Below are 115,343 nucleotides of genomic sequence, written 5' to 3'. Positions count from 1 at the left end.
CATGATCTCCATTAGCATCTGGTTCGAGTTTGCCGTACCGTAGAAAGTACAAGTACCTGCACTGTGATATGAAGCACTCTCAGCTTCCAGTAACTCTTCCCGGCTGACTAAGCCCTGTGCAAACTTTTGACGAATGCGCGCCTTTTCTTTGTTCGGGATCCCAGATTGCATCGGGCCTGCTGGTAAAAAGAAAATGGGCAAATGACCAAAAGACAAAGCACCGATTAATAGTCCTGGGACGATTTTGTCACATACACCAAGACAGAAAACCCCATCGAAGACATCGTGTGATAATGCCACCGCTGTTGACATGGCAATTACGTCACGAGAGAACAAAGACAGTTCCATGCCATCGCGACCTTGGGTAACCCCGTCACACATAGCAGGTACACCACCCGCTACTTGTGCAGTCGCGTCAAACTTGTTTGCCACTGCTTTAATTAAATCTGGATATTCTTTATAAGGTTCGTGCGCAGACAACATGTCATTGTACGAATTGATAATTGCTAGGTTCGGTTGCTCGTCTTCTTTTAGACGAGTCTTATCACTGCTTGAGCAAGCAGCCATTACGTGTGCTAGGTTTCCACAGCCCAGTCCTGCTCGTACGCGCGTTTGTTTTTTTGCTTGTTGGATTCGAGCTAAATAGGCTTGACGTGTTGCTTTGCTTCGCTCAATGACGCGTTCGGTGACTTCCTGAATTCGTGGATGCAACATATTACTGACTCTCTAGTGTTAGAGGAAAAAGGCTCTGCACGATTACCAGCATTCGTGGTAATCCTTGTACAGAGCTGCTTTGATTTACCCGTTCAAAGGTACGCTATCAGGTTGTCTCTCACCCCAACCTGACACCGGTGTCACTATATTTACGCATAAAGCTGACACCGGTGTCAACCCTTCTTATAAATTTAGTCTAACTTTTTAAAATGACCAAATTATAACCACTTAAAACTTTGCCGATATCTGTAGTCTTAAAATCATTACCTAACTGATTTTATTAGTAATTATTATGACAAAAAGAATAATATTAATGATTGAGCGAAATCATTATTTGATAGCAAAGTTATCAATGAACCTTAACTTGGTAACATGGCCTTTAATCTATGGATCAGCGAGCCTTATTATCGCAACATAAATCTGCGTATTTATCATTCCGAGCTTTACATAGAATAACTTACAAAGGAACTGCAATATATTCCCTAGTAGCTGCGAAAATAAAAAGCCCAACGGCTAAGCGTTGGGCTTTGGGGCAAGTATAAAAATTGAAAAAGTTATGAATTCGAGCGCGCTTTCGTCGACTCTCGAGTGATAAGTTTAGCTTCTAAAACTTGCTGAAACGGTGCTTCTTGCGGCTGAGATATATGCTTAATCAGCTCTTCTACCGCTATCCGAGTCATTTCTTCCACAGGCTGTGCTATTGTCGTCAGACCCGGCCAAATATGCCTTGCGATAGGTGCGTTATCAAACCCAGCAATAGATAACTGCTCGGGCACTTTGATCTCTCGCTGTGTAGCAAGTTTTAACACAGCCGCAGCCATGTAGTCGTTTGATGCAAATACAGCCGTTGGCCTTGGCTCTAGGTCCAATATGGCTTTTGCACTGTCTGCACCTGAGTGATAACTAAAGTTACCTTCTGCAACTAACCGCTCTCGATATTCAATACCATGCTTTGCCAGTGCTTTTTGGTAACCAGAAAAACGATTTTCTGTGGCACTGTGATCAGGGTGACCTTTAATAAAGGCAATTTCGGTATGACCTAAATTAATCAAGTGCTCAGTTAACTCAAAAGCGCCTTGCTCGTCATTACTGCGAATTGAAATCGAATCATCGCCTTCAATGGCTGAAGCAACGCGTGCATAAGGAATATTGCGCTGCTTTAAAAAAGCAATAAGCTCGTTGGAGTCTGAAAACGGCGGAGTAAGCACAATACCGTCAAGTCTCGATGTGGTAAGCAGCTGATCAACATTGTCGATAAGGTCTTGGCCGCGCAGTTCACAAGGATGTATCAATAAATTGTAACTATGTTTCTGACACGCCTCCAGCGCACCACTTTGCACTCGCGTGATATAGCTTTTTGATGGGTTGTCGTATAAACAACCGATGATAAAGCTACGATTTTGTGCCAAACCGCGTGCAATAGGATTAGGCTTATAATTCAGCTCTTCAAAGACCTTCAGGACTTTTTCCCGCGTTGCTGGACTAACATTTGGCTCGTTATTTAATACCCGAGATACTGTCTTTTTAGACACTCCGGCATATTCGGCAACGCTATTAATAGTTACTTTTTTCATCGATTTACCCTTAAGCCCGGCGTCGCTCATGAATACATGCTGCTGCGCCAATCAGTGGGATATTATCTTGTACCACCAAAGTAACTGGAATTTGGCTCGTGTACTGTGACATCATGCCTTTTTCGGTAAAGCGTTCAACAAAGCTACTTGCTTGTAATCGCGCTTTCATCCGCGGCAAGATCCCACCACCTATATAAACACCACCTAAGGCACCAAAAGTCAGTGCTAAATCGCCTGCTACGCTCCCCATCCAGTCACAGAAGTGACTCAATGTTGCGTCACAAACCTTGCACTCTTTCGCGAGCGCACTGATCTGCGCCGCATTAAGATCTTTAGCTTGCTCACCACGCACTTCTGCCATGGCTTTGTAGAGTCTCGCAATACCTGGGCCTGAAAACACCGTCTCGACTGAAACATGTTGAATACTCGCGCGCAGTACCGTTAACAGCTCTTTATCTAAGGCAGTAACCGGTGCAAGTGAGATATGTCCCGCTTCACAGCTCATCACCGCGCTGCCATTAATATCTCTAGCAAGACAAGCCGCACCAAATCCAGTGCCAGGACCCATTACACCGATATTTGCACCTAGCTCAGGCTGGCCTTGCTTAATCACTAGGTTTTTCTCTAGTGCTAAGTAGGGCGCCGCATAGGCAAAAGCAGCAAAGTCATTGATCACGGCAAGTTCGGTAAAATCGAACTGGGCTTTGATGTCTTCGGAATTAAAATGCCAACCTAAATTAGTTAAATGAACTTGCTGAGATTTGATAGGACCGGCAACCGCGAGACAGGCTCGGCTTGGCTGCGCTACAGGTAGCTCAGTTAAATATTTTTGGATAGCGGATTCAAAAGACTGGAATTCAGCACTAGGAAAAGTGGCTTGATGCGTAATTACAAAATGGTTAGTTCGTGTATCAAAATCTGACACGATTGCAAATCTGGCGTTTGTTCCCCCGATGTCGGCAACGACAATCGGCTCAAACGGCACGGATGAATGGCTTGTTGTCTGGCTCATATTATTATCTCTTTATCACTGCGATTATGCTTGGGCTAACATCAGGGCTGCCAGCACACGTCCTGCAATTTATTGTCTCAACTCGCCAAAATTTGCACGCCTTGGCTTTTGCTCTTACCTGTTATTCTGTTAATTTGGTAAAAAAATGCTGCCCTTGGCATAGGGCAGCCAAATACGTTTTGACAACAAAATGATAAAACATCGACATTATGACACCGGTGTCAGACTGTATCAATAAAAATTTGCAAATTCGGTGAAATTGGTTGAAAAAAAAATTGAATGGCTGACAATGTCACTGTCTTAAGCGTTGAGAAGAACATGAAAGGTAAAGCAACTTCATTTGATATCGCCCATTATGCTGGCGTTTCGCAATCTACGGTGTCGCGCGCCCTAAGAAATAGCCCTTTGGTTAACGAAGAAACACGTCGTCGCGTTCATGAGATTGCTAAAAAGCTTAACTATAAGGTCGATAAAAACGCGAGTAATCTGCGCACTCAGCAAAGCAGTACATTGGCTTTGCTGCTATTTGAAGATCCCACAGAAGACGAGTCACAAATTAATCCGTTCTTTTTAAGTATGCTTGGCAGTATTACCCGAGCGTGCGCAAAAGAAGGCTATGACCTTTTAGTATCGTTCCAATCGACGAGCAGTGATTGGCATGCCGATTACGAGGATAGTCACCGTGCTGACGGGTTAATTTTACTAGGCTATGGTGATTACATCGATTACCAGTCAAAGTTACAAACTCTACTCGACAACCACACAAAGTTTGTTTGTTGGGGGGCAACAGTTGATAACCGTCCAGACCTCACTGTGAGCTGCGACAATTACGGTGGTGGTGTATTGGCTGCAAAGCATTTAATTGACATGGTCAGAACAGATTGTGCGTTTATTGGCGATGCTTCGGATCACAGCCCAGAATTTTTTGCGCGCTTTAAAGGCTTTAGAGACACCCTTAAAGCAAAGGGTATCGAGGTGAGCGACCGTAAGACGGCAAATGCGATTTCCACAGAAGACTCAGGATATCATGCGACTCGCTCCTTAATCGCCAACAATGTTAAATTTAACGCGCTTTTCGCTGCTAGCGATCTTATTGCTATTGGCGCGATTAAGGCGCTTCAAGAAGCAGGCGTTCGCGTGCCTCATGATGTACATGTCGTTGGCTTTGATAACATTGCCGCTGCGGGTTATGTTTCTCCCTCTTTAACTACTGTGCAGCAAAACACCACATTGGCAGGACAAATGCTGGTCGATAACTTACTTACGCTTATCCGAGGTGAAGCGGTAGCCTCTACTCTCTTGCCACCGAAATTGATTGTTAGGCAGTCTTCACGGTAGCAATAGCGATAAAAAATGCCGAACTCATCTTCGGCATTTTTTATGGGTTTACTTACTGTTTGTTATTTCAGTTTAATTTCTACGATTGGGTAGTGATCCCACACTTGTTTTTCATTAAGAGAGCGCACTAACTTTACGTATTCAGCATGTGTCCAAGCCAAAGGCGTCGCCGAGTTGGTTCCTTCGCCAAGTTGATAGCCAAAGGTATTTTTACCCACACCATCCCATACTTGCTCAGGTAACATCATGCCTTCATTAGCAAAGTGCTCCATCCCCTTCACGTAGGTATTTTGTATTTTGCTCTGTTCATCCGCACTTAACTCACCATCGAGCAGCGCCAGCGCAATATCATAGTGACCACGCTCTCCGGTAAAGAAAGGCCACACTCGACCGCGTTGGCCATCGGTATTCTGACCATTTTCGGCATAATTAATACCGCGCTTCTCGTCTTCACCATAACCGTCGTTACCGTAACGGCGATACCCCGGATAACTATTAACATCGCCATCAAATTTAAAGCTATATTTTACTCTTAAGTTTTCAGCTATCGACTCATCATCATATTCAGGCATGGTAGCCACGATGCTTGGGGCATCAGCCCCTCTAACCCCGTAACGCACAAGTTCTAAAAAGCCACCGTCGATGATTTGCTTCTTATCCATTCCGCTGCGGCCATTATTGGCATTTAAGGTCGTACTGGAATTAGGGTTTTCGTCTTGTCCAATACGGAAAAAATATTGACCGTCACTGTGTTTGCTTTGCAGATTACCTTTGGTTGTGAACATGAATGACTCAACATCACGATTGTACTGCTGCGCCGTCGCAAGGAATTTCTCTTGTCCCGCTTTATCACCGGCCAATTTAGCAATGTCGCTCGCTGTCACAAGGCCTGCAATGATTGCCGCGGTAGTCGATGGTGAATAGCCATTTTGCTCTTCCCAACGCTCTTGTTGCGTCGCAGGCGGTATGATTTGCGTGTCATTCCACAATATTTTAGCCAGCCCTCCTTCAACTAAAAAGTTAGCCGCGGGCTTTAACATCTTATTGTACCAATAAACCAGTCTATCATCGCTTAGCACACCCGCTTGCCACAGTTTCCATGCCAGCATAATCGGCATTGCTGTTTGGTCAAGCTGTACTCCAACCCACTCAAGCTCACCATCTACATGCGTTTTTTGTAAGAACCAGCCGGTATCACCATGGTTACCCGGTGTTTTATCCGTAACTTGCACTTTTTCTAGATACTCAAAAGCAGTGAGTGCTGTTTGTGTATCTCCCATCGCCAAAAATGCCATCGCTACTTGATAAAAATCACGCACCCATACAGCTTTATAACCGGTATGGCCTTGCTCTGCTGGTACTGTGTCACCCCATGGATTTGACAACGATGCTATCAACGCACCGGCATGGGTTTTATCTTCTTGCGCCTTGAGCACAAGCGCACTGGTGTAAAGTAACTTGCCGTTGTCTGCGGTATTTGCCGTCATGGACTCTAGTGGCGCTAAACTTTCGAGATAATCTTGCCAGCCCATCGCAGTGCCTTGACCATTATAATCAGCCAGTACTTTATCGTAACCTTTGGCTAATGTGGCTGCCCCCTCAGCAAAGCTTTGCTGCTGAGAATGACCAAAACTCAAGGTAAGGTCAAAGGTGCTGCTGCCCTTTACTTGCCCTAAGTTTGCCAACCAGTTAACGTTGCCACTCTCTTTGCCTGTAGATGTATAAGCCTGGGCTATATGTCCTGTAGTCTCAAGTGCCGCTAAATTATCGCTGGTGCCAGTAAAACCGACAGATGCTTCAACAAAGCCGGTTTTGCTCTGCAATGAGAGATAGTTCTTACCTTCCCATGCTAACAAACCTTGCTCTGTCACTTTTGCAAAATCGTTTAAGCCATTGTTATTCACGTATGGATTAACGTTCACAAAAGCCTGTACATTTTTGAATTCAGTATCTACTTTTGCTCGAACAAACAAGGTTTGTCCATCAGGGTCGGTAAAAATATGCTTTTCAAGAGTAAAACGGCCTTGCTTATCCTTGCTTAATATTTTGTAAGCCAGCGATAACGGGCGCCCACTGGCATCTTTATAAAGGTAGTCAATCGTGACATCTAGAGCGTCAGTATCAGATTCTTTCACTGCAAAGCCGTCACCCACGATGATAAATTGCATGTCTTTGATCTGCGCTTGGTGAATAAGTCCAAACATGGTCTCTGTGATCATCCCTTTTGCAACAGAAAACCATACCTTTGAAACTGCTTTAGTAGCCGTAGAATCGCTATACTTGCCGTCTTGGTACGCTTCGTACGACGTACCAATCCCCGTTTTTCCAGAGTATGACCAATAAGGTTTAACGCCAGGTGCACCTGGTGCCGTCAGGGTTTCATTGCCAGATTGCTGTGATCCGCAACCCATGAGGCCAGCACTTACCAAGGCAAGTGCGATTGTTGATAGTTTAATCATCTCGTTCTCCTTATTGAGCCTTTATCGTGACTCTTGAAACAGCTAATGCAGCGAGTAAAAATGACACGCCTCCGATGACGAGTGCGAATATCGGTTGGTTATCAAAACCATGACGCAGAATTAGACCTAGAATACTGGCGGCGAGTAATTGTGGGATCACGATAAAAAAGTTAAAGATCCCCATAAATACACCCATTTTGTTGCTTGGCAAAGCGTTACTTAACATCGCGTAAGGTAATGACAAAATAGATGCCCAAGCAAAGCCAATGCCCACCATTGGCAACCAAAGTAATGTGGGGTCAGCGATAAATTTGAAGCTAATTAAAGACACTGCGCCAAAAAACAAGTTAGCTGCATGTGCCCCTTTGAGACCGATGCGCTTAACCATGAATGGGATCACCATCGCAGCAATAGCAGCAAAACCATTGTAGGCTGCAAATAACACCCCGACCCAATCAGCACCGTCGTTATAAAGCTTGCTCGTTACATCTGACGTACCATAGTGATGGCTCGTCACCGCTGAGGTGGTGTAGATCCACATGGCAAATAGCGAAAACCAGCTAAAAAACTGCACCACAGCAAGCTGCTGCATGGTCTTTGGCATCGTAAATAAGTCAAAAATAACATGATAAAAACCATTACTTACGCGCTGCTTTTGCTGCATCACATGCGCAATGACAAATACAATTGCAAAAGCGATGAGCAGCCCGCTAAGCAAATAAAGCTCTTTTTCAAGGCCAAGAAGTGCAACGGCAAGCAGTACAATAACGCCAATGAAACCGCTCACCGCACTGCCTTTTAAAAAGTTCACAGGTAAGTCTGATTGAGTTGCGCTCTGCGTATTCGTTTGCGCTTGTTCAAAGGCTGCGAGTTGCTCAGGGCTATATTCTTTCGTTTTTAGAATCGTCCACAATACGGAGATGAACAAGATAGCTCCCCCCAGTAAAATGCGTATTTTACCGAGTCAGGGATTTGTCCTGCAGGAGCTGTGTTACTCACCTCAAACCAATTAGTCATCATCCAAGGCAGCGCAGACGCGACCACGGCACCGACGCCAATGAAAAAGCTCTGCATCGCATAACCTGTAGCACGTTGCTTTTCATTCAGATTATCACCTACTAATGCTCTAAACGGCTCCATCGTGACGTTGATCGACGCATCCATGATCCACAGCATACCCGCCGCAATCCAAAGCGTTGGAGAATTGGGCATAATGAAAAGCGATAGCGTGGTGAGAATAGCCCCCCACAAGAAAAATGGTCTTCTACGCCCAAGTTTTCCCCATGTTCTATCACTCCAGTAGCCGATAATTGGCTGCACGATTAAACCCGTTAAGGGCGCTGCAACCCACAATATAGGGATGTCATCGACCTTGGCACCGAGGGTTTGAAAAATACGACTCACATTGCCGTTTTGCAGTGCAAAACCAAATTGGATCCCAAGAAACCCAAAGCACATATTCCATATCTGCCAAAAACTGAGTTGTGGTTTTTGTTGTTCTTGTTGCATAGCTTACTTCTCTACTTGATAAACCGCGCTGGCAAGCGGCGCTAGCGCAATCGTTGCGTTGACGTGCTCGCCATCAGTCGTTGGTTGTAATTGTAAAGTCGGGTGTGACTCTAAAATATCGTTATAAGCACCATGCCAGTCTTTAGGCAGATTTACGGTGACTATTTGTTCTTGTTCCGCATTAAAGTTGCTCACGACCAACAACTTTTGTTGACCTAATTTACGGCCAAATGCCATAACTGTTTCAGCATTGCTTGGCATCTCAGCACTCAGGGTGACTTGCTGGTATTCACCAGCCGCAATCGCCGGCTGTTTTGCAAGATTGAGTAATTTGACGTAGTAATTACGAAGCGCCTTCTGCTCATTTGAAAGAAGCGCGCCATCAAACTTCCCGTCATTCATCCATTTCTGATGTTCGGGTACACCAATATAGTCAAAGATACTGGTTCTGCTTGGGCTGCCGAACCCCGCCTGCTCAGAGCCATCCTCCCCTAATGTTTGTCCAAAATAGATCATCGATGGCGCTGTGCTTATCAGGTGACTAACCACCATAGCGGGTTTACCTTTTAGCGGATCGCCTACAAATTCAGGGCTTGCGATACGCTGCTCATCATGGTTTTCTAAAAAGTGCAACATATGTGGGGCAATATCGGCTACCGATAGATGACTATCCAATACGGCTTGGGCACTACCTTTGCCTTGCATTAACACCTTTAACGTGTCGTAGAAACCCACTTTGTCGTAGAGGTAATCCATCTTCCCTTGCTTGATATACGGGCGATATAAAGTGGGGTTATAGACTTCTGCAAGCAAGAAAGCTTCAGGATTTTTTGTTTTAATCGAAGAGTTTAGGAAGCTCCAAAACTCTACTGGCACCATTTCCGCCATATCGTAACGGAAACCGTCTACGCCCTTTTCTAACCAAAAGTGCGTAATGGCTTGAAATTTGTACCAACTATCTGGCAATTGCTTGTGTTGCCAAAATTCAAAATGTGCACGGTAATCCTGCTGAGCATAATCGTCAGGCAGGCGTTCGAAATCGTAGCTACCGTCAGGCTTCACCCCGTAATTCACTTTGACGGTTTCATACCAATCATTAATATCAGGCTTTGCCGCACGAGCACCGTTACCGGTCCACTTTGCTGGATTTTCTGCAAATTTGCCATCCGCCAATGGATGAGATCCACCACCTAACACCTGATAGCCTTCACTCGTTGGTACTGTAAATTCCTCACCAACCACGTAATAAAAGTTATTGTCCCTAGCATATGCAACTTGCGTGTCGTCATTCGCGCCAAAATCGACAGTTCCTTTAGGCGCACCGAGTGACTCATAGTTACGAGCGACATGGTTTGGCACAATATCGATGATCACTTTCAAGCCGGCGTCATGTGTACGTTCAATTAAGGCTTCAAATTCAGCCAGTCGCGCAGAAGGATCGTTCGCAAGATCAGGGTTAACGTTATAGTAATCTTTTATTGCATAAGGTGAACCCGCTCTGCCTTTTACAACATCAGGATCATCTTGGCTGATCCCATACTTACTATAATCCGTCACTACTGCGTGATGGAGCACGCCGGTATACCAAACATGGGTCACACCCATCGCCTTAATTTGTTGTAATGCGGTAGGAGTAAAATCAGAAAACTTGCCTACGCCGTTTTCCTCTATTGTTCCCCAAGGTTTGTTCACCGCTTTGGTGTTGCCAAAGAGCCTTGTGAATACTTGATAAACAACAGGTTTGCTCACTGGCGCCACTTCCGATTGCAATGTCATTTGTTCGGTTTTTTTATCAACTGGCTTGGGGCCACAGCCGCTTAAACTCACTGCACCACCCAAAAGCGCTGACACAGCCAATAGTAGAGATTTATTTTTCATAGTGTTGTCATAATGCTGTTTTAAAAGAGTCTATTTGCGTAAACGAACGTACTGAACCCATCACATATGTATTCAGAGAGACCCTTAATTAGATTTTATTTATAACGATTAATACCAAGTTACTTGTGAACATTTGCCACAAAGCTTTCTAGCTCCATTCGGTGATCTTTAAAATTCAATCCACATCGTCTGATGAAGTCATTCACTTTTTCGATGCTATGTTGGTTTGCTAGGGCATTGCCTGACTTAAGCTGAGCTTGTTCTGGGTAGATACCATAACCTGCCAATAAACAATGCCAGCTGACTGAAGGGTAATATTGATCAACGTTTTGGCGAACTAATTCATCCGATAAGTTGTTACCAGAAACCCAAGTCTGTAAAATTTGATAGAGTGACCGCGATAAGTGGTTATTGTTGGCATTATCAAGCCAGTAGTTGGTGTCAGTACGACTATTCACACGATAATGAGCGACGATATAGTCTCGAATAGCCTGATACCGTTCGCTCAAAGCGCGGTTGTGTTTATCTCTGTTACCATCGGTAAAGCCCGCATCTTGGTAGCATTCAATAAAGCTCTGAACGGTTTCTTGGACTATATGCAAAGCGGTTGCTTCTAAAGGCTCTATGAATCCTTGAGATAAACCAATCGCTATACAGTTTTTGCTCCAGTGCGCTTTAACTTGCCCGACTTTCATTTTTATATGCCGAGCTTCTACATCAGAGTCCAACAAACCCAAAGCAGCCCTTAGCTCGGTTTCGGCTTGATCCGCATTACAGTAACGCTGACTATAAACATAACCGTTACCGATACGATTCGTTAATGGAATGTGCCAAGACCACCCAAATTGACGCGCAACAGATTGTGTTTCGGAGCGGATAGTGTCAAGTTGCTTGGTAGGTATAACGACCGCAGCGTCGTTAAATAAATTGGACTCGAATGACTCGAACCCCACGCCTAAAGTGTGTTGTAGCAGTAAACTTTTGAAGCCCGAGCAGTCAATAAAAATATCACCAGCGATTTCCGTACCATCAGACCTTATCAGTGCCGCAATATCACCATCAACGTGTTTTCGAACGTCGGTAATTGTGGCATCAATGTGTTTTACATTAAACTCAGCCGCTTTGCGAGCCAACAACTGGCCAAGCAAAGCTGAGTCAAAGTGATAACCATAATTAATTTCGAATGGGAAGCTTTCTGCAGCAATTGGGGATTTATTTAAATCAGCCAAGTGAGTTGCTAAAAAAAAGTGGTCTGGGTGGCCCTCTACGTCAATCGCCTTACGCCGAACAAAGCTGTTATGAAAAAAAGCCGGTGCACTGTAGTCATCAGGTTGTGCAGGAAATGGGTGAAAATAGCTAGAAAACCCAGGTTTTGTCGACCAATCTATAAACCGAATGCCATTTTTATAGGTCGCATTACAAGCCGGCATCCACTCGGCTTCCGAGATACCTAAATAGTCCATAAATCCTTTGAACTGCGGAGTAGACCCTTCACCAACACCAATAGTTCCGATGCTAGAAGATTCAACCACAGTGATTTCTATCGCTTTATCTGCCCAGCTTTTTGCCATCATATTCGCGGCCATCCAACCTGCAGTTCCACCACCTAAAATCACTATTTTCTGATTTTTCATCGCCTTCGCACCTTAAACCTATTAAAAACCACGTATTGAAAGTGAAACAAACATATCAATTTAGATAATTGATGATAACCACTCATTACACAGTGAGCGACTATAAAAAAGCCACCAAAGCAGGTGTTACTTTGGTGGCCATGAATGCTTGCTAATAATTAGAAGCTATAGTTGAACCCTAAATAATACTGGCGACCAAACTCTTTGTACTCACCAGTGGCAAGTGCAGTACCATAATTAGTGGTATTTGGCTCATCAGTTAGGTTATTAACCTGTAAGACGGCTTCCAAACCATTCTCAAAGTTGTACGATGCCTGCCAATCAACAACTGTATATTCATCAGCCCAAGCTAGAGAAGAGCCTCCTGGTGAAGCCCCTTCATATACATACTCATCACGGTAACGGATATTCAGGTGCGTTGTGAACGAATCTATGTTCCAAAATACCGTAGCACTCCATACATTTTTTGATAGGCCAGGGAGTGGCAGTTGCTGATCAGGGAAGTTACCACCGCCATCTACCGTTGTTTCGCTCTCGGTATATGAATAGTTAGCGTTAAAACCTAAGCCCGAAAAGACACCCGGTAAATTATCAAACATCGTGGTATAAGCCAGCTCAATACCTCTTATGTATCCACCTTGATCATTGTTCTGAGTCGTTTGGTATTGACCTGCAACAAATCCATCTGGTACCTCTAGGCCAATATCAGCCCAGTCAACCTCACCTTCTTGATAAGTAATACTTTCAATCAAAGATTCAATATCTTTCCAGAATATCGCGGCAACAAAAGCACCACCATCTTCAAAGTAACGCTCATAAGATAAATCAATTTGAGTCGCTCTAAACGGGTCTAAATTTGGGTTACCTTTTGACCACACATTATAACGAGGACTAGTACCATCATTTGCGGTGTCAGCCCAAGACCCTGCACCACCTCTAAGCTGGTAGACAGGTGGACGGCCAATAACTTCTGCAGCTGCAAACCTAATTTGGTCCGTGTCACTCACTCTGAAATTGAGGTTTAGTGAAGGCAATGTGTCCGTATACTCAGGGCCGTAATTAACATGGCGATAATCGGTTCTTTCAACGCCATTGTCATCGATGATTGAGTCACCAACTTCATCGCCTTGGATCTGTTGAATGCCTATTGATTTCGTATCAGTTCTTACTACTCGAACGCCAAAATTACCCGTCACTGGTATGTCGGCAATTTCGGTATCTATATTTGCCATAATATAACCGGCTAATACTTCTTCTCGAACAGCGCCACTTTCAATGAGCGTCCAATTGTGACCCCAAGTTTGTTGTGCCTCATAATTGCCCGGACCAAATACTTCGTTAGCGATACCTTCAAGGTCTAGTTCCAAGTATTGGAAACCTCGAGTATCTCTAACCGAAACATATCCCGTCAAATCGTGAGGAATACACGGGTGGTTCTGATCATTAAATTCACAGCCTTTGTTCGTGACGATGGTGCCATCCGGTAACTGGTAACCATTTTGGCCTTCGCGTGCGCCCCATCTAAATGTCGAGCGTTGATCCGTAAATTCACGGTCAGACCAACGCGCACCAACTTCAATCGAAGAAATAAAGCTGTTCTCAATAAAATACTTAAAATCAACCTTAACGCTATCTAACTCGTCTGTGTACTTGTGAGGAAATTGTTCCCAATCACCCAGTCGCATATTAGATAGGTCGGTATACCCATTGCCAAGTGTTAACAGTGGTGAGTCTTTCTCTCTTTGTTCGAAAGAAAAGGTTTGATTTCTTAATTCTTGCCAAGTGTTAACTAACGTTCCATCTTCCAGTGTAGAAGTACCGTATTCATATGCATGCATTGAAGCAATCATATCTCTACGCGTTTTTTCCCCTTCACTATGAGCCCAGTCGAACTTTAATTCCCACGAATCTGTCGTGTATTGCAAGTTTAAGCCAAAGCTGTCGGTGGTTGAATCCGTTGATTGGTCTTCAGAGCGCATCTCAACCCATGGACCATTGGGATCCGTAATAGTCACATCCCCAGCAACTAGAAAACCGTCTTTAACAACTGCATTATCAACCGAATACAACGAGTTAATATCTTTTGAGAATCCTTCAATATTTAAGCCGCTCTTTTTATCTTCCGATTCAAACTTAGAATGGAAATAATCAAATTGGACTTTGAACGCGTCTGTTGGCTGATATACCAAAGTGCTTAACAGGCCAAGCCTTTCATCACTGCCTTTGGCTGAGCGATATTGAAAGCCATTGACCGAACGCTCTTCTGTACCATCACCATCAAAATCTTGAGAGCGTGTAGGAGCATGCGCTGAGATATCAATTGCGTTATTTGGTTGGTTTAGATACGCCCCACCAATAGCAAAACCAAGTGTCTCATTTAGGAATTTACCTCGGTATGAAAAACTAATACGTTCGCCTGTTGAATCCGCGCCCACATCTGATGCAGCATCATTGTAGGAATATCTTACCGAAGAATTAAAATTATGTTCTTTTTCAGCATCGAGAGGGTTTGCCGTTTTAAGTTCAACCGTAGCCGCAACGCCGCCTTCAATCAGCGACGCTTTTGGTGATTTATACACTGCGGCTTGATTAATTAATTCTGACGGATATTGGTCGAATGAAATCCAGCGACTACCTGCAGTATATCCACTGGTACTCGCCTGCTCACGTCCGTTTAATGTGGTTTGAATAAAGTCGCCGTTCATCCCGCGAATATTAAGTTGCGAAGATTGCCCACTTGCTCTTACCGCGGTGATCCCAGGTAGACGGCTCAACGAGTCAGCGATTGACACGTCAGGTAAGGAAGCTAAGTCTCCAGCATCAACTACTTCTGCAATGGTGTCGCTAAATCTTTTTTTATCGATTGAGGCGATGATACTGCGCGAGATACCTCGAACTTCGATCACCTCAACGTTTTTTTCTTCATTATTAGCAGTGTTATCTTCAACAGGAGCAGCATGGCTCACACCTGCAGCAATCAGCGCAAGCGTTAGCATACTCGGTTTGAACTTAGACATAATGTTTTATCCCAATTAACCATATTATATTGTGCGATTTGTTCATCTGGCGTGCAAACTGATGAAAAAACAAACGAGCACAGTTGTTGTCAGTCAAATACTAGCGGCTGATTAAATTTGTAAACAACTTTATGCATACGTATTCAAAGCTAGTGCATTTCAACGAAATTTACAGGTTTTTTACAGGAACAAAACTCAACTCAATGATATATATATAGTTTTATTGGGTAAGGTCAAAAGGCCGACCACATTTATTTACCAGCTTTAATTTCACTAAATCTTAACTTTCACGGGCTATTATTGTCGACTGAACACCAAAATATCCTCAACATGTAATCTATAGCTATACTTAAGTTAAATTGGTCTTACCAAAAATTCACTCTTACAAAGCTTTATTTGTCTGGTTATTCCCTTTTAAAGGTCAATATTGGTAAATTTATTTTATAAAATAAAATTATGTGAATGAGTTATCATAAATTCACCTCACAAAACCTGCATACGTATGCAGGTTTTTTACACCCCACCGAGCATGACGTATTCTTTGGCAAAATTAGTGGTGAAAGTGCCCAGCATAGTATTTACTTGATACTCAGCACTGCCACAGAATAAACACGCACATAGCCTGGAGAAAGTGCATGGCAAATAATGAATGGTGGAAAGGCGCGGTTATCTATCAAATATATCCGCGTAGCTTTCAAGACAGTAATGCAGACGGTATTGGCGACTTACAGGGTATTATTCAGCGACTAGACTACATTAAATCGCTTGGTGTTGATGCAGTATGGATTTCACCATTTTTTAAATCGCCAATGAAAGACTTTGGCTATGATATTAGCGACTATCGCGATATCGATCCTATGTTTGGTACGCTCGACGATTTTGATACGCTTATTGGTGAAGCACATAAACGTGATATTAAGATCATTATTGATCAGGTACTTAGTCATACCTCAAATCAACACCCGTGGTTTGTCGAAAGTCGTGAAGACAACACAAATGATAAAGCAGATTGGTATGTATGGGCCGATGCCAATCCAGACGGCAGTCCACCAAACAATTGGCTATCCATTTTTGGTGGTGTTGCCTGGCAGTGGGAGCCTAGACGTTGCCAATATTACCTGCACAACTTTCTCACTGAGCAGCCGGATCTCAACTTTCATCACCCTGAAGTACGTAAAGCCGTACTAGATAACGTCGAATTTTGGCTTAAAAAAGGCGTTGATGGCTTTAGACTAGATGCCATCAACTTCTGTTTTCACGATAAGCAGCTTAGGGATAATCCAGCTAAACCCATTGAACTTCGTCAAGGTCGTGGCTTTAGCGAAGACAACCCTTACGCTTTTCAGTACCATTATTACAATAATACGCAACCAGAAAATTTAGCGTTTATGGAAGAGATCCGTGCCTTATTAGATAGATACCCAGGCACAGTTAGCTTAGGTGAGATAAGCTCAGAAGACTCTTTGCAAACAATGGCAGAGTACACGGCCGATGGTAATAAGCTACACATGGGTTATAGCTTTGAGCTGCTAACTAACGACTATAGTGCAAAGTACATCAGAGAAACGGTTTCTCGCCTAGAGTCAGTCATGACCGAAGGTTGGCCATGTTGGGCGTTTGCAAATCACGATGTAGAACGGGTAGCAAGTCGCTGGAGTATAGATGGCAAGGTAAACGATGCACAGGTCAAAATGCTCACCGCCCTTCTCGGTTCATTGCGTGGTAGCGTCTGTATGTACCAAGGCGAAGAACTAGGGCTTGGCGAAGCCGCCGTTGCCTTCGAAGAGCTGCAGGACCCATATGGCATTACCTTTTGGCCAAACTTTAAAGGCCGTGATGGCTGTAGAACGCCGATCCCGTGGACACAGGCAAAAACTAATGCTGGCTTCTCAGAGTCTAAGCCTTGGTTACCAGTTTCTGAAGCGCATGCCCTACGAGCTGTAGACAAACAAGCAGTAGATAGCAATTCAACGCTCAGCTACTATCAAGCATTTTTACAGTGGCGAAATGCGCAACCTGCACTAAAAACAGGTGACATTGAGTTTATTGACACTCCAGAGCCAGTATTAGCTTTTTACCGTAGAACCCAAACCCAAACATTGCTGTGCGCATTCAACTTAGCAGCTACTCAACAAAGCGTGACTCTTCCTGAAGTTGCATTAACGCAGTGCGACCTGAAGCACCTAAGCGGCACGGCGAGCGCAAATGCACTAATACTTGATGCATTTGGTTGCTACTTCGCTGAGGTTTTATAATAGTTAGGTCTTTTTCTGAGCTTTGGTTAAATAAGAGCGGTTAAGCCGCTCTTTTGTTATCTAACACTTTATCTATCTCACGCTGTAGTTGCGGTAGCTCTAGTGCTTTGAAATAAAGCCAACCTTGATGGATATTCACCCCTCGACTTTTGAGATAACTAGCTTGAGCTTGAGTCTCTACCCCTTCAGCAATCAGTTTCTTATCCAGCTTTTCCGCCATATCAATCACTGCCGATAAAACCGGGGATTGCAAAGTATCTAGGCCAATTGATGCTACAAAGCTCTGATCTATTTTCAACAGGTCGATCGGAAAACTTTGCAAGTACTGTAAACCACTATACCCCGTGCCAAAATCATCAATCGCGATTTCTATTCCGGCACGTTTGAGCTCGGTGAGTACCGTTTTCGTTTGAGCCTGCGTCAGCACATCACGCTCGGTTAATTCAATAGTCAACGAGGATATTTGGTTTTTTGCAGCAAGCAAGGCATCGATATAGCGTTTAGAGCCCAGAAGTAAACCATTAACGTTAAAAGACACCTTAAAGTCTGGCTGAGCGGCTAAGATGTCCGTCAAATCTCGCACAGCATTTTCGACTTGCGCTATCGAGATGTCTAAAATAGTACCATCACGCTCAGCTTCTGGCACAAAGTAAGCGGGGCCGAGCACACCTTCAAGTGGATGACGCCAACGAATGAGTACTTCCACGCCCACTATCGATGGCACCTCTGCATTAACAAGAGGCTGATACACGTTAAATAACTCATCATTTGCCAATGCTCTTAATATTTGTGTTTTACTGCTTAGCTGGCGCTTGTCATAACTGATCAATAGCAACGTGAGGCCAACCCAGGAGGCACAATACAACACACTCCAAAGTACTAGCCACAACCACCCTAGACTCACTAGTTTCTCATCATTTTTTGCAATAATTAAGCTCATCTGCGGCAAACTTGGAATAGCTGCAACATACGCAAACTTTACCTTTGCATCATCAAAGAGCCCCTCTACTGCGCGGCTATTAGCCACTGGAAATAGTTTCTGACGGATTGGCAAAGCGTATTTACCATTTAAAAAAACCGGCACACCCGTGCTATTGTCGACCAAAGCAGCAAAATCGGTATTATGATGAGCTGAGATATCAAGCATACTCTTTAGCCAATGATCCGGCATCAACACATTTACCTCATAACCATCGTCTCTCGTGCGCGCTAAAACAAAAGCAGGAAGTTCTAAATAGTCGGTAATGATTGGGCCATAGTATCTAAGCCCGGGCTTTTTTATTGGGGCGCTGGTATTCACAGGTGGAGTGAGTTGCCCAAAAGAATTGCAGACCAATTTCCCTTTACTATCTACGATCCCTATCTCGCTCATGCCTGGGTTTTCAAAAACCAATCTACGCATGTAGTGTAGACCCTCAGGGTCGCAATTTGGAGAAAGATGGATAGCATGTTTTAAGGTATCGTCTACAACGACAAACTCTTTGTTGATGTCAGATACAATCCGACTCGCTACAGTGACAAGGTTGGATTTAGCGGTTTCTTTTTGATGCACATAGGTGAAGGCAGCCACGATTGAAAATACAAAGGTGCAAGACAACCAAGCAATAAAGATATTCTTAAACAACTTGCTTAAGGAGTGTGCTCCTCGCATAAGCTCCTCACTCCACGGAACGCAAACAGGCGCAGAGTGTAGCTCGAATATGTGACAAAACTATTTCAATATAAAAAAAAGCCTTGGTTTCACCACCAAGGCTTTCTTATATTACAAGTTTTTGCTTGTGCCGACCTCAACACGGGTTTTTAACTTTTGGCCAGGCCTAAAAGTTACCACGCGTCGCGCAGAGATAGGAATATCTTCCCCAGTTTTTGGGTTCCTACCTGGGCGTTCCTTCTTGTCGCGAAGGTCAAAGTTACCAAACCCAGAGAGCTTTACTTGCTCGCCGTTTTCTAGCGCTGAGCGGATTTCTTCAAAAAACGCTTCAACTAAGTCTTTGGCATCTTTCTTATTGATCCCCAGTTTTTCAAATAGGTGTTCAGCTATGTCGGCTTTAGTAAGCGCCATATCTAGTCCCTCAACGATGCATTGAATTGTTTGGCCAGTTCGGCCACCACGTTTTCTACAACCGCGTTGATGTCTTTCTCTTCGAGCGTTCTATCAACCGCTTGTAATGTTAGAGCAATGGCTAAACTCTTATGATCAGGTTCAACCCCTTGCCCTTTGTACACATCGAATAAGTTTAGGTCAACTAATTGATTTCCGCCAACTTTCTCAATGCACTCTAAAATATCGCCTATTTTTACGTCATCTGCAACTAAAATAGCAATATCTCTTCTATTTGATGGGAATTTCGAGATACTAACCGCTTCTGGAAGCAGGCGATTTTCTAAAGCAGCCATGTCGATTTCAAATACATATGGCGTATCTTTAAGTTCTAACGGCTTTAATAGCTGAGGGTGTACTGCACCGATGAAACCAACCTTTTTACCGTCTGCATAAATTGCAGCAGATTGACCAGGGTGCAAACCATCGCTCACTTCCGCTTTAAAGCTAAAGCGTGCTTTATCGTTACAAAGCGCTAGTAATGCTTCTACATCGCCTTTCACATCAAAGAAATCCACTTTACGTGAAGGCACTGACCAATGTTCGTTATGCGTATTACCATACGCGATACCACCGATCACAGCGGTTTGACGTACGCCGTTTTCCGCGTTGTCGTCTTTGATGAACTTAAGGCCCGTTTCGAATAAGCGAATACGCGATTGTTGACGATTTTGATTATAAGAAACCGCATTGATCAAGCCTGTCATCAGGCTTACACGCATTGCAGACATTTCAACCGAAATTGGGTGCGGAAGAATTAATGCATCTGCTTCTGGGTGTAGCTGCTGTTGTGCTTTTGGATCAACGAAGCTATATGTGATGGCTTCTTGATAACCACGGCTTACTAACTCATCTCTAAAGCGCGCTACAGGCAAACGTGCTTCTTGATGATCTGTCATCTTTAACGCAGCAGTTGGTGCCACATTTGGAATATTGTTGTAACCGAATACGCGCGCAACTTCTTCAATTAAGTCTTCTTCGATACTAATGTCAAAGCGATAGCTTGGTACTTGAGCTTGCCACTGGCTGCCTGCAAATGTTACTGCTAAGCCCAGACGTGTTAAGATGTCTGATACTTTAGCATCTTCGATATGATAACCGATCACGCGGTCTAAACGCTCACGGCGTAAAGTCACTTGACGCTCTTTTGGTAAATCCGCTTCTGACACAGCTTCAACAACCGGTCCGGCTTCACCGCCAACGATTTCAAGTAGCAAGCCTGTTGCTCTTTCCATCGCATCACGCTGCAGTACCGGGTCTACACCACGCTCATAACGGTGCGATGCATCGGTATGCAAACCGTAGCTACGTGCCTGACCTGCAATCGCAAGCGGTGCAAAGAACGCGCTTTCTAACAAGATGTCTTTTGTCTCGTCACTAACACCTGACTGTTCACCACCGAAGATACCTGCCATCGCAAGTGCTTTATTATCATCAGCAATCAGAAGTGTTGATGGATTAAGCTTCGCCGTGTTGCCGTCTAACAATACTAGCTCTTCATTCTCAAAGGCATTACGTACTTTAATTCCACCTTCGATTTGGCTTAAATCGAACGCGTGCATAGGGTGACCTAGCTCAAGTAATACGTAGTTCGTAACATCAACAACTGGATCAATTGAGCGTACACCGCAGCGGCGTAGTTTCTCTACCATCCAAAACGGGGTCTCTGCTTTAACATTAACGCCCTTGATCACACGGCCTAAGTAGCGTGGACATGCTTCGCTGTTTACCAATTCAATAGAGATTTTATCATCAATCGTTGGCGTAACTGGCGTGATAGCAACTTCTGTTACGTCGATGCTGTTTAGTACTCCAACTTCACGAGCAAGACCTTTGATCCCTAAACAGTCGCTACGGTTAGCCGTTAAATCAACATCAATCGTTACATCGTTCAAGCCGAAGTATTCACGAATATCTTGACCGATTGGGGCATCCATTGGGAGTTCTAAAATACCGTCTGAACTTTCCGCCATGCCAAGCTCTTCAAACGCACACAGCATACCATGAGACGGTTGACCGCGAAGTTTAGCTTTCTTAATTTTGAAATCGCCTGGAAGCGTTGCGCCCACTTTAGCAACCGCTACTTTTAAACCCGCACGGCAGTTAGCGGCACCACAGACAATATCTAGTAGTTCGTCTTCGCCTATGTTTACTTTTGTTACTCTAAGTTTGTCAGCATCTGGGTGTTGACCACATTCAACCACTTCACCGATAACCACACCTTGGAAGTCACCGGCAACTGGGTCTACACCATCAACTTCTAAACCAGCCATTGATAATTGCTCAGATAGCGCATCAGTATCAATTGCTGGATTGACCCACTCGCGTAACCACTTTTCACTGAATTTCATACTTTTGTCGCTCTTATCTGAATTGGTTTAGGAATTTTAAGTCGTTTTCGAAGAAAGCTCTTAAGTCAGTTACGCCATAACGTAACATCGTCAAACGCTCAACCCCCATACCAAAGGCGAAACCAGTGTATTTTTCAGGGTCAATGCCTACCGAGCGCAGTACGTTCGGGTGCACCATGCCGCAGCCTAGTACTTCAAGCCATTTACCATTTTTACCTTTTACGTCCACCTCAGCTGAAGGTTCTGTAAACGGGAAGTATGAAGGACGGAAGCGAATTTCCATATCTTCTTCAAAGAAGTTGCGTAGGAAATCGTGCAAAATCCCTTTAAGTTCTGTAAAGCTTACGTTAGTGTCGACCATCAAGCCTTCAACTTGGTGGAACATTGGCGTATGTGTTTGATCGTAATCGTTACGGTATACACGACCTGGCGAGATAATTCGCAAAGGCGGCTGCTCAGCTTCCATAGTACGGATCTGAACGCCACTGGTTTGTGTACGTAGTACCAATTTAGGATTGAAATAGAAAGTATCATGATCGGCACGCGCTGGGTGGTGCTCTGGAATATTTAGCGCGTCAAAGTTATGAAAGTCATCTTCAACCTCTGGGCCAGATTTAACAGCAAATCCTAGCTCACCAAAAAACTGCTCAATACGCTCAATGGTGCGAGTAACTGGGTGAAGGCCACCAGCTGGCATTGTACGACCCGGCAACGTCACATCAATCGTCTCAGCTGCTAGCTTCTGCTCAAGTGCTGCATTGGCTAACGCTTCACGTTTTACCGTAATCGCATCTTGTACTTGGGTCTTAGCTTGGTTAATCACTTGACCTGCATCTTTACGCTCTTCTGGTGCTAGTTTGCCTAGCGTTTTAAGAAGACCTGTGATCTCACCTTTTTTACCAAGGTAGTTAACTCTAACTTCCTCAAGGTGCGCAATTTCGCTTGCCTGCTCAACGGCTTCAAGCGCTTGCGCTAAAATATTTTCTAAATTCATTGTCTACCTGATCTTTGCTGAGGTAATTTGCTGTTATTTAATCTCTTATGATAACTGAATTGCAAGGCGATATTCTAGCCCTGTTACAGCTTTAAAGTGGCTTTTATAAAAGGAATTGTTAACTTTCTTTGCGCAGCCATGGATGCGTGATCGAGTTTATCCAATACATCAAGTAACGCGCGCATATCACGACTCAATCTCGTGAGTAAAAATCGCGCACATTCATCGGAGAGTTCAAGGCCTCGCATGTGTGCTCTTTTTACTAAGGCTTCGGCTTTATCATCATCACTCATCGAGCGGATCTGAAAGGTCGTTCCCCAGGTTAGACGCGATTCTAAGTCTGGCAGTGACAAATTCAGCATGTTGGGCAACAGATCGGCAGTAACCACAAGGCATTTGCCTTTTTCATTAAAGCGATTGAAAAAGTTAAATAAGGCTTTTTCCCACGCTTCATCTCCTGCAACCAAATGCACATCGTCTATACAAACTACATCCAATGCATCGAGCCCATCTAACACTAACGGACCAAAATCCAACACTTCTCGCATCGACAATAAAATAGTCGAGAGTCCAAGCTCTTGCGCTTCAATGCACGTGGCATAAAGCAAGTGCGACTTGCCGGAGTCTGCCAATCCACACAAGTAAGTGTACTGAAACCCGGTTAAACGACGGGCAAGGCCATTTTTTAAGTGGCTTACTTCCAATGACGCTTCACCGCCAAAATAAGAGGCAAAGGTTTCGTCATCAGGCAGCGTCACTGGCAACGCCATTTGACGTGGCGATTCCATCCTATTTATCCACCCAATTGTATTTAAGGTTGTTATCGTCTGCGATTTGATAATAGGCTCTCGGGTCTTCGTACGCCTTAAAGCTTTGCTCCAATGCAATCGTTTTACGCAAGTCTGATACGCTAGAGGTATGTTCAATCGCAAACTTCACTGCTGTTTTCGCACGGTAGATCACATCGACATCCACTACAGTACTCATAGATAGCAAACGACGCTTCGCCATTTCTACATCCCTAAATGACCGTAATTGCTCAACCACAATTTCAGTTCGATGGGCTTCAAAAGTGAGATTAGGGTCAATAACATATTTCTGAGCTAAAGTGCTAGATAGCTGATTCACCATATCAATAATAACTTGCTGTTTGTCACCGACATATTGCTCAGGCTCAAAATATTCAGCGTCAGTGTAGCGCCAGTCTAGCTGCCAAGAATTTGTATGGGGCGGCTGAAACAAACGGGCGGTGATAACGCGCTCCGCCTCATAACGCAATGACGCATCTTCTACTTCGTTAGAAAAGTTTCCCCACACCTCTGCGATACTCACATTACTGCGATCTTCAAGATCCATCAGAGGAACAACGACCGGCACGCCCCACTCGTCCGCAGTGTCATAAATCAAGCGTTCGAGCTGAGGGTAGCTTTCTTGCGTAACAAACTCTCGGCGGAAGTTATCTTCGATCACCATCCAAATCGCGACCATAGGACGGCGGTTGCCCCAAAGCGGTAAGCCGGCTTCTCTGACTAGATCTTCGACCTTACCAGGCTCAAACTCCACCTTTATTTTGGTTACGCCTTGTCGATCATAATATTCATATCTCAGCATGTAATCTGAGATGCGTTTAAGGCTCGCTTGGATAGAAGGGTGAGAAAAATCATCGGCTTTACCTGTGAGCTTTTGCAACACTTTTAATAATGCCTGTTGGCTCGCTTGCGCTCGCGTTGCGCGAGATTTGTCGCTAACACTCAGCGAGGCTTCATATAAATTTTGAACTTCTACTGCTTTTGCCGTCATAGCAAAACAAAACAGTGCAATAAGGATCAGCCTGATGATCATAATGTCCATGTTTTTCTGACTATAAAGCCTGATCCTAAATCAATCATCTGCTTAAAGCAAAGGGCAACGAGCAATATCATGAAATTTTATAAAAACATGATAAATAACAAAATATTAATCTTATATTCAGTGTTATTTAAAGCTAAATGAGACCTGATTCTTGCCCTTTCCTTTCGACTCATAAAGCGCTTGATCCGCTACTTTTAATAACGATTCCGCACTGAACTCCACGCCCTCAGAAACCGCCATGCCGATGCTACACCCAACATTGACCAACTCACCATTGGTAAGCAAGATATCTTCATTTATCACACTCAAAAGGCGATTTGCTAAGCTTTCAAGCAAGTCTCTGGCAATTTTTTCATTAATCACAAAGACAAACTCATCTCCACCAATACGACAAACAAAATCATACTCTCGTAACGCTTCTTGTAGACGTCTTGCTACATGTACCAAAACCTCGTCACCACTATGATGGCCGTGATTATCATTAATCGGCTTGAAGTTATCTAAATCGAGATACCCTAAATACACATTTACTGGCTGTCGCATCGAGCGAGCAGACATTTTATTCAGCTCGTTAAATAGGTATTTTCGATTCGCCAATTGCGTAAGGTTATCGTGGTAGGCGTCAAACTCTAGCTTTTCTTGAAGTGATTTGCGCTTTTCGACCTCTGTTCTTAATTCTTCTAAACTCACACTAAGTTCATGGGTGCGTTTTTCTACCATTGCTTCCAATTCAAGCTCATGGGTTCTAAGGGCTGTATTCGCTTCAATGAGTGCTTGCTGGTTTGCAAATGCATCCATCGCAGACGCAATAACATGACTAACGGTATACAATAAATCCACCATGGCTTCTGAGTATTCATCGCTACGACGGTAGGATTGGATCACAAACGCGCCTAAATGCTTGTCGCGATTGATTAGCGGAAAGCACAACCATTGCTTGGGGAAACTGCCTAACATTTCAATAACCCCTTTCTCTGTCAGTGCCATCAAAGCGTGCTCAGAATAGTTCTTTACACTGTCAGAGCGCAGCGCATAACTAGTAAGCGTTTTGTCTATTTCTGTACTAGTTAGACTATTTAATTCCTCGAGCGAAATTCTGTCTTTGACGTCATGGAAGTAGGGAAATTCAAACTCGCCATCTTGTCTTTGCAAAACCACATAGAAATTGTCCGCGTAAGTAATTTTTTGCACAATACAGTGCACATTCAACAAGAAGTGCTCCAAAGATTCGCTGGTGTTTAAACACGAAACGATATCTGTCATGCTATCTATTACTTCAGGAAGTTCTGCCATCATTGAGCGCCCTTTTGAATCGTTAATTCTCAATCTCACAAAAGCTTAACTAGCAGTGCTAAAAATTACCAGAAATCAATTACTTTTTTATCCGCTCATCTAGATGCTAGAGGTCTGTTGACCTTTCAATCTGATGTGTAACACTTTAAAATTTGCTGACTAGAGTCTAAACGGAATACATAATGAAATACTTACATACTATGGTACGAGTACGTGATCTTGATGAATCAATGAAGTTTTATTGCGACCTCTTAGGTCTCGTTGAAGTGAAACGTTATGACAGTGAACAAGGCCGTTTTAGTTTAATTTATCTCGCCGCCCCTGATCAAGTTGAGCAGGCGCAGCAAAGCTTTTCTCCTACTATCGAACTTACCTATAACTGGGATCCGGAAGAATACACTGGTGGTCGTAATTTTGGCCACTTGGCCTTCGCCGTAGAAAACATTTATGCACTTTGCCAAAAGCTGCAAGATGCCGGTGTGGTGATCAACCGACCACCGCGCTGTGGTCACATGGCATTTGTTAAATCTCCAGATGGCATTTCTATCGAATTACTCCAACAAGGTGATGCATTGCCTCCAGCTGAGCCTTGGCAGTCAATGGAAAACACGGGTAGTTGGTAATAATTGCTGATAATCACTAAAGCACCGGAGCGATGTATCTAACCTGGAATCAGAATAACTACCGCTCCTTTTCCCCCTTACTTCAATAAGCAAGATGGTAGCTTTTAAGCAATTTCACCAGTTGCTTTTTGAAAGGCTTGGAATCTAACACCTGTTGTAGCGCCTCAAAATCCGATGCTGAATCTTTAGGCGCCAATATTGCTCTAAAATAGGTTTCATGGGGATTTTGAGAAAAGTGGAACACTCGCTTCCAACCATTTTTAGCAATAAGATATTCTGTCGTAGAGCGACTGACAATGGCAATGCTCACCCGCCTTTTGAGGATCATCTCCAATAGTGCTTCTTCGGAATTTACGTTCACTCGCTGGATATTGGCTTGCTCCACTCCTTGGTCCAAGTGGCGATAGTAGTACCCAGCAATGGCGCCAACTTGATTACCGTACAATGAGCTAGGGTGATAATACTCAAACGGTTGCTCTACATGCGAGACGAATTCGTCCGTGTCATACATTAACGGGCCGCTCCACAAATACTTTTGTTTTTTGCGGTCATCAAACCAAGCTGGGTTTACCCCTAAAATAAATCCTTTGAGTGTTTGCTGCTCAAGCTGCTTATCTAAGCGTTTACGTGGTACAAAACGTACTTCTACCTGCAGCTCTTTTTGCACGGCATTAATCAGTTTTGCTAAATCAAAATAAAGACCTTTTTGCGATTCTAGATCAATAATATAGGGCGGCTTGTGATGATATACGTAGAGAATTTGGGTTTCAGCGGCTGTCACTGAAAAGGCCACCATTAACCAAGTGGAAATGGCAATAAAGTACTTTTTTAACACTGAGTGCCTCGTGTCTAACCTAAACTTTTAATACAGTCTAAAACTACAGCCTAGCTCCTTCTCGGCATATCGGTTAATTCCTTTCACATGTTTTTAAATGAGCAAAGGGACCAAAGGCCCCTTATTTTACAAAAATATAACAAAAACAAATTATGAACAAGTAATAACTGTGATCTCTATCACCCGTTTTATTACTTTCATTATGTCTGCCTTAGTATTAGGCAATTACTGACAACCATCTTTGTTATAAGACACTTTCAGCGCTGCCCCCATTGGTGCGCCTGACACTTTCAAGTATCCCCAATATTCAGATTGCGCACTTATCTCAATGCACTCTTGGTTACCTTGATTGAACGAGCTTGCATCCACATTAGTACCATTTGGCCATCCTGCATTGCTGTATTCAAGCCCAAGATCACCACTACCATGAGCTGTTTTGATCACCACAGATTGTTGACCACTTACATTCTCAAGGCTAAACCACATCGGCTCTTGGCTTCCAAGGCAAATTGTTTCATCCGCTGCTAATCTACCATTAGAGACACTACCCTGCGACTGACATACGTCCTCTATTGTTGAATTTGTTACGATTTCTCCTAACAACTGCACATTTTCAAAGCGATTATAACCATGCAGCATAATGTAATAGGTGCCAGCGGCAGGTGTAGTAATTTCACATACCTCTTCGTTACCGGATTGATATGGTCTGCAATCATACTCGCTGAACGTTGGCGCCGAGCCCAACTTAAGGTAAAGATCGGCATCACCTGTACCTCCTGACGTGCTGATGACTAATTTATCAGTGCCAGCAGCGACATCAATTGAAAATGCAACTTGTTCATCTTGCTCGCCCGCAACCGTGACAGGTACGCCAGACTGTAGTTTGTTTGAAGTCGTTGCGCTTACAGTAGCCACTGTATTACTAGTGTGATTCAAACCGCTAGGATCGCTCACCGTTAAGCTAATTTGATACTCGCCTGCTTGCACATAACTGTGCGTAGGATTGGCTTCATTACTTTGGCTACCATCACCAAAACGCCACAGATAAGTGAGTGCATCACCATCAGGGTCGATACTACCTTGGCTTGAAAATAGTATCGCTTGATTAACGTCACCAGAGTATGGGCCATTAATCACTGAAGTAGGTGCGTTATTCTGACCACCAGCAGCAAGCTCGTTGCACCATTGAACAAACTCTGATTGATACTGTGATGCGAGGCGGTCCATACGGGCTTGGTACGCATTCCAATTTGCTTGTCGCGTTTCCTGTCGCATTGCGAGCACTTCATCAAAGTGTTTTTCATACAGGAATCTCACCCCTAAATAACCCCAACGGTAAATTCTATCTTGGTCAAAACCGTCATACGTCGTACTGAATATTTCGGCTAGCGTATATACTGAGCCATCTTTGATTGTATCTATTGCGGCTTGATTATCATTGAGGTTTGCAATGTACTCAGCCACCCCTTCACTCCACCAAACGATAGGCTTAGTCGGAGCATTAAAGTCACCATAAAGATCAAAACGCCCATCAAGATAATGTACGTATTCATGCTCTAAGTTCCAGATGTAATGATCCGGCTTTGCATAACTGGCCTCGTATGCAACAAAATTAGCAACGTTATTCACATCGCTAGGATTACCCTCTAAATACATACCACCGTTGTCGGTGCTGATTTTAAAAATGGCTTTGGCATATTTTTTATAGTCTGCACTGCTATTAAAGATATTCACTTGTAGAAAATCATTGTTATCATCGGCAACCGGTAAGCGGCCAGTTTCCAGCATGGTGTGGAATCGTCCTTCTTCCGCTTCCATGGTTTGACACGCTGAAGTCAATTGCTGAGCGGTGAGCGCTTGTGCTCTAATCTTTATTGTATCGCTACAACTATGTTGTTGAGAAAGTACTTTGGTCTCAAGTTCTTTATCAAAATTACAAATACCAAACTGGCCACAATCAGCATAATAGGTCGCGACATCAGCCGCAGCTAACCAGACACCATCGCCAAAACCATAACTGTTATAACGCGAGAATAAAGCGGTTAATTGCGTGTCGACTGACTCTTGAATAGCTGCACCATTGTATAATTTAAGTCGAGCCAATTCGCTCGCAGCATTGATGATTAGGTATTCAGAGTCTGAATTTACCATCCAAGTTTGTGCGGTGAAACTCCCTAGTAAACTCACCAATTGTTGATCGTTTTTAATCAAAGCGACAAAGTTATCATTCCACTGACCACGATATAAGATAGTGAAAATGCCGTTTACCGCACTGCGCATATTCCACTTTTGAGCGTAGCTTTCATTCCATTTAGATAGCCATGCTTTTACAACTGGCAGATAGTGCCCTTGTAGTTCAGATGAATCCATTGTAGTAATAGCCTCACCGAGTACTTTACCATGGGCATCATTGTCGTCGTAGAAATGGCTATTGCTAACAAAAGCATCCAATGCATCTTTCACCGCAGGCTTAACCCAAGTAGCGAAAGTCACCTGATCATTGTAAAACTCAACATAAAAGCCAGCGCGAATAAATAAATAAAGCGCTTCGAGGTCGGCACTGCCGTTGCCTGAATAGCTTTGCGAAAGCGACTTGGCATTTTGCGCCGCAGCGTACATTTTATCTGAAGTGAATACTTGTGTTTGGATGCTGCTGTCAGCGGAGAACAAAGCATTGATACAGCTCGTACCCTGTTGCTTTATTTCAGTAACAATTTGGCTACTGCTCGCACTTGCTAAGCTATTTAAATCACATGCAGCAATCGCTTCACTTTGGCCCACTGCCAGCGCTTGCAATAATGGCGTGTGTTTAGCAGATAATAGCGGCATACTCCTTGTTGGTGTATGTGCAACGGGTGCTCTATCATGCAAATCTTTGTGCTCATGACCATGGGAAATGTTCGTTTCCACTTGAACCGATGCATCGAGCGGCTTAAAGAGTCGCTGTGATTCTTGATGTGCGTTGGCTGAATTCATCGCTGTAAGCGCTGATAACGCCAAAGTGAGTTTTGTAATTTTCATCATTTACCTTTCCTGTTGTGTATCCAAACCCGATTGGGTTATAGGTTTTTAACACTAAAATTACAATGTATACAATATATTTTATATAACTTTATGGAATAGTGGCTCGACGGAAAAGCCATCATAATCTTAAAAACGGATATCCAAAGGGAAGGTCGTAGCTTATACATACACCCAATTGGTTGATCTTTATGATTAAAAGTCCAACCAATTGACGAAAAGAAGGAATAAAAATTTATAGTGAGTGGAATAAATTAGATCTTATCAATATGGGAAATAGCGCCAGAAGTGATTTTTACTCTCACTCGATAAGTGGATAGCGTGATTGAATAAACACCGTCATTTGGTTTTTGTGCTAATAAATGCTGTAACCCTAACAGCAACTCATCTGTATCGTTACCACAGCTGGTGTTTCTTGAATCTAGGTATTCTTTTCCCTGCTTCATGGCCTTATCCAATACCACTGAAGCGACTTGCTGAGTAGACTTATTTTTCAACGTCTTAAACAATGCGCTTTTTAATAAACTCATGGTTATTCTCCTGATAAAGATACCGGCTCATACGCACATATCATTTATGAACCGGTGCCTGATTGGTTTTGGGAACAATCCGAGTGTAACAAGCTCGCACTAAAAGTCTAAATCAAATTCGTTTCAAACTATGTCAGATGTGTATGACCCCTACGCTATCTCAGCTAAATAACCTGAGGTTTGGATAAGGAATGAGCCAACTCATTGTTTTTTAACTACATCAAATTATTTCCTAATCTAGCCAGAGAGTTTTAGGGATAACCAGGCGAATTTACGCACCAATAGCTGGCTATTGGCAGTGAATTCAACGCAGTTAGCGCTAAAACTAGCTGCTAGAAAGGCATTAATTATTCGAAGCTCAGATTAAATAATTTATTTGCTCGGCAAGCTGCTTACCAGAGAAAAGCTTCGGTACAAAGTGTAATAGGTTTAAGGAAAGCTGGTGCTCTGAGCGGGTGGTATTTACTAAGCTGGGTAAAGTGCCTAATTCGCTGCTTATATCGTGCCAAACGGGATTAGCCTCATTGAGCTTGTCATAAGCAATCGTATTGAACTCAAAATTTTCAAAATATTCATCAACTAAGAACAAGGGCTGAGTGAGCTTGAGCGAATCAAGTAACTCACGAGAGAGGTTTTGTCGAGCTTCAGAACTATTATTGGTAAAGAAGTGATCTGGTAGATTATAGCCAATGATTAAATCAGAACTTGCATATAAGCTATTGGTATACAACAAAGCAGTAAGAATAAGATAGGTATCGTACCTTGCTAAGCTCACACCTTGCAAAAGCTCACTCTGCTTACTAAGGTCAATCGCACAGCGACTACGCATGATACGCCAAAAACAATGTTGATTCAGGGAGAGGTCCTGCGCGCCAGCGCCTGCCAACTTAGATTTCCAACTCGATATAAACAATTCAAACCCTTCTGTTTTGAATTGATCGACTTCAAATGACATCCTTTTCTCCTCAAATTGTTTGTACCAAAAAATATACAGGCATCACACAAAGCTATAAGAATATAGAGAAATGGCAATTACACGACATTACAGCAGCAAAAGTAGAAATGATTGTTATAGTAAAAAGCCCGCGGGTGCGGGCTTTAAAAGAAAGGATTACTTGTATTCAACTTCGATGATTTCATATTCAACAGCGCCGTTCGGCGTTTGAATATTCACTGTATCATCTAGTTCTTTACCGATTAATCCACGCGCAATCGGTGAATTAACAGAAATCAAGTTGTTCTTAAGATCGGCCTCGTCGTCACCAACGATACGATAAGTTACTTCTTTGTCTGTATCTACATTAACAATAGTCACAGTACTACCAAAAATAACCTTGCCATTGTTCTGCATTTTAGTCACGTCGATGATCTGTGCTGTTGAAAGCTTAGCTTCAATTTCTTGAATTCGGCCTTCACAAAAACCTTGCTGCTCACGTGCAGCATGGTATTCAGCGTTTTCTTTTAAGTCACCGTGTTCACGCGCTTCTGCAATATCTGCAACGATTTTCGGGCGAACAACTTTTTTTAAATGATTCAGTTCATCACGAAGCAATTCTTCGCCTCGTACTGTCATCGGAATTGATTGCATAAGTATCTCACTCATTGCCAGAGCTGACGCTCTGGCTTTGTTCTTTTTAGTTCAAACGCTGGTGTAGTTCTTGAACAGAGTTTACAGAACTTCTGTCGTCAGCTTCATTCGCTGTACAGTTTGCAAACGCTGCATTTAGCGTAGTGGTGTAGTTAGTCTTATGCTGAAGTGCACCACGACGTAACACCTTCGAGTCCTCAATAGCTTGGCGACCTTCGGTAGTATTAACGATATAGCTGTACTCACCATTCTTGATACGGTCAAGAATATGAGGACGGCCTTCGAATACTTTGTTTACGCGACGTACTTCAATACCCGCTTCTTCAAGCGCTTTCGCCGTACCATTCGTTGCATCTAACTCAAAACCAATTGCTTTCATTGTCTTAGCTAGTTCAACTACGCGTGCCTTATCACCATTACGCACAGATAGTAGCGCGCGGCCGCCACGTGGTAAAGTGTTTGATGCACCTAATTGGGCTTTTGCGAATGCTTCGGCGAAGTTTTCACCAACCCCCATCACTTCACCCGTCGAGCGCATCTCTGGACCACGCATTGGGTCAACACCTGGGAACTTAGCGAATGGCAATACCACTTCTTTTACACTGTAATATGGAGGGATAACTTCCTTCGTTACACCTTGGCTTTCAAGAGACTGGCCAACCATACAACGTGCAGCAACCTTTGCAAGTGCAACGCCTGTTGCTTTTGAAACAAATGGTACTGTACGAGCAGCGCGCGGGTTAACTTCAATCAGGTAAACTTGACCATCTTTCACCGCGAACTGGGTATTCATCAGGCCAACAACACCTAGCTCCAGCGCCATATCACGGACTTGCTTACGCATCACGTCTTGAATATCTTGCGGCAGTGTGTGTGCTGGTAATGAACAAGCCGAGTCACCCGAGTGAACACCCGCCTGCTCGATGTGTTCCATAATACCGCCGATGATAACGTTCTCACCGTCACAGATAGCATCTACGTCTACTTCAATTGCATCATCTAAGAAACGGTCAAGTAGTACTGGAGCTTCATTAGAAACAGACACCGCTTCTGTCATGTAGCGACGTAAGTCGTCTTCATCGTACACGATTTCCATTGCACGACCACCAAGTACGTATGATGGACGAACAACCAGTGGGAAGCCAATTTCTTGTGATTTAGCAACCGCTTCTTCTAGTGACGTTACTGTTGCGTTTTCTGGTTGTAGTAGGTTTAGACGCTCTACAAGCTGTTGGAAGCGCTCACGGTCTTCTGCGCGGTCGATAGCGTCAGGAGAAGTACCAATTACTGGTACACCATTCGCTTCAAGATCTCGGGCCAATTTAAGTGGAGTTTGACCACCGTACTGAACGATCACACCTTTTGGCTTTTCAACACGGACAATTTCTAGCACGTCTTCAAGTGTAATTGGCTCGAAGAATAAGCGGTCAGACGTATCGTAGTCTGTTGAAACTGTCTCTGGGTTACAGTTAACCATGATAGTTTCATAGCCATCTTCACGCATCGCAAGGGCTGCGTGTACACAGCAGTAATCGAATTCGATACCTTGACCGATACGGTTAGGACCGCCACCGATAACCATGATTTTGTCTTTGTCAGAAGGATTCGCTTCACATTCTTCATCATACGTTGAGTACATGTAAGCGGTGTCTGAGCTAAACTCTGCAGCACATGTGTCTACGCGCTTGTAAACTGGCAGAATTTCAAGCTGGTGACGCTTCTTGCGAATTTCTTTTTCTGATACGCCTGCGATTTCGGCAATGCGAGCATCTGAGAAACCTTTACGCTTCAAGCGGCGCAGGAAGTCTTTGTTTAGACCTGCCATGCCCACTTCAGCGATTGTCGCTTCATCTTTTAAGATGTCTTCGATTTGAACTAGGTACCAAGGGTCAACTTTAGTGAGTTCAAATACCTCTTCAACAGACATACCGTGACGCATCGCATCAGCAATGTACCAAATACGCTCAGCACCTGGCTCGCGTAATTCACGGATGATCGTTTCTTTTGCGTTTGGCGCGTCTAGTGCAACGATTGGGTTCAGACCCGTTGCACCCACTTCTAGGCCTCGTAGTGCTTTTTGTAATGATTCTTGTTGGTTACGACCAATTGCCATTACCTCACCAACCGACTTCATTTGCGTAGTTAGACGGTCGTTTGAGCCTGCGAATTTTTCGAAGTTAAAACGAGGGATCTTAGTCACTACGTAGTCGATTGACGGCTCAAATGATGCTGGAGTTGCACCACCTGTGATGTCGTTTTGAAGCTCATCAAGCGTATAACCTACGGCAAGCTTGGCAGCGATTTTAGCGATCGGGAATCCCGTTGCTTTTGACGCAAGTGCAGAAGAACGCGATACACGCGGGTTCATCTCGATGATAACCATACGGCCATCAACAGGATTTACACCAAACTGAACGTTTGAACCACCAGTTTCAACACCAATTTCACGAAGTACCGCCATCGAGGCGTTACGCATGATTTGATATTCTTTATCCGTTAGCGTTTGTGCTGGTGCAACTGTGATTGAGTCACCAGTGTGTACGCCCATTGGGTCGAAGTTTTCGATTGAACATACGATGATACAGTTGTCGTTTTTATCACGAACCACTTCCATCTCATATTCTTTCCAGCCTAATAGGCTTTCATCGATAAGCAGCTCATTTGTTGGTGATAGGTCAAGACCACGAGTACAAATCTCGTCAAACTCTTCCATGTTATACGCAACACCACCACCGGTGCCGCCCATCGTGAATGAAGGACGAATAATACATGGGAACCCGATACGAGTTAAGATATCGTGCGCTTCATCCATTGAGTGTGCAATTTCAGCACGAGGACATTCTAAGCCAATATTTTTCATCGCCGCGTCAAAACGCTCGCGGTTTTCCGCTTTATCGATTGCATCTGCAGTCGCACCAATTAGCTCAACGCCATGTTTAGCAAGCACACCGTGCTTATCTAGGTCTAGCGCACAGTTAAGAGCTGTTTGGCCACCCATAGTAGGCAGCACCGCATCAGGCTTTTCTTTTTCGATGATCTTTTCTACCACCTCCCAGTGAATAGGCTCGATGTAAGTTGCATCCGCCATTTCAGGATCAGTCATGATAGTCGCAGGGTTAGAGTTTACAAGAATAACTCTATAGCCTTCTTCTCTAAGCGCTTTACAGGCCTGAGCACCAGAGTAATCGAATTCACATGCTTGGCCGATAACGATTGGGCCTGCGCCCAAAATCAGAATGCTTTTTATGTCGGTACGTTTTGGCATTATTACTCCGGTCTAATTAAGCGTTGCGAGATTGCATTAATTCAATGAAATGGTCGAATAGCGGTGCCGCATCATGTGGACCAGGACTTGCTTCAGGGTGACCTTGGAAGCTAAACGCTGGCTTATCAGTACGGTGAATACCTTGCAGTGTGCCATCGAACAGTGACTTGTGCGTTGCACGTAGCGTATCAGGAAGCGTTGCTTCATCAGCAGCAAAACCGTGGTTTTGTGCAGTGATCATCACGACATCACGATCTAAGTCTTTAACCGGGTGGTTACCACCATGGTGACCAAACTTCATTTTTACTGTTTTCGCACCAGAAGCGAGTGCTAATAATTGATGGCCTAAACAAATACCAAAAATAGGTGTATCTGTTTCTAAAAATGCTTTGATTGCTTCAATGGCATAAGTACATGGCTCAGGGTCGCCAGGGCCATTTGATAGGAAGATACCATCAGGGTTTAATGCAAGTACGTCAGCAGCGGAGGTTTCTGCTGGAACAACGGTTAACTTACAGCCTCTATCAACTAACATTCTAAGAATGTTCTTTTTTACACCAAAATCGTACGCAACAACATGGAATTTTTCTTCTTCAGCAGAAAGCGTTTTAAAGCCCTCGCCTAGAGTCCAGCTTGATTCACGCCATTCAAACTGAGATTCTGTTGTTACTACTTTTGCTAAATCCATCCCTTTCAAGCCAGGGAATGCTTGCGCCGCTTCTAGCGCTTTTTGCTCGTCTACTTCCTCACCTGCGATAATACAGCCATTTTGGGCGCCTTTATCACGTAAAATGCGAGTTAGTTTACGAGTATCAATATCTGCGATCCCTAAGATATTGCGTTCTTTCAAGTAATCACTCAATGATTGTTCGTTACGGAAATTACTCGCAAGCAGTGGTAAGTCACGGATCACTAGGCCTTTTGCCCAGATCTTGTCCGCTTCCTCATCTTCGCTGTTAGTACCGGTGTTGCCGATATGTGGGTAAGTAAGCGTAACGATTTGTTCCGCGTATGAAGGATCCGTTAAGATCTCTTGATACCCCGTCATTGACGTATTGAATACCACCTCACCGACTGACATACCGTCAGCACCGATAGCAGTACCGCGAAACACCGTGCCGTCTTCAAGGACTAACAGAGCGGATTTAGTCAAGTTAACCTCCTAATAGTAAAAAACGGGCGAAAGCAAAACGCTCAACATCCCGTCTACAAAGCGCTTGGTAACACGCAGTTATTAAAATTTTGGCAAATTCGTTATAGTCTACAGCATGAATGCCTTTTCGTCTAATACAAATCACAAAAATTATAAAAATAAGCCATTAAACTCTTTTTTTGCTTTAAAGCCTCAAAATGTTATACTTACTTCTTTAAATCTAGCACATCTTGCATATCATAAAGGCCTGCTGGTTTATCTTTTAGCCACTGCGCAGCCCTTACAGCACCTGATGCAAAGGTCAATCTCGACGCTGCTTTATGTGTTAATTCAAGCCTTTCCCCCATTGTCGAGAAGTAAGCTGTATGTTCACCTACTATATCTCCCGCTCTAAGGACCGAATAACCGATTTCTTGTTGAGATTTCGCTTCATGGCTCTGACTTCGGTCGTAAACCGCAACCTCATCATGTTGCCAGCCTTTTGCTTCTGCAATCGCCTCTCCGATAGCGAGCGCAGTACCTGAGGGCGCGTCGATTTTGTTGCGATGGTGTGCTTCGAAAATTTCAATATCCATGTCGTCAGCCAGCTTTTGTGCGGCTGTTTGTACTAAGTTAAGTAGCAGGTTAATACCAACGCTATAGTTGCGAGAAAACACAATTGGGATATCTTTTGCGGCCTCCACCAACAGCGCCATTTCACTTGCTGTCAGTCCAGTCGTACCGATCACCATCGGTTTTTTAGCGGCAATTGCAGCTGATAAATGCTGCTTCATGCCCTCTGGCAAAGTGAAGTCTATTAATACGTCAACATTTTCAAGCTTACTTTGCTCAGAGCTAAAACAGATATTTGCGTCTGCTTGAGGCTGCAATTGATTAACTGCTTTATCAAGATATTGTGAATTATCTCGTACAAAAGCGTTGGCCAGCTCTACTCGTTGTGACAAATAACAGGCTTCAATCAATGCTAACCCCATTCTGCCATTCGCACCGTAAATACCTATTCTTGTCATACGTTACCCTTTTTTATTTGCGATGTTGATTATCCACAAGGCAGCAACGATGGCTAACCGGATAATAGAAATGTGTTTTTGCGGGAGTAGAGTTTACCGTATCTGTGTGTCATAGTCAGTTAAGTTGAAAATAATAAAACATTAGACTTTAGACGTCTAAACATATAAACTGCCGCGATCGCTCACCTATTGAAGTTGAGAGATTTTCACCTTATACCAATTGCATTAAGTAAATGGGCTATTTTGAAGCGGAGAAATAGCTTTAGTAGCTAGGCAAAAATTTTGCTATTTAGTTGTTCTAAATGAGAAATTTTTAACGACGCTAATATGCTAATTCACCCTTCAAATTGGTTGGAGAATTAATACAATTGGTATTAGGTGTGTTGTGCGGTTTTACAGCTGGCTATTGGCTGTGCTTTATTGTTGAGGAGTGCTATGCAACCAAATTACAATCAAACAAAGGCAAAACTATCATTATTGCCGCTGTTGACCTTTGTAGGAATTTTTCTTGGCGCAGGATTGTATTTGCAATCGCAAGGCGTTGACTATGCGTTTTATCAATTAAAGGCTCCTGTTGCGATTTTACCAGCCATCGTTCTCGCTTTTTTACTTAATAAAGATACTATCAACCGCAGCGTCGAAACTTTTATTCAAGGCGCAGGACACAGCAATATTATCACCATGTGCCTCATCTATTTATTAGCAGGTGCTTTTTCTGCGGTTGCAAGTGCCACTGGCGGTGTTGACGCTGTGGTTAACGCCGGTTTATCGCTTATTCCTCCGGCATTTTTATTACCCGGCTTGTTCCTTATTTCTGCTGTCGTCTCTACCGCAATGGGAACCTCCATGGGCACAATTGGTGCAATTGGACCTATTGCTGTTGCCGTCGCGATGAAAACCGGAATTGATCCAGCACTTATGGCTGGTACCATCGTTTCGGGCGCAATGTTTGGCGATAACTTATCCATTATTTCTGATACCACAATTGCAGCAACGCGAACGCAAGGCTGTGAAATGAAAGATAAATTTAGAGAGAATCTAAAAATAGCCCTACCAGCTGCACTGCTGACTGTTTTACTCTTGGTGTTTTTAACCCCAGAGCCGCAGATTGTAGAAACCAAGCCGTTTGATTGGTTATTAGTTTTACCATACGCATTTATTTTGGTCTTGGCGGTGATTGGTATCAATGTTTTTGTGGTGCTCTTTAGTGGTATCGTTTTTGCCGGCTGTATGGGTTTTGCCGGTGACTATCAAGGCGCTGCGTTCTTAAACGATATCTATAAAGGCTTTAGTGATATGCAGGAGATTTTCTTGCTATCGATGTTCATTGGTGGCTTATCTGAATTTATTCGTATCAATGGCGGCCTAGATTTTTTAGCCAAACAAATCCAAAAAATTACCAGCATTATCGCGAAATGGCACCGTCAAGTAGCTGATCAACTCGGTATTGCTGCACTCGTGTTAACAAGTAACTTGTGTATCGCAAATAACACGGTAAGTATCATAGTTGCTGGCCCCGTTGCTAAAAAACTGGCTGAAGATGGAAAGATCTCAGCTAAGCGTTCGGCAAGCTTACTAGATATTTTTGCTTGTGTTATGCAAGGCTCTTTACCCTATGGTGCACAGGCACTGTTACTCGGAGCCACGTTTAAAATCAGCCCTTGGGACGTATCTAGTTCTTCTTATTACTGTTTCATTTTAGCTTTCACCGCCATTAGCGTTATCTGCCTAAGAAGAAATAAAGCATAATTTATTCGGTTTAAGCGCCCAACTTTGGGCGCTTTTGTTATACTTTCATTTTTAACGCTATCCGAATTTATAAATGAAAATCAACACGCTCATCATTTCCTCCTCACTCGCTTTTAGCACATTTAGTTACGCTGCTGATTGGAGTACAACGCAACTACATATAAACCATGGTGATTTCAAAAACCCGTTTAGCAGAAACGAAGCAACGGCAACGGTTTACTCATTACAACATGCGTCTGGATATCGCTACGGCGATAATTTCTTCTTTATCGATTACAGCAAAGATAACCTTCGTGATGGTTACCAAGATGGTGACTTTTATGGAGAGTGGTATTCAAGCTTGTCGATGTCAAAGGTTGCTGGCTTTAAGTCTTCTTTCGACGCCATAGCTGACGTTAGCTTAACGATGGGTTTCAATGCAGCCGGAGACGCTAAGGTGATGAAATACTTGCCTGGTGTCAAAGTAAATTGGAATTTTGACGGGTTCAATTTTTTCTCTTCTACATTCACACTTTATCAAGACGATAGCCAAGGTATTAGTCATGGCGGTGCGCCTAAAGAAAGTGATAGTTGGATGATAGATCTCGCATGGGGTTACCCCTTTACAATTGGCGAGCAAAAGTTCTATCTCACAGGTCACGTAGAATATATTGGCAAGCGAGAGAACGAGTTGGGTAATGACGTAAAAGGCTGGCTGCTCGCGCAGCCAATTCTACAATGGGATCTAGGCAACGCGGTAGGTATGCCTGACAACCAGTTAATGTTAGGTGTTGAATGGCAATATTGGCGTAACAAACTTGGCACAGATACCAATGAATCTGTTCCCCAGCTACACCTAGCGTGGACTTTCTAACTCTGAACTCGCTTTTGACCTTTGATTTTACTCTGTGATGGTTGAGTCAAAGGTACTCATTATTTATCAGCTCCCAACTGATACATCTACCATTCAAAGTATAAAGAGCAGTGTTGTGGTAATAGTTTTTTGTGATGGATTAGTGCTCACACCAAGATAGCGCAACTTCCAATAGCGACGCATTCGTCGATACACTGGCGGCCACTTTTTGCTGCTCAGATAACAGCGCATTATAAGATGCAATCAACTCTGGGAGCTGTAATGTATAAACATATTTCTCCATATTGCTGCCGTAATCACTTTGGAGCAATATGGGTAAAGTCGAAATAAGAAACTCAACTTGATCTGCTTTTGGCTGTATGCCATTTCTACTTTTTTGAAAAATTAGCTCCTGCCAAGTAAACACAATAGATAATTCTTTATCCTCTACCGCACTTAGCTGAGTTTTCACTGTATTTATATAGCGCCTATAGTTTTTCCACTGATTGGCAAGCAGGTAAACATTTAATAAATTTAACCCAGTATAACTCGCTTCGTATGCTTGCTCTGCTTTTTGATGATAGAGGAAAGCTTGCCTATATAGTCTTGCAGCATGCTGATACTTACTCATGTCAAAATAAACATTAGCTAAGTTATTGTTAAGTGCCGCTTCCAGTTGTTCATCCTTCACCTCAGACAATGTCGGCGCTAAAATATTGATTGCTTCTTCTAACTGCCCTGTTGTTCGATATAAAACGGCAAGATTATTAACGATAAGTGGCCTTTGCTCGTGAGTTGAGTACTTAAGTGCACATTCATAGTTTTTTTGCGCAAGCGTAGGCTTACCGATCCGGCGATAATAAATCGCGAGGTAATTTGCAATTTGCCCCTTTTCGGACTGCAAATACGCAAGCCACTCAGTATTGTCGGAAAATAGCGCTACTATTTCACGAATTCTGACCGTATCGTTTGTTTTAATTGCAGCTTCTAAACCGGCGCGATGTAACTCATAGATACCTTTAGAAGGCTGTTCTGGAAGTTTGGGTAACGCTGCTTCATATACTCGAGTTGCTTGTGTTGGGTTAGAGATGTTTAAATCTTGAATAACCTGCAATGTCTTAAACAATTCATCAGGGGCGAGTACTGTCAGAGAAGAAACTATAATTAAAATTGGTAGCACTTTCGCTCTCCGATTTCCTGATTTAAAGTAATCATAGTGAAGCTTCCGCTGGTTGGCAAAATGCCTGAGCGTGCAGCAGTATAAAATTGCTAGCGACTTCACATTAAACACATCAAATCCATTTGGGTTATCAAAACATGGACTCTGTGACTACAAAAACTAAAAGCAGCACAACAAGGTATTTAATCGATGCAGAAAGACACAGTAATTACACAGTCACAGCTTAATAAAAAGATGACACAGGCTATCGAGTATTTTATTTCGGGCCAAGACCAAGCAGCAGAGCAAGCATTTCAGCAACTATATCAACAACAGCCTACTCAGCAGGTTATTTTATATCTCGCACAATTGGCACAGCGTAGACAAGCCGGGAGTGAATGGATTGAACAGCTTGAAGCACTGCTGCATAAACACCCAGATGTACCAGATAGCTATTATATTCTCGCTCGCAGTTATCAACAAAACAGACAACTACCACTCGCAGCTCAAACCTTCTATCAAGCGCTAGGGTGGCGCTTGCAGCATGACGCACTGACAAACATTGCAGCAGTTCAATCATCCGAAGTACCAATACATGAAAGCGCGAGCTCAACTAAACTAGCTCCTGAAAACGCATTACACCTATTACTACAAACATTGTCATCCTTAAAAAAGGCGGGATTTTATGCTTTTCCTACGGCTGGTACTTTGCTTGGGTTAGAGCGTGAAGGTCAACTCTTAGAAAATGATAAAGATGTTGATATTGGTATCGACTGGTCTCACATGGAAAGCGTAATCGAACATTTACAGCATCTTGGCTGGCAGGAAGAAGCGCAATCCTATGGACTTATAAACCCTCGATGTTTTCGCCACCAATCAGGCTTAGTGCTTGACCTTTGCGGTTATGCCACAGAGCAAAGCACTGGGGACACAATATCAGGTTTATGGATGCAAGACGTACCTTTTACTTGGAATAGAGTGACGCGTTTCTCTGCTATTCAAGTTGTGAGCATCAGCTCACCTGCTGGAGAAATTTGTTATCCCCAGTATCCAGAGCAAATCTTACAAGCATTATATGGGCTGGATTGGAAAATACCTGACACAAATTTTGATACCATCGTCTGCGCCCCAAATATTATGCAAGATTCCTACTTATATTACTGTTATGCCTACTCTCACCTCTACACTGAGTGGAAAAAAGGCAACTTCAAAAAAATGCATGCCATGCTTAAGGTGCTATTAAAGTTCAAGCCTCATGACAGTCTTTTAAAAAATCTTATGCAGTTCGTACAGAAGCAGATGAAATCACAACAGCCGTGCCGTGTTTTAGCGCTTGGTTTTTTTGATCTGCTTCACCCTGGTCACCTAACGTATTTGTCGTTAGCGAAATCACACGGAGACTACTTAGTTGTTGGGGTCGCACCGGATGCTTTTGCGTTAAAAAGTAAGGGACGACCGCCAATAATGGATCAAGACGAGCGCTTAAGTATTATTAAGGCATTAGCATGCGTAGATAAAGCGGTTTTAGTCGGTGCACCAATGGCTGATACTGAGCGAGCAGCGCACTGGATCGCACAACAAAGAGTAAACCTTGTGATCTGCGGTGATGAATGGCAACACACACCCCGCTGGCAGGCATTGGAAGCAGCTTTAGCACCACAAAATATTCAGGTTGTTTATATCCCTTATACCCAAGGAGTTTCTAGCACTAAAATTAAAGAAAGAATACAAAACTTCAATGAGAGTTAACGCTGTGTATCTACTGGGAGCGAGTGTTGAAACGGGTTTTAATGTACATGCTTTTTGCTGGAACTTCATTGCAAGCCATCGGCGGGTAAACCGCCTTCCACCATGTTGCACTGTGCTTATATGTTTTACTGTGCTGATACTGTGGTGGGAGCGAGTTCACCTCGCGATGTGTTGATTGGCTTGTGAGATTTTCTATACCCCAAACAACAAAAAAACCCGTCGCATCTCTGCAACGGGTTTTGATGTACATGGATGTTCGAATGTCGATGAAGTTCATGGATGAACGCTTTTCATCAACCTCTTATTTGGCCCTGGCTCGCTACGAAGTAGGATGTTCTCATTTTTTAAATAGAGAGTCACATGGGTGATCCACACTATCATTGACCAGGGCCGACCCTTCGGCTGTTTTGTTTCACTTCTGAGTTTGGGTGACGAGAAACCGAAGCACCGCTTCGCAGTTCGAGGAAGTGAGCGCAAGGACGCGCGAAGGGGAGATGCTACATGGAAGTACTTTACCCCAAACAGCAAAAAACCCGTCGCATTGCTGCAACGGGTTTCTCTTATTTGGCCCTGGCGATGTTCTACTTTCACATGGGTAATCCACACTATCATTGACCGGGGCCGACCCTTCGGCTGTTTTGTTTCACTTCTGAGTTTGGGTGACGAGAAACCGAAGCACCGCTTCGCAGTTCGAGGAAGTGAGCGCAAGGACGCGCGAAGGGGAGATGCTACATGGAAGTACTTTACCCCAAACAGCAAAAAACCCGTCGCATTGCTGCAACGGGTTTCTCTTATTTGGCCCTGGCGATGTTCTACTTTCACATGGGTAATCCACACTATCATCGACGCTGTTTTGTTTCACTTCTGAGTTCGGCATGGGGTCAGGTGGGTCCAAAACGCTATAGTCACCAGGAAATTCTGTTCATCAATGAAGTCTCCTTCATCAATGTAAATCTGGAAAAAGCTATTAAATTCTTTTGTCTACTTTAGTCTATTAACTTCTGTTAGCTAAGGCCTCCATGGATGGAGGTCATGCTAGGAATTGTCTGGAACAATTCTAGTAAACCACTTTGGCGTTGTATGGTTAAGCCTCACGGGTAATTAGTACGAGTTAGCTTAATGCCTCACAGCACTTCCACATCTCGCCTATCAACGTTGTAGTCTTCAACGGCCCTTCAGTTGACTCTAAGTCAAAGTGAGAACTCATCTCGAGGCCTGCTTCCCGCTTAGATGCTTTCAGCGGTTATCAGTTCCGAACGTAGCTACCGGGCAATGCAATTGGCATCACAACCCGAACACCAGCGGTTCGTCCACTCCGGTCCTCTCGTACTAGGAGCAGCCCCTCTCAATTCTCAAACGCCCACGGCAGATAGGGACCGAACTGTCTCACGACGTTCTAAACCCAGCTCGCGTACCACTTTAAATGGCGAACAGCCATACCCTTGGGACCGACTTCAGCCCCAGGATGTGATGAGCCGACATCGAGGTGCCAAACACCGCCGTCGATATGAACTCTTGGGCGGTATCAGCCTGTTATCCCCGGAGTACCTTTTATCCGTTGAGCGATGGCCCTTCCATTCAGAACCACCGGATCACTATGACCTACTTTCGTACCTGCTCGACGTGTCTGTCTCGCAGTTAAGCTTGCTTCTACCATTACACTAACCGTACGATGTCCGACCGTACTTAGCAAACCTTCGTGCTCCTCCGTTACTCTTTGGGAGGAGACCGCCCCAGTCAAACTACCCACCAGGCACTGTCCTCAACCCCGATTCAGGGGCCTAAGTTAGAACATCAACACTACAAGGGTGGTATTTCAAGGTCGGCTCCACAGAAACTAGCGTTCCTGCTTCAAAGCCTCCCACCTATCCTACACATGTAGGGTCAATGTTCAGTGCCAAGCTGTAGTAAAGGTTCACGGGGTCTTTCCGTCTAGCCGCGGGTACACAGCATCTTCACTGCGATTTCAATTTCACTGAGTCTCGGGTGGAGACAGCGTGGCCATGGTTACACCATTCGTGCAGGTCGGAACTTACCCGACAAGGAATTTCGCTACCTTAGGACCGTTATAGTTACGGCCGCCGTTTACCGGGGCTTCGATCAAGAGCTTCGCCTAAGCTAACCCCATCAATTAACCTTCCGGCACCGGGCAGGTGTCACACCGTATACGTCATCTTACGATTTTGCACAGTGCTGTGTTTTTAATAAACAGTCCCAGCCACCTGGTCACTGCGGCTCTCGTTTGCTTACAGAGCAAGTCTTTCACAAACAAGAGCGTACCTTCTCCCGAAGTTACGGTACAATTTTGCCTAGTTCCTTCACCCGAGTTCTCTCAAGCGCCTTAGTATTCTCTACCTGACCACCTGTGTCGGTTTAGGGTACGATTCAGTATGAACTGAAGCTTAGAGGCTTTTCCTGGAAGTAGGGCATCAACAACTTCACCACCTTAGTGGCTCGTCTCGACTCTCAGCCTTAGCAACCCGGATTTTCCTAAGTCACCAGCCTACAGCCTTTCACATGGACAACCAACGCCATGCTTGCCTAGCCTGCTCCGTCCCCCCATCGCATTCATACCGAGTACGGGAATATTAACCCGTTTCCCATCGACTACGCTCTTCAGCCTCGCCTTAGGGGTCGACTCACCCTACCCTGATTAACATGGGATAGGAACCCTTGGTCTTCCGGCGGAGGAGTTTTTCACTCCTCTTGTCGTTACTCATGTCAGCATTCGCACTTCTGATATGTCCAGCATGCCTCCCGGCACACCTTCAGCCACTTACAGAACGCTCCCCTACCCCGCGAATATACCCCGAAACTATCTCTTGCCAACTCAACGTGTTGGTCGCTTGACCGTTGGGCACTTCGTGCGTCAACGTTAATCTTAAAATAGTTTGGGTGGTATATTCGCAGCCGTAGCTTCGGTGGTATGTTTAGCCCCGTTACATCTTCCGCGCAGGCCGACTCGACTAGTGAGCTATTACGCTTTCTTTAAAGGGTGGCTGCTTCTAAGCCAACCTCCTAGCTGTTTTAGCCTTCCCACATCGTTTCCCACTTAACATACACTTTGGGACCTTAGCTGACGGTCTGGGTTGTTTCCCTCTCCACGACGGACGTTAGCACCCGCCGTGTGTCTCCCGGATATTACTTTACGGTATTCGGAGTTTGCAAAGGGTTGGTAAGTCGGGATGACCCCCTAGCCTTAACAGTGCTCTACCCCCGTAAGTATTCGTCCGAGGCTCTACCTAAATAGATTTCGGGGAGAACCAGCTATCTCCCGGTTTGATTAGCCTTTCACTCCTAGCCACAGGTCATCCCCTAACTTTTCAACGTTAGTGGGTTCGGTCCTCCAGTTGATGTTACTCAACCTTCAACCTGCCCATGGCTAGATCACCGGGTTTCGGGTCTATACCCTGCAACTTAAGCGCCCAGTTAAGACTCGCTTTCGCTACGGCTCCCCTAAATGGTTAACCTCGCTACAGAATATAAGTCGCTGACCCATTATACAAAAGGTACGCAGTCACCCAACAAGTAGGCTCCTACTGCTTGTACGTACACGGTTTCAGGTTCTATTTCACTCCCCTCACAGGGGTTCTTTTCGCCTTTCCCTCACGGTACTGGTTCACTATCGGTCAGTTGGGAGTATTTAGCCTTGGAGGATGGTCCCCCCATATTCAGTCAAAGTTTCACGTGCTCCGACCTACTCGATTTCACTTTAGATAAGTTTTTGTGTACGGGACTATCACCCTGTTTCGTCATGCTTTCCAGCATATTCCACTAACTACACTAAAGCTTAAGGGCTGCTCCGATTTCGCTCGCCGCTACTTTCGGAATCTCGGTTGATTTCTTTTCCTACGGGTACTTAGATGTTTCAGTTCTCCGCGTTCGCCTCGTTAACCTATGTATTCAGTTAACGATACCTGCAAGCAGGTGGGTTTCCCCATTCGGAAATCCTAGTCTCAAGCGCCTCTTACTGGCTTGACTAGGCTTATCGCAAGTTAGTACGTCCTTCATCGCCTCCAACTGCCAAGGCATCCACCGTGTACGCTTAGTCACTTAACCATACAACCCAAAATAGTTTTAAGTTGTACTGCTAAAGACAGTTTAACTTCGCCAGAAGTTAATATTGAATACTAAAGTAGACGCTAATTAATCATCGAAATGATTAATCGGCATTTTCTTTCGAAAACTCGATAAATAACTTTCGTTATCTATCAGAATTTAATTTTTCAGCTTTTCCAAATTTTTAAAGAGCAATATCACTTAGCCATCAGGCCAAGCAACAATCATCTGTGTGGACACTTCGAACAAATAAGTTCTAAATCGTATAAGGAGGTGATCCAGCCCCAGGTTCCCCTAGGGCTACCTTGTTACGACTTCACCCCAGTCATGAATCACTCCGTGGTGAACGTCCCCCCGAAGGTTAGACTATCCACTTCTGGAGCAACCCACTCCCATGGTGTGACGGGCGGTGTGTACAAGGCCCGGGAACGTATTCACCGCAACATTCTGATTTGCGATTACTAGCGATTCCGACTTCATGGAGTCGAGTTGCAGACTCCAATCCGGACTACGACAGGCTTTAAGGGATTCGCTCACTATCGCTAGCTCGCTGCTCTCTGTACCTGCCATTGTAGCACGTGTGTAGCCCTACACGTAAGGGCCATGATGACTTGACGTCGTCCCCACCTTCCTCCGGTTTATCACCGGCAGTCTCCTTAGAGTTCCCGACCGAATCGCTGGCAACTAAGGATAGGGGTTGCGCTCGTTGCGGGACTTAACCCAACATCTCACAACACGAGCTGACGACAGCCATGCAGCACCTGTATCAGAGCTCCCGAAGGCACCAAACCATCTCTGGTAAGTTCTCTGTATGTCAAGTGTAGGTAAGGTTCTTCGCGTTGCATCGAATTAAACCACATGCTCCACCGCTTGTGCGGGCCCCCGTCAATTCATTTGAGTTTTAACCTTGCGGCCGTACTCCCCAGGCGGTCTACTTAATGCGTTAGCTTTGGAAAAGTTGTCCGAAGACCCCAGCTCCTAGTAGACATCGTTTACGGCGTGGACTACCAGGGTATCTAATCCTGTTTGCTCCCCACGCTTTCGTACATGAGCGTCAGTGTTGACCCAGGTGGCTGCCTTCGCCATCGGTATTCCTTCAGATCTCTACGCATTTCACCGCTACACCTGAAATTCTACCACCCTCTATCACACTCTAGTTTGCCAGTTCGAAATGCAGTTCCCAGGTTAAGCCCGGGGCTTTCACATCTCGCTTAACAAACCGCCTGCGTACGCTTTACGCCCAGTAATTCCGATTAACGCTCGCACCCTCCGTATTACCGCGGCTGCTGGCACGGAGTTAGCCGGTGCTTCTTCTGTCAGTAACGTCACAGCTAGCAGGTATTAACTACTAACCTTTCCTCCTGACTGAAAGTGCTTTACAACCCGAAGGCCTTCTTCACACACGCGGCATGGCTGCATCAGGCTTGCGCCCATTGTGCAATATTCCCCACTGCTGCCTCCCGTAGGAGTCTGGACCGTGTCTCAGTTCCAGTGTGGCTGATCATCCTCTCAAACCAGCTAGGGATCGTCGCCTTGGTGAGCCTTTACCTCACCAACTAGCTAATCCCACTTGGGCCAATCTAAAGGCGAGAGCCGAAGCCCTCTTTGGTCCGTAGACATTATGCGGTATTAGCCATCGTTTCCAATGGTTGTCCCCCACCTCAAGGCATGTTCCCAAGCATTACTCACCCGTCCGCCGCTCGTCATCTTCTAGCAAGCTAGAAATGTTACCGCTCGACTTGCATGTGTTAGGCCTGCCGCCAGCGTTCAATCTGAGCCATGATCAAACTCTTCAATTAAAAGTTTTTTGAAGCCTAAGCTTCGTGCTCATTGAATTCTGATTGTTTGTTTCTACTTTTCAAAAAAGTAAAATCAAAACGAATTGACTATATAGTCACTCAGTTACAATTGAGACTCTAAATTTGTTTGCGTCATCTAGCGAACTAGAATCTGCTGTTAGAACTCAACCTGTACGAGTGCCCACACAGATGATTGCTTCATATTTTTAAAGAACGTTTCGAAACATTTCGTTGTTTCGAGGGATGTGCATTCTAAGCACTCCCAATTTTTTGTCAACACTTAATTTTGAATTTCTTGAGAAGAAGTTTCGAACTTAAGTTTTACTTGACGCTAACTCGTTGCTACTTTGCTTTTCAGCGTAGCGCCCCGTGTCAGTGGGGTCGCATTATAGGGCGATCCGATTTTAGTGCAACCCTTTTTTCATTAAAACTTATAAAAAAGGTTTGTTCGAACAAAAAACAAACGAAACATACCAAAGCAGTATATTTTTCACTCAAAAAGACCGAATTGAAGTCACGCGAGTCTACATAAACTTTAAGCATCACTAAGGAACAACTGAACAAATGGCGTTATATAACATCTGTTAGCATATCAACTTGCCTACTTACATATAGAACTCGAAACAAAGCCAGGTCAATTCTGCTTTATGTAGAGAAGGTGTACGTAAATTATGTGGAAGTGAAAATGTAAAGCGACTATGAAGCAGTAAGTCTATCCAATAAGCAGGACTAGATACCAAAATGATACCTTTTATCGAAAATATGAATATAGGTGCGTTTATAAAGGCATTGAATACTAACTTTCGATCCTTCTTATTATTGACTAGTAGCTATAGCAATGATTCTGGGATCTAAAGAAACAATGTTTAAGTAAAAGAAGATGTGGATAAATCAGTAACAGTGAAGTTCTTGGATAATAAAAAGATAAATAAGTGAGGGTATTAAGAATAAAGAGAATATGCGATATGGAGGCGGAACCCGGAGTCGAACCGAGGTAGACGGATTTGCAATCCGCTGCATGGCCACTCTGCCATTCCGCCATGAAGAATATTGGAGCGAGTAACGAGGTTCGAACTCGTGACCTCGACCTTGGCAAGGTCGCGCTCTACCAGCTGAGCTATACTCGCATTCCATTTTTCACACTGGTAAATTTGATATGTGAAAAATAAATGGTGCCCGGGGCCGGACTTGAACCGGCACGCTGTTACCAGCGAGGGATTTTAAATCCCTTGTGTCTACCAATTCCACCACCCGGGCATCGGGTGTGAAAGCAAAAATTGGAGCGAGTAACGAGGTTCGAACTCGTGACCTCGACCTTGGCAAGGTCGCGCTCTACCAGCTGAGCTATACTCGCGTTCCGTTTTGTATATAAAAACCATATAGATTTGTTACATACAAATCCCGATATAAATGGTGCCCGGGGCCGGACTTGAACCGGCACGCTGTTACCAGCGAGGGATTTTAAATCCCTTGTGTCTACCAATTCCACCACCCGGGCATCGGGTTTGCTTTCGCATGTGGATATGTTGAGAAATGGAGGCGGAACCCGGAGTCGAACCGAGGTAGACGGATTTGCAATCCGCTGCATGGCCACTCTGCCATTCCGCCGCAAATTTGGAGCGAGTAACGAGGTTCGAACTCGTGACCTCGACCTTGGCAAGGTCGCGCTCTACCAGCTGAGCTATACTCGCGTTCCATTGTTTAAATCTACTTATTTACTAAGCTTCTCTAAACTTTAACTTGCTAGGTGATGCTATCTAAATTTCATTTAGATGGCATACTGCCCTCTCAACACGGACGCATTCTACAGAAGTTCTGGAACGCGTCAACATAAAAAATGAATGTTTTGAATCGTTTGCTCAAAATTTATCTAAACCGCTGGGTTTATAATCATTTCAAGTCAAGAATTAGTCAATTCTCCTTTTGCAGCATAGAGATACTGGATCATAGAAACTAATGTTAGCAATGTCGCGATAGCTAAAAGTGCGTAACTTAGCATTGTCATCCAATCTGATAACTGCCAAATCAAACCTATAATAGCTAACATCTGTGCAGCTGTTTTGAATTTGCCCAGCCAAGATACTGCAACACTACCTCTTTTACCTTGTTCGGCCATCCATTCACGCAGCGCAGAAATAACTATTTCTCTACTAATAATGACAACAGCAGAAATAGTAATGAAATAATTATCATAATGTGTAGCAAGTATCACTAAAGCAACACTGACCATCACCTTGTCGGCAACAGGATCTAAAAAAGCACCAAATGGCGTTGACTGTTCCAACTTACGCGCAAGATAGCCATCGAGGATATCGGTAACGGAAGCTAACCAGAAAATAAAAGCGGCGGCAAAAAACGCCCATGAATAAGGAAGATAAAAAACGACTGCAAACACGGGAATGAGTAGCAATCTAAATGTTGTGAGCGTATTTGGAATATTCCACATAACTACTTGGTATTGTCTTTTTTTCTATGTTCGCATGATTGCTTAAGCTTTGTCATGCAAATGATTGAATATCTTTTCAGCCATTTCAGGGCTGATCCCAGGAACTTGCTTTAATTGATGTATATTTGCAGATTTAACTCCCTGCATGCCTCCTAAAAACTTAAGTAGTGCCTGACGTCTTTTCTGACCTACGCCTTCAATCTCTTCAAGCACAGATTGCGTTCTTTGTTTTTGTCTTTTATTACGATGCCCTGCAATTGCAAAGCGATGTGATTCGTCGCGGATATGCTGGATAAGGTGTAATGCAGGTGAATCACTTTCGACATTCACCGTTTTACGACCACCATCTATTAGCAATGTTTCTAATCCCGGCTTTCGGCTTGTGCCTTTTGCAACCCCTATCAGTATCGGCATTTTATTGAGTTGCCAATCAGCGAAGAAAGATTCCGCCCTACCTAACTGCCCCTTACCACCATCAATAAAAATAATATCGGGTACTTTCGCTTCATCCGACATTTTGCCGTAGCGCTTATTTAATGCAAAATCCATCGCTGCGTAATCATCCCCTGGGGTGATCCCAGTGACGTTATATCTGCGATACTCTCTATTGTTTGGCCCTTGACCATCGAATACAACGCACGATGCGACCGTGTTTTCTCCCATGGTATGACTGATATCAAAACACTCCATTCTTTGAATGTCTGACAGCCCTAGCACTGCTTTTAGTTTAGCATATCGTTTGGTGATTGAGTCTTGTGCACTTTGTTTAACTTCAATACTGTTTTGCGCATTTTTATTTGCTAATGCAAGATATTGGGCTCGTTCCCCACGAACGTTACATTTGAAATTAACTTTGCGCTTCGAAACTTGAGTCAGCGCTGCTTCTAATGCACTTTCCTCTTCTATTTCGAATGGCAATACAATTTCTTTAGCAATTCTTGAGTGGTTACCCGTTGAAATGTAATACTGTCCAAGGAAAGAAGTTAGCACTTCATCTGCCCCAGAATCTTTTGGTACCTTTGGAAAATGTGTTTTCGTCCCAAGTACCTTATGTTCCCTTATCATCAGTACATGAATGGCCACTAAACCGTTCTTCTGCTCATAACCGATGACATCAAGCTCTGCAAAGTTCCCTGCAATGGACTGCTGTTCTTGCATTTGCCTTAATAAAGCAATTTGATCTCTGTGTTTTGCTGCTTTCTCAAAATCCAAAGACATACTGGCGGTTTCCATTCGTTCCACCAGTGCTGAGATAACGTCCTGAGAGCGTCCTGTCAAAAACTGTCGAACCATGGCTACTTGCTCTTGGTATTCTTCGTCGCTTACTTTGCCAACGCATGGTCCTGAACATCTTTTTAACTGATACTGCAAACAAGGTCGGCTGCGTGCGCGGTAATACGCATCTTCGCATTGCCTAACCGGGAAGATCTTCTGCATTAACCTCAGACTTTCCGACACCGCAGCACTGCTAGGAAAAGGACCAAAATATTCGCCTTTTTGTTTTCTACTACCACGATGAAATGCAAGCCTTGGATGTTGATGGGCGCTCAAGAAAATATACGGATAACTTTTATCGTCTCTTAAGAGAATGTTATATCGTGGTTGGTATTTCTTAATTAAGTTATTTTCTAAAAGCAGCGCTTCGGTTTCGGTATTCGTTAACGTTACTTCAATATGATCAATATTACTGACCAATACTCGCGTTTTACTATCTGTGATATTTGAACGGAAGTAGCTAGAAACTCGTTTTTTGAGGTTTTTTGCTTTACCAACATAGATAACCTGGTCGTCCACATCGTACATGCGGTACACACCAGGTTCTGTTGTTAATGTCTTAAGGAAAGGTTTGTAATCAAATTCAGTCATTTAAAAAGAACTTAATGACTGCTATCTATATCGATCATTTTATGGCGAATAGCCAAGTGGGTTAATTCCACATCACCGCTCACATTGAGCTTTTCAAACATGCGATAGCGATAACTATTTACCGTCTTAGAGCTTAGGTTCAAGCGATCTGCAATATTTTGTGCTTTCTCACCTTTAGTGATCATGAGCATGATCTGTAATTCTCTTTCCGATAGCGATTGGAAAGGGTTTTCGTCATTGCGGCCACTAAATTGCGCAAGGGCAATCTGCTGAGCAATTTCTGGCGCAATATAACGCTGGCCAGCATTAACAGCACGTATTGCGTTGATCATTTCATCAGGGCCTGCACCTTTTGTTAGGTAACCATGCGCACCAATTTGCATTACCTTGCTTGGGAAAGGATCTTCACAATGTACCGTAAGCACAATAACTTTTACATCTGGACAGTAACGGCAAATCTTTTTGGTCGCTTCCAATCCACCAATTCCAGGCATGTTCATGTCCATTAGCACAATGTCAGGCTCACTTTGGCGACAAAAGGTTACGGCTTCTTCACCGTTTTTGGCTTCTCCTACCACTTTAAAGCCACGCACATCATCTAAAATGCGTTTTATGCCAGTCCTGACAAGTTCATGATCATCAACTAAAAGCACATTAATCAATGGCATACCCTCTACATATATATTGGTAAAAGGAGCGAAGCAACCAACAGCCCCGCTTCCAGATGTTTGAGATTACCACATATTTTTTAAAAGCATAACGATAGAAACGAGAGAAAAATACAATTTTGATATGAATTAACTAAATAGTTAATTCATGAAATAAGCAGTTTGATTATAATTTCACCGCTTTATGATTTTAGAGGCAGCCGCTACGGCATTTAGCCATAGCGACTTATAGTAGATTTATTTTTATATGACTCAGCTTTGCTTTGAAAATTTATCGACCCAAAGTGCAATCACACCATCACCGGTTACATTACATGCTGTGCCAAAACTATCTTGCGCTAAATATAAAGCAATCATCAATGCCACTGCGCCCTCATTAAAACCAAGCATACTGGTCAATAGTCCAAGCGCAGACATAACCGCTCCACCCGGCGCACCAGGAGCCGCAATCATTACTACACCAAGCATAAAGATAAATGGCAACATTTCCGACAATGACGGTACAACCATCTCAGGAGAAAGCAGCATCACGGCCATTGCGCAAGTCACTATGGTAATAGTCGACCCTGACAAATGGATGGTGGCACAAAGTGGTACAGTAAAATTGGCAACCTCTTCGTTAACATTATTAGATTTACTTGCACGAAGAGACACAGGAATAGTTGCCGCGCTCGACATAGTACCAATAGCGGTAAAATACGCAGGTAGCATATTTTTGATTAATTCCAATGGATTTCTACCAAGTAACAGGCCGCTCACCACAAACAGGGTGCTTAGCCATAGCCAATGCATAATAATCGCGGCAAGCAATACCACGCCAAACGTACTTAGGGTGTCGAATACCGTACCTGCGACTGCCATTTCAGCAAAAACACCGGCGATGTAGAGTGGTAATATTGGAATAATGACTTTCGCAAGCAGTGCATCTACCACATCTCTCGCTTCGTCAGTGACACCTTTAAGTTTAGTTAAGCCACACTGGCTCATCCCAATACCAAAGATAAATGCCGTTGCAAGTGCCGTCATCACTCCCATCAGCGGAGGGATCTCAATATTAATAAAGCTCTTAAGATGAGATTCTTCCACGGCTTGATAAGCAACGCCGCCGTCAAAGAATGGGATGAAAGCATTAACTAATAAAAATGCTAATGTGCCAGCAATAATGGTTGACCCATAAGCAAAGCCAACTGTCTTACCAAGCAAGTGGCCCGATCCCTTTGGTAAGCCTGCTATACCTGAAGCAATAAAAAGCAGGATTATCAGAGGAATAGTAAAGCTGATAAGTTGCCCTATGATCACCTTGAAGGTGTATAAGAGCTCAACTAACACAGTCGGCAAGTACAGACCCGCCAACATACCAGCGACGATACCCGCCACTAGCTTCAATATAAGAGACATAGTTACTTCCTAGCAGATTTTCAAAGGCGTTGTTGTAACATGTTTTTGACCACCTTTGCTATTAATTCGATGGAGATAAATCGATTTGTACATTTTATGTATACATATTCGCCACCCAACGTAAATAATTGCAACCTGACGAAAATAAATTGTTTCAGTTCATTGCATATTATCTAATACTGGAAAAAGTCTCTGTAAAATAATTAAATTCATGCTTAAAGCTGTAACCTACTCTTTTTTCGCGCTTAGTCTATCTAGTCAAGCATGGGCACTAGACCCAAATAAAATCCCATTTATCGATAGTTCTGCAAAAATTGATGGTGTACTTGAAGCCGATATTTGGCAACGTGCATTAGAAATAGATATCAACAACATCACTTGGCCATACGAGAACCAATCAAGTCCAGTACAAACTAAGGCCTACGTATATGAGAATGGTCAATCTTTATTTATTGCTTTTGATGCAAAGGACCCTAATCCTGAATTGATCCGCGCATTTTATCGTGACCGTGACCGCGCCTGGGAAGACGATCTTGTCGGCATTAAAATTGATTCATTTAACAACGCCCAAAGCGCTTACCAGTTTTTCATCAATCCACTAGGTGTACAACAAGACTCAATTGAAAACGAACTCACTAAAAGCGAGAATGGTTCTTGGAATGGGATCTGGGATAGCGTCGGAAAGATAAACAAAGACGGTTATGTTGTTGAAGTTGAAATCCCACTTCGTGTATTGAATTTTAACGACTCTCTCGCAAGCAAAACCATGGCTTTAGAGTTTCTGCGTTTTTATCCAAGAAATGAAAGGTTGCGTATCTCCAGCATGCAATTGCAACATGCAAATTCTTGCTGGATCTGTCAAATGCCAAAATATCAAGGATTTGCTAAGGCTAAGCAAGGTAATAACTTTGCCGTTATTCCAACACTAGTCACCAATAGGCAAGAATCTCGCGACATAGATGATGGTATCGCAGAGCCATGGCAAGCCGACAATAATGTCGAGCCGGGCTTAGACGTAAAGTGGGCTATCACGCCAGACACGACGCTAAACGCAACACTAAACCCCGATTTCTCACAAGTTGAAGCTGACACGGGACAATTGAGCGTTAATAATAGCTTTAGCCTATTTTTCCCTGAAAAACGGGCGTTCTTTTTAGATAATTCCGATTACTTTTCTTCTCACCTTAACCTTATTCATACTCGGAACATTTCAGCACCCGATTATGGCGTCAAGCTTACCGGTAATAAAAACGGTCACACTTTTGCGGGATTTATTGCCAACGATGAAAGACTCAATGTCGTTGTTCCCGGAAATTTGGGCTCGAGTGTTGTCTCATTAGAGAGAAAAAGCCAAAACATGGCGCTTAGATATCGTCATGACCTAAACAAAACCTTGTCTGTAGGCGTGACATCGACGACTAGGCAAAGCGACGACTATCGCAACCAAGTTGCGAGTATAGACGCCAAATACAAGCCAACAGATAACGATACCTTACAGGTGCAGTTAATTGGCTCGGATACAGACTATGATAGCGCTTTCGCCGAAGCGTTATGTGATAGTACGCTCGCTGAGTGCGACCTAAACGAAAGTGTACTCAGAGTGATTGACGAAGATGACCGTGGTGCTGGCTATTACGTTAATTATGAACACAATCGCAAGCATTGGAAGGCATTTACCAGCTATCAAGCTCGCGATGCAGCACTTAGAACCGATATGGGCTTTATCACTCAGATCGACTTTAATAAATTTCTTTTCGGCGGTGAGTACCGTTGGTATGGCGATGAAAGCAACTGGTGGAACCGTGCACGTTGGTACGCCGACTGGGATATTTCCCACAACGAGCAAGGCGAATTATTAGAAAAAGAACTGCAAACCAACTTTGCAGTTGACGGCCCGTTGCAAAGCTTTCTTGATTTCGGTGTTGAACATAGAAAACGCACAGGACTGCGACATGATGAAACCCGTTTAGCGATTGACGGCAATACCGATCTATTTACCGAGAATTCACAGTGGACCTATATGGAGTTCAAGCCAATAGCCGGCGTTTTCGCAGGTTTGAACTTAAGTAAAGGAAACCGCGTTGACCTTGCAAACAACCGTGTTGGTGATTTGTATTTCGCCCGTCCGGTTATTAACGTCAATTTTGGCAAACATTTTGAAGTTAGATTACGCCACACATACGAAAAAATGAAAGCAGATGGCGCGGAAGTTTATACCGCAAATCTGAGCGATATCCGCCTGACTTACCAATTCAACATTAATAGCTATTTGAGATTGGCAATCATCAATACAGATATTTCGAGAAACCAGAGCAATTATAACGATGATGTTGATGCGACTTATAAAAGCATCAGCACCCAACTGCTCTATTCCTATAAACTAAACCCACAAACCGTTTTCTTTGCAGGCTATTCCGATCATGGTTATCAAGACGATGATTTGTCAAAGATAACTAAAGACGAAAAGACGGTATTTATGAAGTTCAGTTATGCCTGGTTGATTTAAATATCAACCTTTAAATAACTATTGGCTATAAGCAAATTTGATATATCTTATAGCCAATCTTTCCTTTCGTTTTGCGAAATGCGCAGTAAAGTGATGGAATACAAGCAAACCTAGATTAGGGAACACAAATGACTAAAGTATATGCAGACAACAGTCTAACTATCGGTAATACACCGCTGGTTAAAATCAATCGCGTTTCTGGCGGCAATGTTTACGCAAAAGTGGAAGCGCGTAACCCAAGCTTCAGCGTTAAATGCCGTATTGGTGCGTCTATGATCTGGGAAGCTGAAAAAGCAGGTCTTCTTAGCGAAGGTAAAGAACTTATTGAACCAACTTCAGGTAACACGGGTATTGCACTGGCTTTCGTTGCTGCTTCTCGTGGTTATAAGTTGACACTTACTATGCCAAATACGATGAGCCTTGAGCGTCGTAAACTACTAAAAGCACTTGGCGCAAATTTAGTGCTAACAGAAGGCGCTAAGGGCATGAAAGGCGCGATAGAAAAAGCAAATGAAATTCAAGCAAGTAACCCTGAAAAGTACGTGTTACTACAACAGTTTGAAAACCCAGCAAACCCGAAGATCCATTTTGAAACAACGGGCCCAGAAATTTTTGATGCACTTGAAGGTAATATCGATTACTTCGTTGCGGGCGTTGGTACAGGTGGCACGATCACCGGTGTTTCACGCTATCTGAAAAATGAAAAAGGCCTAAATGTTAAGTCAATTGCTGTTGAGCCAGTTGACTCACCAGTTATCACGCAGACCCTTGCGGGCGACGAAGTAAAGCCAGGTCCACACAAAATTCAAGGGATCGGTGCTGGGTTTATTCCAGGCAACCTAGATCTTGAGCTTATTGATGGCGTTGAGTTGGTGTCGAATGAAGATGCAATTGCAATGGCACATCAGCTGATGAAAGACGAAGGTATTTTAGTAGGTATTTCTTCTGGTGCAGCCCTAGTTGCCGCAAAGCGAATTGCCGAGAAACCTGAAAATGCCGATAAAAACATCGTGGTTATTTTGCCAAGCGCTGCTGAGCGTTACCTAACTAGCCCACTTTTTGCAGACACATTCTCTGAACAAGAATTAGTGCAGTAAGAGTTGAGCTTCATATTCTAGATTACCAAGGGGCATCACTGCCCCTTTGTTTTTTATATTATTCCTTTTAATTTCACCTTCCTTCACTACACTTTACCTATTCGCTACTCTTTTTTGACTTCGATGATTGTAAAGACCTTATTACTCTTGTTTTTTCTCATGTTTAGTAGCTTCATCTATGGGGAGAATTTGAACGTCGCCTACTTCAAGGGCGGTGAATTTCACCTTGTTGCTGGAGAAAAGTACCAAGGGGGTTATCTATACAATAAGAAAGGCAAAAATGCGTTCATTCATATCGTGACATTAGATTGGCCACCTTATATCGGTGCAAACCTCTGCAACAAAGGCTGGGCTTTCCAGTTTGCCGTCGCACTGCTTACCGACTTAGACTATCAAGTGTATGTTGAATTTTTGCCTTGGGCTCGTGCTGTAAGAGCCGCAGAAACGGGCAAAGCAGATATTTTATTCCCAGAATACTATATTGAGGATTCAGCACCGTCTGACAATCACAAGAATAAGACCCGCAGAGAGCTACTTGCTTTATCTAATGCTTTTCCTGGTGGTGAAATCGGCTTTTTGAAGCGAAGAGGTGAAGAAGACCGCTTTGATGGTAATCTAAACTCAGTTAAGAATGAGCTCATTGGTGTCGTGAGGGGCTATCAGAATACCCCTGAATTTGATGCTATGATGGATAATGGTGAATTCGTTACAGTGGAAGCCGTAAATGATTTACAGCTAGTGAAATTACTCGTCGGTAAGCGCGTAAATTTAGTAATAGGCGATCCAAAAGTGCTGCGCTTTACGGTCAATTATTCAGACTTACCTAGAGCTGAGAAAATTGAATTACTGAGAAACATTGAAAACGTGACGCCACCTATTAAGTATAATCACCTCTACTTTGCACTTAGCAAACAAAAACCACATTGGCATGAATTGCTCAAAGATATCAATCGCAATCTCTATCAATTTGAGAACAGTGGTGAAACGCAAAGAATGATTGAAATGGTCAGTAACGAGTGTTATTGACCTCTACATAGAACTTAACGCCTAAGCACGCTGCTTGTTCAATACCTCAGCTTAAACACACTGCATTTTTAGCTAAAATACGCTTAGGCAAATCGCTTTAGTTAATCCCTAAATACTTGTGCACTTGAACTGATAGGCGCCAATTTTTCGCTTTGCAATTGTCTATTGCAAGCTTAGTGGCCTTGGCTTTTTGGCTAATTGGCTGAAGATACACAAGCTTTGGTTCAACCCCAGTTTGTGCAAATAACGCCTCTAATTCCTCAATATGCTTTTGCATCGCGACGGGATGCTTTATTTCATCGGCACGAGCCATTGCACTTGGAAGTACTTTGTAACCTCCACGCATATTAATTTTTGGCGACACAGTAACCCAAGTTTCTGCTGGCGCGAGGATCTCAAATGTCCCACTGGTTTCAATCTGTGTGCTGTACCCTTTACTATGCAATAACTCGCATAATGGGCGAAGATCAAACATACAAGGTTCACCACCGGTGATCACCACATGTTTGGCTTGGTAGCCCCGAGCCTCGAAAATCGCCAAGATCTCTTCAGCACTCGCGTTCGCCCACCACTCTGAGTCAGCCTTTTTTTCTACAGTGTTATCCAATGAAACAATAAAAGTGTCGTTGGTTTCCCAGGTTTGTTTGGTATCACACCAAGCGCAACCAACTGGACAGCCCTGCAAACGTAAAAAGATTGAAGGCGTACCAGTGAAGCTTGCTTCACCCTGAATTGTTTCAAATATTTCGTTAACCTTGTACAAAATGGCCCCGTGTTTAAGATAAAGTTGTCGAAAAATACCGCGAGAAAATTGTCATTTCTCCAGCGGCCGTGTAGTATATCGCGCCCTGAAGTAAACCTCTATCAAAATCGAGGCAAATCACCTATGAGCGAAAAAGTTGTCGTAATCTATTCCGGCGGAATGGACTCTTACACTGTATTAAACAAGGCTGTCCGCGAGGGCCATGAGGTTTATGCACTGTCTTTTAACTATGGCCAGCGACATGTAAAAGAGCTACAAGTTGCCGCTGACGTATGTGCAAAACTCGGCGTTGCTCATAAGGTCGTTGATATTTCGGCTATCAATCAATTATTGTCAGGCTCTAGCCTAACAGATGACATCGACGTGCCAGAAGGCCACTATGAAGAAGAGAGCATGAAGAGCACGATTGTGCCTAATCGCAATATGATTTTGCTTTCTCTTGCGGTAGGTTACGCTGTCTCTCTAAAAGCAAATAAGGTATTTTACGGTGCTCACTCTGGCGATCATGCAATTTATCCAGATTGCCGCCCAGAGTTCGTTAAAAAGATGGATGATGTTTGTCGCATTGCGAACTACGACGCGGTTGAAATTGTCAGTCCTTATCTTAACAACTCAAAAATTGATATCCTGACTGACGGTCTAAAAATGGGATTAGATTACGCTGACACTTGGACGTGTTACAACGGCCGCGAAAAAGCATGTGGTAAGTGCGGTGCTTGCCAAGAGCGTCTCGAAGCGTTTGAACTAAACCACGCAACAGATCCGCTCCGGTACGAATAACAGTATTGAAAAAGGCCTCTGTTGAGGCCTTTTTCATATTCTTTTCAAGTACTTCATTTTACTGGAAGCGTCATACCTTCAAATAGCTTGTCGATATCATCTTGATTTCGTAGCAAACTTGCACGCTCTACCACATCTTTTGTGAGATGCGGTGCAAATCGCTCAATAAAATCGTACATGTAGCCTCTTAGGAAGCTTCCTTTTCTGAAACCGATTTTCGTCGTACTTGCTTCAAATAGGTGACTTGCATCGATACAAACTAAGTCGCTATCAGACTTTTCATCAAGTGCCATTGACGCTAATACGCCAACACCGAGCCCTAATCTTACATAGGTTTTAATCACATCGGCGTCTGTTGCAGTAAACACGATGTGTGGCTCCAAACCATGAGCATTAAATGCTTTATCCAGTTCTGAGCGGCCAGTAAAACCAAACACATAAGTGATCAACGGATATTTAGCGACGTCTTGCACCGTCAGTGCACTGCCTTTTTGTGCAAGAGGATGGTCTTTGGCGACCACAATACTACGATTCCAGTGATAGCAAGGTAGCATGACAAGATCACTGTACAAATGCAGCGCCTCGGTAGCAATAGCAAAGTCAGCATCACCTCGAGCGGCAGCATCAGAGATTTGCTGTGGCGTACCTTGATGCATGTGTAGAGAAACCGCAGGATATTTTTTCATAAATCCTTGGATCACAGGAGGTAACGCGTAACGAGCTTGTGTATGCGTCGTTGCGATGTTTAGTTTACCTTGATCTGGTAAGGTATGTTCATTTGCAACCGCTTTGATCCCTTCCACTTTAGAGAGGATCTCACGAGCAATATTAATAATTTCATTACCCGCGCCCGTAACATGCGTTAAATGCTTACCGCTACGGCCAAAAATTTGTACCCCCAACTCGTCTTCAAGCATGCGCACTTGCTTTGAAATACCAGGTTGAGAGGTATATAAACTTTCCGCCGTCGCTGACACATTAAGGTTGTGATTCAACACTTCGACGATATATCTCAATTGTTGTAATTTCATATTGCTTTTATTCTTATGATCTCTTGATGTTGAGCATCAGCCCATAGCAAAACCGCTTTTTGTTAGCGAGTTTAGTGCAAAGCGATAAAAACCGCCTGTTACGACCTTATGTAGGCTAGCACATTTGGTAAAAATGAGGTAGCCAAGAGGTACTAAATATCAGCATTTTCACTGACGCTCCGACAGTCATTTGGCCAAATAGCGGATATTGTGACACGCTTTTGCAAACTCACGAGCTAAATCTGGCGACTATCTTTCACTAAAACTAACCGCTCATTTAGGCATCGGCTATACTAAAAAATAATGAATTCTTTATCTTTTTTACAGGTTATTGTCGTAAACCTGTTCAGAATAGTACGAATTCATGTAAGATTAAAAAATTACACTGGTGGTTACATGAAAGAGATTTCAGTATGTTTGTTTCTATTATAATAATGTTGATTGTTGCACTTATCGTCATAGCAGTTTGGGTAAGCGCTATCCAGCAACATAAAGAGAAACAAGAAGCGGAGAGACGCAAAGAACTTGCTAAGCAAAAACGCGTAATAGAAGAAGCGGAAGACGTCATCATGAATGGCAGCAATATTCCGATGTCTGAAGTCATGATCCGTATTATTCAGCGCCGCGTGCACGATGCTTTAGCCGCAATGGTGGAGTTGTCTCCGACTTCGAAAGAATTAAAAAGTCGCTTACACGAGTCGCAAGAGCGCTTAAATACTCAGCCTGAAAAAGCAGCTGACTCAGACTCGATAGCACTTCCAGACAACGACAAACAAATTATCGCATTAGTTCAAGGCATAAAGAAATTACGCCAACTACTACGCTCAGAGCATAGTAAAGGTAAAGTAGACACTCAACTGTTCGTTAATGAAGACCGTAGGCTGGAGCGCTTTCAGCTTAAAATCAATGTTGAAAGCCAGATAAAACGAGGGCTTTCAGCGAGAACCGCAAACATGGTCGGTTCAGCAAGACAATACTTTGAAAAAGCTTACGCTACAATTTGCGCCGTCTCATACAATGATGACTATGTAAAAGAGAAAAAAGCACAGCTCGAAGGTTATTTAGAAGAGATCAGCAGTGAACTTAGAGCGTCTAACGCATCAGCGGTGAAAAAGAAAGCAGAGCAAGAACAAGACGACTTGGACGTCCTGTTTGCACCGAAGAAGAAGTGGTAACACCATAATTTACGTAAAAGGCTGGTCTCCCAGCCTTTTTTATTACAAAGAGAGTAAACCCACTTGCTTAACCAAAAGCAAACTTTAAGATAAAAAGTAGGGTCAGTACCCAAACGCTGATACTGATTTCATTTGCTTTGTTACACGCCAATTTAACTGCCGTATAAGAAATAAAACCCAAAGCAATACCATGTGCGATTGAAAACGTAAGCGGTGTCATCAGTAACACAACACTGACCGGAATAGCATCGCTCATTTCATCCCAATTAATCAACTTTAGGTTTTGTAGCATTAATACCGACACATACAGTATCGCGCCTGCCGTCGCATATGCAGGAACCATCTGTGCCAATGGCGCAAAGAACATCATGAGTAAGAAACAGATCCCCACGACCACAGCCGTCAGTCCTGTGCGACCACCGACAGATACACCCGACACTGATTCAATGTATGAAGTCGTCGTTGAAGTACCGAGCACTGAGCCTGCAATCGTCGCAGTGCTGTCAGCTGACAGTGCCCTACCCAACCTTGGCATGCGACCATGTTCGTCAGATAATCCGGCCTTTTGAGTCACCGCAACCAATGTGCCACTGGTATCAAATAAATCGACAAATAAAAATGCAAACACCACGCTAAGCATGGAAAGCTCAAAAATTCCGCTCAAATCCAACTGCATATAGGTCGGCGCGATGCTTGGGGGAATATCAACAACCCCGTGATAATCTACAAGCCCAAGCCCCCACGCAATACCCGTTACCATTAAAATGCTGATAAGCACGCCACTTTTGACTTCACGGTACATAAGCGCCGCAATCACAAAAAAGCTCGCAATGGCTAATAGCGGGCCGGGAGAAGTGATATCACCAAGTTGTACTAATGTCGCATCGCTTGCGATAACAATTTTCGCGTTCTTTAGCGCGATTAACGCTAAGAATGCGCCAATACCTGCCGCGATCGCACGCTTTAGCACGATAGGTATGGCTTGGATCACCCACTCGCGAACTTTGAATACGCTCAAAAATAGAAATAAACAGCCCGACATAAATACCGCGCCTAATGCACTTTGCCATGTATAGCCCATGCCAAGCACAACACCATAGGTAAAAAAGGCGTTTAAGCCCATTCCAGGCGCAAGCGCTAACGGATAGTTTGCCCATAGCCCCATAATAAAACAGCCGATTGCGGCTGCGATACAAGTTGCTACAAAAGCAGCGCCGTGATCCATGCCAGCTTCTGCTAGCATTGCAGGGTTTACGAAAACGATGTAAACCATAGTAACGAATGTCGTCAAGCCAGCAATCACCTCAGTTCTTACATTGGTGTGCATAGCTTGCAGTGAAAATAACCGCTCGAGCATAACTAAAATTACAAATTTAAGGAACAAGTGGTTGGATTTTAACACGAATCACTTTAAAACTCGGACAAAATAGTTAAAATTCAGCTACACTCTGCTTATCAACATTATTGCGAATAAAGATATGGATCAAAATAGCACCGACAACTCAGCAAACCATGACTTAGAACAGCAGCTGCTGAATGTGCTTGAATTTGTAACGTCGCCATTAAAAGCGGACGCAAAATTCCCAGATCTTCACGACAATACCCAAGCTTTGAAAAAAGGCCTCTATTACCTAAAAGAAAAATCTTTTCCGCTTGCGGCAAAATGGCTAAGACTGGCGGCGATGTCTGGTGATTTGAAGGCACAGTTCTTTTTAGGTTTGTTGTTTATGAAAGGTCAAGGAGTGCCACCCAGCCCCTTTCATGCAGCCGCTTGGTTAAGTTTGGCCAGCAGCCAAGGGCACAAAGGCGCCGAACAGGTACTACTAGATGTACGCCGCTTCCTTACAACTAAGCGCTTTAGAGATGCACAGTGCTATGCTGCAACACTTTACGAGCAAATTCATCAACTACAGCATATTAGCCAGTAAATTAAATTTGACTCTCCAAAAAAACGTAGGCTAGGCGTAGCTAAGCCTCTCTTAAGTAAACGTACGCTTTCCCTCTGCGACGATCAAAATGATACAGTAGAAAAACTACTGTATCGCAGCTGAGAAAACTTCCTTGCTTTACTCATACTGAACTTTCGTCAATTAAGCTCTCATTTCAAAAAAATCACAACCACTTGTTTTATATTGAAAATTTAAACTAAATAAAAATTAAGCTTGAATATTGATTAAAAAGCTAGCAATTTTCCTTGCATTCACACACTGTATAAACTACTGTATACACATACTGTATAGATAACCAGTGAGACAATTATGTTACACAGCAATGCACTTCTACAGCCAAACAATTCAACTTATTACACACTTAACGAAATCAATAATGTGATAGTTGAAGATGAGATCGTCGCTAGCTTAGAGTTACTTAAAGTTTTACATAAATGTCAGCATAAACAAGGCTGGACGCTACTCGTTGCACCCGATAATGTACCAAACAAGTCACTACTAGAAAGCGCTTCAGTTGATGCAAGTAAGTTGCTCGTCATTAGGCAAAAGCACATATACGACCTTGAGTATGTACTTAAAAGTGCTATCAGCAATGGTAATTTCGCTGCCGTGGTGATTTGGACTGATATTGCATCAGTGCAAACTATCAACAAAATGGAACTGCCGGTATCTGACGTTGCGATCCACTGTTTTCAAAGCGCTTAACAAGCTACAATAACAGGATATAAATTTGTTAAAACTGAAGTTTTTATGTCTTGTTATTGCAATTCATCCCTTCCCTATTCGCAATGTTGTGAGCCGTACCTTAAGGGACAAAAATTCGCAGAGCGTCCACAAATACTAATGCGCTCTCGCTATACTGCATACTGCTTAAAAGATGCAAAGTATATTCATGACACCTACGCCCAGGCTAAACAAGCACAAAACAATATCGACGATATTGCTGCATTTGCTAATTATGCACACTTTATAAAATTGGAAGTGCTAGAAGAAGTAGCAGAAGCTACTCAGGGGGTTGTTGAGTTTAAGGCGCACTATATCGCAGAAAACACACACTATATACTCCATGAGCGGTCAAATTTTATTACCGAAGCAGGCAGATGGTATTACTTAGATGGTGAATTGTACGATACGCCTACAACCAAGATAGGCAGAAATGACCTCTGTCCGTGCGGCAGTGATAAAAAGTATAAAAAGTGCCACGGTAGCTAAAATAGTCTGAACTAGAGATTAGATACAAAGCAATAAAAAAGGCTTGAAACGAGCTAAGGATGATTAAAGGCCGTTTAGCTTATACCAGTTGTATTAAGTAAATGATCTATCTTGAAGCGGGGAAATAGCTTTAGTAGCAAGGCAAAAATTTTGCTATTTAGTTGTTCTAAATGAGAAATTTTTAACGAAGCTAATATGCTATTTCACCCTTCAAATTGATTAGAGAATTAATTCAATTGGTATTAGACATGAAGCACGATAAGCATAGCGTTTTATGTCAGTCTAGTAACGAAGCAAAGAGCTGTAAAATGACAAGTTTAATACCAGTTTGTCTTAAATTTGCTCAATTTTGAAGGAGCAAAAGCAGCTAATGTTGTTACGCCGTCGCGCGTAACATACTCTGCATATCACCCGTTGCAATTTGATCATAAAAACCAGCCGCATCCATTGCCTTATCAGCAACTAAGGCCAGTTTACCTTGCGCGCTCGCCAAACGCCTTTTAACCGCTGGTTCCAAATTTTCTACAACGTCGAGTGGAATATGCTTTTTATCATTTCGTGCGGCAAAAGGTTCTGGATTTAAATTTTCTTGCAATCGCAAGGTTGCCATCGCCCCCATAGATACCAGCTGCGCGTTATGCTGACCAATAAGCATATTGTACTCTTTTGGCGCAAGCGGCTTTTGTGGACCTATTTCAAATTGCTTCTTTAGTGTTTCTTCTGAGTTATCTTTTGCAGCAGCTTCAGATTTTGGTAGGTGAAATTGGCTAAAATCTAATGCATCAGTTGATAGCATAGATAACAGCATGGCAAAATCGGCAGAGCGCGTCTGATGAACACTAATGTTCAATGCGGACCCTAATTGCGACTCACTGATTAAAACGCCATCAATTTGCATGTATTCCAACCGATTATTTTGCTAATTATGAATTTATCGGCCTTTTTCCGAAAAACTTTAGTAGTTTTCTTTACTTCGAAAAAAACTTTGTTATTATCACCGCCGTTGTTTAGGAGGGGTTCCCGAGCGGCCAAAGGGATCAGACTGTAAATCTGACGGCTCAGCCTTCGCTGGTTCGAATCCAGCTCCCTCCACCATAAACAACAGTTACAATTTCGGAGGGGTTCCCGAGCGGCCAAAGGGATCAGACTGTAAATCTGACGGCTCAGCCTTCGCTGGTTCGAATCCAGCTCCCTCCACCACTTTCAAATTGTAACGCTTTAAAATGTATGGAGGGGTTCCCGAGCGGCCAAAGGGATCAGACTGTAAATCTGACGGCTCAGCCTTCGCTGGTTCGAATCCAGCTCCCTCCACCACTTTTAAAGTAAACGCTCCAAATGATGGAGGGGTTCCCGAGCGGCCAAAGGGATCAGACTGTAAATCTGACGGCTCAGCCTTCGCTGGTTCGAATCCAGCTCCCTCCACCACCTTTTATTGTGTTATCTCACAACAAGCTTACATATATAAACGAGCTTAAAAACAATCCAAAGCCAAAAATCAAATGTGTTGTCATACTTTTTACCCTTGCCTTATTCGGCTCTGGTAATTTAGATGCTGCGATCCCTGCACCAAAGCAGGGTTGCATAATAAAAAATGGAAACACACACGTTATTAAGCCAAAAACTAACGCAGTCAAAAGGCTAGGCTCAGTCAACCAAGGCTTGCCCACGCTCAGTAGTAACACCAAGGCGAATACAATCCCAATGAGATAATGCACGCCCCAGCCAATGACACGTTCACCAAATATTGGTTTACTACGCCCGATACCTTGATGCGTGAGTTTTCCTTGACACAAGTGCCCAATCCACCTACCAACCAACGCATAATCTAAGCCCTTTATGGCAAATAAGCGACTGAGCATAAATGCCCACAAATCCATAACGAGCGTTGCACCTACGCCAATAGCAACTGCAGGCATTAACATCGAATATAGGTTTTCCACTATTTTTACTCCTCTTTTTTACTGATAGCCGCTATCCTATTAGTTCAAGTTAACTTTAAGTCAAGGGCAAGAATGGATATCAGTGAAGTTGCAAAGAAGTCAGGTTTACCCGCATCCACGCTTAGATATTATGAAGAAAAAGGGCTGATCCGATCGATTGGTCGACAAGGGCTCAAACGTGTTTTCCCTCCGTCGATACTTGAACGTCTAGCGCTTATTACCCTTGGAAGAAACGCAGGCTTTTCATTAGATGAAATAGCGGACATGTTTACCCCCGAGGGTAAAGCGGATATTGATAGGGTGAAGTTACAATCCAAAGCGGATGAATTAAATGAAACCATAAAGCATTTAACTGCAATGCGAGATGGCCTCTATCACGCTGCAAAATGCCCTGCGCCAAGCCATTTTGAATGCCCGACATTTCAAAAGTTGTTAAAACGCGCGGCAAAAGCGAGGCCCGGCAAATAATAGGCATAAACAGGGCACTATGCTAATGCTCAATCATCAAGTCACGACCGTGGTCACGTAAATAACGCCGAGCCATTTTATGGTCGTGGCCATAGTGCTTTGTTACCAAATGCCAAAATGCGCTATTGTGTGCCATGACATGAAAATGGCAAAGTTCATGCACTACCACATAATCGATTACCCACTTAGGCGCACCAATCAAAAGCGTATTAAACGCAAGCACGCCTTTAGATGAAAAACTGCCCCAGCGGCTTTTATAAACGCGTATCTTTAGCGTATCAAAGCGAGCTTGAATATCAGGTTGATATCGCGCAATAGCCATGTCTACATAGTCATTTAGCGTTTCGCTTAACAGCGCAACTAATTCACGCCATTCATTTTTGACAGCCTTAAGTAACACCCTTTTGTTATCAAAATCAATTACAGAGGTCGTACTTTCGCCCCTTTGAATGATAAAGGTCTCGCCAAATACTTGCACAATTCCTGTTTCCAGTGGCCGAGGGCTCTCAGGTATGATTTTTAGAGCAAGCTTTGATTTTATCCAACCGGATTTGCTTTCCACCCAAGTATGTAACCAGCGCTCGCAGATTTGCTCTGGTGCATACACAAAGACTTGGCCAGCTTTGATTTTTATCGCAACGCTCTTACGCTTTCGGCTTTTCTTTAATTGATATTGCAAGGTAACAAATTCTTAGTCACTAAAGCATGCATTATAGTATGAGCAACTTGTCAGAGTCACTGCAAACGCCATGCAAGATAATGAATTTGACCAACGATGGCAATAAACTCATCAATAGTGTGGTTTCTAACACTCTATAAATTAGAAAGATTTTTTCGTTAAATCACCGTATTTATTATTTTTGCTGCTACGCTTAATGAAAAAGGCATTTTGATTTAGGCAAGCTATGGCTGATAAACCCATTTGCCAATATGTATCACCTGAGGGAAAAAAATGCAGTGAAATCGATATGGGCTCAGGTTACTGCTTTTGGCATGACAATAAATTCGATAAAGGTGGCTTGGAGCTAAGCCAAAAGCTTGAACGCTACGCCAAGCGCGGTGGTTTGCTGCAAGGCTTAGAGTTGAAGCGGGCCAATTTAGAAGGGCTCAATCTTGTTAACTTTGAAAATCATCATGGCTATGATCTGTCTTATAGCAACTTTTATCGTGCCAATTTGAAAGGGGCGCACCTGTTTAATAATACCATTAAGCATGCGTCGCTAATGAAGGCCGATTTGAGAGAAGCCAGTCTGCACTGCTGTAATTTAGAAAGCACCAATTTGCTCGGCATAAAGCTTGAAAACACCCGTATCGATAATATGGAACTCGGCGAGCAATTACTGCAAGAGCAGCAAGCTTTTGAAGCTCGTAGAAACCGAGCCAAAGAAGACGCTGAGGACTTGTTTCTACAATCCGAAGAGATCTATCGTTTACTGCGTAAGGGTGCGGAAAACCAAGGACTATTTGAAATGGTTGGGCGCTTTACATACAAAGAGCTACGCATGCGACATGCCCAGTATCCACGATTTTCAAAACGTCACCTAATTTCCAGCTTTGTCGACTTATTATGTGGGTATGGAGAAAAACCGGAAAATGTCATTCGCTTCAGTCTAGGTATGATAATTACCTGTGCATTTTGCTATTTTCTATTTGGTGTTTCGTTTCAAGATCAGATAATGCAACTGGACTTAGACAACAGTGTATCTGAAAACGTCATGGCACTGCTGAACAGCTTTTACTTTAGTGTTGTTACCTTCACAACCTTAGGTTACGGGGATATTACGCCAGTGGGGATCTCACGACTGATCGCAGCCGTTGAGGCTTTTACCGGCAGCTTTTCATTAGCGCTATTCGTGGTGGTATTTGTGAAGCAAATGACGAGGTGATACTCATCTCGTCATTTTTAATCCGCGATTTCTGATTTCAGTTGTTCTAAAAAATCCAGCATATATTGGGTGCGAGCTTGAGCCTGCTCTCGGGCTGCGGTGGTATGCATGTTATCTTTAATATGCAGCAGCTTAATGAAGAAATGATCTAAGGTATATTTGGTATCGTCAGCTTTTCTATGCTCACAAAAAGGGTCTTCTACATTGTAGAGATTACGCGCTATCGCCCCACCTACTTTCATACAGCGGCTAACACCTATCGCCCCTAACGCATCCATTCTGTCTGCATCTTGGACTATTTTGGCTTCTAATGTCGTGGGTGTAACACCGGCGCTAAAGCTGTGTGCAACAATGGCGTGGTGAATCGCCTCAAGTTTATCCGTGTCGTACTTCAACTCTGTTAGGAAGGCAACCGCCTTATCTGCAGCTAATTTAGACGCCAGCGGCCTATCTGGATGATTTTTTGCTACGGCAACACAATCATGTAACCAAGCGGCTGGGATCACCACAGCAGGATCCGCACCCTCAGCTTCGCAAAGTGACTTTGCGACTTTAACTACACGCTTGATATGAGACAAATCATGGGCGGTATCTGCACATGGAGTCGACAGCATAAACTCTTCACATGCTTTTTCTAATTCATGCATTTTTAACGTCATTAAGCTCAACTTTTATTAATATCCGACAAATAAGCCCACACAAATTTGGCGTGAAAGGCATTACTGATTGTATGTTGCCACACCCTTCACTAAAATGGCAGCTATCAGGAAAGATTAGAGAAAATATATGACTTGCGCGCTATATCTGCAACCAGGCAGAGAAAAATCCCTTAACAGAAAACACCCTTGGGTTTTCTCAAAAGCCATTAAAAAAGTAAAAGGTAAGCCAGCCCTTGGCGATACCGTCAAGATTTACAGCAATGAGGGTAAATACCTCGCGACAGCCGCTTACAGCCCAGACTCTCAGATCAGAGCCAGAATTTGGACATTTGATGAATCACAACATATCGACCAAGCGTTCTTTGAGCTAAAACTCGCACGAGCACTAGCGGCCAGAGAATATGTTATCGCTGAAGGTGGTTTAACTGGCTTTAGATTGTGTGCCGCAGAGTCAGATGGTCTGCCAGGAGTAACAATTGACAAGTTTGATAACTACTTGGTTTGTCAGTTGCTAAGCGCTGGTGCCGAGCGCCACAAGGGTGAAATAGTAATGGCATTGCAATCACTATTTCCTGATTGTCATGTTTACGAGCGCTCAGATGTTGATGTACGCAAAAAAGAAGGCCTTGATAAAATTACCGGACCGCTTGCTGGCGACGCGCCAACCGCACCTGTCCTTATTAGCGAAAATGGTTTAAAGATTGAAGTCGATATCATCGGCGGCCATAAAACTGGCTTTTATCTAGATCAACGCAACAGCCGAGCCGCGTTAGAACGCTTTGTAAAAGACAAGGAAGTGCTTAACTGCTTCTGCTACACCGGTACATTTGGCCTTTATGCACTGCGCGGTGGCTGTAGTAAAGTAATCAACGTTGACGTATCGCAGCCAGCACTCGACACAGCTAAACGCAATGTAGAACATAATGAACTAGACTTATCGAAAGCTGAGTTTGTTAAGCAAGACGTGTTCAAACTACTTAGACAATATCGTGATGAGGGCCGTCAATTCGATACTATCGTGATGGATCCACCAAAGTTTGCAGAAAGTAAGGCGCAGCTTAACGGTGCTTGTCGTGGCTATAAAGATATCAATATGATTGCCATGCAGATATTAAAGCCTGGTGGCACGTTACTCACCTTCTCGTGTTCTGGCCTTATGGAACAAAACCTGTTTCAGAAAGTCGTTGCAGACGCTGCACTCGATGCCGGTAAGGAATTGTTGATCATGGAAAGGCTAAATCAAGCAGCCGACCACCCTATTGCGGGCAATTATCCAGAAGGCTTTTACCTGAAAGGCCTTATTTGTAAGGTCTATTGATTTAACAATTTTTTACGGTGGTATAGAAGAACACTTCAATACCACCTTTATAGCTTAGTTAATCTAATTAAACTTGGTGATTTCAAGCCCTACAACCCACTGCTCATCCTGCTCTTGACTACAGCGGATCACGGTTGCATGAGCACTAAGTGGCTGGATCATATCGCCACTGGAATCAATGAAAATGTCAACGGTTGAATTTGCTTCGATTGGGTCGCTCACTGTCACCGACAATCCTGTAGCGCTTAAATCGTGACAAACTCCTTGATGCACTTTACCCGACTCAAGCTCGGTTAATTTTGCTACTGCATCCACCGACATACGCATAAAACGGCGTTTATCTTCATTGATCATATAATGCTCCTACACCATTGATTTTATTTTTTCTAATAGCGATTGCATTGAGAATGGCTTAACCACATAAGCATCACAGCCTGCATCGAATCCCGCTTTTTGTTCTTTTTCGGACTCTAAACCAGACACCATTAATACCGGAATGTCCTTCGTCTCTGGTGTATTTTTCAACATTCGACAGGTGTCGTAACCGTCAAGACCCGGCATACACACATCAAGCAAAATAGCATCTGGAGGATCAGCAATTGCATTAGACAAGCAACTCGTACCCGAGTTTGCATAGCTCAGCTCAAACGCCCCTGACAGTGCCATTTCAAGCATTTCATAGTTAAAATACTCGTCGTCAACCACTAGCAGATGCGGTGCATTTTTCCTTTTCTCTCGTGTGGACATATTCAATGCCGCTTCCTTCTCACAATCCAAAACTTTACTTCCTCATATAATAAAGTAACTGTCGTACTCTAAAATGCAAGTTTATATTTCGCACTCTTTTATCGAATTCAGAACGCGTTTAGCCGAAATCGGATAAGCCGTTCCTAATGTTTGAGCAAACAAAGACACGCGAAGTTCCTGTTGCATCCAAAAAATATCTATAAGCGACTCTGGTACAGGTAATCCAGAAGGGATTTTTGCCAACTTGTCTTGATAGGCCTCAGCAACTTTTTCCAATTCTAGTACACACAGCCTATCTCTGTTTGGATCTACCGCAAGTTTTTCAAGCCTTTTTTCAATCGCTTTCATGTAGCGCAAAATATCAGAGATTTTGTCAGCACCATGAGCGGTGACAAAACCTTTAAAGATAAGACCGGATAACTGAGATTTTATGTCGCCGTGCGCGGTGATCATCGTGAGATCCACTCTGCCTTTCATACGCTTGTTAATACTGTGGGCAATACTAAGCACCGCCTCAACTTGCTTCGCAATTTCAACTACAGTGTCACCGAGCTCAGCTCGAATGTGCTCTTTGGCTTTTTCAAACGCGATGTCATCTCTGATCTCGCCAAATGAACGCAGCAACTTATCAACCCCAGCTTGCGTACAGTCATCAACTAAATCGTGCACTTTACCAAAGGGGTTAAAGTATAATCCTAACTTAGCCTTATTTGGTAAGTGCTGTTGCAGGTATTTAACGGGCGAAGGAACATTGAGTAGCACAAGACGGCGCAATCCTGCTTGATGCGCCGCTTGGGCTTTTATTTCGTTATCAAACAGTTCTATAGCCGCACTTTGTTTTTTATCGACTAATGCTGGGAAAGCCTTAATCTCATAATTTCCCTGCTTTTTAGTATATTGTTCTGGTAGCTCGCCAAAATCCCACTGCTGAATATCCGTTTGCTCGATCCCTTGCTCTGCCACTTGCGAAAGCGTCTCGGTCACTTGCCCTTGCAACTTTGCTTTAAGTGCCAATAAATCAAAGCCATGGGCTATCACCTTACCTTTGTCATCAACTACCTGAAATTGCATTTTTAAGTGCGGCTCAAGTGAACTAACATCCCAATCTGACTCGGCGACTTTGACACCTGTCATTCTGAGTAAACGGTTGGCCACCGCTTCTATAAATGAGCCTTGCATTACCTCAACGGCGGCAAGCACAGCATCGGCATAATTTGGTGCTGGCACAAAATTACGTCTTAAGGTCTTCGGCAGTGACTTAATAAGCCCACAAACCAGCTCATGTCTGAGCGCAGGAATATGCCAATCAAAACCTTCATCTTGAACTTGGTTTAATAGTGCCAGAGGAATATTGACCACCACGCCGTCTAGTGCTTGGCCTGGATCAAAGTGATAACTGAGAGGCAAGATCAAATTCCCTTGCTGCCACGTATCTGGGTAATGAGTATCCGTGATATGTTCGGCGTCATGCTTCATTAACAGATCGCGCGTCATATGCAAAAAGCGTTTGTCTTTTTGCTTTTGTGAACGCCACCATTTACTAAACGCAGCACGATTATTTACGTCTTGTGGAATTCGATCGTTATAAAACGCAACCACGTCTTCTTCGTCGACTAGGATATCGCGACGCCTCGCTTTATCTTCAAGCGCCTGCACTTCTTCAACCAATTTTTGGTTTGCGCTTAAAAAGCCTTCGCTTTGGCCAAGTTGACCGTTTGCCAGCGCTTCGCGAATAAATATCTCTCGGCTAACCACAGGATCAATATCGCTATACACCGTGCGCTTGCGGCCAACGATGATCAAGCCGTATAAGGTTTGCTGTTCAAATGCGACAACCGCTCCAGCCTTTTTCTCCCAATGCGGTTCGCTATAGCTGCTATTAACTAAATGCTTAGCGAGCGGCGCAATCCAATTTACATCGATTTTGGCATTAACCCGAGCATAAAGTTTACTGGTTTCCACAAGCTCAGCAGACATCAACCACTTAGGGCTTTTCTTAAATAGTGTTGAACCGGGGAAAATATGAAATTGGCTGTTACGTGCGCCTTTAAACACTTGTTTTTGCTTTTCGTCTTTCACACCAATATGGCTAAGCATACCGCTTAGCAATGATTGATGGACAGCTTCATCGCTTGCAGGACTGCTATTTATTTTAAAGCCGAGCTCCTCACACACCGTAGTCAGCTGGTAAACAATATCTTGCCATTCACGTACGCGCATGTAGGCCAAAAAGTCTTTTTGGCATTGCTTTCGAAACTGGTTACGCGTCAGTGCTTGCTGCTGCGCTTCGATGTAATTCCATAGATTTAGATATGCAACAAAATCAGAGTGTTCGCACTCAAAGCGATTGTGTTTTTCGTCAGCTGCTGCACGTTTATCTTGAGGACGCTCTCTTGGGTCTTGAATAGACAGTGCCGCGGTGATCACTATCGCTTCCCAAAGCGCGTTGTTTTGTGCCCCTGACATCACCATCTTGGCAAGCCTTGGGTCTATGGGTAAGCGACTTAGTTTACGACCTGATTCTGTGAGCTTGGCTTTTTCTCTGCGCTGTGCAGGAACTATCGCCTCCAGCTCTTCAAGTAACGACATACCATCTTTGATATTACGGCTATCAGGCGCTTGTACAAATGGGAATTGACTTATATCACCAAGTCCAAGTGCGAGCATTTGCAAAATAACCGAAGCTAAATTGGTTCTTAGAATTTCAGGATCGGTAAACTCTGGGCGCCCTAAAAAGTCGTCTTCAGAATATAAACGAATACAAATACCGGATGCCACACGGCCACATCGACCTTTACGCTGGTTTGCACTGGCTTGTGATACCGCTTCAATCGGTAAGCGTTGTACTTTGGTTCGATAACTGTAGCGGCTTATTCTCGCAGTACCCGGGTCGATAACATAGCGAATACCTGGTACAGTCAATGACGTTTCTGCAACGTTTGTAGACAATACGATGCGCCGTTGGCTATGGGGCGCAAAAATGCGATTTTGTTCGGCATTAGACAGGCGCGCATACAAAGGTAAAATCTCAACGCCTTTTAAATTGCGTTTTGCCAGCGCGTCAGCGGTGTCACGAATTTCACGCTCACCGTTCATAAATACCAAAATATCCCCAGGTCCTTCGGCACAAAGCTCATCAACCGCATCAAAAATGCCCTGCAATTGGTCATTTTCTGCTTCGCCATTTTGTGAGTCAACATCTTCAACTGGACGATATCTCACTTCTACTGGATAAGTTCGTCCTGACACCTCAATAATAGGTGCGTCACTAAAATGTTTGGAAAAACGCTCAGGATCAATGGTTGCTGAGGTGATAATCACTTTAAGATCTGGACGCTTCGGCAACAACTGCTTTAAATAACCCAGAATAAAATCAATATTCAGGCTACGCTCGTGCGCTTCATCAATGATGATTGTGTCGTACTGGTTGAGGAATCTGTCTTGTTGAATCTCTGAGAGCAAAATACCGTCGGTCATCAGTTTTACGTATGTATTGTCAGAGACTTGATCTGAGAAGCGAATTTTAAATCCAACTTCTTGCCCCATCTCGCAGCCAATTTCCTCTGCGATACGAGTAGACACGCTTCTTGCCGCTAGTCTTCTTGGCTGTGTATGACCAATATAGCCATCCACGCCTCGACCAAGCTCTAAGCAAATCTTAGGCAGCTGCGTGGTCTTCCCTGAGCCCGTTTCACCGGCAACGATAACCACTTGGTTATTCGCAATGGCTGCTTTGATGTCGTCTTTTTTCTGGCTGACGGGTAGTTGCTCAGGATACTCTACTGCTGGAATATTGGCACTTCTTGTTACCTTTAATTCTTGGCTTTTTGCAATCGCAGCCGCTACTTTTGCGACTACCTGCTTTTGCTTTTCTTGATCGGTAATTTTTTTCGCACCATGGAGGCGCTTTTTGAGGATGAAGTGATCCTTTTTAAGACATGAATTTAGCTCTTTGAACAGCGAGTCAACCTGCACTACACGACACCTTGTGATTACATAAAACGCCGTGTAGTTTATCAAATCAGATTAGACGAACCCAACTAAATTTGGTTAGGAATTGAGATTTTTGCTGTTATTCTCAAGGCAACACCTCATGGGTTAACTTAACAGCTCGTAAATTTCATCGCTTTATACGTAGCGGTGACCAGAGACATAAGCATCATGTAAATGCTTATCCAACGCTAATAACACGTTTGCACGACTGATAACCCCAAGTAAGCGCCCTTCATCGTCAACTACCGGGTACACTTTGGGCTTATTGCAAATCATCAAATCTGCCATTTGCACTATGCTGTCTTCGCGTTTTACACACAGAGGCTCTTTTGTCATCACATCGGACACCACGCTATGAGACTCATTTTGATAGGTCGCCTCTAACATTTTTTTAAGACAATCTTGCTCAGATAAAAACCCAATAACCCGCCTTGCTTCATCTATAACCGGCCCGCCCGACTGGCCGCTTTGTAGCAGCTTCTCTACCGCTGATTCTACGCGCATGTCCTGTTTGAATGTTACGGGGCGATGATTTAAGTAGTCTGCGACTTTTATTGATTGCATTGCTCATCTCCATTAAAAACGCCAGCTATCATGATAATAATAGCTGGCGTTTGAAGAACTTGCTTAGTCTCAACGAAATATTGTTTTACTCGCTATAAATACCAACATAGGTAGGTGTTGTTGACGACTTGCTCGCACGATACATTCCCGCGGTATTAAATGGCATGCTAATATTTCCTTTAGGGTCAACTATGATCACCCCTCCCGTGCCACCAATTGGATAAAGCGTATCAAAAATCACTTCTTTCCCCGCTTTTTCAATCGACTTGTTTTGATAAGCGACGCGAGCACAAATATCAGCTGCGACATTATATCGAATAAAATACTCGCCATGTCCCGTTGCTGAAACAGCACAAGAGCGGTTATCCGCAAATGTGCCCGCACCAATCACCGGTGAGTCACCTATTCTTCCAAAGCGTTTCGCCGTCATCCCACCAGTTGACGTTCCGGCCGCTAAATTCCCCTGCTTATCGAGTGCGACAGCCCCCACAGTTCCCATCTTATATTGGCTCTCTAATTGTTGGTGTGCCGCCTGATAGTCTTTGGTCGCCGCTTCTTTCATCTGCAATCGCTTTTTCGCCTTTAAGAGTGATTGATAGCGAGCATCGGTGTCAAAATAGCTGTTTTCCACTAACGTAAAACCGCGTTTCTTAGCAAAGTCTTCCGCACCTTCACCACTTAGCATGACATGTACTGAGTGCTGCATCACTTCTTTTGCCAGGTTGATTGGGTTTTTAATGTGCTTCACCCCCGCCACAGCGCCCGCTTGGCGATTACGACCATCCATGATTGATGCATCTAGCTCATGCCCTTCATCATAAGTGTACACGGCCCCCTTACCAGCATTAAAAAAAGGCGAGTCTTCAAGAATATTAATGGCAGCCGTTACCGCATCAAGGCTTTCTCCACCTTGTTCTAGTACCTTATAGCCCGCCTCAACGGCTTCTTTTAATTTAGCTTTGTATTGTTTTTCTTTTTCTGGTGTGAAGTTACTGCGCTCAATCGTACCAGCTCCTCCATGAATGGCGATCGCAAATGGGGGCGCTTTCTCGTCAGCGACAGCAGCTGTCGCCGACAAGGCTAATAAGACTGCTAGCAAAGAGATTTTTTTCATTTTTATACCTTGGTTCGTTGTTAAACTTCAGCATGAGGTGAATTTTAGAACGATGCAAGCTTTCGCGTTAAAATTGTCAAGCTTACCTATTTATGGTGTGGTTGAAAGAAACTCATGAGCAGAAAGACACAACAGCAAATTTGAATATTTTTCAATCAATTCATGGTTGTTATTTTGACCACAAAATGGAAACATATTTATTACTTTGAAATAACTCAAAGTAATAAAATAACGAAATTCGACAGGAATCGATATGAAAAACATTCTCAAAATTGCAGCTTTTAGCACACTACTGCTTGGTACTGCTCAAGCCGCTTCTACTCAAGAGCAAATTAAAGTTATTGATTAGAACACTTTTTATGACACCCAAGTAAACAATGTTGACTGCGGTGGCTACTGGGATGAGCGACGTGTGTAGGTATGTGACTACCGTACAGAGCTCGTTGATGTGAGTTATAAGACTTGCCACTACAAATTAATGCACGGTGAACCTTACGGTCCCTACACTTTATGGGAAACTAAAACCGTACTCGCGACACAAAGCTGCCCCGGAGGTTGGACTATTCCTCATCCGATCCCAAACTATCAGGTGCCTGGAGGAAGCTACTTTCATCAACATGATACTTTTTCAACCCAACAAGAAGAACGCCGAGTAGCGTATAACTGTCGTTGGGAAACACGCTCGGTCTGGATCCCTCGAGGCGGTTCATACTGTCCTATTCCAAACGCTAAGTAATACCAATTTGTCTTAATATTTGCTCAATTTGAAGGAGCAAATTGGTGTAGCAGTTATAAAATAGCATCCACAAAAAAGCGCTTCTCTCTGGAAGCGCTTCTATCGAATCGTTCTATACCTAAAAGCGATTAGCTCGCTTCGCGCTGTGCCTTCATACGTGCAAGGCGCGCAACTTGGTGTGTAGAAGTTAAGAATGCGAAAATCGGTGCTAAATAGCCACGTTTGCGTAGCTCTAAGAAATCTTCGTCACCTAATTCATTTAACTTACGCTCATCCACAAGGTAGATACCGTTGATGTCTTTCTTCTCACCACGGATTTCTACCGTTAGTGTTTGTTGAACCAAAAGCTCTTTGTCAGCAAGATACTGAGTAAACGCTTCAGTTACACGAGCAAACTCAACATAGCTTACTAACGCTTCTTTACGACGACCTAGGTATTCAGTTTCTTTACCGTCTTCGAAAAGCGCATTGCCTTCTTCTTCACCAACTAGCGGGCTTGCTTCATCAATAACAATACCAAACTGATCTTGCTCTGGGTGCTTAACCAGACCAAACGGGTAACGTGCTGCGGCCATTGGCACAAAGCTGCCAGTCCACTTATCACCATCAACAAATAGGTTTTCACCAGGCTGAAGACCAAACATAGCAACCGCTTGAAATTGACCTGACTCAGTGTTTTTAACAAACGCCATCGGGAATTCTGTCGCTACACGCGCAAACTCATGCGCCACTACCGGCATTAAGTGCTGAGTTTTAAGGAAATCAACGTTCACGCCATTTTTTACTTTGATGTTCGCGTGCTTTTCGTTATGTAAAGGCTGCACTTGTTGTTCCGCCATAATACTGCTCCATTATTTTACGTATTTGTTACTTTATTTATTGCCCCTAAGGCTAGCGGTTTTCGGGGCAAATTGGAAGTTAAATTTATCTTACTCGTTACCCTACATATATTAACCACTAGACGAGAACACAATCTTCTCACTTAATGTCAATGATTAGCCGTGGCTGATAAATCAATAACTCTTTGAAGCTGACCCAGCGATAGTAAATGTGCGTGTACTGCTTCTAGCATGCCTGATTTCTGCAAAGACAATAGAGATTCATCATCGAGAGAATTTAGAAGCTCCCTATCGACTGAATATAGTCCCCCAATCTCTTTCTTCTCACCATCCCCCAAATCAAACTTAAAACTAAACTCCGTCAACAAACCAAGTTCGGACAAACGATTAACAAATTGAAACGACAACTCATCTTGACGATACAACTCCTCTAATTGCGAATGTCTTAACTTAAGAAAGTCCGAAAGTTCACCCGAATCTTGAAACAAAGGCTCTCCAATCCCTGAACTATTTAATGCCGAAGCGTGAATTGCCAAATATGTCTTTTCATCTGAGGTTTTTGCTAGGACGAATGGATACTTCACTAAATGTTGAGGGATATATGGCGATTCAAACCTATTACCACGATAAAACGCATTTTTTCCGGTCTCAAGCCCAAGAATTGCTATCATTTGGAATTTAGCATCGCCACCAGACTTAATGAAACAAATAGGAAAATTCAGCGCTGCTTTTGCTACTTCACTTGGTGTTATAACCACCAAGTGCCGCTCTTTCGAATGCAATAAGTCAGTATCTAACTTAGCATAAAATTTTTTATGTTTTCCCGCATCAATGATTTCATATTTTTCTGACATTACACACTCAATTAATATGTTAAAGTAACAATTAAATTAGCATGTAAATATACAATTTAAAACCATGAAAATTCAAAAAATAAAACCATCAGATGTTGAAGACTTAAAGACATTCATTGAGAACAATAATTCTCCGATAATAATATCAGAACTATTTAAAGACTGGCCATATGTTGAGTTAGCAAAAGATTCTCCATCACATTTACTTAGAAAGTTACTTAGCATTGCTTCTAAGAAATTGGTAGATACTTTATTAATCGAATCTAAACATAAAGGACTAATCAGCTACGCAAGCGAAGATTACGAAAGATTCACATTCAAAAAATTTCAAGTTCCACTCAAAGCAGTGTTAAAAAGATTGATTGTTGAAAAGCGAGATGAGCACAGTGAAGACATTGCAGTTCAAAGCGCATTAATAGAGCAATGCCTACCATCTTTTCTTACACAAAATCCATCTCCAAATTTTCTATCTGAAATTTCTCCCAGAATATGGATTGGAACAGCAACAACAGTTCCTGGGCATTACGACACCTCTCATAACATAGCATTGAATGTTTGTGGTAAAAGAACATTTTATTTACTCCCTCCAAATGCAATCCCTAATATCTATGTCGCCCCGATAGATCGCGCCATAACAGGGCCTGCTATTAGCCTTGTCGACTTCGAAAAGCCTGATTTGAGCAAATATCCTAAGTTTAAGAACGTACATAAAGATGTCCAAATTGCAGAACTGGAAGTGGGTGAGGCCTTATATATCCCACCTATGTGGTGGCATAATGTTAAATCACATGAAAGAGCTAATATTCTAGTAAACTATTGGTGGGAAAATAAAACTGCATCCGAGCTAACATCTACTGAAAGTTTAATCCACGCAATTCTCACCATTAGAGCACTTCCAAAATATCAGAGAGATGCCTGGAAAGAAGTATTCAAACACTATGTTTTCGATAGAAAAGAAGATGTCTTTGACAAAACATACAAAGGCATTCTTTCTAATAGTCAGGAAGAAATAAGAAAAGTTGAAGACATATTATTAAAAAGAAATGCCGCTAAATAGCGGCATTTTAATAATATTAGAAACGGAAGTTTGCACCTAGTACAAATCGACGACCATTCTGGTATATAGATAATACTCTTGCTTCATCAGTATTATATTCTATGACCTCTTCATCAGTCAGGTTAATACCTTCAAATACTAATGAGATATTTTCAGTTACGTTGTATGTCGCACTAAAGTCCAACTGGCCATAGTCATCATTCCAAAGCTCCGTACCTGAAGAGTGTAAACCTTTATACCATTTTGTACGGTAGTTATACATCGCTCGAACCGCAAACAGATCATCTTCATAGTAACCTGAAATATTTAACATATTCTCAGAGGCTCCCATTACTAAGCCAGACCCCGGTTTTAGGACATCTCTTTCACCATCATTATTAGCATCAGTATAAGTATAGTTTGCTGATACACCAAAACCATTGTCAAAACTATGTTGAATAGAGGCTTCTAAACCCGTTGTTGTTCCCCCTGCCCCATTCTCAGGCCGAGTAACAGTTACAGGAACCCAACGTTGAGTTTCTTGATCATAAAACTCTTGGCTCGAAGTACCAGATGTTTGGTAACTCTCAATATCTTTGTAGAATAGCGTTATTGCAAGTAACGATGCATCACCGAAGTAATATTCCCAAGCAGCATCAAACTGGTTAGCTACTTGTGGATCTAGATTTGGATTACCAGCCTGTGCAGTTGGATTATCTTCACCAAGATCGCCAGGTGCGGTAATTGGTGAAATATCAAAGAAATTAGGACGCGCCATCGTTCGTGCCGCAGACAACCTCACAATTTGATCTTCAGCTAAGTCATAAGATAAATTGAAGTTTGGCAAAATCTCGGTGTAGCTACGTGACTCAGTTTTCCACTCTAATGTAGAAGGTGTTAAATCACCATTGAGGCCAGGGTTTTTGACAGTTAATAAGTCCCAAGAATCTGAAGAGAACAAATAACCAGCAGAATCTTGCTCAGTCTTAGCAACCCTTACACCTATGTTGCCTCGGAAACTTTCTCCAGAGAAATCACCCTGAACATAGAAAGCCGTTTTTTGCTCAGCTACTTCAAATATTTCTGGTAAATTCTTGTGAATTGCATAGGAAGCATTTGGACCTAACCCTAATTCCAACATACGATCACTGTTGTGTATCAACTGTTGAGTAATATCACCATTGACAACGTCAGCACCAACAGTATCAGTGCCTCTAGAAAGGTCACAATCCGCAAGCGTACTACATTGATTAGCCAAGATCTGGTTCATGTAATTATCACTCTCACCATCGTTAGCTAAACCCCAATGCCAACTGTAGGCATTTCTGTCTTGCGTGCGTTTGTGATCACGATATTTTGCACCAACTTTAATTGATGTAAACGCACCAAGTTCGACCGGGAAGTCAAAGTCTACCTGAGCATAAGACTCTTCATCTGTTGTTGGTTTATTCCCACCCCAGATCCAGCCACCGTTAAATTTAGAAGGGTCCGTACCATCAATACCAGCGTTTACTGTTGGAGTACCATCAGTTAGATCAAAGTTGTAATCTCCCTGCCCGCCGTATTCCCAAGAAGTTTCATTTAATGTTCCACCCTCGGCTTCAGTCGTACCAAGCTCCACATTCATTGAGAATGAATCCGTTGCAAAGTCAATGTCTAAATGAATTGAATTAGTATCCGTGCTTGAGATACGGTTGATATGATTCCAACGAACATCACCACCGCCAGTGCCTTTTAATGCGTTGCCATCACTAAACGAAAGCTCGGCCTCTGACCCAGGATTCATCAATAGAAAGTTTGAATTGGTATTATTCACATCCATATTTGAATCAAGTATGTTTAAAGTCGCACTGAAATCGTCGGAAGGTGCAAATTGAATCGAGCTGAAAAATGTTGTTCTTTCACGATCTTGGCGGAAAACAGGAACCCCCATAGTACGAGGTGTATAAGTTCCATCACCTTGAACATCCCAACCAAGTACCTCAAAACCTTCACGACGAACTGTACGATCAGCTTTTGAACCAGAAATTAAAATACCAAATTGCTCACTTTCATTCTTCCATGAATAAAGTGCTTCAATTGATGGATCATGTTCTTCCGCTACTTCTGAGTATTGGCTCTGCAAGCTTAACTGAACAGTACCAGAATCCAAATCAAGAGGCTTGCGTGTATTTAGAATTACTGTACCACCAATTGAGCCTTCATCAATACGCGCTTCAGGAGATTTATATACTTCCAAGCTACTTACCAATGAAGACGGAAGCATTGTAAAGTTGAAACTACGAGAAGGGTTATCCAAGATAAACCAGTCAGCTGTACCAACATTTTGTCCGTTCAATAGAGTGCGGTTTTTAGTTGGATCTGAACCTCGAACAGTAATCTTTTCACCTTCACCAAACTCACGGCTAACCCCTACACCAGTAATACGAGATAGAGATTCCGCAACGTTTTTATCCGGAAACTTACCAATATCTTCTGCTGTTATCGAATCAACAACAGCGTTTGCGAATCTTTTGTTATTAATGTCCGCCTTACTGGAAGCGCGAATACCGCGAACTTCAATGACTTCTACGTTTTCTTGTACTTGATTTTGACTTTCTTCTGCAACTACAACGCCTGAAAAGCCCGCACCTAGTGCGATGCTGACGTTAACTGCAAGTAAGCTTTTTTTGAAATTATTAGCTAACACAGGATTCCCCTTGAATCATTTTGTTGGTTTTTTAAATCACTTCTGCCCAGTGATGATGACAACGCTGTCATCTAATAACAAACCATACACCCTAAATTACATATTCGCTACAATTTTTTTGGCCTGTTATTCAAAAAATATTCATATAGATATATATCTTATTGATAAATATAAATTTAAATATGACCAAGATATGGTTTGTTACAAAAACGATTGGAGAATAGCACAAAAAATTTTGCTGCTGTAGGGTTTTAAGATGGAATTGTCTCAATAAAGGGACATTTTAATTATCTGAATACACATAAGGGGATGTGTATTCAATTCCCTCATCAAGCTTGGGCAGAAGCTAAAGATGAGAATCAATATCAATGACAACGCTGTCATTATAGATTTATCTGTTAGTACTGTCTAGTTCTTTTAAGAGAAATTTTTATGACAAAGGCTTATGAAATCTAAGATTAGCGAGTTAGTTATCACTATCTTTTGCACAAATTTGAATACCCAATTACGGGACTTGTTGATTTTCTAATGATCGTATATTGAATCAGTAAAATTTATTGCTTTTATTCGTAAGAAGTAAGAAGTAAGAAGTAAGAAGTAAGAAGTATTGTCGCTTCGAGCTTAATGTCCAGAGGTATTCAATCAGTTGACTCAAATAATCTAGGTAAGGCCAGCTACCACGCCAACCTTACCTTCTACTATTTCTAGTACCTATGATCTTAGGTTACGGGCACCAGAATACGGTCAAATTAATATCAGGATGATTTAATACAGCACGCAGTGGTACTTCATACTCTGAGCCGGGTTGTTTTGCCGCTTCATACACCGCTTTTTTTTCATCACCAGAGATCAATAAAACAGCCGCCTTAGAATTAGCTATTCCTGCCAAAGACAAACTCATGCGCTCGGTGATCTCACCTGTCACTTCGCTTTGATGAGCATTAATTGCGCACACAGTGTTTGTGGTCGTTAATGCGTGTTCTAGGCCATTTGCACTTGGGAATAAACTGGCGGTATGACCATCCGGCCCCATTCCTAAAATGGTTACATCAAACGGCTTTTTCAACGCTGCATAAGCAGACTCACATAGATCAGCGCCTTCTAGTGCTGACACTGCTGCATTCTTCATTGTCACAAATCGAGCATTTGCCGCTTTGTCTTTCAGTAATGTCGACTTAATAAATGCTTCGTTAGACTTTTCGTGATCCGGTTCGACCCAACGTTCATCAACCATAGCAACCGTAATTTTGTCCCAGCCAAGCTCAACACCAGAAAGGTAACGATACGCTGGAGCCGGTGATGAACCACCAGACACTAGCAACACCGCTTCACCGTCTTGCTCAATACCTTGACTGAGCCCAGTTTGAAGTAGCTCTGCAAGCGCTGCTGTCATTTCGTCTTTCGAGTTGAAGTTTCTTTCTGTTAACTGTGCCATTACGCTTGCTCTCCCGCATTGAACCAAACATGTTTGTTTTCTTCAAGCAGTTCATCGGCATCTTCTGGACCCCAAGAGCCAGCACGATAAAGTGACGGAGTCCCTTTACTCTGCCAACGCTCAATGATTGGATCAACCCACTGCCACGCTTGGCGTACTTCGTCACGGTGAATAAATAAAGCTGGGTTATTTGCAGCTGCGTCGAGCATTAAGCGCTTATATGCATCTGAATGATAGCCATTGTTATACTTTTCACTCAATGAGATATTTAGCGTCACTGGCTCTAGTTGCATTTCAAGGTTATCTAGACGCTTAGACATTAGCGTTAATTGAATACTTTCTTCAGGCTGTAATCTTATCACCAAGCGGTTTGGCTGAATTGGACCCGCCGCATCACCATAGACGTTATGAGAAACAGGCTTGTACTCAACCACAATTTCAGCACAACGCTTTTTCATACGCTTGCCTGTTCTTAAATAGAAAGGCACACCAGACCAACGCCAGTTATCAATGTGAGCACGAATAGCAACAAATGTTTCTGTTTTACTCGACCCTTCGCCCAGCTCTTCTAGGTAACCAGGTACCAGCTTACCTTCAAGGTCGCCTGGTACATATTGACCACGCACAACATTATTATCTACATCTGAGTCAATTAGCGGTCTAAGCGCTTCTAATACTTTAAGCTTTTCAGTGCGAATACTGTTGGCATTAAGTTTATGTGGTGACTCCATCGCAACCAAGCAAAGTAGTTGCAATAAGTGATTTTGCACCATATCACGAAGCGCGCCCGCTTTGTCGTAGAAGCCAGCTCGGCTTTCAAGACCTACCGTTTCAGAGATACTGATCTGAATATTATCTATGGCTTTAGCATCCCATAAATTCTCGAACAGTGCGTTTGAGAACCTAAGCGCCATCAGGTTTTGAACCGTTTCTTTACCTAAGTAATGATCGATACGGAATACTTGCTCTTCCGAGAAGAACTCACCGATTTTGGCATTAATTTCTTCTGCAGATTTACCGCAGTAACCAATAGGCTTTTCAACAACTACACGTGATTGCTCTGTGATTAGCCCTTTGATTGATAATAACTCACAACAACGACCATAAACCGCTGGAGGAAGTGACAAGTAGAAGACACGAGACTTATCTTCCCCATCAGCTAAAATATTCTTTAGCGTATCCCAGTGTTCATCTTCTTCTGTAACGTTGACTACCACAGGCACTAAAAACTGTTCAAATGCGGACCAATCTTTCTTGTTGTATTCGCCTTTGCCAAGGTGAGTTTGTAATGCGATATGTGCCGTTTCGATAAATTCTTGTTGTTTGTTTTGTTCACGAACGGTCGGTAAGATGCGAGTGCCTTCAGGTAAGTTACCTTCTTGATATGCACGATACAAAGCAGGTAGGAGTTTGCGAAGTGCTAAATCGCCTCCCCCACCAAAAATTACGATGTCAAAAGGATTAAGCATAATTCACTCTCATTAGGTTAGGCGTGCACTACAAGCACGCAGTGTTTATTCGATTTGGAGCCACTCCAAAGCCTACCAAACTCATTGTGTAACGGGTGATGATTTCGATTGCAATGCACTAGTAATATCAATTCGACTTAATACCTGCTCAATTTGAGGGATTAAGTAAGTTGGTATAAATGAGTCTTAGAAACCTGTATTTCCTCTCACAAAAATACAGGTTCTAAGTACTCCAGCGCTACCCGTTCAAAGGTATTTTGTTTACTTCCAGTTCCACTCGAAGTATTAATTTGTTCTCTTTTGCTTGTAATAAGCGATTAGACCCGCCGTTGAGCTATCATGCGGGTTAGTAACGCCTTCTTGCGTTAGCTCAGCTTCAATATTTGAAGCAAGCCCTTTACCAAGCTCAACACCCCACTGGTCAAATGAACACACATCCAAAATAATGCCTTGGCAGAAAATTTTGTGTTCATACAAGGCAATTAGTCGGCCCACAGCTTTTGCATCTACCTTATCTAAGATAAATGAAGAGGTTGGACGGTTACCTTGGTGTATTTTATGCGGGATCAACTTGTCGATTTCCGCATCCGACTTACCTTTAGCCGTTAAATCTTCACGAACCTGCTGTGCATCTACACCCGCCATCATCGCTTCCGTTTGCGCAAAGAAGTTAGACAGTAAAATATCGTGATGCTGGCCTACTTTGTTTTGCGGTTCAATTGAAGCGATAAAATCAGCCGGTACAATCACATTACCTTGGTGTAAACACTGATAAAAAGCATGCTGGCCATTTATCCCCGTCATGCCCCAAATAATTGGCACAGTCGTATAGTTTACCTGCTCTCCTGCAAAAGTAACATGCTTACCGTTACTTTCCATTTCACCTTGTTGTAAATACGCAGGCAGCATATGAAGCGCCTGATCATAAGGCAAAATTGCTTGTGCTTGATATCCTAAGAAGCTGGTATTCCAAACGCTGAGTAACGCCATCAACAGTGGAATATTGTCTTTGTTGTTTGCCGTTTTAAAGTGCTCATCAATTTCAAATGCACCTTCAAGCACTTCGACAAACTTATCGAAGCCTAAATAAAGTGCGATTGGTAATCCGATTGCACTCCAAAGCGAGAAACGACCGCCAACCCAGTCCCACATCGTAAACACGTTGTCATCGCTAATACCAAACGCTCTGGTCTTCTCAAGATTGGTGCTCACCGCAACAAAATGCTTGGCGATTGCCGCTCTATCATTTGCAGCATTCAAAAACCACTCAACGGCAGTCTTTGCATTGGTCATGGTTTCAGAGGTTGTGAAGGTTTTTGATGACACGACAAACAGGGTTGTTTCTGCGTCCAAGCCTTTTAGTACTGAAGCAATCTGTACACCGTCAACATTCGAAACATAATGCACGTTTAGCGTGTCATCTGCATACGCGGCTAGCGCATCAGTTACCATTTGCGGGCCCAAGTTAGACCCACCAACGCCAATCGCAACCACATCTTTTACAGCTTTGCCTGTATACCCTTGCCACTCACCTGAACGAACTCGGTTACTAAATGCTTGTAGTTTTTCTAATTCCGCATTGACTTGCTCAATAACATTTACACCATCCACATAAATAGGTGTATTTGCTCGGTTACGCAGCGCCGTATGTAAAACCGCTCGGTCTTCGGTGATATTTATTTTTTCACCAGAAAACATCTTTTCTCGCCAAAGCGCGATATCGCTCTCTTTTGCGAGCTGCATCATTTCAGAGAATGTTTGGTCGTCAATGCGTTGCTTGGAAAAGTCGAACAACACACCAGGGATTTGACGAGAGAACTTTTCAAATCTTTGTGCATCGTTTGCAAACATCGTTTTTAAATGCTGCTGCTCTACTCGCTGCGCAGAACTACTGAGCTTTTGCCAACTATCCAAATCTACACGACCACCCATTACATATTCCCCTAAGACGTAAGTGATTGTTAGTTACCTTACTTTTCAGTTAGTAACAACAAAGAAACATTATTAAACAAGCACATTATGTCAAAATGACAACGCTGTCAAATTGCTTCTTTTCAATTTTACATTGCGAATAATAACCTAAAATAAAATTTTTGACACCGGTATCATTCATTTATTTCTGCGAATTGTAGTGCTAAATTCTGTACTTATTAGATAGACTAAGAAAAACAGATGATCCTTTTATTAAGCCGATGGTCGCCTTAGCGGCTAAATATCACAGAAATTGGGCGCTAGCTTCTGCATACATAAAGCGCTACTATTCCTCTGTGCTTAATAATGATCGATACAGACCTGTAAATAGAAGAACAACTACATGAAAGTCACTATTAATGATGTTGCCAAGCTAGCTGGCGTATCTATGAAAACCGTATCGCGGGTAATCAATAAAGAACCTTCGGTTAGAAAAAAAACCTACGATCAAGTAATGCAGGCTGTCAAAGAGCTTAATTATCAGCCTAATATTGCTGCAAGAAACTTAGCTGGTACTTCTTCATTTGCAATTGGCTTGGTCTACGACAATCCCAATGCGTATTATGTCATTGATATGCAAAACGGGGTGTTATCTCGCTGTAGAGATGAAGGGTATGAGCTCGTCATCCACCCCTGTGAATCCAATTCGGAAAATATGGCCGAAGAATTCGTCACTATGATCAAACGCTCACGTCTTGCAGGTTTGGTTTTGACTCCTCCTCTATCCGAGCAACAAGCCATTATTGATATGCTAGATGAGCTGGGCATACATTACGTGCGTCTACTTTCAGGCCGAGCGCAAGAAGCGGAGAACAGCGCAAATAACTGTATCTTTGTTGATGATTACGCTGCAGCCTATGAAATTACCGAGCACCTGATCCAACTTGGACATAACAAAATTGCTTTTGTACTTGGCGATGAAGAGCATAAATCAACTGCAGAGCGGCTAGCTGGATATCGTGATGCGCTGAAAGCCCACGATATAAAACAAGATGATACACTGCTCTATCACGGTACTTACTCATTTGAATCAGGGGTAAAAGGCGCTAAAGCACTGCTGGCAGATGGCAATCCAAACCAAATCACTGCGATTTTAGGTGGTAACGATGAGGTAGCCGCTGGGGCTTTATTTGCTGCGCGGCTGATGAATATAGAGATCCCGGGTCAATTGTCTATCAGTGGCTTTGAGGACTCTCCATTCTCCCGTCAAACTTGGCCAAAGCTTACGACTGCACATCAGGCTAACAACATTATTTCTGAACATGCTGCGCGTCTATTGTTTTCTAAAACACGTGGACATCGAAAAAATGATAAAGAAGTCTCACATGTGTTCACACCGAGCATGGTGGTTCGTGAAAGCACGAGTAGAGTCACACAATAACTACTTATTTATAGTCGGCTCATGAGCCGACTAACATCAAAAAAACTTCACTATTTCACCAATAGTTCTTCACTCTTACTCGACCATGCATTGATCAGCGCCTTGACCAGAGATGCAAGTGGAATAGCAAAGAATACCCCCCAAAACCCCATAAACCACCAAAAAATAATACTGCAACAATAATATAAACAGGGTTAAGATCCACAGCTTCTGAAAACAATAACGGCACTAAAACATTACCATCTAATGCTTGAATAATGCCGTACGCGATGAGAATGGTCCAAAATTCTGGCGCTAGACCAAATTGAAACAAAGCTACTGCGGCAACGGGTAAGGTAACGAGTGCAGCACCAATAAATGGGATAAGTACAGAAAGTCCAACCAATGTCCCCAGTAATGCGGCATAGCGTAAATCCAAAATAGAAAAGGTCACAAAGCTCACTACACCAACGATGACAATCTCAAAAACTTTACCACGAATATAATTCATGATTTGTTGGTCCATCTCATGCCACACTTGTGAAATAAGCTTTCTGTCCTTAGGTATAATTTTTGACACTCCAGATGTAAGTTCTGACTTGTCTTTCAACATGAAAAAAGCAAGCAGTGGCACTAAGACCAAATAAATCATCCATGCGACAACGTCTTTTAATGAGGTTAATGAGGCTGAGACAATAACTTCGCCAAGCTCTAGCAATTTACTTTCCACAGAGCTCACAATTGCCTGTACCTGAGTTGTAGAGATCAGCGTCGGGTAGTATTCAGGTAAATGTAAAAGGAAGTCCTTACCCTCTTCTACCATGGTTGGACTTTCTTGGAGCAAGTTACTTAACTGTTGCCACAGAACAGGAACGATACCAAATACCAGCCCCAAAGCGACGCCCACAAATACCGCCATTACGACTACTGCTGATAACATCCTACTGCCAGTCACTCGGGTGAGCTTATTCACTGGCCATTCAAGTAAATAGGCGATCACAATTGCGACCAGTACCGGCATGACATAACTGCCAAAAAAGTACAGCAAAGCAACTGTGGCAACTAGCATCAACAATAGCGTGACGGAATGTGGATCTGAAAACTTTTTGATGTACCACGCTTTTACTAACTCAAACATCCATGATCTCCAAACACACTTCACCGCTTTCAATTTCAATAATTTGGTAACTCACCGAGTTACCATCCAAATACTTTTTGATATCTAACAAGCTCTGATCCTGACTCATCAGCAATTTTAGTTTGCCTAGAGTATAGTCATGGCGCTTTAACCGCCACTTAAACTGAACAAATAATGCAGGACAGGTAAATTCTCGTAGATCATGTACAAATTTTGTCGTCTTGTCTCCACACAAATCACTCAATGCGGTAGCCCTCAAGGCGTTGATGGTTTATTCTTAATAGCATACTCTACTTCTTGGGAATCTTAATGCCAGGCGTTAATAATAAGGCCCGATTGCCAGCCAATCCAACACTAAAAGAAATAAATTGGTACAAAAAGCAAATTAATTGGGGTGAACTTCCGCCTTTTTATCACCTTGTCGCCTCAGCGGTAAGTGAATGTGAAGGTCTGCTCCATCACGGCTTTGACAATGCGGTAAAGCGTTTGCTAGATAAGCGAAATTGGAATATAGAACTATTAGGTGGTTATGAAGATGACAGTGGCATAATTCACTGTGACAATAAACCTCAAATCGCGTTACATCAAGCATTTACTGACAGAGGTTTTGAGCTTTGGGCTTACCCAATAGCCAAAGGCACCAAGATTGATGCCTATGTTAAAGACAATCGTTTTTTGGAGTTTCGAGTATGGGATCCGCATACGATGAAAAACTTACTGCGCATCAACCAGCTCCATAAATTCATTGCGTTTTACTTTGAACGCGGTGATATAGCTGACAAAGCTCTGATACTTCATGCGCACAAAGTGCTGCATATGACAGTGACGTTTTTGCAAAAAGAATTGAACATCACTAGTGTTGCAGGGGTCTCAATAAAAGATTTTTACCAACTTTGTGAAAAAGATGCTCGAGCATGCAATGATGAAGTCGACTTAGCTAGGATCATGCTCGGAGAAGACCTTAAAAGGGATTAAAATGCGGTTAAAACCCCTATTAAATTCAATCGTTTTAACATTTGCGCTCGCTGCATCAAGCAGCGCTATTGCACAAACAGAACTGAAACTACCAGATTTAGGCACTTCAGCTCTCCAAGTACTACCTATTGAAAAAGAACAAGCGATCGGCGAAGTCATGATGATGCAGCTGCGCTCGCGCTCCCCAGTGGTTGGCGATCCGGTACTTGAAGAGTACTTAACCAGCCTAGGCAATCGCCTCGTCGCCAATGCTAATGATGTACGCTTTCCATTTACCTTTTTTTGGATTAATAACAAAGATATTAATGCCTTCGCTTTTTATGGAGGCCACGTTGGTGTACATACGGGACTCATTGCGCAATCCGATAATGAGAGTCAATTAGCATCCGTTATTGGCCACGAAATTGCGCACGTTACCCAACGTCATTTAGCACGCCGCGTACAAAACGCAAAAGACAACAGCGCCTTGACCATAGCGGGGCTTATTACTGGTATTTTGGCAACCGTAGTTGCCCCAGATGCGGGTATCGCCATTTTATCCGCAAGCCAAACGCAATCATCGTTGAACCAACTAACGCATAGCCGAAAAGCCGAGCAAGAAGCCGACCGATTTGGTATGAATACACTACATAAAGCCGGCTTTGACCCCTATGCGGCCAGTGAGTTTTTAACTAAGCTCTCGGATCAAATTCGTTTTAAAAATAAGCCCCCTGCATTTTTGCTTACGCACCCGTTACCCGACAGTCGAGTATCGGACGTTAGGCTTAGGGCACAACAATTCGAGAAAAAGCATTATCCCTCAAGCCTTTCCTACGCGTTAGCTAAAAGCCGTGTGCTTGCACGATACTATTATTCAGAAGATGCTGGTGAAGCCTTTTTCAGAAACGCTCTAAAGCACTCAGCAGAGCTCGACAAGCGCGCCCTACAATACGGGTTAGCAATTACGTTACTCGATCAAAAAAACTACGAGGAAGCTGGCAAACTATTGGATGAGTTGTTAGAAAAAGATCCGAATAACCTGTTTTATCTTGATGTGTATACCGATTATTTAATTGCGACAGAGCATTCTGGCAAAGCGGTTGAGATGCTTCAAGCTCAACACCAACTTAGACCCAATAACCAAGTTATCACACTAAACTATGCCAATGCCGCAATAAAAGCAAAACAGTATGAAGTTGCCGAGCAATTGCTTAAGATCTTTTTGCTTGAGAAACCGGATCATATTCTCGCCCGTGATTTACTCACACAAGCCTATGAAGCCCAAGAAAACAAGGCGGCTTACCATGAGTCAAAAGCGAGTGTCTATGCCCAATATGGTGCATTTAATAAAGCAGCAGACGAAGTCCAGCGTGCACTCAATCATGTCGAAGATAACGAAGATATCAAGCGTACCAGATTAAAAGCGCTACTTAGCCAATACCGTAATATGCAAAAAGAAATCGCTAAGCTGTGATGCTTGGCGATTGCTTACAGCGATAGTAGAAACGTATTTAAGCCAATTTTCTTGCACATCGCTTTTCGTCATCTCTACATTAAGCTATGATCCGTTTACATTACGAATTAGAGCGAAATCATGTCAGTAGAAATCTATCACAACCCGCGTTGTTCAAAATCACGTGAAACCCTAGCTTTACTAGAGTCCAATGGCGTTAATCCTACCGTTATTGAATACCTAAAGACGCCAATCGATAGTGACACTTTGGCTAATTTACTTTCTAAACTTGGATTTAGTTCTGCTCATCAGCTTGTACGTAGCAAAGAAACGCTCTACAAAGAGCTTGGACTATCGAAAGAGTCGGATGAAGCGACACTGCGCACTGCCATGCTTGAAAACCCTAAACTGATTGAGCGTCCTATCGTTGTTAAAGGTGATAAGGCGGCGATTGGCAGGCCTCCAGAGTCGGTGCTTAATATCCTGTAATGAGTAAAATTCTTATTTTATACCACTCCAGTCATGGCTCTGTGGCGAATATGGCGCACGAATTTGCAGACACCATAGTGTCACAAGGTGGTGAAGCCATAGTGCGCGTATTTGAGAAGCGCCAAGACCATGATGTGATCGTAACAAAGCAAGACTTAGTAGCATGCGACGGGTTAGCGTTCGGTACTCCAACACGCTTTGGCATGATGGCAGCCCAAGCGAAAGCGTTTTGGGAAACCACCAGCGATTTGTGGCTTAAAGGCACGCTCATCGATAAACCAGCCTGCGTATTTTCGTCTTCAAGCAGTATGCACGGTGGCAACGAGGCTACCCTACTCAACCTCTCCTTACCGTTATTACACCACGGCATGATGTTGTTAGGTATCCCCTATGATGTTCCAGAGCTTTTGGCGACCGAAATGGGCGGAACGCCTTACGGTGCAACACATGTTGCGGGCAGCCAAAACAATGCTTCACTCACTCAAACAGAAATCAAAATTTGTCGTGCAGCAGCGAGTCGACTGCTACGCGTCGCGGAAAAGTTAACATGAATGAAATTGCAAAAAAGCCCATCACTAGACGCTTTCAACGCTTTGCGCTAGTCGGGTATTTTGGTCTTTTGATCCTGATGCCACTGTGGCTCTTCGTGCTTGCACCAAGAGAAGGTTACAGCTTGGGCTTTGTCTTTGTGGTGTACGTTTTACCTTTATTACTCCCGCTTAAAGGTATTTTACAAGATAAGCCATACACTTATGCGTGGGCAAACTTTGTCGTAATGTTTTATTTTATCCACGGCTTTACCCTTTTATGGACATCTCCAGACGAGCTATTGTTAGTCCTGCTTGAGATTGGCTTTGCAACGTCCATGTTTATTGGTTGCACTTACTATGCAAGACACAGAGGCCAAGAGTTAGGGTTGAAGATCCGCAAGTTAAAAGAAGACCTTGCTGACGAAAAGGCAGCGCACGAGCATAAAGAGTCATAATCTCGCTCGCATAACTCCATTAAAAAAGCGCAGTCTTCAATGAAGTAACTGCGCTTTTTAGCATCAATCCGTCAGCTTAGTTCGTTACTGTAAGCTACTGCAACGATAGTACGGCTATCAACACCAATACTGAAAACAATACCTGCACACCAATACTAAGCCATGCTAACGCATTTACCCCGATCAGTGACCAAGGCGTTGAGCTGTTTGGGTATAGAGGGTTGCTGCGTTTACGCCTCGCAAAAACAAAAATTGCGATAGAAGCTGCCGTAGTGAAAAGTGTTGCGATGGTTTTTTCATCCACCTCATCAGTAAAGAATAAAAATAACTGCAGCGGTAGCAAAATAGCAGCAAAGGCATAAAGAATATGGACAGTTTTTATTTTTTGATACTTTGCCTCATTAGAAAGCTCGATAATACCGTGCTGCTCAAATGTTTGCTTAGAAGTAAGCGCCTGATTTTTCATAGCCACACGGTATGGGGTGTCGCCATGAATATCCGCAAGCGTCGGGTCATCACCATGTTCAAAAATCATTTCGATCATAGCTGCAGAGTTCGATGCCGCCGCATAGTGCATTAAGTTCCTGCCCGATTCGTCCAATTCATTTACTTTATGGTGCGGCAACATGGTTTCAACCGCGCTCACGAAGCCATTTTCAACCGCTAACATAATAGCTGAGCGCCCACTGCTATCTCTCGCAGTTCCTGTCGCGCCCTGCGTGACTAAGGTGATAATCGCTGATTGCTTCACCTGTTGTTGGGTTAGCTGGAACAATAGCGCTTGTTCCAAAAGACCCGTTACTTCATCTTTGTCACACATAGTGCAAAGCAGCTCAAAAGTCTGCTGTCCATCCAGCAAACTATCTGTTGCTAGTTTAGCCGTGGCTGCTCGGTCAAGCAGACAAGTATCAATATGAGTCAATAGTGCCGCATGTGTTGCCTCCGAGCTGTTGCACCACAGAGAAACAATTTCTTTCGCGCTAAACTTAAGCCCTTTCTCCAGTAGCCATATCAGCGTTTTTTCATAATGTTTGTCACAGAGCAACTCTACAAACGATAAGCTTTGCTCTTGCACCTGAGCTTGAATATTAGAGTACTGGCCAAGACGCTGAATGAGTGTTTTTATTAGCTCATCCTGATCAGTATCATTTTCCTCAATGTGTTGAATTACGCTATTAACGTATTGACGCTGTTTATCGTCATAGTCATCAATATGCTGAAAATAACAGGCTTCGAACGGCTCTAGCGGTCGTAACCAAGCGAGGTAAAATAAAGGAGGTAGAACAGTGGTCGTTACGCCCTGCTCATCTTTCATTTGTTGGCAATTCGGCCATGCCTCTATGGCATCTAGAATGTAAGCACCGTTTTGTTCGATTAACCCCTTTAACAGCATGGGATACTGAGCAGGCCAAATTAACACTTGTTCCATGAATGCGCTATTATCCTCAGAATGTAAATATATGCAGCATAATTATCGCGAAATGACTAGGTGGTGAATAATATCAACAGTCGCGCTAAAATGCTCACCTATTTCAGGACAAATTTAAAAAATAGGGCTTTTTTGAGGAGCTAGAATGGGCAATCAATTAGAAACATGGCAAGTGGTCTTGATCATTGCTGGCGTGTTAGGGGTGATTTGGAGCAATATTGCGTTGTTAAAGTATTCCGCCAAATTTGAAATGAAAAAGAAAATAGACGAGCAAACGGCACCTTTTGACAAAGATAAAGTAACATCCAAAAACAACACGCCTCAAAACAATCCAAAAAAGGATGAAGATTGAAGCATGTTGCGACGTTAGACGTGCTGACTAATCATTCATCCACATTTGAAATTTAATCGCACATCATAAGGCTTACCGAGCGCACCATCGGCTATTCCTCCACCTATGGTCATTGCAGCCCCTGCATCATCAACACTATTTCGACCAAAAATCCACATCGCCATACCGGCAGCCTCAACGGCGTTAGCTACGCCTTTTTGCGTGATATAAGTACTCTCAGGCGTATCGCTGTTATAAATGATATCTAGATTCACAACATACGCGACCATATCAGCTTGTTTGCAATAGTGTCTAGCCTGCTTTAATGCTTCTTTACTACCCGCATCACGGCTGTCGGAAAATAACATAATATTATGCACACCATCAGACGATGGACGCACATCATCATGATGAGCACACCCAGATAACCAAACCGCTAAACCAACACTTAATAGAATTCTTTTCATCACACTCTCCTATTCATTAAGCGCAAGCTTAGAGGTTATTTCGGTTTAGTTCCGTTAGTCATTGTTTAAATTTGTAGTAAGCGACACGGTTGACCAATCACTGAGCTCACTTAACTTCCACGTCCACCCAAACTAGGCGATGATCGGAGCTGGCATGACGACTTTCCACTAAACGGAATAATTCATCTTCTTTGCTTGGCCAGAAAACCCCGCTGCTAAGTACTCGAAAGCCGAACTTGGATGGTAGTACGTAATCTACGCGTGCCCCCCAATGTGCGGTATAACTGCGACTCGCACTTTCCTTGCTATGTTCACTTCCGCCTCTACTCGTTGGCGCTAAGTCCGAGAATACTTTAGGGTTATCTAATAATTGTTCTATCACACCAGGTCTATGTTTATCCCCTGTATCGGCAGCATTTAAATCACCGACAATGACAAACCGTGTATCATTTTTAAGGCCACCTTTAACGCCATTATCATCATAAATGTACTGGCTACGTTTAGGGTCGATATAATCGGCCATTAAGCGGATCTCATCGTGATTTCTGTTGCCATTTCTATCCTCTTCACCATCAAAAACTGGAGGCGTTGGATGCATCGCCAGCAGGTGAAATAATTTACCGTTCACTTCAATTGGCAGATCCCAGTGAGATTTTGAGCTTAGTCTCAAATTTTGCCACTCTTGCTCACTATACCAAGGCTGTTTCGTCACAGGGTCTGTTGTGACCTTATGGTCTGGCATATCTTTCCAAAGAAAGGTCTGCAGAGTTCGGGCCTGCTCTTTTTTAATCGGGTACTTTGACAGTACAACCATCCCATATTGCCCCTCATATAAACCAAACCCTTGGGCATCACCGCCATAACTAGATTGCTTGCCGTCATTATCTAAATCATACGGTGTTGGTAATCCAGTATTGACTGGCGCAATATAAAAGTAAGGATACGATATCGGCTGCTGATCCGCTTGAGGTTGTGCTAGATAGTTATTTACAAATGCCTGTACACCTTTATTTGGTTCAGCGATGTAATCAAATTCATTAAGTAGAATCACATCTGGGCGAACACGCTGAATGATTTCTGCAATATTTCTGATTTGTTGATGTTGACCATTCTGTAGCAGTTTACTGAGCTTTTGAGAGTCCAGAGCTTGCCCTTTTTGTTGATAGTTCGTTGCTTCCATACTGACATTAAAGGTAGCAACACGAAGTGTTTGTGCACTTACGACCGTTGTCATTAATAAAAAAAGTAGACCTACGTATTTCATAGACTTGCCTTAAAAAATTGTGAAAATCCCGCGTCGACTATTTTATTCATAATCCTTTGAAAAACGGAAATTATCTCGACAGATTCAAACGATTTAATGTTGGCAAGTTAGCAAAGAGCGGTTAAAGTTAAGTGATTAACTGCCTTGTACTGCCAATGTGAAATTTGTGAGTATTTTAAAACGATTACACCTCATCACCACAAACCAAGACACCACATTTGAAGAAAAAGTGACGGCGCTGCTGACACTTGGCCTCGATGTGTTTGAGCTTGATATTGCAATCGTCAGTGAAATTCAGGCTGATATATACACAGTAAGGCATGTGATCACCCCAGATAATTCTTTGTTGGTAGGTACGGATTTCGAACTGGCAAACACCTATTGCTGGCACACTTTACAAGCTGACAGCGCACTGTCTTTTCATCACGCTGGTATCAGCGAAATTGCCACTCACCCTTGCTACGCAAACTTTGGCCTAGAGAGCTACATTGGTGCGCCGATTATTGTTGATGGTAAACGCTATGGTACCGTCAACTTTTCCGCATCTAGTGCCAAAGCCCAAGCGTTCAGTCAAGAACACTTAGATTACGTGAGTTTATTAGGTCAATGGATTGGTGTTGAAATTTCTCGGCAAAAGGCGTTAAAAAAGCTACAACACCGTTCACAAGCATTAGCAGCGATGAGCCGTCTTGCTGATATTGGCTCATGGGAAGTCGACTTTAAAAAGAACAAAGTGTATTGGAGCCAACAAACGCGACTCATTCATGGCGTTGATGATAACTTTACACCGACACTCGACAATGCCATCAGCTTCTATAAACCCGGCGTTCACCAAGGAAACATTAAACAAGCCATAGACGACGCCATCACCTCCAAAACCAAATGGGACATAGAATCCATTATTATTGATGCCAACGGCAACGAAAAGTGGGTCGCCTCTCACGGTCAAGGTGAATATGAAAATGGTGAATGCGTTCGGGTTTTTGGAGCCATTCAAGATATAGATGAACAAGTCAAAATGCGTATTGCATTGGATCAAAAGCGCGAAGAAGCGGAGCAACTTCTTAAAACCCGGAGTGAATTTATCGCCAAAATCAGCCATGAATTAAGAACCCCGCTGAACGGATTAGTCGGCATGCTGCAAGCGTGCAGAAAAGAAACCGACATAAAAGAAATCAAGAGCAACCTGAGCGTCGCAGTCAACAGTGCAGATATGTTGATCACATTAATAAACGACGTATTAGACTTCAGTAAGTTAAATAGTAATAACCTGAAGCTAGACAATACTCCGTTTGATCTTCATCAGTTAGTCGAACAAGTTGTAGGCCTGTACAGTCCAGCCTGTCGCGAAAAAGGGCTTGCAATCAACTTCCATATTCATAAAAAATGTACAAATTGGCTCTATTCAGATCCGACGCGAGTTAAACAAATTATTGCAAACCTCGTGAGTAACGCCATCAAATTTACACCAACGGGTAGTATCGATATTTATGCCGACGTGCTGGGAAGTGAAACTTCACCGGTTCTACAATTAAGTGTCTCAGACACAGGCATAGGGATTGCTAAGACCAATCAAGTACATCTTTTTCAGCCATTTAGCCAAGGCGATGTCAGTGTAAGTCGGCATTTTGGTGGTACTGGTCTTGGCCTTTCAATCGTATTTGAGCTTTGTAATTTGTTACAAGGCGAAGTACAGGTAGAAAGTGAGTTGGGTAAAGGAAGTACCTTTATCGTTACCTTCCCAATAGAGTTTGCAGACGAGACCAACGACGTACAAGAGCAAAAGACTGAAGAGCAGCATATTTCCTTATCAGAATGTAAAATCCTGCTTGTAGATGATAATCAAATCAACGTACTGGTGATGGAAAAGTTACTGAATCAGTTTGGTGCAACTCACATCGACAAAGTTTATAACGGCGAGCAAGCCGTAAAATCATGCCAAGACAAAACCTTTGATATTGTGTTTATGGATTGCGTCATGCCGATTATGGATGGCTTTGAAGCCACTCGTAGTATTCGTAGGCTGTCAAAAGAGAAACGCCAAGGACCACATATTATTGCGTTGACCGCCAATACTTCAGAGTCCGATAAGGCAGCCTGTTATGAGGCCGGCATGAATAACTTTCTGTCTAAGCCTATTCAGCTTGACGCACTAAGAAGCGCGCTTGAGCCCTTCACGCAATAAAAAAGGAGCTTGACCTAGCTCCTTTCTTGTTATGACGTAGCGGTATTATTCCGCTGCTTTTTCTTTGCTCGCTTTAGTGCCGTTACTGCTCTTCTTTGATTGACCAGTGCGATTAAAGATCCCTAAGCGAATTCGAATAAAGTGTAAAATCTCTCTCGCCACATCAATGTCTACAGCCTGTTCTAGCCCTTCAAAACCTGGACTTGAGTTTGCTTCACAAATTTTAAAATGCTCTTCATCGAATAATAAGTCGATGCCAGCAACATCTAGATTCAGGATATTAGCGGTCTGTGTTGCTAGCCATTCGATTTCAGGGGTGATCGGGTGTGGGCTACCTTTTGCACCTAAACTTACGTTGGCCTTAAAGTTCTTACCGCCAGAATTACGCTCCATACAAGCGACAGCACGGCCGCCAATGGTCAATACACGTAAGTCTCGACCATGACTCGACTTCACAAAACGCTGCAAAATGATATTTGCTTTTGGATTTGTTGCTTCAATAAGTTGCATCAAATCATCAAATTCACCGCGTGATTTTGACAAAAATACGCCGCTGCCCTGCGAGCCTGATAGCGTTTTAATCACCACTGGGAAACCAATTTGCTTCTCTACCAGTTCAATATTTACAGGGAACTTAACCAACATGGTTTTTGGTGTTGGTAAGTTTTGCTCTGCAAGGATCTGCTGCGCATACAGCTTATCTTTTACAGTTTCGATAGACTGCGAAGAGTTAAAACAATGTACGCCTAAACGCTCAAGGTGACGGATAATCGCAAGCGTAAAGTAAGTCGTGCCTGCACCCATACGCGGCAGTACAAAGTCAGGTAACGCAACCGGCTGACCATCGATTAGAATACTTTCTTCATCTTCTCTAGTTACCAATAGATCGAATTGATCAGGTGAGTAAACTTGAAGATCAATACCTTCTTCCTTTGCCACCGCCATCAATCTATCTATTTCATAAATTTCAGGTTTTAACAAACTGGCAGAGTCTTTGTAAATGATCCAACCGCGCATACGAATTGCCCCTTGAGTAGCGGAATAAGAGGGTCGCTGTTGACACGAATTGTTAAGTGAAAACACCTAAGCTGGTTCGTGTATCACCGGCCCCCAAACAAAAGCGCGATTATGTGGACTCACCAGAAAACAGTACAGCAAAATAAATTTATCGACACAATCTAAAAAACTACTCACGATTTTCAAAGTAAGATTGTGTCCCGTGGGCTTCCAAGGCGCTCTCAATACGTTTTAATGCCAGTTTGTATACGGCATCTCGCATTTCAAGCCCTTCATCACTTCGCAGCTGCCACGCCGCTTCAAATGCATTCGATAAATATTGCGCCAATTTATCTTGCACAGTTTGCTCGTCCCAAGCCTCTCCTTGGCGATTCTGACACCACTCAAAATAGCTTACGATGACGCCGCCGGCATTAGCTAAAATATCAGGGATAACTATCACGCCCTGTTCATGCAAGATTTCGTCGGCGTCCGCCTCAATGGGTCCATTGGCAATTTCGACAATATATTTTGCTGATACTGCTTTGGCGTTATCTCGGGTGATTGCGCCGGATAGTGCTGCGGGCACCAAAATGTCCACATCCAGCGCAAGCAGCTCTTCATTACTCAGCATTTTATGTTCAACGCTTTCACATACTGAATCATCACAGTACACGGCTTTAAGCGCCTTATTGCGTTGCTTTTCTTGATAAATGCTTTCTATATCTAAGCCATCTTTACAGTAAATCCCGCCTTTTGAATCGCTTACTGCAACGACTTTATAACCCGCTTGCTGCAACAGCCTTGCACAGTGATAGCCACCGTTACCAAAGCCTTGAATAGCTACCGTTTGTTCCGCTTTATTCCAATTATTTTTTTCACTAAGCCGCTCTATCATTAAAAATGCACCGCGACCCGTGGCGGACTCTCGCCCTTCACTCCCTCCAAAAATAAGCGGTTTACCAGTGATCACGGCAGGACTTTTTTTACGGATGATTTTCTCGTATTCATCCATCATCCAACCCATGATCCTGGCATTGGTGTACACATCCGGTGCGGGAATATCTTGATTGGGTCCAATAAAATCAGCATTAGCTCTAATATATGCTCGAGCAAGGCGCTCTAGCTCCATGGGACTCAGTGATTTAGGGTCAACGGTTACAGCACCTTTACCACCGCCAAATGGCACGCCAACCGCCGCACACTTTAGTGTCATCCAAAGGGCTAAAGCTTGCACCTCACTCATATCAGATTCTTGATGGAAGCGTATTCCGCCTTTTGTTGGGCCTAGCAAATCATTGTATTGACAACGATACGCCTTAAAATAATCAAGCTTACCGTTGTCACGACGAATTGAAATGTTGCTCGACAGCGTTCTTTGAGGCTGGGCTAACGCTTGATAGGTAGACTCGTTAATTCCTGTTTTTTCGACTATATGATTTAATCTTTTCAACGCGTCTTTTAGTAGATCCGTACTCATCCTTTCCTCGCTTATTTTTTAATTCAACAAGTAATTGTATGAGTGCCTGGCGCAAAAAGATCAAGTCCATCAACAGGGATTAATAATTATGCGATTTCCTCTAAAAAGTAGGAAGGTGTATCATTTGGTGCTAATAAAAAGCATTGTTTCTTCGCTCTAGTTAACGCCACATAGAATAAGCGTCGCTCTTCTGCGTCGGGAAATGCCCCTTGTGCAGGTAAAAGCGCATCGACAAATGCTGGCGTTTTTACCTGTGACGGAAAGTTTCTATGCTTGAGACCAAATACTATCGTAAAGTCTGCTTCAGACCCTTTGGCACCGTGAAAGGTGTTATGTGAAATAATAAGCTCTGGATAGAGCTGCCGCCACTGCGCAATCTTTGATTTATCAGGTAATGCTCTGTGATTTCTTGCCAGTAAGGCAACGGAAGTTTTCCCTTCGTTGCGCTGCTCAATATGATTGAGCAGTTGTTGCGCCTGCGACAATTCGTCATCCACCATAACTTTCACCACCCCCTGCCCTGCCACGCCTGTGGTATGAGAAGTGATATGCTTGGTTATTTGTTCTGGATTGCGGCAAATAAACTCACTCGCCGTGTCTAAAATGGTTTGAGGATAACGGAATGTTTTATCCAAGTATGTGGTCGTCGACTTTCCAAAATAGCGAGTAAATTCGGTTGTTAGGCGCATATCGCCACCACTAAAGCGATAAATAGCCTGCCAATCATCACCAACGGCGAACAATTGCGAGCCGGCTTTTTTATCTAGCAGCACCTGAATGAGCTTTGCCCGCACACGGGAGATGTCTTGAAATTCGTCGACCATGATGAACTTCCACGGTGAAATAAACTGACCAGACTCTACGTAATAAATAGCCCGCTCCAGCATGTCATCGAAATCGATGCTAGATTCATTGCTTAAATACAGCTGATATTCCGCAAGAACTGGCATGATCACACTCATTTGATTGCTAAATTGCGTCAGCAGTTGCTCAACCTCCCCCATTATTTGAGCATGCTTCATCAATGGCAATACCTGACTTATCAGGTCTATTGCCTGTGACGCTTGCTGTGTGCTCGAACTTTTCAGAAATAGCGCAAAATCTCGCTCAAAGTGGCTTTCTTGTCGCAACGACTGCACGGTGTCTGCAATAAATTGTTTAAATAGTTTTTTATCCGTTGCTAGATTTGAAATTGTTGGCTTTTCCCCGGTAACCGCTTCGATGATCTGCATGCCAAGCGAATGAAAGGTAGAGCAATTTAAGGTATTACAGAGAGGCTGACAGCGCTGACGCATCTCCGTCGCGGCATCATTACCATACGCAAGCAATAACAGCTCATTCGCCTGAGCTAATTTACGATGCAAAAGATACCCAACTTTGGCCTTGATAACGCTTGTCTTACCCGTGCCTGCGCCAGCAAGCAGTAATTGCCTGTCATCCTGGATCACACAAGCCTTACGCTGAGCTAGCGTAAGGGGATTTGATTCAATGCTGTCAAAATAGTTGGCGTCTTTTGCCAAGTAGTGTTCGACAAAAGCAGACTGAAATTCCGCAACCTCACGCTCATTCCAAAGTGCAATTTCTCGCACTGTTGCCACTTGAGACTTTAACGAACTTGGCACGATATTGTCATCTAGGTGCTGCCAGCTGGACCATAAGGTACTGCAAACATGACGCACCAGACTTTGATTATGATGGCTAAGATATCGGCGTGTTAATAACAGCTCAATTTTACGAACTTTGACTTGCAAGTGCTTGCCATGGTGTAAAATCCACAGTCGTTGCAATTGTTGCACTAACTCATCTGCACCTTGATTTTTAACACTTAACACATAGGTCTCGTGACCCTGTTTGATCAGGACTTTTTGAGCAAGCCAAGCACGCTGAGGTACTGGTGGAACTGTCATAGCGCTAAAGGGGATGAAACTGTCAGCAGATTTCGACTTAAGGTGGAGGCCTTCTTTCGTACATTTGGCACCACGTACCCCATAAAACAGCCGACTAAAGAGATGTAATGCTATCAATTGGTCAATCAGACAAAGTAATTCCGTTGCAGCCATGCTAGCACGAAACCCAAAAACGCGCTTAATGAAATTTTGTCATCGCTATTAATTTTTTATTAATTTCAATGAACTAATCTAATACCTAGCTAACAGATTGTGCGACTCAATATTTGAGAAGGCAGGCGAATAAGGCCTGCACATCAACATATCAAGCAGCTGTTATTGTAGTTAGCTTTGTTTTAGCCGCTAACGTTGCTTTACCAACCAGTACGAGTACCACTGCACCAATAATCACAGGCGTAAATAAAAAGCTCCATCCCTCCAGTGCCAACATGATCAGTATTGGATTTGCGCCAGCCGGTGGGTGGGTGGTTTTTGTTACTAACATACTAAATACGCCAAGCCCCGTTGCTAATGCCAAAGTGAATTCGTTAACACCGATATACTGCGCAAAAATAATCCCGATTGTTGCGGTAATGATATGTCCAAAGATGACGTTTTTAGGCTGCGCTAGTGGACTTTCGGGCACACCAAATACCAGCACTGCCGTTGCGCCCAAAGGTGCCATTAAAAAAATATGCTCAGCACTTATCGTTTGACTAAACGCCAATATTGCAATTGCGATAAACGCCCCCGCTCCAGCAATTAAAGCAAGTTGTATTTCTCTCATTGTATTCTTTCCCTTTCCAAAAAGTAGACCAACTTGTCTACCCCGCAAATGGTAGACAAGTTGGTCTACTTCTGTCAACCTATAATCACGGTAATAAACATGGCTGACTGATGAGTACAAAAAGACAACAACTGATCGATTGCGCAATGGACCTGTTCTATCAACATGGCATTCATGCCATTGGCATTAACGAAGTATTAAAGTCATCTGGCATTGCTAAAAAAACCCTGTACAACCATTTTGAGAGTAAAGAGGCACTGGTGCTTGCAACACTTGAGCAGCGGCATCACCTATTTATATCTTGGTTATCTCGTTGCCTCGAAAATGCTCGAACGAATGAACAGCTCACAGAGCAGCTATTTTCAGCGCTAGATCAGTGGATTAATAACAAAGTGGCAGTGCTGGGCGATTTTCGTGGTTGTTACTTTATCAACACGGCGGCAGAATTTGGTGAGCTTACCAATCCAATAAATCAACTATGCCAGCGGCACAAACTTGCGGTAAAAGCGTTACTTAAACAAGCGCTCAACGACGCTGATGATGCCGCTGTCGAGCGTCTGTTTCTATTGAGCGAAGGGATTATTTCAACGGCCTATACCTGTCACGATACGGATGTGGCCAAGCGGGCACTCAAGAATTAAGGTATTTCTCCACTTCTGTAAAGCAAGATGCAAACTTGCTTGGCACAAACTCGATAATGTCATACCGAGCCACTTCGGCGACATAAAAGGGATCTTGACGAACAATATCAAGTAGTTCAGCTTCACTACTCGCCTTTGCCAAAATAACCCCACCAGTTCGTGGGATTTTTCTGCCAGAGGCGATAAAAGTACCATTGGCATAGAAGCGTTCTAAAAACGCAATATGAGGGGCGAGCAGCGGCTCTACCTGTTCAATTTCGGTAACATAAGTAAGGTTAACAATAAATATCGAAGCTGACATTAAGCTATTTTCCTGTGTAATTATGGTTCTGATTTGGGTGCTTTTTTACGTTGTTCTTGTTTGGCTTTCGCGACATTTTTAAAAACGGGTGGTGGAATAGGAAAAAGAGAGATGAGCGGCATTAAAGCCAAAAATAGATAGGCGCCTTTTGGCATTTTTTTGGCCCATAGCACGACCTTAAAAAGTAAAAAGGACGCGATAAAAATCGCCGTAAATAACAACAATACTTCTGTGATCCCTATATCCATTATTATCTTCTCATCTATTCAATAAGCTGGATATGGAGATAAAATGGGTAAAAAGCAAGCGACGTAAAACAAACTAAGATAAGAACGAAAAAAGGCCCTGTGGGCCTTTGGATTTTAGTTACTTTGGGATAATCTGCGATCAGTACAGCATCGCAGAAACTGTGCTGTGATTATCAATCGCCATCGCGATACTTAGGACTGTGATATTGACTATTGAGAATGCAAATACTTGCCTCGCCCAACCATGTAAATCTAAGTCTCTTTGGTATCCTTTTAGCGCCATCAATAACCACCAAAAACTGGTTGTACAGGCCACCGCCATAAATGCTATGCCGGTATAACCGCTAAGCGGCAGTAACATCACCACCAGTGCATAAATGGCGATATACAAAACAATGTGATGCTTAGCCTTTTCAATACCTTGCGCGACTGGCAACACCGGAATATTCGCGGCCCGGTAATCTTCAAAACGGAAAATCGCAATGGCATAAGAGTGCGGCATTTGCCAAAGACAAAACATCAATAATAAAATGGCAGCGCCAGAGTCAAACACCCCGCTTACTGCGCAGTAACCAACCACAGGAGGCACTGCCCCTGACAGGCTACCAACCACCGTGCCATACACTGAGTTTCGTTTCATGTATAAGCTGTAAACACCGACATAAATAAAAAAACCAAATGCGGCAAAACTCAGCGCAATCCAATTGGTGAAATAGGCTAAGAGCCCAAAGCCAGATAATCCGAGTACCAGACTATGTGACAGTGCAGCAACTGAGGAAATTTCCCCAGTTACTGTCACGCGAGTTTTAGTACGGGCCATTGCCGCATCGATATCCCTGTCGATGACATTATTAACTACACAACCTGACGCAACGACTAAAGATAGCCCTAGCAGAGTCAAGGCAAATAGCAGCCAATCAACTTCACCTCGAGAGGCCAATAAAAAGCCTCCTGCGACTGAAATCAAGTTTCCCATAATGATCCCAGGTTTTGTCACCTGAAAATAACGACGCAGCATGAGTACTCTCCTGTTAATACATCATCATGGCGTTCGATTCGTAGATGATCCAGACCGACAGCCCCACTACCATCACAATAATCAACGCACTAAAGATAAAGGAAAGCGTGCTTGCCTTGCCTTCTTCCGTAACAAAGTTCAGGTGTAAAAAGTACTTCAGGTGCACCCAAATTTGCACTAACGCCGTTGTCACTAACGTCCAAAATGTCGTGCTAGATGACAAGCTTCCACTCATCACGGCAGCAAAAGGAATGGCTGTCAAAATAACGGATAGTACAAAACCAATTAGATACGACTTCACACTACCGTGGCTGTCGTGTTCATGCTCATGAACATCCATCTGTGCTAACGCTTTAGATTCACTATGGCTCATTACATTGCCCCCATTAAATAAACAACGGTAAATACACAGATCCACACGATATCTAAAAAGTGCCAGAACAAGCTTAAGCAGCTCAAACGCGTTACCGTTTGTGGCTTAAGACCACGACGTGTCACTTCAATCATCATCACAGTCATCCAAATCAAGCCTGCCGTCACGTGCATGCCGTGCAGACCCACCAATGAGAAGAAAGAAGTCAGAAAAGCACTATGCTGCGGCCCATGACCATGTACTATCAAGTGATGGAATTCATACACTTCCATGCCAATAAACACCGCACCAAAGGCAAATGTCACCGCAAGCCAAGATAAGGTTTGCGACTTTTTCTGTTTGTTTGCCGCTATCATGGCAAACCCAAAGGTAATACTACTTAACAGTAGGGCCGCGGTTTCAACCGCAACAAAACCCAGCTCGAATATGTCTTTGCCAGACACCCCGCCTGCCGTGTTCATGTACAACACGGCATAAGTGGCAAAGAACGAAGCAAACAACAAACAGTCCGTCATCAGATATAGCCAAAAACCGAATACGGTGTTTGAACCTGTGTCATGATCTGCATGCTCGTGAGCATCTTCTAACGCATGCAGCGTAGCGGGAGTAATCGCACTCATGAATTAACCCTCCTGTAATGCGCGAGAAAGGTGGGCAGACTCAATCTGCTCAATCTCGTCAACCTGAACATAATAATCAACGTCGCTGGTGTAACAACGCTTAATAAATACCGCGATAGCACTGACAAAACCCACCGCCGCTAACCACCAAATATGCCAAATCATGGCAAAGCAAAACACGGTCAATGACGCGCTGATAAGCACTCCAGTCGGGGTATTTTTTGGCATGTGAATAGGCTGATAATGTGCAGGCTTTTGATATGCCTGTCCCTGCTCTTTCATTTCTGTCCAAGCGTCAATATCGTCAACCACAGGGGTTTTCGCGAAGTTGTAGTACTGCGGGGGAGAGTCCGTTGACCATTCCAGCGTATGCCCATTCCACGGATCGCCTGTGGTGTCTTGCAATTGCTCGCGGTTTTTGTAACTCACCACTAACTGTACCACTTGGAAAATTATCCCAAACATAATGATAAAGGCACCAATACACGCGATGTATAGCCAAATGTTCCACTCTGGCGTGTTGGTATGATTAAGACGACGTGTCATGCCCAAGAAGCCGAGCACATAAAGCGGCATAAAGGCCACAAAAAAGCCAACCAGCCAGCACCAGAATGAGGCTTTCCCCCAACGCTCATCAAGCTTGTAACCCATTACTTTAGGGAACCAGTAAGCAAAACCCGCTAGATAACCAAACACCGCCCCACCGATAATGGTGTTATGAAAATGTGCGATCAGAAAAAGACTGTTGTGCAGCACATAGTCCGCGCCTGGAATTGCAAGCAGTACGCCAGTCATCCCACCTACGGTAAAGGTCACCATGAACCCTAACGTCCAAAGGACCGGCACCGTGATCCGCAAACGACCGCGATACATCGTAAATAACCAGTTAAAGAGTTTTACCCCCGTCGGGACCGCAATGACCATCGTCATGACCCCAAAGAAAGCATTAACATTGGCGCTTGAACCCATAGTAAAGAAGTGATGTAGCCAAACAATGAAGCCCAAAATAGAAATCGCACCGCTGGCATACACCATCGACTTATAGCCAAACAGGCGTTTACCTGTAAAGGTTGAAATAATTTCTGAGAAAATCCCAAACGCAGGCAAGATCAAAATATAAACTTCAGGGTGACCCCATGCCCAGAACAGATTGATATACATCATGGCATTACCACCGGCTTCATTGGTGAAGAAGTGGAAGTCCATATAACGGTCAAGCGTTAGCATCGCCAGCACCGCAGTAAGAATTGGGAAAGACGCCGCAACTAGGATATTTGCCCAAGTACAAGTCCAAGTAAAAATAGGCATTTTCATTAGCGTCATGCCAGGTGCACGCATCTTAAATACGGTAACCAAGAAATTCACGGCAGTGAGCAATGTCCCAAGCCCGGATATTTGCAGTGCCCAAATATAGTAATCAACCCCGACACCCGGACTAAACGACAACTCCGACAATGGCGGATACGCCACCCAACCGGTTTTTGCAAACTCACCAAATGCCAAGGACAAGTTGATCAGAATTGCCCCGCCCGCCGTCAACCAAAAACTGAGGTTATTCAAAAACGGAAAAGCAACATCTCTAGCACCAATTTGCAGTGGCAAGATGATATTCATCAAACCAATCATAAATGGCATCGCCATAAAGATGATCATGATCACCCCATGTGCGGTAAAGATCTGGTCATAGTGCTCAGGAGGTAAGTAACCGGCAGCGCCGCTTGTAGCCATCGCCAACTGTGTACGCATCATGATGGCGTCGGCAAAACCACGCATTAACATAATTAATGCCAAGATAATGTACATCACGCCTAGGCGTTTATGATCGATTGAAGTGATCCAATCGTGCCACAGCACGCCCCATTTTTTGTGTTTTGTGACCATTGCCGCCACAATTAGACCAACAATCGCCACTACAGCCAACGTCACCATAATGATGGGTTCGTGATAAGGGATTGCCTCAATGGATAATTTACCAAACAACGACATAATTACTCCTCAGCCTTGCCGTGATGTAGATGCGCAGCATGCTCTGGTTTGGCGTAATAATTCATTTCGCCATGGCCCTGCATGTACTTCATAACTATGGTGTGGAATAAACCCTGCTCTACCGAGCCAAAATATTCAACGGGGTGATATTCCGAAGGCTTAGCCAGCTTCGCATAACGACCAGCGGTTAACGCTTCACCGTTAGCTTTGACATCGGCAACCCAGTTATCAAAATCCGCTTTGTCTTTGGTCGCAATGGCATCGAACTTCATCCCTGTAAAACCCGCTCCACTGTAATTGGCAGAAAAGCCTTTGAACGTACCCGGTTCGTTGGCAATCAGGTGAAGCTGTGTTTCCATTCCTGCCATCGAGTAGATTTGGCTACCAAGCTGTGGAATAAAGAAAGAGTTCATGGTGCTTTCGGAAGTGATTTTGTACTCCACTGGTACATTCGCTGGAAACACCAACTCATTCACTGTAGCAATGCCTTGCTCAGGATAGATAAATAACCACTTCCAGTTTAGCGATACCACCTGAACAGTGAGGTGTTCACCCTTACCTTCCAACGGCTTGTACGGATCAAGTGATTGTGTAGAGCGCCAGGTGATCACCCCAAGCACGATAATAATCACAATCGGAATGGTCCAAACCACGGCTTCTATTTTGTTAGAGTGAGCCCATTTGGGTGCATAGATCTCGTGGTCACGACCGTCTCGGTACTTCCACGCAAAATATAAGGTAAGAATAATAACTGGTACTACAACGAGTAACATCAGTACAGTGGCAATGATGATCAAGGACTTCTCATCCATGCCAATTTGCCCCTTGGGATCTAAAATGCCACCACTACAGCCGGTGAGCATAAGCCCCAATGAAGCGAACGCATAATTCACAACACTACGTTTATTCAATTGATTACCCTTCAACGATAAGCTGCGGCTTATTTATCAAGCACGCTGAGTATCTATTTGTGCAAGCTATGCTGCACAAGTTCGAATTGCACTGTACCCATTAGGGAAAATGCATTAGTGAAGGAAAACGCTCCTTTGATACCAGTCACTAACCATTTACCAAATAATCGATACAGTAAACGGACAATCACATTTGCTAAGCTTACAACTCGCCCAAAAAGGACAGTAAATAGCCGATTAATGTAATTGAAACTGAATTGCTGACTGCTGATCCAAATCGCTTAAATCAAACACATTGGACTCAAATATTGCGATTACGCAAACAGGCAGCGGTATCAAAAAGGAGGAGCACGACAACCATGTGCACTAGGCACCGGTTGAGGATGAATAGCCTCAGTAGAGGCGAATGCCGTTTTACGCAGGACAACGCCAGCGCGTGTAGGCAAAATAGTATGGAAAACTAACCAATAAAGACCTATCAATAATTGTAATGACAAGATAGGCTGAGCCCAAAACTCTCCGAGCATCACCAAAACAGAGTCAGGTAGTGAATTATCTGCAAAAAGTGCTTCTAATTCAGCTACATCACCTAGCATGCCAGTGAATAATAATGCCGCGTTAAACATCATCAATGCGCTTAGCACACTGAAAATACGACCGAATAACTGCGCACGCGTCATCGCACAACTTTGATAGGTTGTGTCGTTAGTAGTAGCAGTTTGTCGAGCATAGCTTAACAGTGGCACAGATTATCCTGATGTTTTTATCTTGATAGAATTGATTAGTTCAGAACTTTCAGTCTACACTGAAAATTCGCAGCGAGTATAACAAAGTCGCTATTCGATTCAAGCGATATCTGCAATGATCTATATCAAATTTCCTTAATCTACCTCTAACCTTCATCCTTCTCTAAGACAAAATACTTAAACACACTTATTAGAAATAGTTCTCATTCACAATCATTTACAAAACGTGAATATTAACATTTTTATTAACTATCAATTAGATAGCCGTCTGCACGGCTTAACACCTTATTCATCTTTTGTTCATGCTA

The 115,343-nt window shown here is 43.3% G+C and carries 89 protein-coding genes, 11 tRNA genes, 3 rRNA genes and 2 pseudogenes (1 of these 105 running past the window's edge); 32 read left to right on the top strand and 73 right to left on the bottom strand.

The genetic code is table 11. The annotated features are described in order from the left end of the window. The 3 genes from edd to glk form a co-directional block, all read right to left on the bottom strand. On the bottom strand, window positions 1-714 hold the 5' end (the start) of the coding sequence (edd, locus tag GSF13_RS13155) for a phosphogluconate dehydratase (RefSeq protein ID WP_095727894.1). 1,140 nt of this gene lie to the left of the window's left edge; 714 of the gene's 1,854 nt are visible here — the first part of the coding sequence; its start codon is at window positions 712-714; the stop codon falls past the left edge of the window. A 554-nt stretch (window positions 715-1,268) separates the two neighbouring features. Next, the gene (locus GSF13_RS13150) at window positions 1,269-2,288 is read right to left on the bottom strand and encodes a LacI family DNA-binding transcriptional regulator (RefSeq protein WP_010378018.1); all 1,020 of its coding nucleotides are present in this window, start codon (window positions 2,286-2,288) and stop codon (window positions 1,269-1,271) included. Between the two features lie 10 nt (window positions 2,289-2,298). After that, a complete protein-coding gene (gene glk, locus GSF13_RS13145) occupies window positions 2,299-3,300 on the bottom strand; it encodes a glucokinase (RefSeq protein WP_039495541.1) in 1,002 nt (333 codons plus the stop codon). Window positions 3,301-3,618: 318 nt separating this feature from the next. On the opposite strand from glk, the gene GSF13_RS13140 reads away from it, so the two are divergent. Continuing rightward, window positions 3,619-4,638 (top strand): LacI family DNA-binding transcriptional regulator, encoded by a 1,020-nt coding sequence (locus GSF13_RS13140; protein WP_010604047.1) that lies wholly within the window; start codon window positions 3,619-3,621, stop codon window positions 4,636-4,638. A gap of 62 nt (window positions 4,639-4,700) precedes the next feature. Here GSF13_RS13140 and GSF13_RS13135 read toward each other — a convergent pair whose 3' ends face one another. The 5 genes and pseudogenes from GSF13_RS13135 to GSF13_RS13115 all read right to left on the bottom strand — a co-directional run bounded on the left by GSF13_RS13135 (window position 4,701) and on the right by GSF13_RS13115 (window position 15,135). After that, complete coding sequence (locus GSF13_RS13135) at window positions 4,701-7,097, bottom strand: glycoside hydrolase family 15 protein (RefSeq protein ID WP_211868650.1); 2,397 nt, start codon at window positions 7,095-7,097, stop codon at window positions 4,701-4,703. A 10-nt stretch (window positions 7,098-7,107) separates the two neighbouring features. Next, a pseudogene (locus tag GSF13_RS13130) lies at window positions 7,108-8,606 on the bottom strand (MFS transporter). A gap of 3 nt (window positions 8,607-8,609) precedes the next feature. Continuing rightward, window positions 8,610-10,484: an alpha-amylase family glycosyl hydrolase gene (locus GSF13_RS13125; RefSeq protein ID WP_102056599.1), complete on the bottom strand. Its 1,875-nt coding sequence runs from the start codon at window positions 10,482-10,484 to the stop codon at window positions 8,610-8,612. A gap of 119 nt (window positions 10,485-10,603) precedes the next feature. Then, entirely contained in the window at window positions 10,604-12,118 is a 1,515-nt protein-coding gene (locus GSF13_RS13120) for a tryptophan halogenase family protein (protein WP_174169053.1), read from the bottom strand. A 158-nt stretch (window positions 12,119-12,276) separates the two neighbouring features. Beyond that, window positions 12,277-15,135, bottom strand: a complete 2,859-nt coding sequence (locus tag GSF13_RS13115; protein WP_206472703.1) for a TonB-dependent receptor — start codon at window positions 15,133-15,135, stop codon at window positions 12,277-12,279. Between the two features lie 635 nt (window positions 15,136-15,770). On the opposite strand from GSF13_RS13115, the gene GSF13_RS13110 reads away from it, so the two are divergent. Next, window positions 15,771-17,390 carry an alpha-glucosidase family protein gene (locus GSF13_RS13110; protein ID WP_174169054.1) on the top strand — a complete coding sequence of 540 codons (1,620 nt, stop codon included), beginning with the start codon at window positions 15,771-15,773 and terminating at the stop codon, window positions 17,388-17,390. Window positions 17,391-17,430: 40 nt separating this feature from the next. On the opposite strand, the gene GSF13_RS13105 is transcribed toward GSF13_RS13110, so the two are convergent. The 7 genes from GSF13_RS13105 to GSF13_RS13075 form a co-directional block, all read right to left on the bottom strand. Further along, entirely contained in the window at window positions 17,431-19,041 is a 1,611-nt protein-coding gene (locus GSF13_RS13105; RefSeq protein WP_206472701.1) for an EAL domain-containing protein, read from the bottom strand. A gap of 111 nt (window positions 19,042-19,152) precedes the next feature. Beyond that, on the bottom strand, window positions 19,153-19,452 hold the full coding sequence (ihfA, locus tag GSF13_RS13100) for an integration host factor subunit alpha (RefSeq protein WP_010377997.1): 300 nt from the start codon (window positions 19,450-19,452) through the stop codon (window positions 19,153-19,155). A gap of 2 nt (window positions 19,453-19,454) precedes the next feature. Continuing rightward, the gene (gene pheT, locus GSF13_RS13095) at window positions 19,455-21,842 is read right to left on the bottom strand and encodes a phenylalanine--tRNA ligase subunit beta (RefSeq protein ID WP_211868648.1); all 2,388 of its coding nucleotides are present in this window, start codon (window positions 21,840-21,842) and stop codon (window positions 19,455-19,457) included. A gap of 13 nt (window positions 21,843-21,855) precedes the next feature. Then, the gene (pheS, locus tag GSF13_RS13090) at window positions 21,856-22,836 is read right to left on the bottom strand and encodes a phenylalanine--tRNA ligase subunit alpha (protein WP_010604038.1); all 981 of its coding nucleotides are present in this window, start codon (window positions 22,834-22,836) and stop codon (window positions 21,856-21,858) included. A gap of 83 nt (window positions 22,837-22,919) precedes the next feature. After that, on the bottom strand, window positions 22,920-23,624 hold the full coding sequence (gene hda, locus GSF13_RS13085) for a DnaA inactivator Hda (RefSeq protein ID WP_117332898.1): 705 nt from the start codon (window positions 23,622-23,624) through the stop codon (window positions 22,920-22,922). 1 nt (window position 23,625) lies between these two features. After that, window positions 23,626-24,687, bottom strand: coding sequence for a DUF2066 domain-containing protein (locus GSF13_RS13080; RefSeq protein WP_010604036.1), 1,062 nt, complete (start codon window positions 24,685-24,687; stop codon window positions 23,626-23,628). A 123-nt stretch (window positions 24,688-24,810) separates the two neighbouring features. Further along, complete coding sequence (locus tag GSF13_RS13075; protein ID WP_211868646.1) at window positions 24,811-25,983, bottom strand: sensor domain-containing diguanylate cyclase; 1,173 nt, start codon at window positions 25,981-25,983, stop codon at window positions 24,811-24,813. Between the two features lie 179 nt (window positions 25,984-26,162). Between GSF13_RS13075 and GSF13_RS13070 the strand changes: the two genes are divergently transcribed. Continuing rightward, window positions 26,163-26,603 (top strand): VOC family protein, encoded by a 441-nt coding sequence (locus GSF13_RS13070; RefSeq protein WP_010604034.1) that lies wholly within the window; start codon window positions 26,163-26,165, stop codon window positions 26,601-26,603. Between the two features lie 82 nt (window positions 26,604-26,685). Here the strand turns inward: GSF13_RS13070 and GSF13_RS13065 are convergent, their stop codons facing one another. The 8 genes from GSF13_RS13065 to dapB all read right to left on the bottom strand — a co-directional run bounded on the left by GSF13_RS13065 (window position 26,686) and on the right by dapB (window position 38,005). Continuing rightward, window positions 26,686-27,438, bottom strand: a complete 753-nt coding sequence (locus GSF13_RS13065; RefSeq protein WP_039495523.1) for a transporter substrate-binding domain-containing protein — start codon at window positions 27,436-27,438, stop codon at window positions 26,686-26,688. A gap of 225 nt (window positions 27,439-27,663) precedes the next feature. Continuing rightward, a complete protein-coding gene (locus GSF13_RS13060) occupies window positions 27,664-30,462 on the bottom strand; it encodes a collagenase (RefSeq protein ID WP_211868644.1) in 2,799 nt (932 codons plus the stop codon). 251 nt (window positions 30,463-30,713) lie between these two features. Next, window positions 30,714-30,989 (bottom strand): hypothetical protein, encoded by a 276-nt coding sequence (locus GSF13_RS13055; protein ID WP_010604031.1) that lies wholly within the window; start codon window positions 30,987-30,989, stop codon window positions 30,714-30,716. Between the two features lie 358 nt (window positions 30,990-31,347). Next, window positions 31,348-31,944, bottom strand: a complete 597-nt coding sequence (locus tag GSF13_RS13050) for a hypothetical protein (protein ID WP_211868642.1) — start codon at window positions 31,942-31,944, stop codon at window positions 31,348-31,350. 156 nt (window positions 31,945-32,100) lie between these two features. Next, entirely contained in the window at window positions 32,101-32,577 is a 477-nt protein-coding gene (greA, locus tag GSF13_RS13045) for a transcription elongation factor GreA (protein ID WP_010377973.1), read from the bottom strand. Window positions 32,578-32,623: 46 nt separating this feature from the next. Beyond that, complete coding sequence (carB, locus tag GSF13_RS13040) at window positions 32,624-35,842, bottom strand: carbamoyl-phosphate synthase large subunit (RefSeq protein ID WP_039495519.1); 3,219 nt, start codon at window positions 35,840-35,842, stop codon at window positions 32,624-32,626. Between the two features lie 16 nt (window positions 35,843-35,858). Next, window positions 35,859-36,995, bottom strand: a complete 1,137-nt coding sequence (carA, locus tag GSF13_RS13035; protein ID WP_045962293.1) for a glutamine-hydrolyzing carbamoyl-phosphate synthase small subunit — start codon at window positions 36,993-36,995, stop codon at window positions 35,859-35,861. 206 nt (window positions 36,996-37,201) lie between these two features. Then, window positions 37,202-38,005 carry a 4-hydroxy-tetrahydrodipicolinate reductase gene (gene dapB / locus GSF13_RS13030; protein ID WP_174169061.1) on the bottom strand — a complete coding sequence of 268 codons (804 nt, stop codon included), beginning with the start codon at window positions 38,003-38,005 and terminating at the stop codon, window positions 37,202-37,204. A gap of 435 nt (window positions 38,006-38,440) precedes the next feature. Between dapB and GSF13_RS13025 the strand changes: the two genes are divergently transcribed. Continuing rightward, window positions 38,441-39,754, top strand: coding sequence for a Na+/H+ antiporter NhaC family protein (locus GSF13_RS13025; RefSeq protein ID WP_206473762.1), 1,314 nt, complete (start codon window positions 38,441-38,443; stop codon window positions 39,752-39,754). Window positions 39,755-39,827: 73 nt separating this feature from the next. Beyond that, the gene (locus GSF13_RS13020) at window positions 39,828-40,607 is read left to right on the top strand and encodes a nucleoside-binding protein (RefSeq protein ID WP_211868640.1); all 780 of its coding nucleotides are present in this window, start codon (window positions 39,828-39,830) and stop codon (window positions 40,605-40,607) included. A gap of 139 nt (window positions 40,608-40,746) precedes the next feature. Here the strand turns inward: GSF13_RS13020 and GSF13_RS13015 are convergent, their stop codons facing one another. Next, window positions 40,747-41,766, bottom strand: a complete 1,020-nt coding sequence (locus GSF13_RS13015) for a tetratricopeptide repeat protein (protein ID WP_206473758.1) — start codon at window positions 41,764-41,766, stop codon at window positions 40,747-40,749. 189 nt (window positions 41,767-41,955) lie between these two features. Here GSF13_RS13015 and GSF13_RS13010 point away from each other — a divergent pair, with 189 nt between their 5' ends. Further along, window positions 41,956-43,494 carry an adenylyltransferase/cytidyltransferase family protein gene (locus GSF13_RS13010; protein WP_211868638.1) on the top strand — a complete coding sequence of 513 codons (1,539 nt, stop codon included), beginning with the start codon at window positions 41,956-41,958 and terminating at the stop codon, window positions 43,492-43,494. A gap of 799 nt (window positions 43,495-44,293) precedes the next feature. Here the strand turns inward: GSF13_RS13010 and rrf are convergent. The 14 genes from rrf to GSF13_RS12940 all read right to left on the bottom strand — a co-directional run bounded on the left by rrf (window position 44,294) and on the right by GSF13_RS12940 (window position 55,730). After that, a 5S ribosomal RNA gene (gene rrf / locus GSF13_RS13005) occupies window positions 44,294-44,407 on the bottom strand. 167 nt (window positions 44,408-44,574) lie between these two features. Further along, window positions 44,575-47,553 (bottom strand): 23S ribosomal RNA (locus tag GSF13_RS13000). Window positions 47,554-47,819: 266 nt separating this feature from the next. Further along, a 16S ribosomal RNA gene (locus tag GSF13_RS12995) occupies window positions 47,820-49,352 on the bottom strand. Together the 16S, 23S and 5S rRNA genes form the textbook arrangement of a ribosomal RNA operon. Window positions 49,353-50,318: 966 nt before the next feature. After that, window positions 50,319-50,392, bottom strand: a tRNA-Cys gene (locus GSF13_RS12990). 11 nt (window positions 50,393-50,403) lie between these two features. Further along, a tRNA-Gly gene (locus GSF13_RS12985) sits at window positions 50,404-50,479 on the bottom strand. 43 nt (window positions 50,480-50,522) lie between these two features. Continuing rightward, window positions 50,523-50,609 (bottom strand) — tRNA-Leu (locus tag GSF13_RS12980). A 21-nt stretch (window positions 50,610-50,630) separates the two neighbouring features. Beyond that, a tRNA-Gly gene (locus GSF13_RS12975) sits at window positions 50,631-50,706 on the bottom strand. Between the two features lie 57 nt (window positions 50,707-50,763). Next, window positions 50,764-50,850, bottom strand: a tRNA-Leu gene (locus GSF13_RS12970). Window positions 50,851-50,886: 36 nt separating this feature from the next. Continuing rightward, window positions 50,887-50,960, bottom strand: a tRNA-Cys gene (locus GSF13_RS12965). A gap of 7 nt (window positions 50,961-50,967) precedes the next feature. Continuing rightward, a tRNA-Gly gene (locus GSF13_RS12960) sits at window positions 50,968-51,043 on the bottom strand. A 209-nt stretch (window positions 51,044-51,252) separates the two neighbouring features. Next, window positions 51,253-51,798: a CDP-diacylglycerol--glycerol-3-phosphate 3-phosphatidyltransferase gene (gene pgsA, locus GSF13_RS12955; protein WP_010375584.1), complete on the bottom strand. Its 546-nt coding sequence runs from the start codon at window positions 51,796-51,798 to the stop codon at window positions 51,253-51,255. A 42-nt stretch (window positions 51,799-51,840) separates the two neighbouring features. Then, a complete protein-coding gene (gene uvrC / locus GSF13_RS12950; protein WP_102056586.1) occupies window positions 51,841-53,664 on the bottom strand; it encodes an excinuclease ABC subunit UvrC in 1,824 nt (607 codons plus the stop codon). 11 nt (window positions 53,665-53,675) lie between these two features. Beyond that, window positions 53,676-54,326: a UvrY/SirA/GacA family response regulator transcription factor gene (uvrY, locus tag GSF13_RS12945; RefSeq protein WP_174170981.1), complete on the bottom strand. Its 651-nt coding sequence runs from the start codon at window positions 54,324-54,326 to the stop codon at window positions 53,676-53,678. Between the two features lie 258 nt (window positions 54,327-54,584). Further along, window positions 54,585-55,730 (bottom strand): dicarboxylate/amino acid:cation symporter, encoded by a 1,146-nt coding sequence (locus GSF13_RS12940; RefSeq protein WP_010606536.1) that lies wholly within the window; start codon window positions 55,728-55,730, stop codon window positions 54,585-54,587. 211 nt (window positions 55,731-55,941) lie between these two features. Here GSF13_RS12940 and GSF13_RS12935 point away from each other — a divergent pair, with 211 nt between their 5' ends. The 3 genes from GSF13_RS12935 (at window position 55,942) to GSF13_RS12925 (ending at window position 60,359) form a co-directional block, all read left to right on the top strand. Beyond that, window positions 55,942-58,236: a carbohydrate binding family 9 domain-containing protein gene (locus GSF13_RS12935; protein ID WP_211868636.1), complete on the top strand. Its 2,295-nt coding sequence runs from the start codon at window positions 55,942-55,944 to the stop codon at window positions 58,234-58,236. 128 nt (window positions 58,237-58,364) lie between these two features. After that, window positions 58,365-59,333 carry a cysteine synthase A gene (gene cysK, locus GSF13_RS12930; protein ID WP_010606534.1) on the top strand — a complete coding sequence of 323 codons (969 nt, stop codon included), beginning with the start codon at window positions 58,365-58,367 and terminating at the stop codon, window positions 59,331-59,333. Window positions 59,334-59,492: 159 nt separating this feature from the next. Next, window positions 59,493-60,359: a transporter substrate-binding domain-containing protein gene (locus GSF13_RS12925; RefSeq protein WP_102056584.1), complete on the top strand. Its 867-nt coding sequence runs from the start codon at window positions 59,493-59,495 to the stop codon at window positions 60,357-60,359. Window positions 60,360-60,456: 97 nt separating this feature from the next. Here GSF13_RS12925 and queE read toward each other — a convergent pair whose 3' ends face one another. After that, window positions 60,457-61,122, bottom strand: coding sequence for a 7-carboxy-7-deazaguanine synthase QueE (queE, locus tag GSF13_RS12920; protein ID WP_010606532.1), 666 nt, complete (start codon window positions 61,120-61,122; stop codon window positions 60,457-60,459). Between the two features lie 123 nt (window positions 61,123-61,245). Between queE and queC the strand changes: the two genes are divergently transcribed. After that, a complete protein-coding gene (gene queC / locus GSF13_RS12915; protein ID WP_174170942.1) occupies window positions 61,246-61,902 on the top strand; it encodes a 7-cyano-7-deazaguanine synthase QueC in 657 nt (218 codons plus the stop codon). A gap of 53 nt (window positions 61,903-61,955) precedes the next feature. On the opposite strand, the gene cysB is transcribed toward queC, so the two are convergent. Continuing rightward, window positions 61,956-62,933 carry an HTH-type transcriptional regulator CysB gene (cysB, locus tag GSF13_RS12910; RefSeq protein ID WP_010375565.1) on the bottom strand — a complete coding sequence of 326 codons (978 nt, stop codon included), beginning with the start codon at window positions 62,931-62,933 and terminating at the stop codon, window positions 61,956-61,958. Between the two features lie 413 nt (window positions 62,934-63,346). Here cysB and GSF13_RS12905 point away from each other — a divergent pair, with 413 nt between their 5' ends. Further along, the gene (locus tag GSF13_RS12905) at window positions 63,347-64,108 is read left to right on the top strand and encodes a hypothetical protein (protein ID WP_039492261.1); all 762 of its coding nucleotides are present in this window, start codon (window positions 63,347-63,349) and stop codon (window positions 64,106-64,108) included. A 67-nt stretch (window positions 64,109-64,175) separates the two neighbouring features. On the opposite strand, the gene GSF13_RS12900 is transcribed toward GSF13_RS12905, so the two are convergent. Continuing rightward, window positions 64,176-65,465 (bottom strand): NCS2 family permease, encoded by a 1,290-nt coding sequence (locus GSF13_RS12900; protein ID WP_010606529.1) that lies wholly within the window; start codon window positions 65,463-65,465, stop codon window positions 64,176-64,178. Window positions 65,466-65,586: 121 nt separating this feature from the next. On the opposite strand from GSF13_RS12900, the gene GSF13_RS12895 reads away from it, so the two are divergent. From GSF13_RS12895 to GSF13_RS12885, 3 genes are all read left to right on the top strand, one after another. Then, complete coding sequence (locus GSF13_RS12895; RefSeq protein WP_010375560.1) at window positions 65,587-66,036, top strand: SEL1-like repeat protein; 450 nt, start codon at window positions 65,587-65,589, stop codon at window positions 66,034-66,036. 330 nt (window positions 66,037-66,366) lie between these two features. After that, the gene (locus tag GSF13_RS12890) at window positions 66,367-66,762 is read left to right on the top strand and encodes a SulA-like leucine-rich domain-containing protein (RefSeq protein WP_017218896.1); all 396 of its coding nucleotides are present in this window, start codon (window positions 66,367-66,369) and stop codon (window positions 66,760-66,762) included. A gap of 45 nt (window positions 66,763-66,807) precedes the next feature. After that, window positions 66,808-67,269, top strand: coding sequence for a YchJ family protein (locus tag GSF13_RS12885; protein WP_174170943.1), 462 nt, complete (start codon window positions 66,808-66,810; stop codon window positions 67,267-67,269). Window positions 67,270-67,645: 376 nt separating this feature from the next. Here the strand turns inward: GSF13_RS12885 and GSF13_RS12880 are convergent, their stop codons facing one another. Next, window positions 67,646-68,167 (bottom strand): VC2046/SO_2500 family protein, encoded by a 522-nt coding sequence (locus tag GSF13_RS12880; RefSeq protein WP_010606526.1) that lies wholly within the window; start codon window positions 68,165-68,167, stop codon window positions 67,646-67,648. 112 nt (window positions 68,168-68,279) lie between these two features. Here GSF13_RS12880 and GSF13_RS12875 point away from each other — a divergent pair. The 4 genes from GSF13_RS12875 to GSF13_RS12860 all read left to right on the top strand — a co-directional run bounded on the left by GSF13_RS12875 (window position 68,280) and on the right by GSF13_RS12860 (window position 68,694). Further along, window positions 68,280-68,364, top strand: a tRNA-Tyr gene (locus GSF13_RS12875). A 20-nt stretch (window positions 68,365-68,384) separates the two neighbouring features. Next, a tRNA-Tyr gene (locus GSF13_RS12870) sits at window positions 68,385-68,469 on the top strand. A gap of 29 nt (window positions 68,470-68,498) precedes the next feature. Next, a tRNA-Tyr gene (locus GSF13_RS12865) sits at window positions 68,499-68,583 on the top strand. 26 nt (window positions 68,584-68,609) lie between these two features. Continuing rightward, window positions 68,610-68,694: transfer RNA gene (locus GSF13_RS12860), tRNA-Tyr, on the top strand. A 17-nt stretch (window positions 68,695-68,711) separates the two neighbouring features. Here the strand turns inward: GSF13_RS12860 and GSF13_RS12855 are convergent. Further along, window positions 68,712-69,209, bottom strand: coding sequence for a DUF2938 domain-containing protein (locus GSF13_RS12855; RefSeq protein ID WP_010606525.1), 498 nt, complete (start codon window positions 69,207-69,209; stop codon window positions 68,712-68,714). Window positions 69,210-69,281: 72 nt separating this feature from the next. Here GSF13_RS12855 and GSF13_RS12850 point away from each other — a divergent pair, with 72 nt between their 5' ends. After that, window positions 69,282-69,677 carry a helix-turn-helix domain-containing protein gene (locus tag GSF13_RS12850; protein WP_174170944.1) on the top strand — a complete coding sequence of 132 codons (396 nt, stop codon included), beginning with the start codon at window positions 69,282-69,284 and terminating at the stop codon, window positions 69,675-69,677. 22 nt (window positions 69,678-69,699) lie between these two features. On the opposite strand, the gene GSF13_RS12845 is transcribed toward GSF13_RS12850, so the two are convergent. Continuing rightward, window positions 69,700-70,356 carry a YgjP-like metallopeptidase domain-containing protein gene (locus GSF13_RS12845; RefSeq protein ID WP_174170945.1) on the bottom strand — a complete coding sequence of 219 codons (657 nt, stop codon included), beginning with the start codon at window positions 70,354-70,356 and terminating at the stop codon, window positions 69,700-69,702. Between the two features lie 226 nt (window positions 70,357-70,582). Here GSF13_RS12845 and GSF13_RS12840 point away from each other — a divergent pair, with 226 nt between their 5' ends. Beyond that, window positions 70,583-71,563 carry an ion channel gene (locus GSF13_RS12840; protein ID WP_010606522.1) on the top strand — a complete coding sequence of 327 codons (981 nt, stop codon included), beginning with the start codon at window positions 70,583-70,585 and terminating at the stop codon, window positions 71,561-71,563. Between the two features lie 17 nt (window positions 71,564-71,580). Here GSF13_RS12840 and GSF13_RS12835 read toward each other — a convergent pair whose 3' ends face one another. Continuing rightward, on the bottom strand, window positions 71,581-72,222 hold the full coding sequence (locus tag GSF13_RS12835; protein WP_045989065.1) for an HD domain-containing protein: 642 nt from the start codon (window positions 72,220-72,222) through the stop codon (window positions 71,581-71,583). A gap of 127 nt (window positions 72,223-72,349) precedes the next feature. On the opposite strand from GSF13_RS12835, the gene GSF13_RS12830 reads away from it, so the two are divergent. Next, window positions 72,350-73,540: a class I SAM-dependent methyltransferase gene (locus GSF13_RS12830; RefSeq protein ID WP_102056578.1), complete on the top strand. Its 1,191-nt coding sequence runs from the start codon at window positions 72,350-72,352 to the stop codon at window positions 73,538-73,540. Window positions 73,541-73,603: 63 nt separating this feature from the next. On the opposite strand, the gene GSF13_RS12825 is transcribed toward GSF13_RS12830, so the two are convergent. The 5 genes from GSF13_RS12825 to GSF13_RS12805 all read right to left on the bottom strand — a co-directional run bounded on the left by GSF13_RS12825 (window position 73,604) and on the right by GSF13_RS12805 (window position 79,958). Next, window positions 73,604-73,894, bottom strand: coding sequence for a PilZ domain-containing protein (locus tag GSF13_RS12825; RefSeq protein WP_088530903.1), 291 nt, complete (start codon window positions 73,892-73,894; stop codon window positions 73,604-73,606). A 9-nt stretch (window positions 73,895-73,903) separates the two neighbouring features. Next, the gene (locus tag GSF13_RS12820) at window positions 73,904-74,287 is read right to left on the bottom strand and encodes a response regulator (protein ID WP_010606518.1); all 384 of its coding nucleotides are present in this window, start codon (window positions 74,285-74,287) and stop codon (window positions 73,904-73,906) included. A gap of 81 nt (window positions 74,288-74,368) precedes the next feature. Beyond that, the gene (gene hrpA, locus GSF13_RS12815) at window positions 74,369-78,262 is read right to left on the bottom strand and encodes an ATP-dependent RNA helicase HrpA (RefSeq protein ID WP_211868634.1); all 3,894 of its coding nucleotides are present in this window, start codon (window positions 78,260-78,262) and stop codon (window positions 74,369-74,371) included. 153 nt (window positions 78,263-78,415) lie between these two features. Continuing rightward, entirely contained in the window at window positions 78,416-78,844 is a 429-nt protein-coding gene (locus GSF13_RS12810) for a CBS domain-containing protein (RefSeq protein ID WP_010375537.1), read from the bottom strand. A gap of 85 nt (window positions 78,845-78,929) precedes the next feature. After that, entirely contained in the window at window positions 78,930-79,958 is a 1,029-nt protein-coding gene (locus tag GSF13_RS12805; RefSeq protein ID WP_174170947.1) for an isoaspartyl peptidase/L-asparaginase, read from the bottom strand. 448 nt (window positions 79,959-80,406) lie between these two features. Here GSF13_RS12805 and GSF13_RS24740 point away from each other — a divergent pair, with 448 nt between their 5' ends. Further along, entirely contained in the window at window positions 80,407-80,694 is a 288-nt protein-coding gene (locus tag GSF13_RS24740; RefSeq protein WP_249122780.1) for a hypothetical protein, read from the top strand. A gap of 128 nt (window positions 80,695-80,822) precedes the next feature. Here GSF13_RS24740 and GSF13_RS12795 read toward each other — a convergent pair whose 3' ends face one another. Further along, entirely contained in the window at window positions 80,823-81,533 is a 711-nt protein-coding gene (locus GSF13_RS12795; RefSeq protein WP_010375531.1) for a SapC family protein, read from the bottom strand. A 149-nt stretch (window positions 81,534-81,682) separates the two neighbouring features. Next, window positions 81,683-82,387: a SapC family protein gene (locus tag GSF13_RS12790; protein WP_010606514.1), complete on the bottom strand. Its 705-nt coding sequence runs from the start codon at window positions 82,385-82,387 to the stop codon at window positions 81,683-81,685. A gap of 64 nt (window positions 82,388-82,451) precedes the next feature. On the opposite strand from GSF13_RS12790, the gene GSF13_RS12785 reads away from it, so the two are divergent. Then, entirely contained in the window at window positions 82,452-83,444 is a 993-nt protein-coding gene (locus GSF13_RS12785) for a cupin-like domain-containing protein (protein WP_095729956.1), read from the top strand. A gap of 16 nt (window positions 83,445-83,460) precedes the next feature. Here GSF13_RS12785 and GSF13_RS12780 read toward each other — a convergent pair whose 3' ends face one another. From GSF13_RS12780 to pgi, 4 genes are all read right to left on the bottom strand, one after another. Further along, complete coding sequence (locus GSF13_RS12780) at window positions 83,461-86,112, bottom strand: TonB-dependent receptor (protein WP_095729955.1); 2,652 nt, start codon at window positions 86,110-86,112, stop codon at window positions 83,461-83,463. A 724-nt stretch (window positions 86,113-86,836) separates the two neighbouring features. Continuing rightward, window positions 86,837-87,547: a 6-phosphogluconolactonase gene (gene pgl / locus GSF13_RS12775; RefSeq protein WP_010606511.1), complete on the bottom strand. Its 711-nt coding sequence runs from the start codon at window positions 87,545-87,547 to the stop codon at window positions 86,837-86,839. Next, a complete protein-coding gene (gene zwf, locus GSF13_RS12770) occupies window positions 87,547-89,016 on the bottom strand; it encodes a glucose-6-phosphate dehydrogenase (protein ID WP_102056571.1) in 1,470 nt (489 codons plus the stop codon). The genes pgl and zwf overlap by 1 nt, the downstream gene beginning before the upstream one ends. A gap of 285 nt (window positions 89,017-89,301) precedes the next feature. Further along, entirely contained in the window at window positions 89,302-90,948 is a 1,647-nt protein-coding gene (pgi, locus tag GSF13_RS12765) for a glucose-6-phosphate isomerase (protein ID WP_102056570.1), read from the bottom strand. A gap of 382 nt (window positions 90,949-91,330) precedes the next feature. Here pgi and GSF13_RS12760 point away from each other — a divergent pair, with 382 nt between their 5' ends. After that, window positions 91,331-92,368, top strand: coding sequence for a LacI family DNA-binding transcriptional regulator (locus GSF13_RS12760; RefSeq protein WP_211868631.1), 1,038 nt, complete (start codon window positions 91,331-91,333; stop codon window positions 92,366-92,368). A 50-nt stretch (window positions 92,369-92,418) separates the two neighbouring features. Here the strand turns inward: GSF13_RS12760 and GSF13_RS12755 are convergent. Together GSF13_RS12755 and GSF13_RS12750 are read right to left on the bottom strand one after the other, a co-directional pair. Then, window positions 92,419-93,485: pseudogene (locus tag GSF13_RS12755) on the bottom strand (AI-2E family transporter). Further along, window positions 93,478-93,729, bottom strand: coding sequence for a hypothetical protein (locus GSF13_RS12750; protein ID WP_010375515.1), 252 nt, complete (start codon window positions 93,727-93,729; stop codon window positions 93,478-93,480). The pseudogene GSF13_RS12755 and the gene GSF13_RS12750 overlap by 8 nt, the downstream one beginning before the upstream one ends. A 65-nt stretch (window positions 93,730-93,794) precedes the next feature. On the opposite strand from GSF13_RS12750, the gene GSF13_RS12745 reads away from it, so the two are divergent. From GSF13_RS12745 to GSF13_RS12725, 5 genes are all read left to right on the top strand, one after another. Then, the gene (locus tag GSF13_RS12745) at window positions 93,795-94,460 is read left to right on the top strand and encodes a hypothetical protein (RefSeq protein WP_010606506.1); all 666 of its coding nucleotides are present in this window, start codon (window positions 93,795-93,797) and stop codon (window positions 94,458-94,460) included. A 1-nt stretch (window position 94,461) separates the two neighbouring features. Further along, entirely contained in the window at window positions 94,462-95,913 is a 1,452-nt protein-coding gene (locus GSF13_RS12740; protein WP_010606505.1) for a M48 family metalloprotease, read from the top strand. Window positions 95,914-96,033: 120 nt separating this feature from the next. Beyond that, window positions 96,034-96,381 (top strand): arsenate reductase (glutaredoxin), encoded by a 348-nt coding sequence (gene arsC, locus GSF13_RS12735; RefSeq protein ID WP_010606504.1) that lies wholly within the window; start codon window positions 96,034-96,036, stop codon window positions 96,379-96,381. Continuing rightward, the gene (gene wrbA / locus GSF13_RS12730) at window positions 96,381-96,932 is read left to right on the top strand and encodes an NAD(P)H:quinone oxidoreductase (RefSeq protein ID WP_010606503.1); all 552 of its coding nucleotides are present in this window, start codon (window positions 96,381-96,383) and stop codon (window positions 96,930-96,932) included. The genes arsC and wrbA overlap by 1 nt, the downstream gene beginning before the upstream one ends. Then, entirely contained in the window at window positions 96,929-97,366 is a 438-nt protein-coding gene (locus tag GSF13_RS12725) for a DUF2069 domain-containing protein (protein ID WP_010606502.1), read from the top strand. The genes wrbA and GSF13_RS12725 overlap by 4 nt, the downstream gene beginning before the upstream one ends. Window positions 97,367-97,460: 94 nt before the next feature. Here the strand turns inward: GSF13_RS12725 and GSF13_RS12720 are convergent, their stop codons facing one another. Further along, window positions 97,461-98,795, bottom strand: a complete 1,335-nt coding sequence (locus GSF13_RS12720; protein ID WP_211868629.1) for an ankyrin repeat domain-containing protein — start codon at window positions 98,793-98,795, stop codon at window positions 97,461-97,463. 145 nt (window positions 98,796-98,940) lie between these two features. Between GSF13_RS12720 and GSF13_RS12715 the strand changes: the two genes are divergently transcribed. Then, the gene (locus tag GSF13_RS12715) at window positions 98,941-99,147 is read left to right on the top strand and encodes a DUF2897 family protein (protein ID WP_010606500.1); all 207 of its coding nucleotides are present in this window, start codon (window positions 98,941-98,943) and stop codon (window positions 99,145-99,147) included. 35 nt (window positions 99,148-99,182) lie between these two features. On the opposite strand, the gene GSF13_RS12710 is transcribed toward GSF13_RS12715, so the two are convergent. Then, the gene (locus GSF13_RS12710) at window positions 99,183-99,593 is read right to left on the bottom strand and encodes a hypothetical protein (protein WP_017218873.1); all 411 of its coding nucleotides are present in this window, start codon (window positions 99,591-99,593) and stop codon (window positions 99,183-99,185) included. A gap of 106 nt (window positions 99,594-99,699) precedes the next feature. Next, complete coding sequence (locus GSF13_RS12705) at window positions 99,700-100,857, bottom strand: endonuclease/exonuclease/phosphatase family protein (RefSeq protein ID WP_174170954.1); 1,158 nt, start codon at window positions 100,855-100,857, stop codon at window positions 99,700-99,702. Between the two features lie 166 nt (window positions 100,858-101,023). On the opposite strand from GSF13_RS12705, the gene GSF13_RS12700 reads away from it, so the two are divergent. Further along, complete coding sequence (locus tag GSF13_RS12700; RefSeq protein ID WP_211868627.1) at window positions 101,024-103,042, top strand: response regulator; 2,019 nt, start codon at window positions 101,024-101,026, stop codon at window positions 103,040-103,042. A gap of 45 nt (window positions 103,043-103,087) precedes the next feature. On the opposite strand, the gene GSF13_RS12695 is transcribed toward GSF13_RS12700, so the two are convergent. The 4 genes from GSF13_RS12695 to GSF13_RS12680 all read right to left on the bottom strand — a co-directional run bounded on the left by GSF13_RS12695 (window position 103,088) and on the right by GSF13_RS12680 (window position 108,191). Continuing rightward, entirely contained in the window at window positions 103,088-104,059 is a 972-nt protein-coding gene (locus tag GSF13_RS12695; RefSeq protein ID WP_010375495.1) for a RimK family alpha-L-glutamate ligase, read from the bottom strand. 169 nt (window positions 104,060-104,228) lie between these two features. After that, entirely contained in the window at window positions 104,229-105,518 is a 1,290-nt protein-coding gene (locus GSF13_RS12690; RefSeq protein WP_211868625.1) for a Glu/Leu/Phe/Val dehydrogenase, read from the bottom strand. Between the two features lie 86 nt (window positions 105,519-105,604). Further along, window positions 105,605-107,578, bottom strand: a complete 1,974-nt coding sequence (locus GSF13_RS12685) for a UvrD-helicase domain-containing protein (RefSeq protein WP_211868623.1) — start codon at window positions 107,576-107,578, stop codon at window positions 105,605-105,607. Between the two features lie 151 nt (window positions 107,579-107,729). After that, a complete protein-coding gene (locus GSF13_RS12680; protein WP_010375489.1) occupies window positions 107,730-108,191 on the bottom strand; it encodes an HPP family protein in 462 nt (153 codons plus the stop codon). Window positions 108,192-108,301: 110 nt separating this feature from the next. Here GSF13_RS12680 and GSF13_RS12675 point away from each other — a divergent pair, with 110 nt between their 5' ends. Next, entirely contained in the window at window positions 108,302-108,832 is a 531-nt protein-coding gene (locus tag GSF13_RS12675) for a TetR/AcrR family transcriptional regulator (RefSeq protein WP_174170958.1), read from the top strand. Here the strand turns inward: GSF13_RS12675 and GSF13_RS12670 are convergent. The 8 genes from GSF13_RS12670 to GSF13_RS12635 form a co-directional block, all read right to left on the bottom strand. After that, complete coding sequence (locus GSF13_RS12670; protein WP_017218864.1) at window positions 108,822-109,133, bottom strand: YciI family protein; 312 nt, start codon at window positions 109,131-109,133, stop codon at window positions 108,822-108,824. The two genes, GSF13_RS12675 and GSF13_RS12670, sit on opposite strands and share 11 nt — an antisense overlap. Before the next feature lie 20 nt (window positions 109,134-109,153). Continuing rightward, window positions 109,154-109,381 (bottom strand): hypothetical protein, encoded by a 228-nt coding sequence (locus GSF13_RS12665; RefSeq protein WP_017218863.1) that lies wholly within the window; start codon window positions 109,379-109,381, stop codon window positions 109,154-109,156. A gap of 139 nt (window positions 109,382-109,520) precedes the next feature. Next, a complete protein-coding gene (cyoE, locus tag GSF13_RS12660) occupies window positions 109,521-110,399 on the bottom strand; it encodes a heme o synthase (RefSeq protein ID WP_095729938.1) in 879 nt (292 codons plus the stop codon). 13 nt (window positions 110,400-110,412) lie between these two features. Continuing rightward, entirely contained in the window at window positions 110,413-110,772 is a 360-nt protein-coding gene (gene cyoD, locus GSF13_RS12655; RefSeq protein WP_102056556.1) for a cytochrome o ubiquinol oxidase subunit IV, read from the bottom strand. Continuing rightward, window positions 110,772-111,392, bottom strand: coding sequence for a cytochrome o ubiquinol oxidase subunit III (gene cyoC, locus GSF13_RS12650; protein WP_010606488.1), 621 nt, complete (start codon window positions 111,390-111,392; stop codon window positions 110,772-110,774). The genes cyoD and cyoC overlap by 1 nt, the downstream gene beginning before the upstream one ends. A gap of 3 nt (window positions 111,393-111,395) precedes the next feature. Continuing rightward, a complete protein-coding gene (gene cyoB / locus GSF13_RS12645; RefSeq protein ID WP_174170959.1) occupies window positions 111,396-113,378 on the bottom strand; it encodes a cytochrome o ubiquinol oxidase subunit I in 1,983 nt (660 codons plus the stop codon). A 2-nt stretch (window positions 113,379-113,380) separates the two neighbouring features. After that, on the bottom strand, window positions 113,381-114,289 hold the full coding sequence (gene cyoA / locus GSF13_RS12640; RefSeq protein WP_211868621.1) for a ubiquinol oxidase subunit II: 909 nt from the start codon (window positions 114,287-114,289) through the stop codon (window positions 113,381-113,383). A 335-nt stretch (window positions 114,290-114,624) separates the two neighbouring features. Next, on the bottom strand, window positions 114,625-115,035 hold the full coding sequence (locus GSF13_RS12635; protein ID WP_174170961.1) for a hypothetical protein: 411 nt from the start codon (window positions 115,033-115,035) through the stop codon (window positions 114,625-114,627). Window positions 115,036-115,343: the final 308 nt, after the last annotated feature.

It is taken from the genome of Pseudoalteromonas sp. M8 (genome assembly GCF_018141365.1).
GTDB lineage: Bacteria > Pseudomonadota > Gammaproteobacteria > Enterobacterales > Alteromonadaceae > Pseudoalteromonas.
The sequence above is the reverse complement of the archived record's forward strand: the minus strand, read 5'-3'. Positions and strand labels throughout refer to the sequence as shown.

What these genes read in the sequence shown, in the direction of transcription:
- GSF13_RS13105 (WP_206472701.1), bottom strand. Translation starts at nt 19,041, where the DNA reads ATGCGAGGAGCACACTCCTTAAGCAAGTTGTTTAAGAATATCTTTATT.
- GSF13_RS12940 (WP_010606536.1), bottom strand. Translation starts at nt 55,730, where the DNA reads ATGTCTCTTATATTGAAGCTAGTGGCGGGTATCGTCGCTGGTATGTTG.
- cyoC (WP_010606488.1), bottom strand. Translation starts at nt 111,392, where the DNA reads ATGAGTGCGATTACTCCCGCTACGCTGCATGCGTTAGAAGATGCTCAC.
- zwf (WP_102056571.1), bottom strand. Translation starts at nt 89,016, where the DNA reads ATGCTTAATCCTTTTGACATCGTAATTTTTGGTGGGGGAGGCGATTTA.
- GSF13_RS13080 (WP_010604036.1), bottom strand. Translation starts at nt 24,687, where the DNA reads ATGGACATTATGATCATCAGGCTGATCCTTATTGCACTGTTTTGTTTT.
- GSF13_RS12745 (WP_010606506.1), top strand. Translation starts at nt 93,795, where the DNA reads ATGCCAGGCGTTAATAATAAGGCCCGATTGCCAGCCAATCCAACACTA.
- GSF13_RS12790 (WP_010606514.1), bottom strand. Translation starts at nt 82,387, where the DNA reads ATGTCAGAAAAATATGAAATCATTGATGCGGGAAAACATAAAAAATTT.
- arsC (WP_010606504.1), top strand. Translation starts at nt 96,034, where the DNA reads ATGTCAGTAGAAATCTATCACAACCCGCGTTGTTCAAAATCACGTGAA.
- pgi (WP_102056570.1), bottom strand. Translation starts at nt 90,948, where the DNA reads ATGGGTGGTCGTGTAGATTTGGATAGTTGGCAAAAGCTCAGTAGTTCT.
- GSF13_RS12710 (WP_017218873.1), bottom strand. Translation starts at nt 99,593, where the DNA reads ATGAAAAGAATTCTATTAAGTGTTGGTTTAGCGGTTTGGTTATCTGGG.
- pheT (WP_211868648.1), bottom strand. Translation starts at nt 21,842, where the DNA reads ATGAAATTCAGTGAAAAGTGGTTACGCGAGTGGGTCAATCCAGCAATT.
- GSF13_RS12850 (WP_174170944.1), top strand. Translation starts at nt 69,282, where the DNA reads ATGGATATCAGTGAAGTTGCAAAGAAGTCAGGTTTACCCGCATCCACG.
- glk (WP_039495541.1), bottom strand. Translation starts at nt 3,300, where the DNA reads ATGAGCCAGACAACAAGCCATTCATCCGTGCCGTTTGAGCCGATTGTC.
- GSF13_RS13125 (WP_102056599.1), bottom strand. Translation starts at nt 10,484, where the DNA reads ATGAAAAATAAATCTCTACTATTGGCTGTGTCAGCGCTTTTGGGTGGT.
- cyoD (WP_102056556.1), bottom strand. Translation starts at nt 110,772, where the DNA reads ATGAGCCATAGTGAATCTAAAGCGTTAGCACAGATGGATGTTCATGAG.
- GSF13_RS13150 (WP_010378018.1), bottom strand. Translation starts at nt 2,288, where the DNA reads ATGAAAAAAGTAACTATTAATAGCGTTGCCGAATATGCCGGAGTGTCT.
- GSF13_RS12685 (WP_211868623.1), bottom strand. Translation starts at nt 107,578, where the DNA reads ATGGCTGCAACGGAATTACTTTGTCTGATTGACCAATTGATAGCATTA.
- GSF13_RS12720 (WP_211868629.1), bottom strand. Translation starts at nt 98,795, where the DNA reads ATGGAACAAGTGTTAATTTGGCCTGCTCAGTATCCCATGCTGTTAAAG.
- GSF13_RS13110 (WP_174169054.1), top strand. Translation starts at nt 15,771, where the DNA reads ATGGCAAATAATGAATGGTGGAAAGGCGCGGTTATCTATCAAATATAT.
- GSF13_RS13135 (WP_211868650.1), bottom strand. Translation starts at nt 7,097, where the DNA reads ATGATTAAACTATCAACAATCGCACTTGCCTTGGTAAGTGCTGGCCTC.
- GSF13_RS13055 (WP_010604031.1), bottom strand. Translation starts at nt 30,989, where the DNA reads ATGAGTTTATTAAAAAGCGCATTGTTTAAGACGTTGAAAAATAAGTCT.
- cyoE (WP_095729938.1), bottom strand. Translation starts at nt 110,399, where the DNA reads ATGCTGCGTCGTTATTTTCAGGTGACAAAACCTGGGATCATTATGGGA.
- ihfA (WP_010377997.1), bottom strand. Translation starts at nt 19,452, where the DNA reads ATGGCGCTTACTAAAGCCGACATAGCTGAACACCTATTTGAAAAACTG.
- GSF13_RS13020 (WP_211868640.1), top strand. Translation starts at nt 39,828, where the DNA reads ATGAAAATCAACACGCTCATCATTTCCTCCTCACTCGCTTTTAGCACA.
- GSF13_RS12935 (WP_211868636.1), top strand. Translation starts at nt 55,942, where the DNA reads ATGCTTAAAGCTGTAACCTACTCTTTTTTCGCGCTTAGTCTATCTAGT.
- GSF13_RS13050 (WP_211868642.1), bottom strand. Translation starts at nt 31,944, where the DNA reads ATGTCATTTGAAGTCGATCAATTCAAAACAGAAGGGTTTGAATTGTTT.
- GSF13_RS12840 (WP_010606522.1), top strand. Translation starts at nt 70,583, where the DNA reads ATGGCTGATAAACCCATTTGCCAATATGTATCACCTGAGGGAAAAAAA.
- GSF13_RS12805 (WP_174170947.1), bottom strand. Translation starts at nt 79,958, where the DNA reads ATGAAAAAAATCTCTTTGCTAGCAGTCTTATTAGCCTTGTCGGCGACA.
- GSF13_RS13025 (WP_206473762.1), top strand. Translation starts at nt 38,441, where the DNA reads ATGCAACCAAATTACAATCAAACAAAGGCAAAACTATCATTATTGCCG.
- GSF13_RS13060 (WP_211868644.1), bottom strand. Translation starts at nt 30,462, where the DNA reads ATGATGAAAATTACAAAACTCACTTTGGCGTTATCAGCGCTTACAGCG.
- wrbA (WP_010606503.1), top strand. Translation starts at nt 96,381, where the DNA reads ATGAGTAAAATTCTTATTTTATACCACTCCAGTCATGGCTCTGTGGCG.
- GSF13_RS12925 (WP_102056584.1), top strand. Translation starts at nt 59,493, where the DNA reads ATGTTTAGTAGCTTCATCTATGGGGAGAATTTGAACGTCGCCTACTTC.
- GSF13_RS12820 (WP_010606518.1), bottom strand. Translation starts at nt 74,287, where the DNA reads ATGTCCACACGAGAGAAAAGGAAAAATGCACCGCATCTGCTAGTGGTT.
- GSF13_RS12885 (WP_174170943.1), top strand. Translation starts at nt 66,808, where the DNA reads ATGTCTTGTTATTGCAATTCATCCCTTCCCTATTCGCAATGTTGTGAG.
- GSF13_RS13115 (WP_206472703.1), bottom strand. Translation starts at nt 15,135, where the DNA reads ATGTCTAAGTTCAAACCGAGTATGCTAACGCTTGCGCTGATTGCTGCA.
- cyoB (WP_174170959.1), bottom strand. Translation starts at nt 113,378, where the DNA reads ATGTCGTTGTTTGGTAAATTATCCATTGAGGCAATCCCTTATCACGAA.
- GSF13_RS12830 (WP_102056578.1), top strand. Translation starts at nt 72,350, where the DNA reads ATGACTTGCGCGCTATATCTGCAACCAGGCAGAGAAAAATCCCTTAAC.
- dapB (WP_174169061.1), bottom strand. Translation starts at nt 38,005, where the DNA reads ATGACAAGAATAGGTATTTACGGTGCGAATGGCAGAATGGGGTTAGCA.
- hda (WP_117332898.1), bottom strand. Translation starts at nt 23,624, where the DNA reads ATGGAATCGCCACGTCAAATGGCGTTGCCAGTGACGCTGCCTGATGAC.
- carB (WP_039495519.1), bottom strand. Translation starts at nt 35,842, where the DNA reads ATGCCAAAACGTACCGACATAAAAAGCATTCTGATTTTGGGCGCAGGC.
- GSF13_RS13070 (WP_010604034.1), top strand. Translation starts at nt 26,163, where the DNA reads ATGAAATACTTACATACTATGGTACGAGTACGTGATCTTGATGAATCA.
- GSF13_RS12670 (WP_017218864.1), bottom strand. Translation starts at nt 109,133, where the DNA reads ATGTCAGCTTCGATATTTATTGTTAACCTTACTTATGTTACCGAAATT.
- GSF13_RS12695 (WP_010375495.1), bottom strand. Translation starts at nt 104,059, where the DNA reads ATGCGCGGTTGGATCATTTACAAAGACTCTGCCAGTTTGTTAAAACCT.
- GSF13_RS12760 (WP_211868631.1), top strand. Translation starts at nt 91,331, where the DNA reads ATGAAAGTCACTATTAATGATGTTGCCAAGCTAGCTGGCGTATCTATG.
- GSF13_RS13140 (WP_010604047.1), top strand. Translation starts at nt 3,619, where the DNA reads ATGAAAGGTAAAGCAACTTCATTTGATATCGCCCATTATGCTGGCGTT.
- GSF13_RS12705 (WP_174170954.1), bottom strand. Translation starts at nt 100,857, where the DNA reads ATGAAATACGTAGGTCTACTTTTTTTATTAATGACAACGGTCGTAAGT.
- pgl (WP_010606511.1), bottom strand. Translation starts at nt 87,547, where the DNA reads ATGGCACAGTTAACAGAAAGAAACTTCAACTCGAAAGACGAAATGACA.
- GSF13_RS12675 (WP_174170958.1), top strand. Translation starts at nt 108,302, where the DNA reads ATGAGTACAAAAAGACAACAACTGATCGATTGCGCAATGGACCTGTTC.
- GSF13_RS12905 (WP_039492261.1), top strand. Translation starts at nt 63,347, where the DNA reads ATGTTTGTTTCTATTATAATAATGTTGATTGTTGCACTTATCGTCATA.
- GSF13_RS12795 (WP_010375531.1), bottom strand. Translation starts at nt 81,533, where the DNA reads ATGGCGGAACAACAAGTGCAGCCTTTACATAACGAAAAGCACGCGAAC.
- GSF13_RS12825 (WP_088530903.1), bottom strand. Translation starts at nt 73,894, where the DNA reads ATGATCAATGAAGATAAACGCCGTTTTATGCGTATGTCGGTGGATGCA.
- queC (WP_174170942.1), top strand. Translation starts at nt 61,246, where the DNA reads ATGAGCGAAAAAGTTGTCGTAATCTATTCCGGCGGAATGGACTCTTAC.
- GSF13_RS12785 (WP_095729956.1), top strand. Translation starts at nt 82,452, where the DNA reads ATGAAAATTCAAAAAATAAAACCATCAGATGTTGAAGACTTAAAGACA.
- cysK (WP_010606534.1), top strand. Translation starts at nt 58,365, where the DNA reads ATGACTAAAGTATATGCAGACAACAGTCTAACTATCGGTAATACACCG.
- pheS (WP_010604038.1), bottom strand. Translation starts at nt 22,836, where the DNA reads ATGAATTTAGAAAATATTTTAGCGCAAGCGCTTGAAGCCGTTGAGCAG.
- GSF13_RS13075 (WP_211868646.1), bottom strand. Translation starts at nt 25,983, where the DNA reads ATGATGGCAGAACTTCCTGAAGTAATAGATAGCATGACAGATATCGTT.
- GSF13_RS12890 (WP_017218896.1), top strand. Translation starts at nt 66,367, where the DNA reads ATGTTACACAGCAATGCACTTCTACAGCCAAACAATTCAACTTATTAC.
- GSF13_RS12900 (WP_010606529.1), bottom strand. Translation starts at nt 65,465, where the DNA reads ATGCTCGAGCGGTTATTTTCACTGCAAGCTATGCACACCAATGTAAGA.
- GSF13_RS12810 (WP_010375537.1), bottom strand. Translation starts at nt 78,844, where the DNA reads ATGCAATCAATAAAAGTCGCAGACTACTTAAATCATCGCCCCGTAACA.
- GSF13_RS12835 (WP_045989065.1), bottom strand. Translation starts at nt 72,222, where the DNA reads ATGACGTTAAAAATGCATGAATTAGAAAAAGCATGTGAAGAGTTTATG.
- GSF13_RS12690 (WP_211868625.1), bottom strand. Translation starts at nt 105,518, where the DNA reads ATGAGTACGGATCTACTAAAAGACGCGTTGAAAAGATTAAATCATATA.
- GSF13_RS12725 (WP_010606502.1), top strand. Translation starts at nt 96,929, where the DNA reads ATGAATGAAATTGCAAAAAAGCCCATCACTAGACGCTTTCAACGCTTT.
- GSF13_RS13120 (WP_174169053.1), bottom strand. Translation starts at nt 12,118, where the DNA reads ATGAAAAATCAGAAAATAGTGATTTTAGGTGGTGGAACTGCAGGTTGG.
- cysB (WP_010375565.1), bottom strand. Translation starts at nt 62,933, where the DNA reads ATGAAATTACAACAATTGAGATATATCGTCGAAGTGTTGAATCACAAC.
- GSF13_RS12715 (WP_010606500.1), top strand. Translation starts at nt 98,941, where the DNA reads ATGGGCAATCAATTAGAAACATGGCAAGTGGTCTTGATCATTGCTGGC.
- GSF13_RS12895 (WP_010375560.1), top strand. Translation starts at nt 65,587, where the DNA reads ATGGATCAAAATAGCACCGACAACTCAGCAAACCATGACTTAGAACAG.
- pgsA (WP_010375584.1), bottom strand. Translation starts at nt 51,798, where the DNA reads ATGTGGAATATTCCAAATACGCTCACAACATTTAGATTGCTACTCATT.
- GSF13_RS13010 (WP_211868638.1), top strand. Translation starts at nt 41,956, where the DNA reads ATGCAGAAAGACACAGTAATTACACAGTCACAGCTTAATAAAAAGATG.
- GSF13_RS12740 (WP_010606505.1), top strand. Translation starts at nt 94,462, where the DNA reads ATGCGGTTAAAACCCCTATTAAATTCAATCGTTTTAACATTTGCGCTC.
- uvrC (WP_102056586.1), bottom strand. Translation starts at nt 53,664, where the DNA reads ATGACTGAATTTGATTACAAACCTTTCCTTAAGACATTAACAACAGAA.
- greA (WP_010377973.1), bottom strand. Translation starts at nt 32,577, where the DNA reads ATGCAATCAATTCCGATGACAGTACGAGGCGAAGAATTGCTTCGTGAT.
- GSF13_RS12680 (WP_010375489.1), bottom strand. Translation starts at nt 108,191, where the DNA reads ATGAGAGAAATACAACTTGCTTTAATTGCTGGAGCGGGGGCGTTTATC.
- GSF13_RS12665 (WP_017218863.1), bottom strand. Translation starts at nt 109,381, where the DNA reads ATGGATATAGGGATCACAGAAGTATTGTTGTTATTTACGGCGATTTTT.
- GSF13_RS12880 (WP_010606526.1), bottom strand. Translation starts at nt 68,167, where the DNA reads ATGCAAATTGATGGCGTTTTAATCAGTGAGTCGCAATTAGGGTCCGCA.